General features: G+C 56.2%; 96 protein-coding genes, 1 tRNA gene and 1 pseudogene. 63 read left to right on the plus strand and 35 right to left on the minus strand.

Annotated elements, in window-relative coordinates; translation table 11 throughout:
* The 3 genes and pseudogenes from RTM06_RS02695 to RTM06_RS02705 all read left to right on the plus strand — a co-directional run.
* Positions 1–262, plus strand: a pseudogene (locus tag RTM06_RS02695) (mannitol-1-phosphate 5-dehydrogenase); the annotation flags it as partial.
* A 60-nt stretch (positions 263–322) separates the two neighbouring features.
* Entirely contained in the window at positions 323–868 is a 546-nt protein-coding gene (gene mtlR / locus RTM06_RS02700; protein ID WP_256697970.1) for a mannitol operon repressor MtlR, read from the plus strand.
* Between the two features lie 104 nt (positions 869–972).
* Positions 973–1,335 carry a YibL family ribosome-associated protein gene (locus RTM06_RS02705; protein ID WP_008104662.1) on the plus strand — a complete coding sequence of 121 codons (363 nt, stop codon included), beginning with the start codon at positions 973–975 and terminating at the stop codon, positions 1,333–1,335.
* A gap of 7 nt (positions 1,336–1,342) precedes the next feature.
* Here RTM06_RS02705 and RTM06_RS02710 read toward each other — a convergent pair whose 3' ends face one another.
* From RTM06_RS02710 to RTM06_RS02720, 3 genes are all read right to left on the minus strand, one after another.
* On the minus strand, positions 1,343–2,305 hold the full coding sequence (locus RTM06_RS02710) for a VirK/YbjX family protein (RefSeq protein WP_256697969.1): 963 nt from the start codon (positions 2,303–2,305) through the stop codon (positions 1,343–1,345).
* Positions 2,306–2,492: 187 nt separating this feature from the next.
* Entirely contained in the window at positions 2,493–3,110 is a 618-nt protein-coding gene (sodA, locus tag RTM06_RS02715; protein WP_293795621.1) for a superoxide dismutase [Mn], read from the minus strand.
* A gap of 160 nt (positions 3,111–3,270) precedes the next feature.
* Positions 3,271–4,296: a LacI family DNA-binding transcriptional regulator gene (locus RTM06_RS02720; protein ID WP_256697967.1), complete on the minus strand. Its 1,026-nt coding sequence runs from the start codon at positions 4,294–4,296 to the stop codon at positions 3,271–3,273.
* A gap of 295 nt (positions 4,297–4,591) precedes the next feature.
* Between RTM06_RS02720 and RTM06_RS02725 the strand changes: the two genes are divergently transcribed.
* The 4 genes from RTM06_RS02725 to alsE are packed head-to-tail and all read left to right on the plus strand — an operon-like array spanning position 4,592 to position 7,349.
* Positions 4,592–5,035: a PTS sugar transporter subunit IIA gene (locus tag RTM06_RS02725; RefSeq protein WP_008104669.1), complete on the plus strand. Its 444-nt coding sequence runs from the start codon at positions 4,592–4,594 to the stop codon at positions 5,033–5,035.
* A gap of 15 nt (positions 5,036–5,050) precedes the next feature.
* Positions 5,051–5,317 carry a PTS sugar transporter subunit IIB gene (locus RTM06_RS02730; protein ID WP_008104674.1) on the plus strand — a complete coding sequence of 89 codons (267 nt, stop codon included), beginning with the start codon at positions 5,051–5,053 and terminating at the stop codon, positions 5,315–5,317.
* 44 nt (positions 5,318–5,361) lie between these two features.
* The gene (locus RTM06_RS02735; RefSeq protein ID WP_061719314.1) at positions 5,362–6,621 is read left to right on the plus strand and encodes a PTS ascorbate transporter subunit IIC; all 1,260 of its coding nucleotides are present in this window, start codon (positions 5,362–5,364) and stop codon (positions 6,619–6,621) included.
* A 50-nt stretch (positions 6,622–6,671) separates the two neighbouring features.
* Complete coding sequence (gene alsE / locus RTM06_RS02740; protein WP_256697965.1) at positions 6,672–7,349, plus strand: D-allulose 6-phosphate 3-epimerase; 678 nt, start codon at positions 6,672–6,674, stop codon at positions 7,347–7,349.
* Between the two features lie 65 nt (positions 7,350–7,414).
* Here alsE and RTM06_RS02745 read toward each other — a convergent pair whose 3' ends face one another.
* The gene (locus RTM06_RS02745; protein ID WP_293795614.1) at positions 7,415–8,755 is read right to left on the minus strand and encodes an aspartate aminotransferase family protein; all 1,341 of its coding nucleotides are present in this window, start codon (positions 8,753–8,755) and stop codon (positions 7,415–7,417) included.
* A 174-nt stretch (positions 8,756–8,929) separates the two neighbouring features.
* Here RTM06_RS02745 and RTM06_RS02750 point away from each other — a divergent pair, with 174 nt between their 5' ends.
* Positions 8,930–9,706, plus strand: coding sequence for a DeoR/GlpR family DNA-binding transcription regulator (locus RTM06_RS02750; RefSeq protein WP_293795612.1), 777 nt, complete (start codon positions 8,930–8,932; stop codon positions 9,704–9,706).
* Here RTM06_RS02750 and fdhD read toward each other — a convergent pair.
* Positions 9,703–10,494, minus strand: coding sequence for a formate dehydrogenase accessory sulfurtransferase FdhD (gene fdhD / locus RTM06_RS02755; protein ID WP_312179786.1), 792 nt, complete (start codon positions 10,492–10,494; stop codon positions 9,703–9,705). The genes RTM06_RS02750 and fdhD overlap by 4 nt on opposite strands.
* Before the next feature lie 170 nt (positions 10,495–10,664).
* Between fdhD and fdnG the strand changes: the two genes are divergently transcribed.
* The 9 genes from fdnG to RTM06_RS02800 all read left to right on the plus strand — a co-directional run bounded on the left by fdnG (position 10,665) and on the right by RTM06_RS02800 (position 20,814).
* On the plus strand, positions 10,665–13,712 hold the full coding sequence (gene fdnG / locus RTM06_RS02760) for a formate dehydrogenase-N subunit alpha (protein ID WP_312179788.1): 3,048 nt from the start codon (positions 10,665–10,667) through the stop codon (positions 13,710–13,712).
* 11 nt (positions 13,713–13,723) lie between these two features.
* The gene (gene fdxH / locus RTM06_RS02765; RefSeq protein WP_312179790.1) at positions 13,724–14,623 is read left to right on the plus strand and encodes a formate dehydrogenase subunit beta; all 900 of its coding nucleotides are present in this window, start codon (positions 13,724–13,726) and stop codon (positions 14,621–14,623) included.
* Positions 14,623–15,264 (plus strand): formate dehydrogenase cytochrome b556 subunit, encoded by a 642-nt coding sequence (gene fdoI, locus RTM06_RS02770; protein ID WP_008104688.1) that lies wholly within the window; start codon positions 14,623–14,625, stop codon positions 15,262–15,264. Before fdxH ends, fdoI begins: the two co-directional genes overlap by 1 nt.
* On the plus strand, positions 15,264–16,190 hold the full coding sequence (gene fdhE / locus RTM06_RS02775; protein WP_312179792.1) for a formate dehydrogenase accessory protein FdhE: 927 nt from the start codon (positions 15,264–15,266) through the stop codon (positions 16,188–16,190). The genes fdoI and fdhE overlap by 1 nt, the downstream gene beginning before the upstream one ends.
* Positions 16,191–16,294: 104 nt before the next feature.
* The gene (locus tag RTM06_RS02780) at positions 16,295–16,906 is read left to right on the plus strand and encodes a glutathione S-transferase (RefSeq protein ID WP_312179794.1); all 612 of its coding nucleotides are present in this window, start codon (positions 16,295–16,297) and stop codon (positions 16,904–16,906) included.
* A gap of 8 nt (positions 16,907–16,914) precedes the next feature.
* Positions 16,915–18,294, plus strand: a complete 1,380-nt coding sequence (selA, locus tag RTM06_RS02785; RefSeq protein ID WP_312179796.1) for an L-seryl-tRNA(Sec) selenium transferase — start codon at positions 16,915–16,917, stop codon at positions 18,292–18,294.
* On the plus strand, positions 18,291–20,144 hold the full coding sequence (gene selB / locus RTM06_RS02790; RefSeq protein ID WP_312179797.1) for a selenocysteine-specific translation elongation factor: 1,854 nt from the start codon (positions 18,291–18,293) through the stop codon (positions 20,142–20,144). The genes selA and selB overlap by 4 nt, the downstream gene beginning before the upstream one ends.
* 111 nt (positions 20,145–20,255) lie before the next feature.
* Positions 20,256–20,543, plus strand: a complete 288-nt coding sequence (locus RTM06_RS02795) for a type II toxin-antitoxin system ParD family antitoxin (protein ID WP_154156978.1) — start codon at positions 20,256–20,258, stop codon at positions 20,541–20,543.
* Positions 20,527–20,814, plus strand: coding sequence for a type II toxin-antitoxin system RelE/ParE family toxin (locus tag RTM06_RS02800; RefSeq protein ID WP_258144274.1), 288 nt, complete (start codon positions 20,527–20,529; stop codon positions 20,812–20,814). Before RTM06_RS02795 ends, RTM06_RS02800 begins: the two co-directional genes overlap by 17 nt.
* A gap of 67 nt (positions 20,815–20,881) precedes the next feature.
* Here the strand turns inward: RTM06_RS02800 and glyS are convergent, their stop codons facing one another.
* Both glyS and glyQ read right to left on the minus strand, forming a co-directional pair.
* Positions 20,882–22,951: a glycine--tRNA ligase subunit beta gene (gene glyS / locus RTM06_RS02805; RefSeq protein WP_091004167.1), complete on the minus strand. Its 2,070-nt coding sequence runs from the start codon at positions 22,949–22,951 to the stop codon at positions 20,882–20,884.
* Positions 22,952–22,960: 9 nt separating this feature from the next.
* Entirely contained in the window at positions 22,961–23,872 is a 912-nt protein-coding gene (gene glyQ, locus RTM06_RS02810) for a glycine--tRNA ligase subunit alpha (RefSeq protein WP_008105242.1), read from the minus strand.
* A gap of 347 nt (positions 23,873–24,219) precedes the next feature.
* On the opposite strand from glyQ, the gene RTM06_RS02815 reads away from it, so the two are divergent.
* The 10 genes from RTM06_RS02815 (at position 24,220) to RTM06_RS02860 (ending at position 34,745) form a co-directional block, all read left to right on the plus strand.
* On the plus strand, positions 24,220–24,612 hold the full coding sequence (locus RTM06_RS02815; protein ID WP_312179805.1) for a RidA family protein: 393 nt from the start codon (positions 24,220–24,222) through the stop codon (positions 24,610–24,612).
* Positions 24,612–25,583 (plus strand): D-2-hydroxyacid dehydrogenase, encoded by a 972-nt coding sequence (locus tag RTM06_RS02820; protein ID WP_312179807.1) that lies wholly within the window; start codon positions 24,612–24,614, stop codon positions 25,581–25,583. The genes RTM06_RS02815 and RTM06_RS02820 overlap by 1 nt, the downstream gene beginning before the upstream one ends.
* A 200-nt stretch (positions 25,584–25,783) precedes the next feature.
* Positions 25,784–26,680, plus strand: coding sequence for a transporter substrate-binding domain-containing protein (locus tag RTM06_RS02825; protein ID WP_312179809.1), 897 nt, complete (start codon positions 25,784–25,786; stop codon positions 26,678–26,680).
* Positions 26,681–26,735: 55 nt separating this feature from the next.
* Positions 26,736–28,265, plus strand: coding sequence for an amino acid ABC transporter permease/ATP-binding protein (locus tag RTM06_RS02830; protein ID WP_258144269.1), 1,530 nt, complete (start codon positions 26,736–26,738; stop codon positions 28,263–28,265).
* Positions 28,249–29,292 carry an alpha-hydroxy acid oxidase gene (locus RTM06_RS02835; protein ID WP_312179813.1) on the plus strand — a complete coding sequence of 348 codons (1,044 nt, stop codon included), beginning with the start codon at positions 28,249–28,251 and terminating at the stop codon, positions 29,290–29,292. The genes RTM06_RS02830 and RTM06_RS02835 overlap by 17 nt, the downstream gene beginning before the upstream one ends.
* A gap of 71 nt (positions 29,293–29,363) precedes the next feature.
* Positions 29,364–30,287 (plus strand): ABC transporter substrate-binding protein, encoded by a 924-nt coding sequence (locus RTM06_RS02840; RefSeq protein WP_312179815.1) that lies wholly within the window; start codon positions 29,364–29,366, stop codon positions 30,285–30,287.
* A complete protein-coding gene (locus RTM06_RS02845) occupies positions 30,287–31,663 on the plus strand; it encodes an amidohydrolase family protein (protein ID WP_312179817.1) in 1,377 nt (458 codons plus the stop codon). Before RTM06_RS02840 ends, RTM06_RS02845 begins: the two co-directional genes overlap by 1 nt.
* Positions 31,664–31,677: 14 nt before the next feature.
* A complete protein-coding gene (locus RTM06_RS02850) occupies positions 31,678–32,439 on the plus strand; it encodes a GntR family transcriptional regulator (protein WP_312179819.1) in 762 nt (253 codons plus the stop codon).
* 32 nt (positions 32,440–32,471) lie between these two features.
* Complete coding sequence (locus RTM06_RS02855) at positions 32,472–33,587, plus strand: mandelate racemase/muconate lactonizing enzyme family protein (RefSeq protein ID WP_312179821.1); 1,116 nt, start codon at positions 32,472–32,474, stop codon at positions 33,585–33,587.
* 162 nt (positions 33,588–33,749) lie between these two features.
* On the plus strand, positions 33,750–34,745 hold the full coding sequence (locus RTM06_RS02860; RefSeq protein WP_265301510.1) for an acyltransferase: 996 nt from the start codon (positions 33,750–33,752) through the stop codon (positions 34,743–34,745).
* Here RTM06_RS02860 and RTM06_RS02865 read toward each other — a convergent pair.
* The 3 genes from RTM06_RS02865 to xylA form a co-directional block, all read right to left on the minus strand.
* Positions 34,730–35,662 carry a GlxA family transcriptional regulator gene (locus RTM06_RS02865; RefSeq protein WP_154156925.1) on the minus strand — a complete coding sequence of 311 codons (933 nt, stop codon included), beginning with the start codon at positions 35,660–35,662 and terminating at the stop codon, positions 34,730–34,732. The two genes, RTM06_RS02860 and RTM06_RS02865, sit on opposite strands and share 16 nt — an antisense overlap.
* A 217-nt stretch (positions 35,663–35,879) precedes the next feature.
* The gene (xylB, locus tag RTM06_RS02870; protein ID WP_312179826.1) at positions 35,880–37,322 is read right to left on the minus strand and encodes a xylulokinase; all 1,443 of its coding nucleotides are present in this window, start codon (positions 37,320–37,322) and stop codon (positions 35,880–35,882) included.
* Between the two features lie 17 nt (positions 37,323–37,339).
* Positions 37,340–38,662 (minus strand): xylose isomerase, encoded by a 1,323-nt coding sequence (gene xylA, locus RTM06_RS02875; protein ID WP_312179828.1) that lies wholly within the window; start codon positions 38,660–38,662, stop codon positions 37,340–37,342.
* A 345-nt stretch (positions 38,663–39,007) separates the two neighbouring features.
* Between xylA and xylF the strand changes: the two genes are divergently transcribed.
* From xylF to RTM06_RS02900, 5 genes are all read left to right on the plus strand, one after another.
* Complete coding sequence (gene xylF / locus RTM06_RS02880) at positions 39,008–40,000, plus strand: D-xylose ABC transporter substrate-binding protein (protein ID WP_008105256.1); 993 nt, start codon at positions 39,008–39,010, stop codon at positions 39,998–40,000.
* A gap of 22 nt (positions 40,001–40,022) precedes the next feature.
* Positions 40,023–41,549, plus strand: coding sequence for a xylose ABC transporter ATP-binding protein (locus RTM06_RS02885; protein WP_312179830.1), 1,527 nt, complete (start codon positions 40,023–40,025; stop codon positions 41,547–41,549).
* A complete protein-coding gene (gene xylH, locus RTM06_RS02890; protein ID WP_312179832.1) occupies positions 41,542–42,723 on the plus strand; it encodes a xylose ABC transporter permease XylH in 1,182 nt (393 codons plus the stop codon). The genes RTM06_RS02885 and xylH overlap by 8 nt, the downstream gene beginning before the upstream one ends.
* A gap of 93 nt (positions 42,724–42,816) precedes the next feature.
* Positions 42,817–43,995 (plus strand): D-xylose utilization transcriptional activator XylR, encoded by a 1,179-nt coding sequence (xylR, locus tag RTM06_RS02895; protein ID WP_061719296.1) that lies wholly within the window; start codon positions 42,817–42,819, stop codon positions 43,993–43,995.
* Between the two features lie 61 nt (positions 43,996–44,056).
* A tRNA-Sec gene (locus tag RTM06_RS02900) sits at positions 44,057–44,151 on the plus strand.
* 288 nt (positions 44,152–44,439) lie between these two features.
* Here RTM06_RS02900 and RTM06_RS02905 read toward each other — a convergent pair.
* From RTM06_RS02905 to torS, 3 genes are all read right to left on the minus strand, one after another.
* Positions 44,440–45,387 (minus strand): hypothetical protein, encoded by a 948-nt coding sequence (locus tag RTM06_RS02905; RefSeq protein ID WP_312179835.1) that lies wholly within the window; start codon positions 45,385–45,387, stop codon positions 44,440–44,442.
* Between the two features lie 309 nt (positions 45,388–45,696).
* Positions 45,697–46,356, minus strand: coding sequence for a DUF1345 domain-containing protein (locus tag RTM06_RS02910; protein ID WP_312179837.1), 660 nt, complete (start codon positions 46,354–46,356; stop codon positions 45,697–45,699).
* A 78-nt stretch (positions 46,357–46,434) separates the two neighbouring features.
* Entirely contained in the window at positions 46,435–49,152 is a 2,718-nt protein-coding gene (gene torS / locus RTM06_RS02915) for a TMAO reductase system sensor histidine kinase/response regulator TorS (RefSeq protein ID WP_312179839.1), read from the minus strand.
* A gap of 78 nt (positions 49,153–49,230) precedes the next feature.
* On the opposite strand from torS, the gene torT reads away from it, so the two are divergent.
* Positions 49,231–50,256: a TMAO reductase system periplasmic protein TorT gene (torT, locus tag RTM06_RS02920; protein ID WP_312179841.1), complete on the plus strand. Its 1,026-nt coding sequence runs from the start codon at positions 49,231–49,233 to the stop codon at positions 50,254–50,256.
* Here torT and torR read toward each other — a convergent pair.
* A complete protein-coding gene (torR, locus tag RTM06_RS02925; protein ID WP_312179843.1) occupies positions 50,229–50,921 on the minus strand; it encodes a two-component system response regulator TorR in 693 nt (230 codons plus the stop codon). The two genes, torT and torR, sit on opposite strands and share 28 nt — an antisense overlap.
* 134 nt (positions 50,922–51,055) lie before the next feature.
* Between torR and torC the strand changes: the two genes are divergently transcribed.
* The 4 genes from torC to RTM06_RS02945 all read left to right on the plus strand — a co-directional run bounded on the left by torC (position 51,056) and on the right by RTM06_RS02945 (position 56,337).
* The gene (gene torC, locus RTM06_RS02930; RefSeq protein ID WP_312179845.1) at positions 51,056–52,219 is read left to right on the plus strand and encodes a pentaheme c-type cytochrome TorC; all 1,164 of its coding nucleotides are present in this window, start codon (positions 51,056–51,058) and stop codon (positions 52,217–52,219) included.
* Positions 52,220–52,229: 10 nt separating this feature from the next.
* On the plus strand, positions 52,230–54,764 hold the full coding sequence (gene torA, locus RTM06_RS02935) for a trimethylamine-N-oxide reductase TorA (protein ID WP_312179847.1): 2,535 nt from the start codon (positions 52,230–52,232) through the stop codon (positions 54,762–54,764).
* Positions 54,764–55,387, plus strand: a complete 624-nt coding sequence (gene torD, locus RTM06_RS02940) for a molecular chaperone TorD (protein WP_312179849.1) — start codon at positions 54,764–54,766, stop codon at positions 55,385–55,387. The genes torA and torD overlap by 1 nt, the downstream gene beginning before the upstream one ends.
* A 101-nt stretch (positions 55,388–55,488) precedes the next feature.
* Positions 55,489–56,337 (plus strand): AraC family transcriptional regulator, encoded by an 849-nt coding sequence (locus RTM06_RS02945; protein ID WP_312179851.1) that lies wholly within the window; start codon positions 55,489–55,491, stop codon positions 56,335–56,337.
* Here the strand turns inward: RTM06_RS02945 and RTM06_RS02950 are convergent.
* Positions 56,294–56,692 (minus strand): helix-turn-helix domain-containing protein, encoded by a 399-nt coding sequence (locus tag RTM06_RS02950; protein WP_312179853.1) that lies wholly within the window; start codon positions 56,690–56,692, stop codon positions 56,294–56,296. The two genes, RTM06_RS02945 and RTM06_RS02950, sit on opposite strands and share 44 nt — an antisense overlap.
* A 274-nt stretch (positions 56,693–56,966) precedes the next feature.
* On the opposite strand from RTM06_RS02950, the gene RTM06_RS02955 reads away from it, so the two are divergent.
* A complete protein-coding gene (locus RTM06_RS02955) occupies positions 56,967–57,407 on the plus strand; it encodes a GNAT family N-acetyltransferase (RefSeq protein ID WP_312179855.1) in 441 nt (146 codons plus the stop codon).
* 1 nt (position 57,408) lies between these two features.
* Here RTM06_RS02955 and RTM06_RS02960 read toward each other — a convergent pair whose 3' ends face one another.
* Positions 57,409–58,401: a LacI family DNA-binding transcriptional regulator gene (locus RTM06_RS02960; protein ID WP_061720021.1), complete on the minus strand. Its 993-nt coding sequence runs from the start codon at positions 58,399–58,401 to the stop codon at positions 57,409–57,411.
* Positions 58,402–58,802: 401 nt separating this feature from the next.
* Between RTM06_RS02960 and RTM06_RS02965 the strand changes: the two genes are divergently transcribed.
* Entirely contained in the window at positions 58,803–60,266 is a 1,464-nt protein-coding gene (locus RTM06_RS02965) for a sugar porter family MFS transporter (RefSeq protein ID WP_312179858.1), read from the plus strand.
* 52 nt (positions 60,267–60,318) lie between these two features.
* Here RTM06_RS02965 and RTM06_RS02970 read toward each other — a convergent pair whose 3' ends face one another.
* The 4 genes from RTM06_RS02970 to RTM06_RS02985 form a co-directional block, all read right to left on the minus strand.
* Complete coding sequence (locus tag RTM06_RS02970) at positions 60,319–61,449, minus strand: ROK family protein (protein WP_265301455.1); 1,131 nt, start codon at positions 61,447–61,449, stop codon at positions 60,319–60,321.
* A gap of 8 nt (positions 61,450–61,457) precedes the next feature.
* Positions 61,458–62,198 carry a DNA replication protein DnaC gene (gene dnaC / locus RTM06_RS02975; RefSeq protein ID WP_007893471.1) on the minus strand — a complete coding sequence of 247 codons (741 nt, stop codon included), beginning with the start codon at positions 62,196–62,198 and terminating at the stop codon, positions 61,458–61,460.
* Positions 62,198–62,734: a primosomal protein DnaT gene (gene dnaT, locus RTM06_RS02980; protein ID WP_265301452.1), complete on the minus strand. Its 537-nt coding sequence runs from the start codon at positions 62,732–62,734 to the stop codon at positions 62,198–62,200. Before dnaT ends, dnaC begins: the two co-directional genes overlap by 1 nt.
* A gap of 101 nt (positions 62,735–62,835) precedes the next feature.
* On the minus strand, positions 62,836–63,531 hold the full coding sequence (locus tag RTM06_RS02985) for an autotransporter (RefSeq protein ID WP_312179860.1): 696 nt from the start codon (positions 63,529–63,531) through the stop codon (positions 62,836–62,838).
* 140 nt (positions 63,532–63,671) lie between these two features.
* Here RTM06_RS02985 and RTM06_RS02990 point away from each other — a divergent pair, with 140 nt between their 5' ends.
* The 9 genes from RTM06_RS02990 (at position 63,672) to RTM06_RS03030 (ending at position 72,859) form a co-directional block, all read left to right on the plus strand.
* On the plus strand, positions 63,672–64,232 hold the full coding sequence (locus tag RTM06_RS02990) for a DNA-3-methyladenine glycosylase I (RefSeq protein ID WP_256697926.1): 561 nt from the start codon (positions 63,672–63,674) through the stop codon (positions 64,230–64,232).
* Positions 64,233–64,341: 109 nt separating this feature from the next.
* A complete protein-coding gene (locus RTM06_RS02995) occupies positions 64,342–65,004 on the plus strand; it encodes an OmpA family lipoprotein (protein WP_008105270.1) in 663 nt (220 codons plus the stop codon).
* A gap of 157 nt (positions 65,005–65,161) precedes the next feature.
* Positions 65,162–66,166 carry a LacI family DNA-binding transcriptional regulator gene (locus RTM06_RS03000; RefSeq protein WP_312179862.1) on the plus strand — a complete coding sequence of 335 codons (1,005 nt, stop codon included), beginning with the start codon at positions 65,162–65,164 and terminating at the stop codon, positions 66,164–66,166.
* 58 nt (positions 66,167–66,224) lie between these two features.
* The gene (locus tag RTM06_RS03005; RefSeq protein ID WP_265301444.1) at positions 66,225–67,250 is read left to right on the plus strand and encodes a LacI family DNA-binding transcriptional regulator; all 1,026 of its coding nucleotides are present in this window, start codon (positions 66,225–66,227) and stop codon (positions 67,248–67,250) included.
* Between the two features lie 125 nt (positions 67,251–67,375).
* Positions 67,376–68,122 carry a sugar phosphate isomerase/epimerase gene (locus RTM06_RS03010; protein WP_312179863.1) on the plus strand — a complete coding sequence of 249 codons (747 nt, stop codon included), beginning with the start codon at positions 67,376–67,378 and terminating at the stop codon, positions 68,120–68,122.
* A gap of 7 nt (positions 68,123–68,129) precedes the next feature.
* Entirely contained in the window at positions 68,130–69,077 is a 948-nt protein-coding gene (locus RTM06_RS03015; RefSeq protein WP_409455784.1) for a sugar kinase, read from the plus strand.
* A 143-nt stretch (positions 69,078–69,220) separates the two neighbouring features.
* Entirely contained in the window at positions 69,221–70,504 is a 1,284-nt protein-coding gene (locus RTM06_RS03020) for an MFS transporter (RefSeq protein WP_256697921.1), read from the plus strand.
* A 50-nt stretch (positions 70,505–70,554) separates the two neighbouring features.
* Positions 70,555–71,529: a glyoxylate/hydroxypyruvate reductase GhrB gene (gene ghrB, locus RTM06_RS03025; protein ID WP_256697920.1), complete on the plus strand. Its 975-nt coding sequence runs from the start codon at positions 70,555–70,557 to the stop codon at positions 71,527–71,529.
* Positions 71,530–71,611: 82 nt separating this feature from the next.
* The gene (locus tag RTM06_RS03030) at positions 71,612–72,859 is read left to right on the plus strand and encodes a valine--pyruvate transaminase (RefSeq protein ID WP_312179864.1); all 1,248 of its coding nucleotides are present in this window, start codon (positions 71,612–71,614) and stop codon (positions 72,857–72,859) included.
* 57 nt (positions 72,860–72,916) lie between these two features.
* Here RTM06_RS03030 and RTM06_RS03035 read toward each other — a convergent pair whose 3' ends face one another.
* The gene (locus tag RTM06_RS03035; protein ID WP_312179865.1) at positions 72,917–74,353 is read right to left on the minus strand and encodes a PLP-dependent aminotransferase family protein; all 1,437 of its coding nucleotides are present in this window, start codon (positions 74,351–74,353) and stop codon (positions 72,917–72,919) included.
* A 212-nt stretch (positions 74,354–74,565) separates the two neighbouring features.
* On the opposite strand from RTM06_RS03035, the gene RTM06_RS03040 reads away from it, so the two are divergent.
* The 6 genes from RTM06_RS03040 to RTM06_RS03065 are packed head-to-tail and all read left to right on the plus strand — an operon-like array spanning position 74,566 to position 80,283.
* Positions 74,566–76,032: a hypothetical protein gene (locus RTM06_RS03040; RefSeq protein ID WP_312179866.1), complete on the plus strand. Its 1,467-nt coding sequence runs from the start codon at positions 74,566–74,568 to the stop codon at positions 76,030–76,032.
* 17 nt (positions 76,033–76,049) lie between these two features.
* Positions 76,050–77,327, plus strand: coding sequence for an ATP-grasp domain-containing protein (locus RTM06_RS03045; protein WP_312179867.1), 1,278 nt, complete (start codon positions 76,050–76,052; stop codon positions 77,325–77,327).
* Positions 77,315–78,022 (plus strand): class II glutamine amidotransferase, encoded by a 708-nt coding sequence (locus RTM06_RS03050; RefSeq protein WP_008105281.1) that lies wholly within the window; start codon positions 77,315–77,317, stop codon positions 78,020–78,022. Before RTM06_RS03045 ends, RTM06_RS03050 begins: the two co-directional genes overlap by 13 nt.
* A 5-nt stretch (positions 78,023–78,027) precedes the next feature.
* A complete protein-coding gene (locus tag RTM06_RS03055; RefSeq protein WP_312179868.1) occupies positions 78,028–78,828 on the plus strand; it encodes a hypothetical protein in 801 nt (266 codons plus the stop codon).
* Positions 78,829–78,855: 27 nt separating this feature from the next.
* On the plus strand, positions 78,856–79,356 hold the full coding sequence (locus tag RTM06_RS03060; RefSeq protein ID WP_312179872.1) for a YbaK/EbsC family protein: 501 nt from the start codon (positions 78,856–78,858) through the stop codon (positions 79,354–79,356).
* A 21-nt stretch (positions 79,357–79,377) separates the two neighbouring features.
* On the plus strand, positions 79,378–80,283 hold the full coding sequence (locus tag RTM06_RS03065) for an EamA family transporter (protein ID WP_256697912.1): 906 nt from the start codon (positions 79,378–79,380) through the stop codon (positions 80,281–80,283).
* A gap of 47 nt (positions 80,284–80,330) precedes the next feature.
* Here RTM06_RS03065 and ibpA read toward each other — a convergent pair whose 3' ends face one another.
* Positions 80,331–80,744 (minus strand): small heat shock chaperone IbpA, encoded by a 414-nt coding sequence (gene ibpA, locus RTM06_RS03070; RefSeq protein ID WP_008105285.1) that lies wholly within the window; start codon positions 80,742–80,744, stop codon positions 80,331–80,333.
* Between the two features lie 286 nt (positions 80,745–81,030).
* On the opposite strand from ibpA, the gene RTM06_RS03075 reads away from it, so the two are divergent.
* On the plus strand, positions 81,031–81,390 hold the full coding sequence (locus RTM06_RS03075) for a YceK/YidQ family lipoprotein (RefSeq protein ID WP_312179895.1): 360 nt from the start codon (positions 81,031–81,033) through the stop codon (positions 81,388–81,390).
* Here the strand turns inward: RTM06_RS03075 and RTM06_RS03080 are convergent.
* The 11 genes from RTM06_RS03080 to dnaA all read right to left on the minus strand — a co-directional run bounded on the left by RTM06_RS03080 (position 81,368) and on the right by dnaA (position 94,984).
* Positions 81,368–82,630 (minus strand): DUF3748 domain-containing protein, encoded by a 1,263-nt coding sequence (locus RTM06_RS03080; protein ID WP_312179876.1) that lies wholly within the window; start codon positions 82,628–82,630, stop codon positions 81,368–81,370. The genes RTM06_RS03075 and RTM06_RS03080 overlap by 23 nt on opposite strands.
* 147 nt (positions 82,631–82,777) lie before the next feature.
* A complete protein-coding gene (locus tag RTM06_RS03085; protein ID WP_312179878.1) occupies positions 82,778–84,070 on the minus strand; it encodes an MFS transporter in 1,293 nt (430 codons plus the stop codon).
* A gap of 192 nt (positions 84,071–84,262) precedes the next feature.
* Positions 84,263–85,411: a galactonate dehydratase gene (gene dgoD / locus RTM06_RS03090; protein WP_312179879.1), complete on the minus strand. Its 1,149-nt coding sequence runs from the start codon at positions 85,409–85,411 to the stop codon at positions 84,263–84,265.
* Positions 85,408–86,025, minus strand: a complete 618-nt coding sequence (locus RTM06_RS03095) for a 2-dehydro-3-deoxy-6-phosphogalactonate aldolase (protein ID WP_265301416.1) — start codon at positions 86,023–86,025, stop codon at positions 85,408–85,410. Before RTM06_RS03095 ends, dgoD begins: the two co-directional genes overlap by 4 nt.
* The gene (locus tag RTM06_RS03100; RefSeq protein WP_312179880.1) at positions 86,009–86,887 is read right to left on the minus strand and encodes a 2-dehydro-3-deoxygalactonokinase; all 879 of its coding nucleotides are present in this window, start codon (positions 86,885–86,887) and stop codon (positions 86,009–86,011) included. Before RTM06_RS03100 ends, RTM06_RS03095 begins: the two co-directional genes overlap by 17 nt.
* Positions 86,884–87,582 (minus strand): FadR/GntR family transcriptional regulator, encoded by a 699-nt coding sequence (locus tag RTM06_RS03105; protein WP_256697904.1) that lies wholly within the window; start codon positions 87,580–87,582, stop codon positions 86,884–86,886. Before RTM06_RS03105 ends, RTM06_RS03100 begins: the two co-directional genes overlap by 4 nt.
* A gap of 259 nt (positions 87,583–87,841) precedes the next feature.
* Complete coding sequence (gene yidA, locus RTM06_RS03110) at positions 87,842–88,651, minus strand: sugar-phosphatase (RefSeq protein WP_312179882.1); 810 nt, start codon at positions 88,649–88,651, stop codon at positions 87,842–87,844.
* 170 nt (positions 88,652–88,821) lie between these two features.
* The gene (gene gyrB / locus RTM06_RS03115) at positions 88,822–91,230 is read right to left on the minus strand and encodes a DNA topoisomerase (ATP-hydrolyzing) subunit B (RefSeq protein WP_265301409.1); all 2,409 of its coding nucleotides are present in this window, start codon (positions 91,228–91,230) and stop codon (positions 88,822–88,824) included.
* Positions 91,231–91,247: 17 nt separating this feature from the next.
* Entirely contained in the window at positions 91,248–92,333 is a 1,086-nt protein-coding gene (recF, locus tag RTM06_RS03120) for a DNA replication/repair protein RecF (RefSeq protein ID WP_008105299.1), read from the minus strand.
* 138 nt (positions 92,334–92,471) lie between these two features.
* Positions 92,472–93,572: a DNA polymerase III subunit beta gene (gene dnaN / locus RTM06_RS03125; RefSeq protein ID WP_008105300.1), complete on the minus strand. Its 1,101-nt coding sequence runs from the start codon at positions 93,570–93,572 to the stop codon at positions 92,472–92,474.
* Between the two features lie 5 nt (positions 93,573–93,577).
* Positions 93,578–94,984, minus strand: a complete 1,407-nt coding sequence (dnaA, locus tag RTM06_RS03130) for a chromosomal replication initiator protein DnaA (RefSeq protein WP_008105301.1) — start codon at positions 94,982–94,984, stop codon at positions 93,578–93,580.
* 602 nt (positions 94,985–95,586) lie between these two features.
* Here dnaA and rpmH point away from each other — a divergent pair.
* The 6 genes from rpmH (at position 95,587) to RTM06_RS03160 (ending at position 100,232) form a co-directional block, all read left to right on the plus strand.
* Positions 95,587–95,727: a 50S ribosomal protein L34 gene (gene rpmH / locus RTM06_RS03135; protein WP_003849659.1), complete on the plus strand. Its 141-nt coding sequence runs from the start codon at positions 95,587–95,589 to the stop codon at positions 95,725–95,727.
* Positions 95,728–95,741: 14 nt separating this feature from the next.
* On the plus strand, positions 95,742–96,101 hold the full coding sequence (gene rnpA / locus RTM06_RS03140; protein WP_036648555.1) for a ribonuclease P protein component: 360 nt from the start codon (positions 95,742–95,744) through the stop codon (positions 96,099–96,101).
* Positions 96,065–96,322 (plus strand): membrane protein insertion efficiency factor YidD, encoded by a 258-nt coding sequence (yidD, locus tag RTM06_RS03145; RefSeq protein WP_007893564.1) that lies wholly within the window; start codon positions 96,065–96,067, stop codon positions 96,320–96,322. Before rnpA ends, yidD begins: the two co-directional genes overlap by 37 nt.
* A gap of 2 nt (positions 96,323–96,324) precedes the next feature.
* A complete protein-coding gene (yidC, locus tag RTM06_RS03150; protein ID WP_154181889.1) occupies positions 96,325–97,971 on the plus strand; it encodes a membrane protein insertase YidC in 1,647 nt (548 codons plus the stop codon).
* A gap of 84 nt (positions 97,972–98,055) precedes the next feature.
* Positions 98,056–99,420 carry a tRNA uridine-5-carboxymethylaminomethyl(34) synthesis GTPase MnmE gene (mnmE, locus tag RTM06_RS03155; RefSeq protein ID WP_312179886.1) on the plus strand — a complete coding sequence of 455 codons (1,365 nt, stop codon included), beginning with the start codon at positions 98,056–98,058 and terminating at the stop codon, positions 99,418–99,420.
* 221 nt (positions 99,421–99,641) lie between these two features.
* The gene (locus tag RTM06_RS03160; RefSeq protein ID WP_312179887.1) at positions 99,642–100,232 is read left to right on the plus strand and encodes a malonic semialdehyde reductase; all 591 of its coding nucleotides are present in this window, start codon (positions 99,642–99,644) and stop codon (positions 100,230–100,232) included.
* A gap of 46 nt (positions 100,233–100,278) precedes the next feature.
* On the opposite strand, the gene RTM06_RS03165 is transcribed toward RTM06_RS03160, so the two are convergent.
* Positions 100,279–100,788: a flavin reductase family protein gene (locus tag RTM06_RS03165; RefSeq protein ID WP_256697894.1), complete on the minus strand. Its 510-nt coding sequence runs from the start codon at positions 100,786–100,788 to the stop codon at positions 100,279–100,281.
* Between the two features lie 295 nt (positions 100,789–101,083).
* Between RTM06_RS03165 and RTM06_RS03170 the strand changes: the two genes are divergently transcribed.
* Positions 101,084–101,833 (plus strand): 4'-phosphopantetheinyl transferase superfamily protein, encoded by a 750-nt coding sequence (locus RTM06_RS03170; RefSeq protein WP_312179890.1) that lies wholly within the window; start codon positions 101,084–101,086, stop codon positions 101,831–101,833.
* Positions 101,834–101,861: 28 nt separating this feature from the next.
* Here RTM06_RS03170 and RTM06_RS03175 read toward each other — a convergent pair whose 3' ends face one another.
* Positions 101,862–103,175 carry an NCS2 family permease gene (locus RTM06_RS03175; protein WP_312179891.1) on the minus strand — a complete coding sequence of 438 codons (1,314 nt, stop codon included), beginning with the start codon at positions 103,173–103,175 and terminating at the stop codon, positions 101,862–101,864.
* 151 nt (positions 103,176–103,326) lie between these two features.
* Here RTM06_RS03175 and yieH point away from each other — a divergent pair, with 151 nt between their 5' ends.
* The gene (yieH, locus tag RTM06_RS03180) at positions 103,327–103,989 is read left to right on the plus strand and encodes a 6-phosphogluconate phosphatase (RefSeq protein WP_312179892.1); all 663 of its coding nucleotides are present in this window, start codon (positions 103,327–103,329) and stop codon (positions 103,987–103,989) included.
* The last annotated feature ends 57 nt before the right edge of the window (positions 103,990–104,046 follow it).

The following is a 104,046-nucleotide window of genomic DNA, read 5'->3' on the forward strand; positions in this document are numbered from 1 at the left end:
GCCGCTGCGTAAACTCAGCGCGGGCGATCGCCTGATCAAGCCAACGCTGGGCACCATTGAATACAACCTGCCGCACACCAATCTGGTCCAGGGCATTGCCGCCGCCATGCACTATCGCAGCGAAGCCGATCCGCAGGCGCAGGAACTGGTCGCGCTGCTGGCAGAAAAAGGCCCGCAAGCCACGCTGGCGGAAATTTCTGGCCTGGATGCCAATAGCGAAGTGGTCACCTCAGTGGTGAGCGCTTACAACGCTATGGCATAATGCGCGCCCTTTAGTGGTTAACTCGGGCGCGCTTGCGTGCCCGCTGGCGGTAGCTGAACGATGCAGGCAATGATGGAAGAGAAGCAGGCTTTTGAAAACCGGGTGCTTGAGCGCCTGAACGCCGGTCGTTCGGTGAGAAGCTTCCTGATCGCCGCCGTTGAGCTGCTGACCGAAGCAGTTAACCTGCTGGTGCTGCAAGTGTTTCGCAAGGACGATTACGCGGTCAAATATGCCGTAGAGCCGCTGCTGCTGGGTAATGGTCCGCTGGGCGAACTCTCGGTTCGCCTCAAGCTGATTTACGGCCTGGGCGTGATCAACCGGCATGAGTACGAAGATTGTGAACTGCTGCTGGCGCTGCGTGAGGAGCTGAATCACGACATCAGCGATTATCGATTTACCGACGATGAGATCCTCGGCCCGTTTGGCGAATTGCACTGCGTGGCCGCCTGGCCGCCGCAGCCGGATTTCAACCGCGACGACGAGCAACTGCGCTCCATGCAGCAGCAGCGCTATCTGCAGATGGTACGTTCAACCATGGTGCTGTCGCTCACCGAGCTGATTTCACGCATTTCGCACAAGCAGGTGTTTAAAAAGCCGGCAGTGTAGGGTCGCCATTCATGGCGACCAGGCGAGCATGAATACGCGCCACGCTGCAAAACTGCGTAGATTTGTGTATCCTTTGCCTGTTTTCCTTAACGAGTTTTCCCCCAATGAAAGAACAAGAAAAAGCCGAGATTAAACTGCTGAGCGATCAGCTCGATGCGCTCAACCGCAAAGAAGCCCCGCTGCTAGCCTCTGGCGATGCCGAAAAGCTCGGTGAACTGCTGCGTGAAAAAGAGAAGCTGGAGCTGGAAATTGAGCGCCTGCGCAGCGTCCGCACTGAGAAGCTGAGCAAAGAAGCGCAACAGCTGCAGAAGCTGGGCTTTAGCCGCGAAATCACCAAGAAAGAACAGGCCAACATGGGCGCATTTAAGAAAAGCGTGCGCGGCCTGGTGGTGGTACACCCAATGACCGCGCTCGGACGTGAGATGGGACTGAAAGTGATGACCGGCTACGCCAAGCAGCCGTTCTAATCTTGACTTACGCGGCGTGTGAGACGTCGCGTAGGATGCCAGCCGCCTGATGAACTTGTTCATTCAGACTGTCCAGCAAGGCATAGCGACGGCGATACTCGGCGCGCTTCTTGCTGGCAATCTCTTCCAGATCTTTACGCTCCGCGCGTAACGGCAACGCAAACAGCTCATCAGTACGCGCCACGCCACCCAACGACAACCAAAACTCGCTGTAGCTGGCAAAAAACTTGTCGCCTTTACTGTGGCGGTAGCGCAGGCTGCGGAACACGTGTGTGGTATCGCCAACGGCGGTGATCGCCTCAACGCCACACTGTTGCGCCAGATTAAATACCGCTTCCATTAGCAAACGTTTCGGGAATACGCCGTGTGCCGCTTTCGTGGCATCGCGAATCACATCGTTGGAAATATGTTTACGCGGTCCCTGCAATCCACCAATTAATAAGGTGCGCTTGTTCTGTTCGCGAATAATTGAGAAAGAGAGCGAAGCAATTAACTGCGTTTGATAATGCAGCTCCAGGGTAATTTCACCTTCACGGTCAAAACGTCCTGGACAGCAGTGAATCACAAACGCCTCGTCGTTTTTGCCGCTCAACGTGGCCAGCAAATTATCGCCCGGACTCTGCAACAACTGGCGCAGTGCCGTATTCTCTAACTGCTCCATCAAGGTGTAGTGATCGATGATAGCCTGCGCACGTTGCGCCACGCTGAATCCCGCACGCAGATAAGGACGATGTGGCTTGGCCGGCAGCAAACCTTGCATGGTCAACAGCTGCGGTAGCGCAGACAATTTCGTTAACTGCTGCAGATAATTAAAGGTCGTCACAGGAAAGACTAGTGACCTTAAGGCAAATTTCGCGCGAAAACTTCCGCTATTCCATAATTTATTCGGCCTGAACTTTCCGCTTATTAATGGCAAAAACAGCGGCGCTGACGAATCATTATTCGTCACAGAAGTTGTGATAGTAGACATGATTATTTAGGCTTAGCGAGACAAATTGTCGCTACTATATGCCCCAAATTATCAACGGCAGGTTAATAAGCTTTCGCCGCGCAATAATCGTACGCGTGAATATTCAGGTCGTTTAGAAAGGGTTTAAAAAAGACGAAAAAAACCGGTGAAATCATCACCGGTTTCATGTTGCGGCTTTAGCCTGAACTTACTTCGCAGCAGCGAAACGCGCTGCAGCTTCGTCCCAGTTCACCACGTTCCAGAATGCTTTGATGTAATCAGGACGTTTGTTCTGATACTTCAGGTAGTAAGCGTGTTCCCACACGTCCAGGCCGATGATCGGAGTGCCTGAAACGCCAGCGACCGCTTCACCCATCAGTGGGCTGTCCTGGTTTGCGGTTGAAACCACAGCCAGTTTGTCGCCTTTTTTCACCAGCCACGCCCAGCCTGAACCGAAGCGAGTGGTAGCGGCTTTCTCAAACTCAGCCTGGAAAGCTTCAACGCTACCGAAATCTTTTTCGATGGCGGCTTTCAGGTCGCCCTGCAGCGAGGTGCCCAGTTTCAGACCTTTCCAGAAGAAGCTGTGGTTAGCGTGGCCGCCTGCGTTGTTACGCAGTGGACCTTTTTTGTCTGCTGGCAGCTGATCCAGTTTAGCGATCAGTTCTTCAACCGGCAGGTCAGCGAATTCGGTACCTTCCAGCGCAGCGTTAGCGTTGTTAACGTAGGCCTGGTGGTGTTTAGAGTGATGGATTTCCATCGTCTGCTTGTCGAAGTGCGGTTCCAGTGCGTCGTACGCATACGGCAGGGATGGCAGTGAATAACTCATGTTCTTCCTCTCCATTTTAGTGTTTTGCAGCACCACCTCACTGGGCGTGCCGCGTAAGCAGTCGGATCATTATAGTTAAAAACATGATCCGTAAAAGGGTTATCAATGCCTTAGAATTGATAAGGATTTGATGAATCTGGGAAAAGGTGCGCACGCACGGCTACACCTTGTGGCTGCTGGCGCGCAGTTTAAGCTGCACTGGCAGCTCATTGATGGCTGGCGGTTCATCGCCTTTGAGCGCCGCCAGCAGACGTTTACCCGCCGTGCGCCCCATCTCTTCATACGGCAGCACAATGCTGGTCAGCGGCGGCGAACACACTGCCGCTAACGGGCCGCCGCCGATGCTGGCAATCGCCAACTGGCTGGGAATCGCAATCCCCGCCGCATGGCACGCCATGATGGCACCGCAGGCCACTTCATCGCTGGTGCAAATCAGCACATCCAGCTCTGGCCAGGTAAGCCGAATTTCTGCCAGCAAGCTGTGCCCGGCGGCAAAGGTTGGCATTTTCGGCGATGTCACCACGCGATGCGGCGCCTGATTCATCGCCAGCATGCCGCTGTGCCAGCCATTCAGCAGCTGGCGGAAGATGGTGTTATTACTCTGCGTGCACAACAAACCGAGATTGCGATAACCGCGCTCGACCAGGCTTTGCACCAGTTGGCGAATCGCTTTGGCGTAATCGACACCAATGCTGATCCCCGCCGAATTCGGATGCACACCGCCAATATCCATCACCGGCAACCCGGAATTGCTCAGCAGACGATGCGCTTCGGCGGCGTTATCGAAATTGAAATGCACCATCGCCGCCGGATTATAAGAGAGCAGCATTTCGATCAGCTCGCTCTCTTCCGCAGCCGAATGATTGGCTTCCGCCAGCATCATGTTATAACCCTGCGGCCGCAGCACTTCCTGCAGCGCTTCCGACACAATCGCACTGCCCGGCGTGGCAAACGACGGTACCACCATGGTGATCAAGCGTGATGTCGCCGATGCCAGATTACTTGCCTGCACGTTCGGGACATAGGAGAGCTCAATCACCGCCGCATCGATTTTGGCGCGAATTTCAGGCGACACTTTTTCCGGCATGCGCAACGCACGCGATGCGGTCATGGTGCTTACGCCCACCAAACGGGCAACATCGGCTAAAGTACTTTTGCCGGTACCGCGCCGTTTTTTTTCTGTCATGCGATCTCCTGCATTACTCGCTACTTTTTTGCCAGGACGCAGCTTAAAACCAAATCTGTTAACGCGCCATGTGAAAAACCACAGTTTCGGGCATCCCTCACCCCGCGATCTTTTCAGAATGATTGAGCATGTCAGGTGCTTGCAACGAAGACAAACGCGCAGCAAGGAAATGTTAGCGATAACACGTTTTTTAACAATAACGGTGTTAGCGCTAACTTTTGCGACAATCATCACAGAAAACCGCTGAGAAAATAACCTACATTGCACCCCATCGACGAATAAACAGGAATGACTGATGCTCACTCAATGGCTAACACCGCAACATATTCGTGTCGTAGAGCAGGTTAGCGACTGGCAGGAAGCGGTGCGTTTATCCGCCGAACCGCTGCTGGCCGCTGGTGCCATCAGCCCGGCTTATCTCGATGCCATCTTCACCTCGCATGCCGAACTCGGCCCGTATTACGTGCTGGCGCCGGGTCTGGCGATGCCACATGCCCGCCCGGAACAAGGCGCGCGCAAAAACGGCCTGTCGCTGCTGCATGTGAAGAATGGCGTGAGCTTTCAGGCCGATGAAAACGATCCGGTTTATGTGGTCATCATGCTGTGTGCGGTGTCTGGCGACGATCATATTCAAATGATCACCGCATTAGCCGACGTGTTCAGCGACGAATCCCGCCTGCAGCAGTTGCTGTCGGCTTCTACCCTGTCAGCGATTGAAGCTGTCATTGAAAATAAATAACCAGAGAACCCTATTATGAAAAAAGTGCTGATTGTGTGCGGAAATGGTTTAGGCAGCAGCTTCATTGTTGAAATGAACGTGAAGAAGATTGTGGCGGAATTGGGTAAAGAAGCCGAAGTGGGCCACACCGATTTAACCTCAGCGAAATCTGAACAGGCTGATTTAATTATTGCCGCGAAAGATATTGCCGATCAATTAGCTGGACACAGCGCGAAAGTCGTTGGCCTGACTAACCTGCTGGATAATGCAAAAATCAAAGAAATAATCGCTGAAAACATTTAATAACCTTGTAAGGCAAGTACACGCTACTTAATACGGAGTAGGTTATGCTGCAATTTATTATAAAGGATGTTCTTGGAACACCCGCAATACTTGTCGGCCTTTTTTCCCTGTTTGGTTTATTACTGCAAAAGAAACCGGTTTCTGATGTTATTTCCGGTACGCTTAAAACCATCATGGGTTTTGTTATTCTCATCGCCGGGGCCAATTTAATTGCGGCCACATTAACCATCTTCAGCCAGCTGTTTGAGCACTCGTTTAATATTCAGGGCGTGGTACCCAACACCGATGCAATGGCGGCGCTGGCGCAGAAGAGCTACGGCACCGAAACCGCCATGATCATGGTGTTCGGTATGCTGGTGAACATCTTGCTGGCACGCATTACACCGCTGAAATACATCTTCCTGACCGGTCACCACACGCTATATATGTCGGCGATGCTGGCGGTGATTCTATCGGTAGGCGGCATACACGGCTTCTGGCTGGTGCTGATTGGTTCGCTGATTCTCGGCACCATGATGGTGGTTTGCCCGGCGATTCTGCAGCCGTTCACCCGCAAAATCACCAATTCGGACGATCTGGCGCTCGGCCACTTTGGCTCAACCGGTTATCTGCTCTCCGCGTTGGTCGGCAAAGTGGTCGGTAAAGGCAGCCCATCGATTGAAGAGCTCAAGGTGCCGAAAACCCTCAACTTCCTGCGCGACTCATCGGTAGCGATTTCGCTGACCATGATGATTCTGTTTATCGCGTTGGTTCTGGTTGCGGGCAAAGCGTTCACCGAAAGCATCAGTGGCGGCCAGAACTACATTGTGTTCGCCATCATTCAGTCGATTACCTTTGCTGCTGGCGTCTACATCATCCTCGCCGGTGTGCGTATGGTGATTGCGGAGATCGTGCCGGCCTTTAAAGGCATCGCCGATAAGCTGGTACCCAACGCCAAACCGGCGCTGGATTGCCCAACCGTATTCCCGTTCGCACCAAACGCGGTGATCATCGGCTTCCTGTCGAGCTTCTCCGCCGGTTTGATCAGCATGTTCTTGTGCCCGCTGTTTGGCCTGAGCGTCATCGTTCCGGGTTTGGTGCCGCACTTCTTCTGCGGTGCAACTGCGGGCGTCTACGGCAATATCACCGGCGGACGTCGTGGCGCAGTGATTGGCGCATTTGTGCAAGGCCTGCTGATCTCCTTCCTGCCAGCGATTCTGCTGCCGCTGATGGGCGACCTCGGCTTTGCTTCCACCACCTTCGGCGATGCTGACTTCGGCATTGTCGGTATCGTGCTCGGCCACATTATTTCGTTCTTCCATTGATGTCATCAACAGCGCCTGCGGGCGCTGTTTTTGTAATGAGGAAATAAGTTATGCAAGCCAAATTTTCCCCCTCCTTAATGTGCATGGATCTCACGCGCTTCCGCGAGCAGGTCGAAGCGATGAATAGCACCGCCGCCTTTTATCATGTCGATATTATGGATGGCAGCTACGTGAAGAATATTACGCTGTCGCCATTCTTTATTGAGAACCTGCGTAAAATTACCGATGTGCCGATTGACGTGCATTTAATGGTGAATCATCCGGAAGACATTATTCCGATGTGCATTGAGGCGGGCGCCGATATTATTAGCTTCCACCCGGAAACCGCCAACAATAAAATCTTCCGCTTGCTGACGCAGATTAAAGACGCGGGCCGTCGCTGCGGCGTGGTGTTAAATCCGGCTACACCGGCAGAAAGTATTCGTGAATATGCGCATCTGCTGGATAAAGTGACGGTGATGTCGGTGGATCCGGGCTTCGCCGGCCAGACGTTTATTCCGGAAACGTTGAATAAGATTCGCCAGCTGATCGCCATGCGCGAGGAGCACGGTTATCACTATCTGACCGAAATTGATGGTTCGTGCAATGCGCGCACCTTTAAACAAATCGCCGCTTCCGGCGTCGATGTGTTTATTGTCGGTACGTCAGGATTGTTTAATCTGGATGACGATGTGGCGCAGGCGTGGCAGAAGATGGAGAGCATTTTCGCCGAGGAAACCGCAGCGTGATACCTCGTAGGGTCGCCATTCGTGGCGACCTCATTCATTACCGCACCCTATCCACAGCGACCGTTTTACCGCCCCAACTCACTCAACGACTTATCCAGCGCGCCCACCAGCCAGTCGATATCCGCTTCCTGGAACGCCAACGGCGGACGCAGTTTCAGCACGTTGCCGTAAGGCCCCGCCACTGACGTCAGCACGCGGTGTTCGCGCAGTTTTTCGATCAAATCCAGCGCCAGCGTTTTGTCCGGCGCTTTGCTGGCGCGGTCCTGCACCAGTTCGAAACCAATAAACAGACCTGCACCGCGCACATCGCCAATCGAATCATGGCGATCCATCAGTTTCTGCAATTCACCTAATAGTTTTGCGCCCACCACGCGGCTGTGCTCCTGCAAGCCCTCTTCCTTAATCACCGTCAACACCGCTTGCGCGGCGGCCATCGCCACCGGATTACCGCCAAAGGTGTTGAAGTAAGGAATTTCATCGCTGAACGCGGCAAGCACATCGCTTTTCGCCAGCAAACCTGAAACCGGAATGCCGTTGCCCATTGGCTTGCCGGTGGTAATCACATCGGGCACCACGCCGTGACGCGCAAAGCCCCAGAACGCATCGCCGGTACGGCCAAAGCCCGGCTGCACTTCATCGGCGATGAAAATCCCGCCGTTGGCATGCACCACATCGACCGCTTTTTGCAGGAAGCCGCGCGGGTTCGGCAATACGCCATCGGAAGAGAAGATGGAGTCAGCGAGGAAGCCGGCAAACTTAATGCCGTGCGCTTTCATATCGTCGATCTGCTTTTGGATTTCATTGGCAAACCACTCGCCGAGATCCGGCGCATTCACGCGATAAGCATCCGGCGGTGAAACCAGACGCGTGGTTGCCGCCAGCGGCTGTCCGCTGCCGAGCGCGGGTGACACGCCTGACGTAAGATCGCTGGTGCCGTGATACGCCTCCTGCGACACAATAATGCCGGTGCCGCCGCTGAAAGCACGCGCCACGCGGATCGCCAAATCGTTGGCTTCCGAACCGGTACACATATACATGGCGCGATCGATGGCATCCGGCGTGGTCGCCAGCAGCTCTTCGGTGTAATCGAGAATACGTTCGTGCAGATAGCGCGTGTGGGTATTCAGCATCTTCATTTGCTGATTCACCGCCTCAATCACCGCCGGATGGCAGTGACCAATGCTCGCCACGTTGTTGTACACATCAAGATATTTATCACCGGCGGCATCCCACACATACTGCCCTTCGCCGCGCACCAAGTGCACCGGCTTGCGGTAAAACAGGCGATACGACTCGCCCAACACTTTGCTGCGCTTGTCGGTGAGCTTGCGGGTTGCCGCATCCAGCCCGTCGGCGTGCTCAGCACGAAAACTGTTGGTATCCATGATGGTAGAACGTGTAGCCATGGTAACTCCCGTTGCGAAGGTGAAAGGGGTACATGCGAAATCGCCGTTTGCCAATATCATGCCTGCTTTGGCGACAAATGCAACCAAATACACAAATACAACCAAATACACATGACGGCATCATGACACTCAGGTAAGCTTAGGCCCAGGTTGAACACGCCACAGGGAAAAGTCATGCTGCAGGAAACCCGCTTACACCGCATTCGCGCGCTGCTGACCACGCAACATCAGCTCAGCACCGAACGCATCATCAACGAGCTTGGCATTTCGCGCGAAACCGCGCGGCGCGACATCATTGAACTGGAAGCGCAGGGATTGGCGCGGCGTGTACATGGTGGTTTGGTTGCCGTCGATAGCCAGCCGGAACCGCCATTACAGGTGCGCCGCAACGCGCAGGCGAAAGAGAAACGCGCGATTGCGGTTGCTGCCGCGCAGCATCTTCAGCCCGGCCAAACGCTGTTCCTCGATGCCGGCACCACCACCACCATGCTGGCCGAACAGCTGCGCAGCATGTCGGGTTTAACCATCATCACCAACAGTTTGCAGGCCGCGCTGGCGCTGAGCGCAGCGGAAGAGCATGAGACGTTGAATAATCAGGTGATTTTGCTTGGCGGCATGATGATGGCGGGCGCGCAGCAAACGCGCGGTGAGATGACGATCGGTGAAATTTATCGTTATCACGCTGATGTGGCGCTGCTTTCGCCGGTCGGCATCGATGCTAAAAACGGAGCCAGCAGCTTTCATCCCCATGAAGCGGCGATGGCCCGCGCCATGGTGCAGCAGGCGAATCGCACCATTTTACTGGCGGATCACAGCAAACTCGGCGTGATCAGCCGCACCGTTTACGCGCCGATTGCGGAAGTTGATCTGCTGATTTGCGACAGCGGCGCGGCAAAACCTGGCGCGCTGGCAGCGCTGCAACAGGCGTTGCCGCAGGTGCAGGTGGTTTAACGCAGGCGCTGCGGATGGCTGTAAACCGTGGCGCGGCCCGGTTTACTGAAACCGACCAGCGTGAGATTACAGCGTTCAGCCACCTCAACGGCGAGCTGCGTCGCCGCCGAAACCGCAAACAGTATCTCCACACCGCACATGGCGGATTTCTGCACCATCTCATAGCTGGCGCGGCTGGAAACCAGCACCGCGCCCTGCTGCCACGGCTGCTGGCTGCGATTTCCCAGCAATTTATCCAGCGCAACGTGGCGACCGACATCTTCATAGCCGCCCTGCAATTCGCCTTGCGGTGACATCCACGCCGCCGCATGCGTGCAGCCGGTGAGATTGCCGATCGGCTGGTAATCGCGCAGCTGCGCCAGGCCTGTATCAAGGTTTGCTAAATCAAAGGTTTGGCTGAATGGCAGCGGCTTTAGCGGCTTACCAATTTGATCAAGTTGCTCGACGCCACATACGCCGCAGCCGGTGCGTCCGGCCATCGCACGACGCTGCTCTTTCAGCGCCATAAAGCGGCGGCTGGAGAGCTCAATCTGCACTTCAACACCGTTACAGCCCGGCACCACATCGATGCCGAAGATTTCATCCGGGCGCGCAATAATGCCTTCCGAGAGCGAGAAACCTAACGCAAAAGCTTCCAAATCATTGGGTGTCGCCATCATCACAACGTGTGAAATGCCGTTGTAGACCAGCGCCACCGGCACTTCCTCGGCCAGCCAGTCAGTTTCCGCGAGGCTGATATCACGCCGCTGATGGACCTGCGCCTGCACCGCGCCTGAGATCTTATTCACATTAATATGACTTTCCTGCTCATTCTCTGTCACTTTTTTCGCCTCATACAACAACCTTACTAAAGTAGTGGTATTATTAGGTCGCTATTGCCGCAATATTCGTCGGGTTATTGTGACGCCCGATCCACTGCACCGCAAAAGTACAATCAATCATGTTGTAAGGATAATCCATGAACGTCAGCCGAAGAAAATTCTTCAAGGTGTGTGCTGGCGGTATGGCAGGGACAACGGCAGCGCTGCTCGGCTTTGCGCCAGAGGTAGCGCTGGCGGAAACGCGGCAGTACAAACTGCTGCGCGCGCGCGAGACCCGTAACACCTGCACTTACTGCTCAGTCGGCTGTGGCTTGTTAATGTACAGCCTCGGTGACGGCGCGAAAAACGCCAAAGAGACCATTTTCCACATCGAAGGGGATCCGGATCATCCGGTGAGCCGCGGTGCATTGTGCCCGAAAGGCGCAGGCCTGCTCGACTTCATCCACAGTGAAAGTCGCCTGCAATATCCGGAATACCGCGCGCCTGGCTCAAATAAATGGCAGCGCATTAGCTGGGACGATGCCTTTGATCGCATCGCGAAGTTGATGAAAGCCGACCGCGACGCTAACTTCGTGGCGCAAAACGCCGCCGGCGTGACGGTAAACCGTTGGCTCTCCACCGGCATGTTGTGTGCTTCGGCATCCAGCAACGAAACCGGTTACTTAACCCAGAAATTTACCCGATCGCTCGGCATGTTAGCGGTCGACAACCAGGCACGCGTTTGACACGGACCAACGGTAGCAAGTCTTGCTCCAACATTTGGTCGCGGTGCGATGACCAATCACTGGGTCGACATCCGTAATGCCAATCTGATCGTTGTGATGGGCGGGAACGCCGCGGAAGCGCATCCCGTGGGATTCCGCTGGGCGATGGAAGCCAAGATTCACAACAAAGCCAAAATCATTGTTATCGATCCGCGCTTCACGCGAACCGCATCGGTAGCCGATTTCTATACGCCGATCCGTTCGGGCACCGACATCACTTTCCTGTCGGGCGTACTGCTGTGGCTGCTGCAAAACGAAAAAATCCAGCGTGAATATGTGGAGGCGTACACCAACGCCAGCCTGATTGTGCGTGAGGATTATCATTTTGAAGATGGCTTGTTCAGCGGCTACGACGAAGCGAATCGCAAGTACGACAAAACCAGCTGGAACTACGAGTTGGGCGATGACGGCTTTGCTAAACGCGATACCACGCTGACGCACCCGCGCTGCGTGTGGAACCTGCTCAAGCAACACGTTAGCCGCTACACGCCAGAAATCGTTGAGCGCATTTGCGGCACGCCAAAAGCTGACTTCCTGCATGTCTGCGAACTGCTGGGCGAAACCAGCGCGCGCGATCGCACCACTTCGTTCCTTTATGCGCTCGGCTGGACGCAGCACTCGGTTGGTGCGCAGAACATCCGCACCATGGCGATGATTCAGCTGCTGCTCGGCAACATGGGCATGATTGGCGGCGGCATTAATGCGCTGCGCGGCCACTCGAATATTCAGGGCCTGACCGATCTCGGTTTGCTGTCGCAGAGTTTGCCTGGTTACATGACTTTGCCGTCGGAGAAACAAACCGATCTGCAGAGTTATCTCGCCGCCAACACGCCAAAAGCGCTGCTGCCGGGCCAGGTGAACTACTGGAGCAACTACCCGAAATTCTTTGTCAGCCAGATGAAAGCCTTCTTCGGCGACAAAGCCCAGAAAGAGAACAACTGGGGCTTCGACTGGTTGCCGAAGTGGGATAAAGGCTACGACGTGTTGCAGTACTTCGAGATGATGTCGCAAGGCAAGGTTAACGGCTATCTGTGCCAGGGCTTTAATCCGGTGGCGTCGTTCCCGAACAAGCGCAAAGTGATTGATTCACTGTCGAAGCTGAAGTTCCTGGTCACCATCGACCCGCTCAACACCGAAACCGCTACCTTCTGGGAGAATCACGACGAGTTTAACGATGTTGATCCGTCAAAAATTCAGACCGAAGTGTTCCGTTTGCCCTCCACCTGCTTCGCTGAAGAGAACGGTTCGATCGTCAACTCGGGACGCTGGCTGCAGTGGCACTGGAAAGGTCAGGATGCACCGGGCGAAGCGCTGAATGACGGTGAAATCCTTTCCGGCATCTATTCACGCCTGCGCAAAATGTACGCCAGTGAAGGCGGCGCGCTGCCTGAGCAAGTGCTGAACATGAGCTGGAACTACCTGACGCCAGAAAATCCAGCGCCGGAAGAAGTGGCGATGGAGAACAACGGTAAAGCGCTGGCCGATGTGTACGATGACAAAGGCACGTTGTTGGTGAAAAAAGGCCAACAGCTCAGCACCTTTGCCCATCTGAAAGATGACGGCAGCACCAGCAGCGGTTGCTGGATTTTCGCCGGCAGCTGGACGCCGGACGGTAACCAAATGGCGCGCCGCGACAACACCGATCCCACCGGTTTGGGCAACACGTTGAACTGGAGTTGGGCATGGCCGCTGAATCGCCGCATTCTCTACAACCGCGCCTCGGCTGACCCGCAAGGCAATCCGTGGGATCCGAAACGCCAAATCCTGAAATGGGATGGCGCGAAATGGGGCGGCATGGATGTGCCGGATTACAGCGCCGCCGCACCAGGCAGCGATGTTGGGCCGTTCATCATGCAGCCGGAAGGCATGGGCCGCCTGTTTGCGCTCGACAAAATGGCTGAAGGTCCGTTCCCGGAACACTACGAGCCGTTTGAAACGCCGATTAGTACTAACCCGCTGCATCCGAACGTGGTATCCAACCCGGCGGCGCGCGTGTTCAAGGACGATTTGGCATCGATGGGCCAGGCGGAGCAGTTCCCGTATGTCGGCACCACTTATCGCCTCACCGAGCATTTCCATTACTGGACCAAACACGCGCGGCTCAATGCCATCGCGCAGCCGGAACAGTTTATCGAAATCGGCGAGAAGCTGGCCAACAAGCTCGGCATCGCGCAGGGCGATACGGTGAAAGTGAGCTCCAATCGCGGCTACATCAAAGCCAAAGCGGTGGTCACCAAGCGCATCCGTCCACTCAACGTCGACGGCAAAATCGTCGATACCATTGGCATTCCGATTCACTGGGGTTATCAGGGCGTGGCGAAAAAAGGCTTTATCGCCAACACCCTGACGCCGTTTGTCGGTGATGCCAACACGCAGACGCCAGAATTTAAGGCGTTCCTGGTCAACGTCGAGAAGGTGTAAGGAGAACGAATATGGCTTATCAATCTCAAGACATTATCCGCCGCTCCGCCACCAATGGACTCACGCCTGCCCCGCAGGCGCGTAACCATCAGCAGGAAGTGGCGAAACTGATCGACGTGACCACCTGCATCGGCTGCAAAGCCTGCCAGGTGGCGTGTTCGGAGTGGAACGACATCCGCGATGAAGTGGGACATAACGTTGGGGTGTACGACAATCCCGCCGATTTGACCGCCAAATCCTGGACGGTGATGCGCTTCTCAGAAGTGGAGGAGAACGGCAAGTTAGAGTGGCTGATCCGCAAGGATGGCTGCATGCACTGCGCCGATCCCGGCTGCCTGAAGGCGTGTCCGTCTGAAGGCGCGATTATTCAGTACGCCAACGGCATTGTCGATTTTCAGTCAGAACAGTGCATTGGCTGCGGCTACTGCATCGCTGGCTGTCCGTTCGATGTGCCGCGTATGAATAAAGAGGACAACCGCGTGTATAAATGCACGCTGTGCGTCGATCGTGTCAATGTTGGTCAGGAACCGGCGTGCGTGAAAACCTGCCCAACCGGCGCGATTCACTTCGGCAGCAAAAGCGATATGCAGGCGCTGGCGGGTGAACGCGTGGCCGAGCTGAATACGCGCGGCTATGCCAACGCGGGCTTGTACGATCCGGAAGGCGTCGGCGGCACGCACGTGATGTACGTGCTGCACCACGCCGACAAACCGCAGCTCTATCATGGTTTGCCGGCTAACCCGAGCATCAGCCCGGCGGTGACTTTCTGGAAAGGGATCTGGAAACCGCTGGCAGCGATTGGTTTTGCCGCCACCTTTGCCGCCTCTGTGTTCCACTACGTTGGCGTAGGGCCGAACCGCGTGGAAGAGAATGAGGACGAGAACCTGCACGAAAAAGAGGAGCGCGAATAATGAAAAAACGCGATCGTCTGGTGCGCTACAGCGCACCGGAACGCATCAATCACTGGATTGTGGCGTTCTGTTTTGTGCTCGCCGCGCTAAGCGGGCTGGGTTTCTTTTTCCCGTCGTTTAACTGGCTGATGCACGTGCTCGGCACGCCGCAGTTGGCGCGTATCCTGCATCCCTTTATTGGCACGGTGATGTTTGCCGCCTTTATCATCATGTTCTTACGCTATTGGAAACATAATCTGATCAATCGCGAAGACCTGGTGTGGGCGAAAAACATCCACAAAATCGTGCAAAACGAAGAGGTCGGCGATACCGGCAAATACAACTTCGGGCAGAAGTGTGTGTTCTGGGCTGCTATCATCAGCTTAGTCTTGCTGCTGGTGAGCGGAATTGTTATCTGGCGCCCGTACTTTGCCGGTGCCTTTACTATTCCGCTGATTCGCATCGCGCTAGTGGTGCATTCGGTCTCAGCTGTGGCGCTGATCATGGTGATTATGGTGCACATTTACGCCGCGTTGTGGGTAAAAGGCACCATTACCGCCATGGTTGAGGGCTGGGTTCCGGCCGCGTGGGCGAAGAAACATCACCCACGCTGGTATCGCGAGCAGCGCCAACGCCAAACACAACAGGAAAAACGTCCCTGATGAGTATTCGCATCATCCCGCAGGACCAGCTGGAGAAAGGTGCAAAACTGACGGCGGAGCAAGTTCCGCCGTTACTTTTCCCCCTGCTGAAAAATCTGTATAGCCGCCGTGCGGCACGTTTGCGCGACCTGGCCGCGAAGAATCCGCTGGGTGATTACCTGCGCTTTGCTGCGGTGATCGCCGAGGCGCAGGAGATCGTGCTGTATGACCATCCGCTGCAAATCGATTTGCAACAGCGGCTGGAGCAGAGCGCCGAGCAGGGCAAACCGCCGCTTGATATCCACACCTACCCGCGCGATGCGCACTGGCAACGTCTGCTGCATTCGCTGATCGCCGAGCTGAAGCCGGAGATGAGCGGCCAGGCGCTGGCGGTGCTGGAGAATCTGGAAAAAGCCTCCACTACCGAGCTGGAAAATCTGGCGCATGCGCTGCTGGAAGGCGATTTCGCGCAGGTGAGCAGCGATAAATCGCCGTTCATCTGGGCAGCGTTGTCGATTTACTGGGCGCAAATGGCAGCACTGATTCCCGGCAAAGCACGCGCAGAATACGGTGAGCATCGCCAGTTCTGTCCGGTGTGCGCCAGCGTGCCGGTCACCAGCGTGGTGCACATGAGCGTGGGCCAGCAAGGACTGCGCTATCTGCACTGCAATCTGTGTGAAAGCGAATGGTATGTGGTGCGCAGCAAGTGCTCCAACTGCGAGCAAACCGGCGATCTGCATTACTGGTCGCTGGACAGCGAAAAAGCGGCGGTGAAAGCAGAGAGCTGCGGCGACTGCGGAACCTACCTGAAGATGTTGTATCAGGAAAAAGATCCGGCGGTGGAACCGGTGGCCGATGACCTCGCTTCGCTGGTGCTGGATGCCCGCATGGAGCAGGAAGGATTCGCACGCAGCAGCCTGAATCCGTTTATGTTCCCCGGCGACTAAGGATTCGCCCCGACGAAAATTCGCAACAACCTCGTAGGGTCGCCATTCATGGCGACCTTCTCAATGAACGCACAAATCCACGCAGCTCAACACGGAGGCGAACGATGAAACTGATTGGCAGCTACACCAGCCCTTTTGTACGCAAAATATCCGTCATTCTGTTGGAAAAAGGCCTGGTTTTCGAATTCGTTAATCACTCTCCGTGGACCGATGACAGCGATGTCCCGCAGTATAACCCGCTGGGCAAAGTGCCGGCGCTGATTGATGACAATCAGCTCACCTGGTTCGACTCCTCAATCATCGCGCAGGTGATTGAATTGCGCGGCGATGCGCCTGCGCTGTTGCCTGATGATGCGCTGCACGCGCTGCAAATCCGTCAGCTGGAAAAACTCGCCGACGGCATCAACGACGCTGCGGTGATGATCGTGCGCGAGCAAATGCGACCCGGCGATCAGCAATCCGAAGAGGTGCTGCTGCGCAATCGCGACAAAATTCAGCGCGGCCTTGATGCGCTGGAAACCGCCGCCGCACAGGGCGAATGGCTCAATAGCGGCACGCTGAATCTGGCCGATATCGCCACCGGCTGCATGATTGGTTACCTGAATTTCCGCCGCGTGCTGCCCAACTGGTGCGTGAATCGCCCGGCGCTGGTGAAGCTGGCCGAAAACCTGTTTGCGCGCGAAAGCTTTGCCCGCACTGTTCCGCCCACTCTCTAAGTCACCTGATGAAAAACCTGTACAGCCAATTACCTGCTATCGACAGCCTGCTGCGCGATCCGGCGCTGCAGCCGCTGCTGGCGCATCACGGTACCGCCTTTGCCACGCGCCAGCTGCGCAGCATGCAGCAGGAAGCGCGCGAGCACATTCAGCAGCATCAAACCTTGCCGGAATGGCACGTGAACTGGCCCGATGAAGCGCTGCGCCGCAGCCAGCAGCAGCAGCAAAGTGCGCTGCGTCCGGTGTTCAATCTCACCGGTACCGTGCTGCACACCAATCTCGGCCGCGCGCAGCTGAGCGATCGCGCCATCGATGCGGTGGTTAACAGCCTGCGTCAGCCGGTCACGCTGGAATATGCGCTGGATGATGCGGCGCGCGGCCATCGCGATCGCGCCGTCAGCGCGCTGCTGTGCGAATTAACCGGCGCGGAAGCGGCCTGTATCGTCAACAACAACGCTGCCGCCGTGTTACTGATGCTGGCGGCTTTAGCACCGGGACGCGAAGTGATTGTCTCGCGCGGCGAGCTGGTGGAAATTGGCGGTGCCTTTCGCATCCCCGACGTGATGCGCCAGGCGGGCTGCAAGCTGGTTGAAGTCGGCACCACCAACCGCACGCATCTGAAAGATTATCGTGCCGCGATCGCGGAAAACAGCGGCTTGCTGATGAAGGTGCACACCAGCAATTATCAGATTCAGGGCTTTACCCATGCGGTAACAGAAGCGGAATTGGTTGAGCTGGGTGACGCTTATCAACTGCCGGTGATCACCGATCTTGGCAGCGGTTCGCTGGTCGATATGACCGAATTTGGTCTGCCCGCCGAACCGATGCCGCAGCAGCTGATCGCTGCGGGCGTCAGTCTGGTGAGCTTCTCCGGCGATAAACTGCTCGGCGGTCCGCAGGCCGGCATTATCGTCGGCAAGCAGGCGCTGATTGATCAACTGCAGTCGCATCCGCTGAAACGCGCACTGCGCGTCGATAAAATGACGCTCGCAGCGCTGGAAGCCACCTTGCAACTTTATCGCCAGCCAGACACGCTGCGCGAAGCCCTGCCGACGCTGCGGCTTCTGACGCGTTCCTCGCACGATATTCTGCAGCAGGCCGAACGATTGATGCCGGCATTAGAAAAGACTTTTAGCAATGATTTTTCGTTGGCGATCGCGCCCTGTTCTTCGCAAATCGGCAGCGGATCGCTACCGGTTGAGCGTATTGCCAGTTTCGCCATCACCTTCACGCCACACGATGGTCGCGGCAGCCAGCTTGCCAGCTTGTCACAGCGCTGGCGCAGCTTAGCGCGCCCGGTAATTGGCCGCATCCAGGAAGGCAAACTGTGGCTGGATTTACGCTGCCTTGATGATGAAAGCGCGCTGATTCAGGCCATAGCGCCATGATTATTGCCACCGCTGGACACGTCGATCACGGTAAAACCGCGCTGCTACAGGCATTAACCGGCGTTGATGCCGATCGCCTGCCCGAAGAGAAACGGCGCGGCATGACCATCGATCTCGGCTACGCCTACTGGCCGCAGCCGGACGGGCGCGTGCTCGGCTTTATTGATGTGCCGGGCCACGAGAAATTTCTCGCCAATATGCTGGCGGGCATTGGCGGTATTCATCATGCGCTGCTGGTGGTGGCTTGCGACGATGGCGTAATGCCGCAAACCCGCGAACATCTGCAGCTGCTGAGTTTGGCCGGACAGCCGCCGCTCAGCGTGGCGCTGACCAAAGCCGATCGCGTGGATGAGGCGCGCATCGCGGCAGTCCAGCTACAGGTGGCGCAACTCACGCAGCAACTCGGCTGGCTGGCGGTACCGCAATTTGTCACCAGCAGCCACACGCAGCAAGGCATCGACGCGCTGCGCCAGCATCTCAGCACGCTGGCGCAACCGGCGTTCGACCCGCGTTACCGTTTTCGTCTCGCCATCGATCGCGCCTTCACGCTGAAAGGTACTGGATTGGTGGTCACCGGCACCGCGCTGACGGGTGAAGTGAACGTCGGTGATACCCTTTGGCTCAGCAGCCTGAATCAGCCGCTGCGCGTGCGTGCGCTGCATGCGCAGAACCAATCGGTGACGCGCGCGCAGGCCGGTGAGCGTATCGCATTAAATATCGTTGGCGATGTGGAAAAAGCGCAGATCGCGCGCGGCGACTGGCTGCTGTCACAGGCAAAAGCGGAAGGCACCACGCGCTTAAACGTGGCGCTGCGCTTGCTGCAGCCGCTGAAAAGTGCATCGCAGCCGATTCATATCCACCACGCCGCCAGCCACGTCACCGGACGCATCACGCTGCTGGCGGATGATGTGGCGGAAATAGTCCTGAACGAGCCGCTGTGGCTGGCGGAGAACGATCGGCTGATTATCCGCGACAGCAATGCACAGCACACGCTGGGCGGCGCGCGCGTGCTGCTGCTTAACAGTAAAAAGCGCGGCAAACGTCAGGCGGAGTATCTCGCCTGGCTGCAGCAGCTGGCCGCCGCACAAGATGATGACGCCAGCCTGCAGGCGCATCTGGCGTATCAACCGACAGAATTACGCGATCTGGCATGGGCACGCCAGCTTACCGAGCCCGCGCTGGATGCACTGATTGACAACACAGCGCCGGTACAGCTCGGTAACGCGCTAATGAGTGCTGCGCAGGCGGCACTTTGGCAGCAAAAGCTGCTGGAATCGCTGGCACATTTTCATCAGCAGCATCCCGAAGTGCCGGGCATCGGCCACGATCGTCTGCGTCGCGTGGCCATGCCGCATCAGCCTGCCGAATGGGTGCTAGCGCTGATTGATCAGCTGCTGGCGCAAGGCCAGCTGCAACAGCGGCAAGGCTGGCTGCATCTGCCCGATTTCGAACCGCGCTTCAACCCGCAGGAAGAAGCACTTTGGCAGCAGGTCGGCCCGCTGTTTGGCGACCAGCCGCTGTGGGTGCGCGATATCGCGCTGGCGCTGCAGCAGGATGAACAGGCGATTCGATCGCTGCTGCTCACTGCCGCACGGCTCGGACACATCACCGCGATCGTGCGCGATCGCTACTATCGCAGCGACCAGATCCAGATCTTCGCCGATCTGATTCGGAGCCGCGCCGCGCAGGATGGCAGCACCAGCGCAGCCGACTTCCGCAACCAGCTGGGCACCGGACGCAAAGTGGCGATACAGATTCTGGAATTCTTCGACCGCAGCGGCTTCACCCGCCGCCGTGGTAACGAACATCTGCTGCGCGACGCACGCCTGTTTCCCATCTCATCTGCATAAAATCTCTCGCGTTGCCTCGCAGTTCAGCTTGTAACTGCGCTGCAACGCACATTCCCAGTTGCGCAAAAAAGTGCCAGAATGTAAGAAATACTCTTACATTGGATGGCGATGATGGCACGTACCATGACGATCGATTTAGGCGATGAACTGCGCGAGTTTGTTGAATCTCTGGTTGAGTCCGGCGACTACCGTACGCAAAGCGAAGTGGTGCGCGACTCGCTGCGCTTGCTGCGTGAGAAGCAGGCGGAATCAAAGCTGGAGAATCTAAAAAAACTGATTCAACAAGGGCTGGATAGCGGCGTGGCTGAAGATTGGAACATTGACGATTTTCTTAAAAGAATGAGAGCCAGGGTAGGCATTGATGAAAAGGATGATCAAGATAATGAAGGAAGCCGATGAAGATTTAGAGTCGATCTGGTTCTACGGCTATTGGAACTTCGGCAGCAAAAAAGCGAAGCAATATGTGCTCATGCTGCATCAGCGTTTTAGTCAGCTGGCCACAAATGAGTTAGGCCGTAAGCGCCCAGAGTTGGGAAAAAATGTATTTGCACTACCGCACCGGGAACATGTCATTTATTACCGCTCGGAAGTTGAAAAGGTATTTATTGTGCGTGTGCTGCATCATTCGCAAGACGCTTTAGTTCATTTTCCTCAGCTTCACTGGCTTTAAAACAACAAGGGGACGATTTCTCGTCCCCTTTGTTTCGTAGGGTCGCCATTCATGGCGACCATGCCAACTACTGCAGCAGCGAAATATCCGCCACCTGCAGGAACAGCTGACGCAGCTGTGCCAGCAGCGTCAGACGGTTAATTCGCACCGCCTGATCGTCAGCGTTCACCATCACTTTATCGAAGAAGTTATCCACCGCTTCACGCAGCTGCGCCAGCTCAACCAGCGCATCCTGATAGCGACCTTCTGCAAAGTACGGCTGCAGCTTATCGCCCAGCGCGGTCACGAAGGTCGCCAGTTGGATCTCTTCGTTCTCTTTCAGCAGAGAAGCCTGCACGCTGTCATTCAGGGTTTCGGTCGATTTCGCCAGGATGTTGGACACACGTTTGTTGGCGGCGGCCAATGTCGCGGCCGCTTCCAGCGTGCGGAAGTGCGAAACCGCCTTCATGCGCGCATCGAAATCAGCCGGACGGGTTGGACGACGTGCCAGCACCGCCTGAATGGTGTCAACGCTGTGGCCCTCTTCCTGATACCAGGTACGGAAACGGCCCAGCATAAAGTCGATCACTTCATCGACCACTTTGCCGTTGCTCAGCTTGCTGCCGTAGAGGCGCACCGCTTCTTCGGTCAGCGTTTGCAGATCGAGCGGCAGGTTTTTCTCAACGATGATGCGCAGCACGCCCAGCGCGGCACGGCGCAGTGCGAACGGATCTTTGTCGCCTTTCGGATGCTGACCGATGCCAAAGATACCCGCAAGGGTATCCATCTTGTCGGCAATCGCGACGGCACAGGCCACAGGATTTGACGGCAGATCGTCACCGGCAAAGCGCGGCTGATACTGCTCGTTCAGCGCCACAGCCACATCTTCCGCTTCGCCATCGTGGCGCGCGTAGTGCATGCCCATCACGCCCTGCGTGTCGGTGAACTCGAACACCATGTTAGTCATCAGGTCACATTTTGACAGCAAACCGGCGCGGGTAGCGTGATTCACATCAGCACCAATCTGCGCGGCAATCCAGCCAGCCAGCGCCTGAATACGATCGGTTTTGTCACGCAGCGTACCCAGCTCTTTCTGGAACAGGACGGTTTCCAGACGCGGCAGATTATCTTCCAAACGCTTTTTGCGGTCGGTGTTGAAGAAGAACTCGGCATCCGCCAGACGCGGGCGCACTACCTTCTCATTACCGGAAATAATCTGCTGAGGATCTTTGGATTCGATGTTGGTGACGAAGATGAAATTCGGCAGCAGCTTGCCCGCCGCGTCGTACACCGGGAAGTACTTCTGGTCACCTTTCATGGTGTAAACCAGCGCTTCAGCCGGCACCGCGAGGAACTTCTCTTCGAATTTCGCCGTCAATACCACCGGCCATTCCACCAGCGAGGTCACTTCTTCCAGCAGGCTTTCGCTCAGATCGGCGATGCCGCCAATCTTCTGGGCCGCTGCTTCCGCGTCTGCTTTGATTTTGGCTTTACGCGCCGCGTAATCCGCCACCACTTTGCCGCGTTCCAGCAGCAGCTGCGGATACTGATCGGCGTTGTCGATGGTGAATTCTGGCTCGCCCATAAAGCGATGGCCGCGAATCACGCGATCGGACTGAATGCCCAGAATCTTCGCGGGGATCAGCTCATCACCCAGCAGCAGCGTAACGGTGTGCACCGGACGCACAAACTGCACGTCGCTCGCGCCCCAGCGCATCAGCTTAGGAATCGGCAGCTTGCTCAGCGCGGTAGCGACCATCGCTGGCAGCAGCGCCTGCGCGCTTTCGCCGGTGATGGCGGCGCGATGCACCAGCCATTCACCTTTGTCCGTGCTCAGACGTTCCGCCTGCGCCACGGTGATGCCGTTACCACGCGCCCAACCTTCGGCCGCTTTGGTGGCGTTGCCATCGGCATCAAACGCAGCGGCAATAGCCGGGCCACGTTTCTCCACTTCGCGATCGGGCTGCGCGGCAGCCAACTGGGCCACTTTCAGCGCCAGACGACGCGGCGCAGCAAACCAGCTCACTTCGCCGTGCGCCAGACCGGCGCTATCGAGTTCAGCGGTGAAGTGCGCAGCAAAGGCTTCTGCCAGGCTGCGCAGCGCTTTCGGAGGCAACTCTTCGGTGCCAATTTCCACCAGGAAAGTTTTATCGGTCATGGCTGCCTCTTACTTGTTTTTATTGCACATCGGGAAGCCAAGCGCCTCACGGGACGCATAATAGGCTTCCGCCACGGCTTTCGTCAGGGTGCGGATACGCAGGATATAGCGCTGGCGTTCGGTAACCGAAATCGCTTTACGGGCGTCCAGCAGGTTAAAGCTGTGCGCCGCTTTCAGAATGCGCTCGTAAGCCGGCAGCGGCAGCGGTTTTTCCAGCGCCAGCAGCTGCTGCGCTTCTTTCTCATACTGCTCGAAGCAGGTGAAAAGGAAGTCAACGTCAGCGTATTCGAAGTTGTAGGTCGACTGCTCCACTTCGTTCTGATGGAACACTTCGCCGTAGGTGGTTTTACCGAACGGACCGTCGCTCCACACCAGATCGTAAACGCTGTCTACGCCCTGAATGTACATCGCCAGGCGCTCTAAGCCGTAGGTGATCTCGCCGGTGACCGGCTTACACTCCAGGCCGCCAACCTGCTGGAAGTAAGTGAACTGCGTCACTTCCATGCCGTTCAGCCACACTTCCCAACCGAGTCCCCACGCGCCGAGCGTTGGGTTTTCCCAGTTGTCTTCGACAAAGCGAATGTCGTGGATGGTGGGATCCATACCCAGCTCTTTCAGCGACCCAAGGTACAGCTCCTGAAGGTTGTCCGGGTTGGGCTTAATCACCACCTGGAACTGGTAATAGTGCTGTAAACGGTTCGGGTTTTCACCGTAACGTCCATCGGTTGGACGACGAGATGGCTGCACGTAAGCGGTCGCCATCGGCTCTGGGCCTAAGGCACGCAGACAAGTCATCGGGTGTGAGGTGCCGGCGCCCACTTCCATGTCCAAAGGTTGGACAATGGTGCAGCCTTGACGCGCCCAGTAATCCTGCAAGGTCAGGATCAGGCCCTGAAAGGTCTTGGTATCAAACTTTTGCATGTTGAATTCGCACGCGATACGGATCGGTTAAAAAAAGAGTGCGCCAGTATACCCTTTGACCGCGGATTGTGCAGCCGGAAATCCAGGCCAGCGGCCAGGCGATTGCAGCAGGGTTTTGCAGGCAAAAACTGAACAATAAGAAAATCGTATACGATTCACATTCGTCACTATTTATCTCAACAAAAACCTCATTAAAACCTTAAATTTCATCATATTGATAGATATATCAGCAAATCCTATTACGTGACGCACATCACCTTTTTGACCCGATGGTTAAAAAACGCGCATTGGCACTCGTGTAATCGTATACGAAATTGCGGTGAAACAGTTTTGCCTGAGATTTCACCATGAAGATTGCGTTGAGTTATCCCGGAATGAACGCCAGCGACCGCCCAATGGGTCCTGCGCCGCTCTCTGCCGCCGTGCTGCACGAACCGATGCTGTTTATTTCCGGCCAGGTGGCGATTGATCCCTACAGCGGCGAGATGATGGGCAACGACATCGCCAGCCAGACGCGTCAGGTGCTGAAAAACGTCGGCGACCTGTTGAGCGAAGCGAACATGACCTTCGACAACGTCGTTCGCGTCACCATTTATCTCACCGATCTCAGCACCTTCAGCGCGATGAACGCCGCTTACAGTGAATTCTTCCAGTTCCCTTTCCCGGCGCGCGCCACCGTGGGCATTCAACTCAACCATCCTGACCTGCTGGTCGAGATGGAAGTGACGGCGATGCGCTGATGCATATTCATATCGAGAACGACGCCAGCGCGCCGCGCGCACTCCATCTCTCCGTCGAGCAGCTGCAACTGCAGCTCGACGCGCATCCGCCGTTGCGCGGCCACTTCACGCTGAGCGAAAACAGCGATGCGGCGCAGACCGCCGACTTCCTCGCCCGCTGCGACATTCTGTGGAGCGGCCGCAAGCTGGCACTCGATCAGTTCAGCACGCCGCGCCTGGGTTGGGTGCAGGTGATGTCGGCGGGCGTTGAGCAGTGGCTGGCGCACTGGCCGCAGGGCGTAACGCTCACCAATGCCTCTGGCGTGCACGGCGATAAAGGGGCCGAATTCATTTTGATGGCGGCGCTGATGTTCAACTTCGGCATTCCCGGTTTTCTGCAGGATCAGGCGCAGCGTGTGTGGCGTCCAACCTTTGGCGGCTGCGCACGCGGCAAAATCGTGCTGCTGTTGGGCGTTGGCGGCATTGGCGCTGCAGCGGCAAAACTGCTAACGGCGCAAGGCTATCGCGTGATTGGCGTGACGCGCAGCGGCCAGTGTGATGCCAACGTGGCGCACTGCATCCGCATTGACGCGCTCGACGATGTGCTGCCGCAGGTGGATGTGGTGGTGTCGACGCTGCCGCTGACGCCACAAACCCACAACCTGTTTGATCGCCGCCGCTTCGATCTGCTGCCCGTACGCGCGGGCATCGTGATTGTTGGCCGCGCCGATGTGTTTGATTACAGCGCGATGCGCGAAAAACTCAACGCAGGCGAACTGGCTGGCGCGGTACTGGATGTCTATCCGCAAGAGCCGTTACCGGCAGACGATCCGCTGTGGCACACGCCCGGCGTGGTAATGACGCCGCACTGCAGCCTTGACGATCACAGCGCCTACCTCGCCGGATGCCTTGAGGTGTTTATCGATAACCTGGCGCGTTTCCGCCACGGGCAACCGCTGCGTAATCAGGTTGATCCGGCACGAGGTTATTAAGGGTGCGCTTTTCCCCTCACCCTAACCCTCTCCCATAAATGGGAGAGGGGATGAATAGATTTCCAGCCCGCACTATCGGCTCCCTCTCCCGCTTGCGGGAGAGGGCTGGGGTGAGGGACAAGCAGCACCCAAATACCAAAGACGTTCATAAATCACAAGGTCATCGCTTTCTCATTCACCAGCATCAGGGGAACCTTATTATGAAATTTGCACGCACTGCTTTGTTAATCTCTGGCCTCAGCTGCAGCTTACTGGCGGGCCTCTCCAGCGCCCACGCAGCCAGCACCGATCCCATCACGCCTACCGCTAGCGACTTCGCGGCGATGGCGCAGTGCAAAGCACTGCAAACCAAATATCCCTCGCTGAAAGGCAAAGATCTGGTGGTTGGCCTCGGCGGCTACACCAAAGGCTTTGAAGCGCCATCGGAAAAAGATCCCAGCATCATTGAAGGGCTTGATCCTTCACTGTTCGAGCGCATCAGCAGCTGCCTCGGCGCGAAACACAGCTACCAAAGCGGCTCATTCAACGTGCTGCTCACCTCCATCTCCAGCGGACGCGCCGATATCGGCCCGATGCTGTACGTCACCGAAGAGCGCATGAAGCAGATCGCCTTTGTCGCCTCAATGCAGGTGCAGGATGGCTCAGTGCTGGCGCAAGGCAACCCGAAGAAAATCAACAGCGTCGATGATCTGTGCGGCAAAACCGTCGCCGCCGCAGCGGGTTCGTACGAAGCTAACAAACTGGTGCCGGAGCAAAGCGCCAAATGCAGCGCCGCTGGTAAGCCAGAAGTAAGCATGCTGATGGTGCAGAACACCGACAACAGCATTCAGGCGGTGAAAAGCGGTCGCGCGGACGTTTATCTGACCGAAGCCGGTTCAGCCATTGCCATCGCCAAAGCGGACAAATCGCTGCAAAGCGGCTTCACCGTGGATCTGCCGATCATGGTTGGCTTCCCGATCGCCAAAGACAACGCCACGCTGCGCGCAGCGGTGCTGGACGCGATGAAGGTGATTCAGGAGAGCGGCGCACAGAAAAAACTGCTGGATTACTGGGGCCAGGGCAGCGCTGCCGAACGTCCGGTGGTTGCGCGTGGTTAATGCATAAACTCAGCCGCCTCGGTGACGAAACCGAGGCGTTGAGGAGGATAACGCCTTGGATGATTTTCTTAAGTACCTGACTTTCCCCTACTTGTGGGAAGGCGCTGTCATCGCCGTGCAGCTGTTGGTTGGCGCGCTGGCGGGCGGCATTTTGATTGGCTTTTTCCTGGCGTTAGCCAGCAGCTCAAAGCATTGGTTTATTCGCGTGCCGGTGAAAATCTACATCTATACGCTGCGCGGCACGCCGGTGCTGCTGCAGCTGATTCTGCTGTACAACGTGCTGCCGGAATTTGGTCTGCGTTTGAGCCCGTTCACCAGCGCCCTTGTCGCCCTGATGATCAACGAAACCGCCTTCTGCGCCGAAATCATTCGCGGCGGCATTATGGCGACCGATCGCGACCAAAGCATGGCAGCGCAGGCGTTCGGTTACTCGCGCAGCAAAGAGATGATTCACGTGGTGATTCCGCAGGCGCTGCGCGCCATTCTGCCCACCATGGGCAACGAAACCGTGGGCTTGCTGAAATCCACTTCGCTGGCTTCGGTGGTGGGCGTCAATGAGTTGACGATGCGCGGTCAGGCGATTGTGTCGCAAAACTTCCTGTTTATTCCGGTGCTGGTCGCCTCGGGCGGCATCTACCTGATTCTTTCCACGCTGCTGGCGGGCGGTCAGTGGTGGCTGGAGAAGTTCTACAACCTTGATGAACGTGCACGTCGGGCACGTGCGCGTCTGGCGAAACTACCGCCAGAAGCGGAAGTGATGCCGATGCAGCTACCGAAACGACGCTGGGATACGCAAACCGCCGCGCCGGTGCTGGAAGTGGATCAGCTGTGCGTTGAGTACGCCGGTAAAGCGGTACTCAAATCGCTGTCGTTAACCGTACGTCGCGGCGAAGTGGTGGTGCTGCTCGGTCGCTCCGGTTCGGGCAAAAGTACGCTGCTGAAATCGATTCTGGCGCTGACGCCACGCAGCAGCGGCACTATTCAAACCGAAGGCCACTTTATGGGCAGCGACGAAAACGGTCGCGCGCTGGCGCAGCGTCATCTGCCGCTGAACCGCGCCAAATCAGGCATTGGCATCGTGTTCCAGCACTTCGCATTGTTCGATCACCTCACCGCGCTGGAAAACGTGATGAGCATTCTGCTGCGCGTGCAGGGCGCACAGCCGGAAATCGCGCGCGGCAAAGCAATGCGCGCGTTGAAAATGGTAGGACTCGGTGATTTCGCCGCCTCGCTGCCGCATGAACTTTCCGGCGGACAGAAGCAGCGCGTCGGCATTGCGCGTGCGCTGGCGGCAGAACCGCAAATCCTGCTGTTTGATGAGCCGACTTCCGCGCTCGATCCCGAGCTGGTGCGCGAAGTGAACCAAACCATGCGCAGCCTGGCGCAAACCGGCATCACCATGATCATCAGCACCCACGACATCGCATTTGCGGCGGGCGTGGCCGATCGCGTGGTGTTCCTGCAGAACGGCGCGCTGATTGAAGAAGGCCCACCGACGATTCTGCAAAATCCGCAAACGCCAGCGTTTGCCACCTTCCTTGAACATGAAAATGCTGTGGAGGCGCAACATGCCCATGCGCTTTGAACTCACGGCACGCGAACGCCTTGGCGAGGCGCTGTTCCGCTATATGCAGGGCCAACCGGCCGATGCGCTGGGTAACGAACCCGATGCCAATCAGCAGGCGCTGCGCCGCTTTCGTCTGTTACCGCGCGTGCTGCAGGGCAATGAAAGCATCGACACGCAGATTTCTCTGCACCAGCAAAACTGGTCCGCGCCGATTGGCGTCGGCGCATTTGCCGGTGACCGTATTTTCCATGAAGAAGGTGTGTTGCCGATTGCGCGCGCCTGCAAACGTCTGCAACTACCGCTGGTGATCTCCGAAGAGACCGTCACGCCGCTGGAGCAGATTGGTGCGGAGTACGATCGCTGCTGGCTGCAACTGCGTGCGGCGGGCGATGTTGGCCGCATCAAAGAAATAATCGATCAGGCCGCGCAGGCCGGATTCAAAAATATCGTGCTGACGGTGCTGGCACCGGTGCATCCGGTGGCCGGATTACAGCCCGGCGGCTTCTCAATTGGTGATGCGTTAAAACAGCGCGGCTGGCACACCATCGGCGGCACGCAGCCGGGCGTAGAGCCGCTGCCGGCTTTTCCGGTGTGGCGCTGGCAGGACATTGACGAGGTGGCGGCGCACTGCGCCGATCATCATATTCCGCTGTGGCTGAAAGGTATTTTGCATCATGACGATGCGGCGCAGGCCGCGCAGCACGGTGTCAGCGGTTTGATTGCCTCGAACATTGGCCTGCGTCAGAGCGCGCGCTGGGCCACGCCGGTCGATCAGCTGCCCGATTTGCAGGCGGTGACGCGTCTGCCGCTGCTGCTGGATGGCGGCGTACGCTGCGGCAGCGATGCGGTGGTGGCGCGCTGTCTTGGCGCGTCGCTGTCGCTCAGCGTGCGACCGATCATCAGTGCGTTAGTCGCCGGTGGCGAAAGCGCGGTATTCGATCTGCTGTCCGGCTGGATCAATGAAATCACCGCGATCAGCCATTGGTGCGGCGTCAGCGATATGGCGGCACTGAACGGCAGTTTTATCACCGTAATGCCGCAGTAGTTGATTCGTAGGGTCGCCATTCATGGCGACCGAATAATGCATTAAAACTCTATTTAAAGAGGTACGTGGCAATGCAGACATTGATTTTCAATCAAGGCGATGCCAGCGAATCCCGCATCTATTACTGCGCGCACTATCTGGCGCAGAGCCTTGGCCTGTTTGCCGCCGAACAAGTTGATGTGATCTTCACCACCAGCGAATCGGGCGGACACACGGTACAAGGCGGCCAGGTTCCCGCAGTGCTGAATCGCGACGCCGATCTCACGCTCGGCGGCCCGATGGTGGTGATGAAGCATTTTCAGCAGCACGGCGCGGAGCTGCAGTGTTTCTGCGCCTCGGTGGCGGCCAATCCGTGGTTTCTTGCGGCGGCACAGGCGCAGCCGGATTTTCAGCTCAGCGATCTGCGCGGTAAACGCGTGCTGGATGTCGGCAATGTCGGTACCGCCACGCTGACGTTCCGCTGGCTGCTGGCGCGTCACGGTTTGCAGCATGATGTCGAGCTGATCGCCGGTAGCGGCGACCAGGCGCAGGATTTCGCTGCGGTTGCCAATGGCAAAGCCGATTATGCGCTGCACGCCATGCATATGCTGGCGCCCGCCATCGCCGCCGGACAACTCCACAGCATTAGCAGCCTCGCCAGTTTATGCGGCCACGTACCCTGGAGCGCCTACATCGCCCGCGCCGATGTGCTGCAGGAAAAAGCCGCTGCCTTCGCCGCCTTCTCCCGCGCCATTGCGCAGGCGCTGACGTGGATGGCGAACCATGACGCCACTGAACTGGCGCAACAGGTGCAGGCTTTTTACCCCGATTATCCGCGCGATGCGCTGGTGCACGGCCTCGCCGCCTATCAACAGGCCGGCGTGTTTGCGCCAGATTGCGTGATTCCGCGCGCCGAATTTGCGCATTTCAGCCAGCTGTTAACGGCTATCGGCTGGCTCGACTCTTCACAACTGGTGCCGTACACGGCGCTGGTGACGCAGGCAGGAGCAGAGTGATGAAACAGCTGATTATTAATGGTTTGGTGGTGACAGAAACCCGCGCTGAACTGGCCGATCTACTGATCGAAAACGGCAAGATCAGCGGCGTATTATCGCCTGGCGCCATCACGCACGGCGTTGATGAAGTGATTGATGCGCAAGGCTTGATCATCGTGCCTGGCGCGATTGATGTGCATACCCATTTCACCGGCTCGCACGATTTCCCCGAGCAGGAACTGCGCGAAGGCACGCGCGGTGCAGCGGCGCACGGCGTCACCACCATCGTCGAGATGCCGCATTCGCTGCCACCGGCGACATCGCTGGCTAACTTCAGCGCAAAGAAAAGCTGGCTGGCAGACAACTGCTCGGTGGATTACGCCATGTGGGCTGGACTGGATGGCCGCAACGTACATGAACTGGCGGCGCTGGATCAGGCCGGTGCGCTGGCCTTCAAAGCTTTCCTGTGCAGCGGCGCGCCCAACGGTGAAGCCACCGACCAGAAAGGTTTGCCGCGTCTCGACGATGACGGTTTGCTGCGTGCCATGCGCGAGCTGGCCACTTTCGACGGGCTGATTGGTGTGCACGCGGAAAACCACGAAATTCTGATCGGTGCTGGCAGCGAACAGCGTCGTGCCGGACGCAAAGATGCACGCGCGCATGCGCTGGCGGGGCCGGAAATCGCCGAGATCGAAGCGGTGGGACGCGTGTTAGCGATTGCCGAAGAGACCGGCGCGCGCTGCCATATCGTGCACGTCAGCTCGGCGCGCGCGGCGGAAACCATCGTCGCCGCCAAAGGCCGCGTACGCGCTAGCTTCGAAACCTGTCCGCACTATTTACTGCTCGACGAAGACGATCTGGTACGCATCGGCCCCAACGCGCGCTGTGGCCCGCCGATCCGCCCGCGTCCGGTGGTGGATGCGCTGTGGCAAGTGCTGCTGCGTGGCGATATCGACATGATCGCCTCCGACCATTGTCCGTACACGCCCGCACAAAAGCAGGCGGGTGAAGCCAGCATCTGGGATGCGGGCATGGGATTAACCGGCGTGGAAACCCTCAGCCCGATGTTCTTCAGTGCGGCCCATAGTGAACGTGGCGTGGCGCTCAGCGAGTTTGCGCGCATGACCGCCAGCGGACCGGCCAAAGCTTTCCAGCTGTGGGGCAAAAAAGGGGCGATTGCGCCCGGCTTCGACGCCGATTTGGTGTTCTACGACGCTACCCAAAGCTGGACGGTGAGCGGCGCGAATTTTCAGGGACTCGGCAAGTGGAGCGCATTTGAAGGGATGCGCTGTCAGGGTAAAGTGGTGCGCACATTGATTCGTGGCGTCACGGTATTCCAGGATGACCAGATGCAGGTTGAGCCTGGCTTCGGTCAGTTCGTGACCCGACAGGTTTAAACAGGACAAATAACATGGCAGGAAAATCCTCTACCGCTCGTCGTAAAAACAGCGCCCCGCTGGCGCAGGATGCGGCCACCGATAACAGCTGGAATACCGCGCGTCCGCGCACGCTGGTCGATCACGCCGTGGATGCCATTCTCAGCGCCGCCTCGCGCGGCCTGATCCTGCCCGGCGACCGTATCGCGGAACCGGAGTTGGTGGCCAAACTCGGCATGAGCCGCGTACCGATTCGTGAGGCGCTGCGCATTCTGGAGAGCCAGGGCATCGTCACCAGCGAGCCGTACAAAGGCATTCGCCTGATGGAGATTTCGCATCAGCGGCTGGAGCAGATTATCGATGTGCGCATCCCGTTGGAGACGCTGGCCTGTCGCCGCGCGATTGAGGCCGGACGCAACAGCGCCGAGCAGCTTAATCAGCTCTATCAAGGCGTGGCGCAGATGCAGGCGATGATGCAAAACGATGACGTTTACGGCTTTGCCTCCGCCGATACCGATTTCCACCGCACGCTGTGCAGCTTCGCGCACAACCCGGTGCTGAGTAATTTGTGGGAGTCGATTGCCCGTCAGCTGACGGTGATTTTCGGCCTCTCCACCATGGGCAAATCGATGAGCGACATCATCGAGGAGCACCAGCGGCTAATTAATGTCTTTGCCGATGGCGACATCGCCAAAATGACCGACGAGGTTGAGAACCACATCCGCATTCAGGCGCTGGACGTGGATTACGAAACCCTGATTACCCAACGCCGCCAGCACCGTTCCGCTCTCGGCTAATTTCGCATTGCCTTTACACCAGGGAAAACACCATGAAAATCATTAACGTTGAGGCGTTTTACCTGCGCCTGCCAGTGATTGCGCAGCGCACCGACAGCTCTCAGGATGCGCTGCTGATCAAAATCACCACCGATGCCGGCATCACCGGCTGGGGCGAAGTGGATGGCAGTCCGTATGTCACCAAAGCCATCATCGAAGCACCCTATTCGCACACCATGGTCACCGGCCTGAAATCGCTGTTGATTGGCGAAAACCCGCTGGAAACCGGTCGTTTGTGGAAGAAGATGCACAAAGCCACCATCTATTACGGCCGCAGCGGCGCGGTGTTGCAGGCGATGGCGGGCATCGATATCGCGTTATGGGATATCAAAGGCAAAGCGCTCGGCAAGCCGATTGTTGAACTGCTGGGCGGCGCGATGCGCGACAAGATGCGCGTTTATTCCTCCAACATGTTCCAGTTCAGCGTCGAAGAGACGGTCGCGCGCGCCCAACACGCGATTGATACCGGCCATAGCGGTGTGAAGTTTGGCTGGGAGCCGTTTGGCACTGACGAAGCGCTGGATCTGCGCTATCTCGAGGCGCTGCGCAAAGCGATGGGCGATAACGTGGATTTGATGCTGGATGTCGGCCACGTGTGGGATGCCAAAACCACCATCCGCCGCAGCCAGCGCTATGAACATCTCAATCTGTTCTGGATTGAAGAGCCGCTGCATCCGGATAACTACGCCGGTTACGGCCAGGTTTCGGCGGCGTGCCAGCAGCATATCGCCGCCGGTGAGCAAGAGTGTTCGGTAACGGGTTTCCAGCGCCTGATAGATGAAGGCGGCATCGATATCGTGCAGATCGACCTGACGCGCACCGGCTTCACCCAGGCAATGGAGATCGCCAGCTACGCGCACAGCCGCGGACGCAAAGTATGTAACCACAACTTCACTACCGACATTAATACCGCCGCATCATTGCATTTCCTGTGCGCGATTGAGAATGCGCTGGTGATGGAGTATTGCGTCGAGCCGGGCGAGATCAGCCGCTCGCTGGCGAAGAATCCGGTGCGCATCGCCGACGGTTACGCGTGGCTGCCAGGCGAGCCAGGCCTCGGCGTTGAACCCGACGAAGCGGTGATCGAGAAGTTTTTGGTGCGTGATTAGCAAGGTCGCCATGAATGGCGACCCTACGACGGATCGGAATTGTTTTTGTAGGGGCGCCATTTATGGCGACCTGGTAACAGAGTGATCTGAATTACAGCGCAAAAGGTTGTTGCCGCTCGGCTCACTGGCTACCCTTCTTCGCAGCTAATGCAAGAGGACGCCATGCAGCAAAAAATTTACTGGATCGACAACTTACGCGCGGTTGCCTGCCTGATGGTGATCGTCATTCACACCACAACCTGGTATATCACCGGACCGATGGCGGTGACAGGCATGAGCTGGGATGTGGCGAACCTGCTTAATTCGGCGTCACGCGTCTGTGTGCCGCTGTTCTTTATGATCTCAGGCTATCTGTTTTTCGGCGAACGCAGCGCGCAAGGGCGGCATCTGCTGCGCATCGTGCTGTGCCTGCTGTTCTACAGCGCGGTAGCACTGGTCTATATCACCTGGCTAACGCCGATCAATGAAGGGCGATCGCTGCTTAAGCTGCTGCAAAAACCGGTGTTCTATCACCTGTGGTTCTTCTTCGCCATTATCGGCATCTATCTGTTATCCCCGCTGATTCAGGTGAAAAGCGTGGCGCCGCGCTATGTCGCCATGCTGGTGATCGTGCTGGCGGTGCTGGCGAATCCGAATACCGTGAGCCAATCGCTAGGGCCGTTCCACTGGCTGCCGGTGAATCTGTATGTCAGCGGCGACAGCATCTATTACCTGCTGTATGCGCTGCTCGGACGCGCGATTGGCTGCATGGAGACCGACAAGCGCAGCATCAGCTGGCTGGCGGGATTGGGCTTTGTTGCCTGCGTGGTTGGCATTGCGCTCGGCACCAAACAGATGCTGAAAATCAACGGCGCGTTCAACGATACCTGGTATCTCTACTGCGGGCCACTGGTATTTATTGCCGCCATCAGCTTGTTGATTTTGTTCAAAAATACCCTGAATCAGCGCGCGCTGCCGGTACTAGCCACTATCTCGCGCTATTCACTGCCGATCTACGGCTTTCACGCGCTGTTTATCCACTTTCTGCGCACCAATCACTACGACGATATGTCGCGTCCGTGGCTCGATTTGCCGTGGGTGATGGGCGTGACGCTGATCGGCAGCCTGCTGCTGGCGATGGGCTTACAGCGCGTGGATAAGCGTCATCTGGTGAGCTGATCGTCCCAGCGCTGGTGCGCGCGGCGCAGCTGGCGTGCCGAGGAGAATCCGGCGGCCAGCGCCGCTTTCTCCGCCGCTTCGCCCTGCTGCTGACGTTGCCGCGCAATCACTAAGCGCAACTGTTCGTGGTACTCGCGCACGCTGATGCCAAGATGCTGGCGGAACAGCCGCGTAAGGTGACGTTCGCTGACGTGCGCCCGCTCGGCCAGGGCAGTAAGCGACCAATCGTGTTCGGGATGGGCAATCATCACATCCTGCGCGCGATGAATCGCCGGATGCATATGATTGCGATAGCGCAGCCACGGCGACAGCTGTGGATCGTCGCCGGAGCGGCGGAACCACACCACCATTTCGCGCGCCACTTTCAGTGCCTGCGGCGCACCGCACAATCTATTGATTAAATGCAGCGCCAGATCGATACCCGCAGTAATGCCCGCGCTGGTCCAGATGCCGCCATCTTCGACGAATACCCGGTTATCTTTCACTAACGCCGCTGGCGCCGCTGCTTTCAGGCGCGGTAACACATCGTGATGCGTGGTGCACTGAATGCCATCCAGCAATCCCGCCTGCGCCGAGAGCAATGCGCCGGAACAGATGCATACCAGCGTGATGCGCTGATCGGTAATCGCTGCTTGCTGCTGGCGCAGCCAGTCACGCGCTATGGCTGCCGGTTCGGTATCGAAACAGACGCGCGAATTATATACGCCAGGCACCACCAGCAGGCTGTTTTCCGGCAGTTGCGCAGGCAACGGCGCGATGTCAGCGATGGTCATGCCGGTGGAGCACAGCACGCTCGGCTGCGGGCCGATGTAATGCAGCGTAAAGTGGCCGTCGGCCAGCTGCAGGGTTTCTGCGGGACCAGTGAGATCCAGCGCCATCACGCCGGGAAGCACGAGGAAGAAGACGGACTGCGGCATGGTGGGCTCCGGTTGGGTTTGCTGTGTTTTTTTCCCCCTCACCCTAGCCCTCTCCCGCAAGCGGGAGAGGGCACCGATCGAGCTAACGACTCCCTCTCCCGATTACGGGAGAGGGTTGGGGTGAGGGCAAATCAGGCCACTACATTCAACACAAAACCCTAATCATACCCGATAAAACCCCCAACACCCTGCCAAATCCAGCCATCACTCTCCCACATCAAGACATCAACGGCTGCAGCTGCTGATACAAGCGCGCAAACACCGCGCGCTGCGGCTGATACGCCTGATGCCGCGCCGCATCGGGTTGATGCCGCTGCGCCAGTTCAAGCGACGGCCATTCGCTCGCCGGATCAATCGCCAGCTGCGCCAGTCGCGCTGCACCCAGCGCCGGGCCGACTTCGCCGCCGTGACAATAATCCAGCGTCTGCCCGCTGATATCCGCCAGCATCTGACGCCAGTACGCACTTCGTGCACCACCGCCAATCAGCATCACGGTTTTCGGCTGCACGCCGCACTCATGCACCGCATCCATGCCTTCGGCCAGCGCGAAGCCCACGCCTTGCAGCACCGCGCGCGCCAGTTCTGGGCGGCCATGCTGATGCGTTAAACCAAAGAACGCGCCCTGCGCCTGCGGATTATTGTGCGGCGTGCGTTCGCCAGAGAGATAAGGCAGGAACCATACCGGCGGCACATCGCTGCGCGCTTTCTCCGCCTCACTCAGCAGTTGCGGCACGTCCTCACAACCGGTTAACGCCGCCGCCCAATCGAGACAGGAAGCCGCGCTCAAAATCACCGACATCAAATGCCAGCGCTGCGGCAGCGCGTGGCAGAAGCTGTGCACCGCGCGCTGAGGATTACTAAGATAACCGTCGCTTACCAGGAAATAGACGCCCGACGTGCCGAGCGACAGCATGCCTTGTCCCGGCTCGACCATGCCGACACCCACCGCGCCCGCCGCGTTATCGCCGCCGCCCGCCACCAGCGGCACCCTTTGCATGCCCCAGCGCGCGGCGACATCTGGCAATAACGTGCCGGTGATCTGATTACCTTCAAACAGTTGCGGCATCTGGCTGCGCTGCAACTCGCAGGCGCTAAGCATCTCATCGCTCCAGTCGCGCTGCGCCACATCCAGCCACATCGTTCCCGCCGCGTCCGACATATCGCTGGCGAAGTCGCCGCTCATGCGGAAGCGCAGATAATCTTTTGGCAGCAGCACTTTCGCCACCTGGGCAAACACCTGCGGCTCATGCTGTTTCACCCACAGCAGCTTAGGCGCGGTGAAGCCGGGCATCATCAGATTGCCGGTGATGTGACGCGAATCCGGCACGCGCTTTTCCAGTTCCTGACACTGCTCGCCGCTGCGCCCGTCATTCCACAAAATCGCCGGACGCAGCACCCGATTCTCGCTATCCAGCAAGGTGGCACCGTGCATCTGCCCGCTCAGGCCAATCGCCTTCACGCCGCTGAGATCGTGCTGCTGCGCCAGCGCCTGCATGGCACGATCGGTCGCCCGCCACCAGCTTTCGGCATCTTGCTCGCTCCATAACGGCTGCGGCCGCGACACCTCCAGCGGCGCACTCTCCACTGCAATCACTTTGCCGTGCGCATCCAGCAATGCCACTTTCACTCCAGAGGTGCCTAAATCGATGCCGATAACCATGCTGCGCTCCTGAAAAGTTAAAAATCAAACAAGTAGTGATTCACCAGATTCTCCAGCTGTTCCTGGCGTCCGCTACGATGTTGTGGATTGAATTGCTGTTGTTGCGCCTGTTCCGCCAGCGCGGCGAGGGAAAATTCGCCCTTCAGAATCTGCTGTCCGAACTCACCGTTCCAGCCGCTGTAGCGCTGTGCCACACGCTTATCCAGCTCGCCGTCCGCCACCATGCGGGCCGCGACTTTTAACGCCAGTGCCATGGTATCCATTGCGCCGATATGGCCGTAAAACAGGTCATATTTGTCGGTGCTCTGACGGCGAACTTTGGCATCAAAGTTTAAGCCGCCGGTGGTGAATCCGCCCGCTTTGATAATTTCGTACAGCACCAGCGCATTCTCTTCCACGCTGACCGGGAACTGGTCAGTATCCCAGCCACACTGCATGTCGCCACGGTTAGCATCCACCGAGCCAAAAATGCCCAGCGCGATGGCCGTTGCGATTTCATGATGGAATGAGTGGCCCGCCAGCGTTGCGTGGTTAGCCTCCACATTCACTTTGATCTCTTTCTCTAACCCGAACTGCTTCAGGAAGCCATAAACCGTTGCCACATCATAGTCATACTGATGTTTTGTCGGCTCCTGCGGCTTGGGCTCAATCAGCAACATGCCATGGAAGCCGATCTTATGTTTGTGCTCTACCACCATCTGCATAAACCGGCCAATCTGCTCGCGCTCCTGGCGCAGGTCGGTATTCAGTAAGGTTTCATACCCTTCGCGCCCGCCCCACAGCACATAGTTCTCGCCGCCGAGGGTTTGCGTGGCCTGCATGGCGCTGCACACCTGACTGGCGGCCCAGGCAAAAATTTCTGGATCCGGATTGGTTGCCGCACCCGCACCGTAACGCGGATGGGTAAAGCAGTTGGCGGTTCCCCACAGCAGTTTCACGCCGGTTTCCTGCTGTTTTTCCAGCAACTTATCCGTCATCACGGCAAAGTTTTCACGATAGCTTTTCAGCGAATCGCCTTCCGGTGAGACATCCACATCGTGGAAGCAGTAATAAGGCACATTCAGTTTATGGAAGAACTCAAAGGCGACATCGGCCTTTTGTTTCGCCAGCTCAAGCACATCTCCCGGCTTATGCCACGGACGATCAAATGCCCCAACGCCAAACATATCCGCGCCGTTCCAGCAGAAGGTATGCCAGTAACAGGCCGCAAAGCGCAGATGCTCCGCCATGGTTTTACCGAGAATCACTTCGTCCGGGTTGTAATGACGAAACGCCAGAGGATTGCGGGTATTACTCCCTTCATAACGAACGCGATCAAGCTGGTCGAAATAGGCGTGCATAGTTAGCTCCTTAGCATGAGGACCCGAATGGTCAGCTTTGAGCGGTTATTGTGATGATGTAATTTACTGCTGCTCAATTACGATATTTAACACTCGACGTAAGATAATTATTATTTGTGCGCCAGCTCGCAAAATAATGTCGTTATTTTCATTCCGACTTCTCGACTTCGTTTTTTCTGAAAGCGTTGAAATATCGATCGCGCTCATAAAATCGCAAATAAACCAAAAAACGTAATAGCCGGATAAAAATCAGTAATTGATGTCATCTGAAACTCAGGGCAACAATTCATCGGCCTGGTTATAAGCCTTACAACGACAACAGCCTCAACCTACAGGATTAATACCATGAACATGAAACAATCACTGTTGGCCGCCTGCGCGGCTCTGGCCCTGTTTAGTCACGCGGGTAGCGCTAAAGAAGTCAAAATCGGTATGGCTATTGATGATTTACGTCTGGAACGCTGGCAAAAAGATCGCGATATCTTTGTTAAACAAGCCGAATCACTGGGCGCCAAAGTGTTTGTGCAATCGGCCAACGGCAACGAAGAAACGCAGATGTCGCAAATTGAAAATATGATCAATCGCGGCGTCGATGTATTGGTCATCATTCCTTATAACGGTCAGGTTTTAAGTAACGTGGTGGCGGAAGCGAAACGTGAAGGCATTAAAGTGCTGGCGTATGACCGCATGATAAATAACGCCGATATTGATTTTTATATCTCATTCGATAATGAAAAAGTGGGCGAATTACAGGCCGAAAGTATTGTAAAGCAAGTGCCTAAAGGTAATTACTTCCTGATGGGCGGATCGCCGGTGGATAATAATGCGCGCCTGTTCCGTGCCGGTCAGATGAAAGTGTTAAAACCTTATATTGATAATGGCAGCATTAAAGTGGTCGGCGATCAGTGGGTTGATGCCTGGCTGCCGGAAAATGCGCTGAAAATAATGGAAAACGCCTTAACCGCGAACAGCAACCACATTGATGCCGTTGTAGCGTCGAATGATGCCACCGCAGGCGGTGCCATTCAGGCATTAAGCGCGCAGGGACTTTCCGGCAAAGTCGCGATCTCCGGTCAGGATGCCGATCTCGCCGCCATCAAACGCATTATGAATGGCACGCAAACCATGACGGTTTACAAACCTATCACTGAACTGGCGACCGAAGCGGCCAAAATCGCGGTGGAACTCGGTGACGACAAACAACCCGCCAGCAACAGCAAGCTCAACAACGGCCTGAAAGATGTGCCATCGCGCCTGCTGAATCCTATTCCGGTCAACAAAGACAACATTGAAAGCACGGTAGTTAAAGACGGCTTCCACAAGCAGAGCGAACTCTGAGGCGCGAGCCCGCGAAGGAGATATGTCGATGTTGCTGGAAATGAACCATATCACCAAACGTTTCGGCGCGGTGAAAGCACTGGATGACGTGAGCCTGCAGCTGGAAGCGGGTGAAGTGATGTCGCTGTGCGGCGAAAACGGCTCGGGAAAATCGACGCTGATGAAGATCCTGTGCGGCCTTTATCCGCACGGTGACTTCGAAGGCACTATCCATTTTGCGGGCGACGAGATTCAGGCGCAGACCATTCGCGATACTGAACGCAAAGGGATCGTGATCATCCATCAAGAGCTGGCGCTGGTGCGGCAGCTGACGGTGATGGAGAACATTTTCCTCGGCGCTGAGCTGGGGCGTTTCGGCATGGTGGATGACGAAACCATGACGCTGCGCTGCCAGCAGCTGCTGGAGCGGGTCAAGCTGCATGTCTCGCCGGATACGCGCGTCGGCGAGCTGGGATTAGGCCAGCAACAGCTGGTGGAGATTGCACGCGCCCTGAATAAACAGGTGCGCCTGCTAATCCTCGACGAGCCGACCTCTTCGCTCACCGAACAGGAAACCGAGGTGCTGCTGAGCATCATCAAAAACCTGCGCGAACACGGCATCGCCTGCATCTACATCTCGCACAAACTCAATGAGGTAAAGGCGATTTCGGACACCATCTGCGTGATCCGCGACGGCCAGCATATCGCGACCCGCGCGGCCGCCGGGCTGAGTGAGGATGACATCATCACTATGATGGTCGGGCGCGAACTGACGGCGCTCTATCCGCATAGCCCACACGAGATTGGCGAAACCCTGCTGCAGGTGGAGAACCTCACGGCGTGGCATCCCATCAACCGCCATATTCGCCGGGTGGATAACGTCTCTTTCAGCCTGAAGCGCGGCGAAATCCTTGGCATTGCCGGGCTGGTCGGTGCCGGGCGAACCGAAACCGTGCAGTGTCTGTTTGGCGTTTGGCCGGGGCGCTGGCAGGGCGATATTCGCATCAACGGTAAGAAAGTCCGTATCAATGACTGCCGCGCCGCCATCGCTCACGGCATCGCAATGGTGCCGGAAGATCGCAAAAAGGATGGCATCGTGCCGCTGATGGGCGTGGGCAAAAACATCACGCTGGCCGCGCTGGACCAATTTAGTCACCGACTTTCGCTGCTGGATGAAGCGCAGGAGCAGCAGGCAATTAACCAGGCCATTGCACGCCTGCGGGTAAAAACCTCGTCGGCAGACCTGCCGATTGGTCGCCTGAGCGGCGGGAATCAACAGAAAGCGATCCTCGCTAAATGCCTGCTGCTCAATCCAAAAATCCTCATTCTTGATGAGCCGACGCGCGGCATTGATGTGGGCGCGCGCCAGGAAATTTATCTGCTGATTAATTCGTTAGTGCAGCAAGGGATTGCCGTGATTGTCATTTCGTCTGAGCTGCCCGAAGTACTGGGCCTGAGCGATCGGGTTTTGGTGATGCATGAAGGCAAAGTCAAAGCCGATCTGATTAACGATAACCTGACTCAGGAGCAGGTGATGGAAGCCGCCCTGCGGAGTGAACACTATGTTTAAGACCGAAAGTACGCAACGCGGCCTCACCACGCCGGGTAAAGGTGCGCCAGGTAAAGTCTCGCTGCCGAATCTGCAGGTGCTGGTGATGCTGGGTGCGATTGTGCTGATCGCCCTGTTCTTCACCTGGACCACCGACGGTGCGTGGCTCAGCGCGCGTAATGTTTCCAACCTGCTGCGCCAGACCGCCATCACCGGCATTCTTGCGGTCGGCATGGTGTTCGTCATTATCTCAGCGGAAATTGATCTCTCAGTCGGTTCGATGATGGGATTGCTTGGCGGTGCCGCGGCCATCTTTGACGTCTGGCTCGGTTGGCCGTTGCCGCTCACCATCGTCGTAACTTTAGTGATGGGCCTGCTACTCGGCACCTGGAACGGCTGGTGGGTGGCCTATCGCAAAGTCCCGTCGTTTATTGTCACGTTGGCGGGAATGCTGGCGTTTCGCGGCATTCTGGTCGGCATCACCGACGGCACAACCGTAGCGCCCACCAGCCCAGCGATGTCGCAGATTGGGCAAAGCTATCTGCCTGGCGGGATCGGTTTCGGCTTCGGCTTTGCCGGTCTGGCGCTGTTTATCCTCTGGCAATGGCGCTTGCGTCTGCGTCGCCAACAGCTGGGTCTGACGCAAACCTCCTTCAGCGGTGCGCTGGTGCGACAGGTCATCACCGCTGTTCTGGTGTTAGGCGCGATCTGGCTGCTTAACGATTATCGCGGCGTACCAACGCCGGTGTTGCTGCTGGCGCTGTTGCTGCTCGGCGGCATGTTTATGGCAACGCGCACGGCTTTTGGCCGCCGGATTTATGCCATCGGTGGCAACCTGGATGCCGCGCGCCTTTCCGGCATTAATGTGGCCCGCACCAAGCTGGCGGTCTTCGCCATCAATGGCGTGATGGTGGCGATTGCGGGCCTGATTCTCAGCTCACGCCTTGGCGCGGGTTCACCATCGGCAGGCAACATCGCCGAGCTGGATGCCATCGCCGCCTGCGTGATTGGCGGCACCAGCCTGGCGGGCGGCGTTGGCTCGGTAGCAGGCGCGGTCATCGGCGCATTTATCATGGCTTCACTGGATAACGGCATGAGCATGATGGATGTCCCGACTTTCTGGCAGTACATCGTCAAGGGCGCCATCCTGCTGCTGGCGGTGTGGATGGATACCGCGACGCGCCGTCGGGTGTAATCGCGTGGGGGATCACAATGTGGCGCAAATTCTTTCTGCTGTCCGTCGTGCCATGCTATGCAAGGTGCTGTCGATTTAGGAGAGTGCGCCACGATGCATGAGAAACGCTTTCGCATTACGTTGCTGTTCAACGCCAATAAGGTTTATGACCGCCAGGTGGTTGAGGGCGTCGGTGAGTATTTACAGGCATCTCAAACGGATTGGGACATTTTCATTGAAGAGGATTTTCGCTGTCGCATCGACAACATCCGGGAATGGCTGGGCGATGGAGTTATCGCGGATTACGACGATCCCTCAATTGAAAAACTGCTGGCCAACGTGTCGGTGCCGATTGTCGGTGTTGGTGGATCGTACCATCAGCCGCAGGATTATCCGCCCGTGCATTACATCGCCACCGACAACGCCGCGCTGGTCGAGAGCGCCTTTTTGCATTTGAAAGAGAAAGGCGTGAACCGCTTTGCTTTCTATGGTTTGCCCGCAGCCAGCGGCAAACGCTGGGCGCAAGAACGTGAGCATGCGTTTCGCCAGCTGGTGGCGCGTGAACGTTATCAAGGCGTGGTCTATCAGGGCATGGAAACAGCGCCGGAAAACTGGCAGCATGCCCAAAACCGCCTGGCTGATTGGCTGCAAACGTTGCCACAGCAAACCGGCATCATCGCCGTCACCGATGCGCGTGCGCGCCATTTGCTACAGGCTTGCGAATATCTCAAAATTCCGGTACCAGAAAAGCTCACAGTGATCGGTATCGATAACGAGGAACTGACGCGTTATCTGTCGCGCGTGGCGCTCTCGTCCGTGGCACAGGGTTCGCGCCAGATGGGTTATCAGGCGGCAAAACTGCTGCATCGCCTGCTGGATAATCAGCCTCTGCAACTGCAACGAATTCTGGTGCCACCGGTAAAAGTGATTGCGCGCCGCTCCACCGATTTCCGCTCCTTGCACGACCCGGCGGTGATTCAGGCGATGCATTACATCCGCTTCAACGCCTGCAAAGGCATCAAGGTTGAACAGGTGCTGGATGCCATCGGCATCTCACGATCGAATCTGGAAAAACGCTTCCGTGATGAAACCGGCGACACCATTCACGCCATGATTCACCGCGAAAAACTGGAGAAAGCGCGCGAACTGCTGGCGTGTTCTTCATTGAGCATCAATGAGATCTCACAAATGTGTGGCTACCCGTCGCTGCAATATTTCTATTCGGTGTTTAAGAAGAGTTATGCCAACACGCCGAAGGAGTATCGGCAGCTTCACGGTGAAAACGTGCTGTGACGCACGGCTAAGATCAAGAATTCCGCCGCGATTGTCGCTATACTCCTGCGGCATCTTCAAAGGAAGATCGTCGTCTCCGGTGAGGCGGCCGGATTTCAAATCCGGTTGGGGCCGCCAGCGGTCCTGGGCAGGTTCGACTCCTGTGATCTTCCGCCACTTCTGTTACACACATCATAAATTGCCTTGCCCTGACCAGCGTTAATATACTTTTTCACCGCATCCCGTCATAGCTTCTTAAGCTGACAAATGAACTGAAATAAAAACGCCGCGAAAATCAGAAATAAAAATGATGCGCTGCCCTTTCTGCCGCCATTCGTTAAATACTAAAAAGCACTATTGTAAACCTCTATTATCTTACACTGATAGACTTATATTTTTTACTGGCTGAGGAACTTTATTTTAATCGATTAAAATTACCATACTCATCAAAATAAACCTTACTTTTTATTTTTTCTTTGGCATTGGACTATCTTTATTAACATCAACCATATCGAGGTTATATAAATCAAAGTTTATGTATTCCTTAGATGTTGTTGGAGACTTGTATAGTCTTGGCTTACCATAGATAAATACAAAGGCTGTGGGCTTACTCATAGAAGAAATTGAAGAAATCCTTTTGGTCACTAATTTTTTAATCGGATATTTCTCAATTAATTTATCACCAATAAATAAAGTAACAGGTAAAAGTACCCCAAGCTTATTTTTAAGACGTTTTTTAAACTTTACTTTATATCCATTTTCGTGCCTATCTACATAAGCCCAACCATAATATATCAAGCTATGATCAGGTAAACTCTCAAAATCTTGCTCCCAAATTAACTTAAAGAATGAAGGGTAAGGGATGCTACTTCCACTTATATTTATAATTCTGTTACCAACTGTTCTATCCGCAGAGTATCTGAGAAATCTACTGACAGTTGTTCTAACCGAATAAATGCTACTGATAAAACCGGTTTGCTTGATATTGTATTCTATCGATTTACTTTTATAGCTTCTCTTTTCGCTTACATCTTCTTCAATATTATTTTTTTTATCTTTCACATCATAATACGAATCAGGTCTTGTTAGAAAAAATGAATCGACCACTGATAAATCAACAGACTTTTTATCATTATTACCTTCACTAGTAATAACCTCCAATATTTTCAGCGGGACCTTATTGAAAACCTCACAATTTTCACCATGATCTCCATATACCCTAAAATGTGGTACAACTCTCATATTGTGGGTTTCTTCATCGATATTGGCGCACGTCACTTGGGCATTACAGTTATCGCCAGGACAAATGAAAGCTTTTTTGTTAGTTATTAGGCCTGACCAGTAAAACTCATAAGCTTTATCAGCATCAATAAAATCTTCTATTTCTAAAGAGTAGGCAACATCTAAAGACATAACTAATCCGTGTAGTTTCATAAAGATAAAAATAAATTTAATTTATAACGCTTAAATCATGAACGATCAACCATTAATAGCCCCAACATGCCAATTATAATACATATTAAACACAAAAAAATTTATCACCAAAAAAAATTAAATTGCTGGAATATAAAACCATTAAAAACATCAAAATTAAGCATAAATTTTTAATAAAACAAGTAACGTACTCATTAACTACGTTAAACTTTGGGTCTTGATGGGCGTATTAATTTAACTATATTTATAACTTCTGTGATCTTCCGCCTCTAATTTTATCCCCTACCGCTAACTCAACAATCCCGCCCCCACATTCACCGACAATCCCAAAATCGCCAGATTGAACACGAACGAAATCACCGACTGCAACAGAGCGATTTGCCGCATATCCGTGGTGCCCGTTGCCACATCGGCGGTTTGCGAAGCCACCGCGATGGTGAAAGAGAAATAGAGAAAATCCCAGTATCCCGGCTGCTCGGGCTTTTCGGGAAAGATCATCGGCGTGACATCTTTGCTGCGACGCAAATAGTGATGATGCGCGTAATGCATGGCAAATGAAGTGGGAAGCAGCGCCCATGAGACCACCAAGGTTGCTGCTGTTAGCAGCAGATGCAGTACACGCGGCGTTCCTGTCAGACTTTTCAGAGTGGTGAGTTCCATCAGGATCGCCAGAATGCTAACCATGCAGGTGAGCGTCACCATACTCAGTACCAGCGTCGCGCTTTCATCTTCGATTTTCGCAATATGCGGAATGTCTTTGGCCTCCGTACCTAACATGCGCACCCACAGAAAAGCGAGATAGAGCCATGCCAGCACGTTCCAGCCAATCAGCAGACGCTGCAACATGCCCAGATGTGCAGGCAGGAAAAAATAACAGGCCACGCCAGCCACAATCGAAACCAGTAAACGCAGGCGTGCGCGAAGGTAATGCATCAGGGAAAGGCTCATGGTGTCAGAGGCTTAGTGAAAGAAGGTGGATAGGTTAACTGTAGACGCTGTTAATGAGGTTGTATCAGTTGTTCGGTATTACCGAACAACTTGCATAGCGATCCAACTGTCGACGTGCATCATCCCACGCTCAACAATCGCCCTTAACGGAATATCCGCCCGTGGTTCTTTCTCAAGCCGCGCACAGGCTTGAAAAGCGGTTTGCATCGCCAGGCTGCCGCAGCTGCTTTTCAACTGATGCGCCAACCGCGACACGCTGGCTTCATCTTCGGCGGCTTCGATAGAGTCCAGCAATGGCAGCGCATGCTGGCGAAAAAGCGTCAGCCAACCGCGCAAAGTCTCAACACCAAACGCGGCGTAATCCTGTTCGAGCTGCGCCTCGTTAATTTCGCTCGCAGGCGTGGATGCCAGAAAATGCACAATCTGCTGACACAGCGTTTCACCCTGTATTGGTTTCTGAATAATGCCGCAGAACAAACTGCCGACATGCCGCTGCATTTCATCGGGCACGCTGGCACTGAAACCGATGCGCTGCATGGCGGGATACAAAGTGGCGAGCTGTTGCGCCAGCTTTATGCCATCAGCATCGGGTAACGCGAAGTCCACCAAAGCACAATCGAAAGCATCGCTCTGCGCCAATATGCTCAGCGCCGCCTGTGCGCTACCGGCAATCGTCACCTGCGCGCCTTTGCGCGTCAGCATTTCCGCCGTTATCTGCTGCGTTAGCGGGTTATCTTCGATGACCAACACATGCAAATGGGCGAGATTGGCGGACGTAGCTGTTGCCGGAGCCGCCAGCGGCGCAGCATTGACCAACGGCAAGCTAAGGCGAAAACAGCTGCCGACATTCGGCTGGCTAATAACGCTCAAGGTTCCCTGCATCGCCTGTGCCAGACCACGGCAAATCGCCAGGCCCAATCCAGTGCCGCCTTTGCCGGGCTGCAGTTGCACGAATGGCGCAAAAATCGCGTCCTGATCGTCAGGTGCGATACCGCAGCCGCCATCCTCCACTTCAACAAACCACTTAGTCGCATCACTGCCAATACGCAGCACAATCGCACCTCGTTCAGTAAATCTCAGCGCATTTATCAGCAAATTCATCACTATCTGACGTAAGCGATGTACATCACCCTGCAGCCAAACAGGAACATCTGCCTCCACATCGATTTTTAGCGCCAACCCTTTGCTCTGCGCTCGCCCGTTCATCAATTGCGCAACGCTATTCAGCAACTGGCTCGGTTCAAATGGCGCATTTTGTAAGGTGATACTTTTCGGGCTGGCCTCGATCGCCGAATAATCGAGAATGTCATTAAGGATAAACAGCAGCGTTTCGCCGCAATCGTTGATGGCCTGCACATAGCGTCGATCGCTGGCGCTCAAAGGCTGATCGGCAAGCAGTTGCGCGGTGCCAAGAATGCCGTGCAGCGGCGTGCGGATTTCATGGCTCATCGCCGCCAGAAACGCCGATTTGGCACGGTTGGCCTGCTCAGCATCAGCGCGGGCCTGATGATGTTCGATGACCAGCGCCTGCAATGCCTCGGTGCGGGATTTGACGAGATCCGCCAGATGCTGCTGTTGATATTGCAGCGCGCGCACATTGGTGCGAAAAGCTTCCATCAGGCGGCTAATGGTGTTGAGTTCGCGGGCATTTTCACTGGCGGGAAAGGGAGAATCGAGATCACCATCCAGTAATCGCTGTAACGCATCGGTTTGCCGCGCTAACGGCTGTGAAATCGAGCGATAAACCAGTCGCCACAGCACTAGCGACAAGGTTAGTAACGCGGTGATTCCCAGTAACACCAGCACCAACGTGCCGAATACGCGTGCACGATTGACCAGGCTGAGTGCCTCCGCGTTACGCTGTTCAACGTCGCTCACCTGACGCCCCATTTCAGCGCTGAAGTGGCTGAAAAGTGTTAGGTTCTGCTGTGATAAATCCTGCAGTTGCGCATATAAGCGCTGCTGTTGATCGCACATTATCAGCAGCGTTTTATATTGCTCAATTCTGTTCAGCGCCAGGCCAATTTCATCGCGAATACGCGGATCTTCCACTCGCTGCTGGCGGCGATGCAGCACCTGTATCAGCTCGGCGAGCGGGGATGTGCCCTGCTCTGTCGCGCCGCTATAGCGCTGCAGTGGCATCACAATTTGCTGCACGCGCAGCGCGGTGAGGCGCAGTTCCCCCATCTGATTGAGGTATTCGAGATCGACATCAATCAGTCGATCCAGCGCTTGCCCCGCCGCCGCGCTGCGCTGATGTTCAATCAAATCGTAAATCCCCGCCTGCGTCGCGCCGGCAGCGGTTGCCGCATTGCTCGCCTGACCCTGCGCCAAATCAGCGATGCGATGCGCGGCGACGGCAATCTCTTCACTTAACTGACGCTGCTGCTGAGTCAGTTGCAGCCGCTGGTGCACCACATCGCCCTGCTGAACGATCGCCTGACGAATTGCAGTTTCCAGTTGCGCCATTGCGCGCGTGTCGAAGCCGTGCGCGCTAAGCTGGCTGAGTAAATGAACGATTTTCTGGCTCTGGCTGCCGAGCATGGCGAACTGCGTCTGCCACTCCTGCTCATCGCGGGCACTGAGCAGCTGCTGGGCCGAAAACAGCTTTTTGGCGCTGGCAACGCTGAGATGGCGCGCAATATTCATGCTCGATAACAAAGATTGCGTATTGGCCTGTTCGACGCGACCAACAATGCGCAGGTTAATCCAGCCCGTTGCCACGCTGAGCAGCGTGAGAAAGGCCATTAAGGCAAAAGCCAGCCATAATCGACGAATTAACGAACTGCTGGTCATGTGGCTCCGCAAGAGAAAACGGTTGAGTTGGGCGGCACCTTGCCACTAGCATTAGCCACAATATTTTTGGGGTTAATTATGCGCATATTCTTTTTACTGATGATGATGCTGGCTGCACCGCTCTCGGCGGCGCAGACGCTGCTGAACTGGCAGGATAATCGCAGCACGCCAGCCGCCAGTTTGCCGGCGCTGCAAGCGTCACGCGCCTGGAAATTGTGCGCACTTTACCCCAACCTCAAAGACGGTTATTGGCTCTCGATCAACTATGGCATGAGTAAGGCGGCGGAGCGTTTGGGTGTCACGCTCAATGTTTTTGAAGCGGGCGGTTATCGTCAGGGCAGCGTACAGCAACATCAGCTGCAAGCCTGTCAACGTTGGGGCGCCGATGCCATTTTACTCGGCAGCAGCGTGGCGCAGTTTCCTGATGCGGCGCTGTTTGCCAAACACACGCCGTTGATTGAGGTGGTCAATGCCATCCAAGATGTGCCGGTGCGCACGCGTGTGGGCGTTCCCTGGTTTCAAATGGGTTATCAAACCGGCCACTATCTGGTTACGCATCATCACAACAAAGCGTGGCGTATTCTGTTGATGCCAGGTCCGATTGACGCGGGCGGCAGCCAGGAGATGAGCGCCGGTTTTCGTGCGGCCTTAGCGGGCAGCGCGCTGGAAATTGTTGATGTGGCTTATGGCGATAATGACATCGAGGTGCAGCGCAATTTGTTGCAGGATCGACTGGAGCGTTTTCCTGAAATCAATCTGGTGGCAGGCACAGCCATCGCGGCCGAAGTAGCGATGGGCGAAGGTCGTAATCGGGCTGCGCCGCTGGAGGTTGCGTCATTTTATCTGACGCATCAGGTCTATCGCGGATTGAAGCGCGATCGCATTTTGGTGGCAGCCAGCGATCAGATGGTATGGCAAGGAGAGTTAGCGGTGGAGCAAGCGGTGCAGGTGCTGCAAGGACAAGATGTGCCGGATAATATCAGCCCGCCGATTCTGGTTTTAACGCCAGAAAACAGCAACAGCGCGCGCGTTGCGCTTTCCCTTTCGCCGCCGGGATTTCGTCCGGTTTACTTCTATCAACGCACTTCCGCCGCCAGCAAATAGCCTTCGCCGTGCTGGGTAACGAATAACTCACTGCGCAATTTGCTACGCAGGCGGCGAATTAACACATCCACCGTGCGCGCATCCGGCTGCTCGACGCGGTTGGAAGTCAGCATACGCAATAACCTTTCGCGGCTAAGAATCTGGCCGGGATTGGTGACAAACGCCACTAACATCTCGTATTCAGCGCGTGTCAGTTTGATCAAAGCACCTTCATGCTCCAGCGTGTGACGGGCAATATTCAGGCTGTAACCGGCAAACAGATAGCTGTTCTCTTCCGGCATCGGCTGCGCCTGACGCGCCAGATCGATGCGCCAAAGCAGATTTTTTACCCGCACCACCAGTTCGCGCAGTTCCAGCGGTTTAGTGACGTAATCATCCGCGCCCATCTCCAGCCCGACGATACGATCAATCTGGTCGCTGCGGCCCGTTACCAGAATGATGCCGACCGTCGATCGCTCACGTAGCGCGCGCGTTAGCTGCAGCCCATTCTCATCGGGCAGATTGATATCGAGCAGTACCAGATCCACCGGCTGCAACAGCATGTGCTCACGCAATCCCGCGCCGCTGGCAGTCACCGATACGCAATAGCCCTCCTGCACGAAGTAATCGCGCAGCCGCGCCTGGGTCACGACATCATCTTCAACAATCACGATGTGATGCGACATCGCTATCCCCGCCATTTTGTTCATAACTGTTCATATTTCTCCGCATTCTGTTCACGCCGCCCGCTGACCTTGTTCATATCTCATCCCTAGAATTGCCGCGCGATGTAGACCATAACAACAACAGGGTTATAGCAATGAAAACACTATGGAAAAGGTTACGCCGACCCAGCGCACGCTGGTCGGTGCTGGCGATCCTGCTGCTTGGGATCGTCATTGGATTGGCCGTTATTGTGGTGCCTCACACCGGGATAAAACTGACCAGCTCAACCGAATTTTGCATTAGCTGCCACGGCATGCAGCAGCCTTACAAAGAGTATAAGCAGTCAACGCACTTCAAAAATCCATCAGGCGTGCGCGCCGAATGCCGTGACTGCCACATCCCGCGCGATATTCCGGGCATGCTAAAGCGCAAGCTGGAAGCAAGTAATGATCTCTATCAGGCTCTGATTGCCCGGTCGATTGATACGCCAGAAAAGTTTGAAGCGAAGCGCTTAATCCTTGCCGAACGCGAGTGGAAGCGCATGAAAGAGAGCAATTCCGCCGTTTGTCGCGGCTGCCATAACTATGACGCCATGGACCACACGCGCCAGAAGCCGGAAGCCGCACGCCAGATGAGCGCTGCCGCGCTGGAAAATCGCTCCTGCATTGATTGCCATAAAGGCATTACTCACCAGCTACCCGACATGAGCAGCGGATTCCGCAAACAGTTCGAAGAGATGCGTAAAACCGCTGACGCCAACAGCAGCGGCGACACCTTGTTCGCGCTCGATATGAAACCGATCTTCGCCAATAAAACCGACAGCGCGCCGTCAGGTTCGCTGCTGCCCGCTTCAGAAGTGCAGGTCATTAAACGTGACGGCGACTGGCTGCAGGTGCAGATCACCGGGTGGACCGAAACCCAAGGCCGTCAACGTGTGCTGTCGTTGCTGCCGGGTAAACGCATCTTCGTCGCGTCTATCCGCGATGATGTGCAGAAGAACGCCAAAACGCTGGAAACCACCACTGTTGCCGCCACCAACGCGGAATGGAGCAAGCTGCAAACCACCGCGTGGATGCAGAAAGGCGACATGGTCAACGACAGCAAACCGATTTGGGCCTACGCCAGCGCGCTCTACAGCGGCACCTGTAATCAGTGTCACGGCGCACCGGATAAAGCGCACTTTGATGCCAACGGCTGGATCGGCACCCTCAACGGCATGATCGGCTTCACCAGCCTGGATAAGCGTGAAGAGCGTACCTTGCTGAAATATCTGCAGTTAAATGCCTCCGATACCGGCGGCGCAGACCAGAAACACTAAGGAAGCGAGCATGAAAAGTATCGATTCATTTAATCACTCACGCCGCCGTTTTCTGGTTCAGTTGGGCGGGCTAAGCGCGCTCGGCATGTTGACGCCATCGCTGCTGGTACCGCGTCAAGCGCAGGCCGCGCCGGGTGCCGCACAAGGCATCCTCACCGGCTCGCATTGGGGGGCGATTCGCGCCACGGTGATCGATGGCCGCTTCGTGAAAGCCACGCCGTTCGAGCAGGATCGCTATCCCAGCAAAATCATCGCCGGTTTACCGGATCACGTTCACAGCACCGCGCGCGTGCGCTATCCGATGGTGCGCGTCGACTGGCTGCGTAAACGCCATCAAAGCGATACGCGCCAGCGCGGCGATAACCGCTTTGTGCGTGTCAGCTGGGACGAAGCGCTGGACCTGTTTTATCAGGAGCTGGAGCGCGTGCAGACCACTTATGGCCCGAGCGCGTTGCTGAGCAGCAGCGGCTGGCAATCTACCGGCATGTTCCATAACGCGGGCGGCATGTTGAGTCGCGCACTGGCGCTGCATGGCGCGTCCGTTGGCAGCGGCGGGGATTACTCCACCGGCGCGGCGCAGGTGATTTTGCCGCGCGTTGTCGGTTCGATGGAAGTCTACGAACAGCAAACCTCATGGCCGCTGGTGCTGGAAAACAGCAAAACCATCGTGTTGTGGGGTTCCGATATGGTGAAAAACCAGCAGGCCAACTGGTGGTGCCCGGATCACGACGTTTACGGCTATTACGCGCAGCTCAAAGAGAAGGTGGCGCAGGGAGAAATCCGTGTGGTGAGCGTTGATCCGGTGGTCTCCAGCACTCACGAATTTTTGGGGCGCGACAAGGTGCAGCACATTGCGCTGCATCCGCAAACCGACGTGCCGCTGCTGCTGGCCCTCGCACATACGCTCTACAGCGAGAAGCTGCACGATTCTCAGTTCCTCAGCACCTATTGCATCGGCTTTGAGCAGTTCCTGCCCTATCTCAACGGTGAAAGCGATGGCCAGGCGAAAGATGCCGAGTGGGCAGCGGCATTAACCGGCATTGATGCGCAGACGATTCGTGCTTTGGCGCGCCAGCTGGCCGCCGATCGCAGCCAGATTATTGCGGGCTGGTGCGTACAACGTATGCAACACGGCGAGCAGTGGGCATGGATGGTGGTGGTGCTGGCTGCGATGCTGGGACAAATTGGCTTGCCCGGCGGCGGTTTCGGCTTTGGCTGGCATTACAACGGAGCCGGCACGCCAACGCGCAACGGCGTGATCCTCAGTGGTTTCTCGGGTTCTACCTCGACGCCACCGCGCCATACAAACACCGATTTCAAAGGCGCCAGCAGCACCATTCCTATCGCGCGCTTTGTCGATGCGATGCTGGAACCGGGCAAAGTGATCAACTGGAACGGCAAAAAGGTTACCTTGCCGCAGCTGAAGATGTGCGTGTTTGCGGGAACCAACCCGTTCCATCGTCATCAGCAGACCAACCGCATCATTGAGGGCTGGCAAACGCTGGAAACCGTGGTGTCGATTGATAACCAGTGGACTGCCACCTGCCGCTTCGCCGATATCGTGCTGCCTGCCACCACGCAGTTTGAGCGTAACGATATCGATCAGTACGGCAACCTCTCCAATCGTGGATTGATCGGCATGAAGCAAATTGTGCCGCCGCAGTTTGAAGCACGTAATGACTTCGATATTTTCCGCGATCTTTGCCGCCGCTTTGACCGCGAGCAGGCCTTCACCGAAGGGCTGGATGAGATGGGCTGGCTGAAACGTATCTATCAGGACGGTGCGAAACAGGGCAAAGGGCGCGGCCTGCATTTCCCCTCTTTCGATGAGTTCTGGCAAGGCAGCGGTTACATCGAATTCCAGGATCCAAAGTTGTTTGTCCGTCATCAGGCGTTCCGTAACGATCCCGATCTGGAACCTTTAGGCACGCCGAGCGGTTTAATCGAAATCTACTCAAAGAGCATTGCTGACCTGCAATACAACGATTGTCAGGGCCATCCAATGTGGTTTGAGAAAACTGAGCGCTCGCACGGCGGGCCGGGATCGGCGCACTATCCGCTGCATCTGCAGTCGGTGCACCCTGATTTCCGTCTGCATTCGCAGCTGTGTGAATCGGAAACGCTGCGCGCGCAATACAGCGTGGCGGGCAAAGAGCCGGTTTACATCAGCCCACAAGATGCCAGTGCACGCGGCATTCGCAGCGGCGATGTGGTGCGCGTGTTCAATGCGCGAGGTCAAGTGCTGGCGGGCGCGGTGGTTTCCGATAACTACATGCCCGGCGTGATTCGCATCCATGAAGGTGCATGGTACAACCCGGATCGCGGCGGCGAGATTGGCGCGCTGTGCAAATATGGCAACCCTAACGTGCTAACGCTGGATATTGGCTCCTCGCAGCTGGCGCAGGCGACTAGCGCGCATACCGCGATTGTGAATATAGAGAAGTATCAGGGTGAAGTTGCAGCGGTTAGCGCGTTTAGCGGTCCCACCGAGATGATCGCGAAATGTGACTACATTCCAAAACCTGAAGAAGCGAGTGCCAGCTGATGTCCGGACACTTAACCCCTCAACATTACGCTTGCTTGTATAGCTGGTTCGCCGGGCTGTTTGCCCGCGAACTGGATGACCAGCATCTGGCGCAGTTGCAGAGCCCGGATGTGGCACTGTGGCTGGAACATATGGCGACACACCCTTCACTGCAGGATGCGGTGCTGGCGTCACGTAATAGCATTGCGGCGCTGAACCTGCGCCCGGATGCGCGTCTGGAACTGGCGGCAGATTTTGCAGGCCTGTTCCTGATGTCACCCAGGCAGGCTGCGCTGCCTTATGCGTCCTGCTATCAGCAGGATAATGCGCGCTTTAACCAGGCGGCTTGTGAAGAGATGCAGCTGTTATTACTGCAGGCTGGTTTAGAGCGCGACCAGGCATTTCGTGAGCCGGAAGATCATCTGGCGATTTGCCTGGAGTTGTTGAGCCATTTGAGTTTCGCGGCTAGCGAAAATGGGCCGAATGCAGCTGCCTGTTTGGTGCTGCGTGACAAGGCACTGAACCTATTGTGGAGTTGGCTGCCCGCGTTCACCACACACTGTGTTGAACATGATCCCTTTGGATTTTATGCCGCACAAAGCCAGCTGCTGCTGGCGATTGTCGCGCTTGATAGCAGAGATTAACCCCCGCAAAGCAGGCGCAATATTGTACCGCGTTGCGCCTGCGCTTTACTTCCCCACCAATCTCCGCCACTTTGCTCCTTCATCGCATTGTGGAGCCTGGCATGTTAATCCATCCAACTGATACTCTGACTTTCTCGGGCAATCCGCGTCAGGCTGAGCTGCGTCAGCGCCTGCTGGAGCCGGATGCGCCGAAAGTGATTGCCGCTGCGTTAGCGAAACAGCTGGACCGTGAAACCTTCACGCATCGCCATGCAGCTGGGCAGCTTTTCTGTTTGAAACAGGGATTAATGACGGTGAAAACGCCGTCCGGTATTTTCGCCAATCCGCCGCGACTGGTTGGCTGGATTCCGCCCTACTTTGAACATGCGATCATTGGGCCGGGCCCGGTGCTTGGCTGGACGGTATTGGTTGACGACGCGCTGGCCGCGCCGTTGCCAGATCATCCGGTCCTGCTCTCCTGCCCGTCGGTGCTGGAGCCGCTGGCTGAAAGGCTGGCAACCTTGTCGCCCGATCACTGGGGCAGCGCGCGCTACAATCGCCTGAGCGAGGTGTTTCTGGATGAGTTATATGAATCGACCGAACATCCACTGACGTTACCGTTGCCGGCACAACCGCGCTTGCTGCAGATTGCACGCCTGTTGATGGACGATCCCTCCGATACCCGCACCGGGCCAGAACTGGCGCACTGGGCGGGACTCAGCCCGCGCAGTTTGAGCCGTCATTGGGCCAGCGCGGTGGGAATGAGTTTGACGCGATATCGCCAGGTTTCACGTTTACTCAAATCACTGGAAGGATTAGCGGCAGGCAAAAGTGTGCAGCAAGTGGCATGGCAGGTCGGATTCGATAGCGTTAGCAGCTATATCAGCGCTTTTCGCAGCGCGTTTGGTTCAACGCCCGGCAAATATTTTACGCCGCCAGTCGATTCTGCGGATGCAAAAACAGCAAGCTAGCAGGCCCATCTATCTCCGGCAAGGTGTGCTGATATTTACGCCGGAACGCGCCGGGCGGCAGATCGAACATGCGGCGGAAAGTGCGGCAATAAGTTTGCTGCGAGTCGAAGCCATATTTAATGGCGATATCCATCAGCGGCATGTTGCTGTTCAACAGCGCGATCACCGAGGCCGTTAACTTGCGCTCGCGAATGTAGGTGCCAAGCGCGACGCCGGTGTAACTGCGAAACAGCCGCTGCAGATGCCACTGCGAATACCCGGCGCGACGTGCTACGGTTTCCAGAATGAGTTTCTGCTCAATGTTATCCTCAATCCAGAGCATCAGTTGCTGCATAAAGGCGGCGTGCATATCCATCTTTCCTCCTGATGTCGAAATGAAAACAGTGATAACGATAAATCGTCGCACATCCCGTAGCGGCGCGATTTATCGCACAATGAATTACGCCGCTACGATCAGTGCGCTCTGAAATTTCGGTTTTCAGCAATTAACTGACAAGCATTATAAGAAGACGTTAGCTGGCTATGTGATGCTCAAAAGCCAATAAATAACGATAACTCGCCAATTTGGCGCTTTATCATTCAGGCCGAATATTTCATCATCCCTGCTGATAAAGAGAATGGAGAACGCAATGAAAGGAATTTACCCCGCGCAGGAGAGCGATTTCGAGGCGATAACCACGGTGTGGGAAGCGTCGGTGCGGGCGACGCATCATTTCCTGCAAGATGCGGATATCCGCGCTCTGCGCCCGCTGGTGCGCGAGCAATATTTGCCGATGGTTGAGCTGCGTATTTATCGCGATGAAGAGCAGAGCATTGTCGGTTTTCTCGGCGTGGCGGAAAATCGGCTGGAGATGTTGTTTGTCGCGCCGCAAGTGTTTGGTCTGGGCATAGGCAAACAGCTGCTGCGCTACGCCATCGAACAACTGAATGTCAGCGAACTGGATGTGAACGAGCAGAATCCGCAGGCGCTAAGTTTCTATCAGCATCAGGGATTTGTTATCACCGGCCGCTCGCCACTAGATGGACAGGGAAATCCTTTTCCGCTGCTTCATCTGCGCTATGCGCAGTGAATTAAATAGTCGCACCCATTGAGAGGCGATAATGCAGGTCGACCTGCTCGATGGTGGGCTGCTGGTTGATTTTTTTCAGGATGATCTCCGTCGCCACTTTTCCCATCTCAAAGCGCGGCGTGATGACGCTGGCTAAGCGTGGCGTGGTTGCCTGGCCGATCTCCAGCCCGTGAAAACCGGCAATCGCCATCGCTTGCGGCACGGCAATGCGCGCCGCCTGGCACTCCTGCAGCACGCCGACCGCCAGATCATCATTGGTACAAAGAATCGCATCCATCTCCGGATAGAGCTGGCGCGCCAGCGTCATCATGCCAGTGCCAATCGATACCGATGAGACCTTGTTCGGCACAATCCGCCCTGCGGGCAAACCGGCCGCTTCAACCGCATCGCGATAACCGGCGTAACGTTGCTCATCACGACGATCGGACATCGAACCAAAGTAGATAACGCGCTGTTTGCCGCTGGCCAGCAGCATCGCCGTCATATCGTAGCCGGCGCGATAGTTATCGAAGCCAACATTGATGCGTCCGCGTGCTTCGGTCAATCCCATCACTTCTGCCACCGGAATGTTGGCAGCGTTAAGGTATTTTTCCGCGCGTACGGTGTGCACTGATTCGGTCAGTATCAGCCCTTTGATGTTAAAGGCTAAAACCGTGGCGATCTGCTCCTCTTCACGTTGCGCGTTGTAGTCGTAATTGACCACCAACGTTTGATAGCCGTGCGCGCTAGTCACCGATTCAATGCCCGCCAGCAGGTCGGCAAAGATTTGATTATTAAAGGAAGGAATCAACACGCCGATGCGCGGTGGGTTCTGTTTGGTCGCCGCGACATTATCGGTATCCGCCACGTAGCCAATTTCGGCAATCACGCTGGCGATCTTCTCCGCCGTTTCCGTTTTGACCTTTTCCGGCGTGCGCAGATAGCGACTTACCGTCATTTTGGTGACGCCCGCCAGGGTAGCAATATCGTCCAGAGTGATGCGCTGCGTTTTCATTACGGCGTCCGCAAAGAGGGGCTGAGAATCAACGTATTATGCCCGTTGCCTGTTAAAAAATGAAACGCGGCCGTGCGCTCAGTCGGGTGAAATATAATCGGCAAAGCGCCGTGCATAACAGAATGAAAATTCCAATAAAAAGCAAACTTTGCAATGTCCTTACAAAGTGAACTGATGAAAAACCTATCATTTCATTAGGCTATAAACATGCCCCTGACGACTTATTCAGCAATTTTCGCAACCCTCTTCACACTTTTCGGAAAAAATGATCCAAAAACCATCATTTAGAACATATATTCCAACACGAAGACCTCGCGTGAATAAAAGTTGAACATCTAAACCTACACCACCCTCTTTCTGAACAAGCAACGTTCAGGCCGTAGAGACAAGGGGCTATAACAATGGATACCAGGCAAAAACGCTACAACATGAAGTATGTCATTCTCTGCTGTACTGTCGCGGCATTCGGCGGTCTGCTGATGGGATATGACTCTTCAATTATCTCCGGTGCAATCGAACCCTTAAGTGAATATTTCCAGTTATCGCCCGCTGAAACCGGCTGGGCCGTTTCCAATATCCTGCTCGGCAGTTTGATCGGCTGCTTTATGGCACCGCGCCTCAGCGACAAACTGGGACGCAAAAAATCCCTCGCCATCACCGCCCTGCTGTTTACCGTTTCGGTGATCGGGACGGCGCTGGCGCATAACTTCACTGTATTCGTCATTTTCCGCATGATTGGCGGATTAGCGATTGGCCTGGCCTCGGTGATTTCGCCTATCTATCTGGCGGAGCTGTCGCCTTCCAGGTTTCGTGGCCGTACTACCGCGCTGTATGCGGTGTGCTGCGTCGGCGGACAATCGGTGGTGTTACTGACTAACTACTTCATCACCAAATCCACCTTGCCTGACGTGATGATCAATATGGGCTGGCGCTACATCCTCGCCACGGCGCTGGTGCCGTGCGCGCTGTTTATCCTGTTCATCGCCTTTATCCCGGAATCGCCGCGCTGGAACGTGCTGAAAGGCAAGTACGATGAAGCGCTGGATACGCTGACCAAAATCTCAAACCGCGAGCATGCCGAGAGCGTGTTCAATGAAATCAAACATTCGTTTTCTGATAAAACCGCGCATCAGCACAAATCGCGTCTGCGTCTGGATAAAACCACCATTCCACTGCTGATCGTCGGTATCGGTTTGGCGGTGGGTAACCAGATCAGCGGCATCAACGTGATTCAGTACTTTGGGCCAACCTTGCTGAAAAACGTCGCGGGCAGCACGGACTCAGCGCTGCTGCAAACCTTCTGGCTGTCGATTTGTCAGTTCATTGGCGTGCTGGCGGGGATGATGCTAATCGATAAAGTTGGTCGTCGTAAGCTGCTGCTGCTGGGGGCCATCACCTCCTGCGCGTGCCTGACCTACTCCTTCATCGCCTTCTATTACCACCTGCCGGGCATGCTGGCGGTGATTGGCCTGTTCGCGTACATGATTTTCTTCGGTATGACGTGGGGCCAGATCGTCTGGACGGTACTGGGCGAAGTGTTCCCAACTGAGATTCGTTCGATTTGCGTGGGGATTTCCATCTGCGCGATGTCGATGGCCAACTTTGTTATCAGCAGCACCTTCCCGATCATGAACAGCAGCCCGATGCTGCTGGATATATTCCACGGTGGCTTCCCGCTGTTGCTGTTCGCGATTTTCTCGCTGGGGATGTACTTCTTCACCTTCCGCTATCTGCCAGAAACCGCCGGCGTGTCGCTTGAGAAGATTCATGCGCTGGTACTGCGTAAATTTAACGCTGAAGCAGATCTGCCGAAGACGACGTCCACTGCGAAAGCGAGTGGGTCGTTTGATATTCCGAGGCATTAAAGCATTTGGTCGCCATCAATGGCGACCCTACGGGATCATTGATGGCGCCTGTTTAATTCAGGCGCTCATACTGCTCAATCACCGCCAGCGCTAAGCCGTTGGCCGGATCGATACGCAGCGGCAGGAAATGCAGCGCGGTGTGGGCAAAGGTAAAGGCCAGCGTACCGGCCTGCGCCGCCTGTTGCACCGCCTGCACGAACGCCGGCTGCGCATTCCACGGCCCATCAATAATGATGCTGGCCGGATTCACCAGCTGCATCACCTGACTCAACGCGTTGCCCAAATGGGTGCCCGCCTGCGTCATCACCTCTTTCAGGATTTCCGGCTCGCTATCACCATTCTGCCAACGCAGGCCCGGCTTGCGTTTTGCCAACTGCTGCTGAATGGCCGGTTTGCTCACCAGCGTTTCCAGACAACCTAAGCGTCCGCAGCTACAACGTTCGCCGTTGGGTTGCACCGTAAGATGGCCGATCTCACCCGCCGTCCAGCTGCTGCCGGTAAACACTTCGCCCTGCTCGACCAGCGCGCCGCCCAAGCCTTCTGAGATACGCAGATAGAAATGGCTTTGCGACTTATTCAGTTCGAGTTGCTGCACCGAGAGCAGCGCGGCGGCTTTGACGTTATTCATGATGCGCAGCGGCAGCGGCATCTCGTGGCTGAGGATGGTCATCACATCCACATTCTGCCAGCCAAGATGGGCGGAAAAATGCACCCAGCCACGATGGGGATCGATGATACCGGGGAAGCCAATCGCCACGCCGAGCAGCTCGGGATGCGCCGCGTGCAAGGTCTGACACACTTCCACCAGCTCATGCAGTAATTGCTCAGGATCGCTGGTTTCCGTGCGCCAGGTTTGCTCGGCAATCACCTGCGAGTAGTAGTCGCACACGCGCCAGTGAATCGCCTGGCGCTCCACCATGATGCCGGCGCTTTTCAGCTTTTCCGCGCGCAGCGAGATTTCGATTTTAGGGCGGCCGGCTGAAGCGACGCTAACCGGGCCGAGCTCATTGATCAGCCCGGCTTCCAGCAAATCATCGACAATCAGTGAAACGGTGTTTTTGCTCAGCTCGAGCGCTAATGCCAGATCCTGGCGGGAGGTGATGCGGGTGGTGCGCAGTTGCGTCATCACCCGCTTCAGGTTGTTCAGACGAAGTAGTGCTGGACCTTTACCGGCTGCTTTCATAGCACTCCTCAATACTCATCACCGCGCACACGGCTGCGATAACTTTCCCAGTCAAAGCGCACCCACAAGCTGTTGCCGAGGCGCATACGATCCATCACGCGTTCACCCAACAGCGAATTCATGCCCGCCGGATCGAGGTTCGATAACATGCCGGTCGGGCGTTTCGACGATGAGCGGCGATCAACAATCTGATTGATGATCACTTTTTCATAGCGCGATTCGCTCTGCATGCCGATCTCATCGATCACCAGCAGATCCACATGGCTGAGATCGTGCAGCAGGCGCTCTTCGGTTAAATCGCTGCCGCCGCTGAAAGTGCCCTTCATGCTCGACATCAAGTCGGCCACGGTGACAATCAGCACGCTTTTACCGCGAATAATCAGATCGTTACCAATCGCTGCAGCAAGGTGGTTTTTACCGGTGCCGGGACGGCCAGAGAAAACAAAACTGGAGATGCTATTTTCAAATCCGGCGGCGTATTCGCGCGCCATCGCCAGCGCTTTACGCTGCCCATCATTTTCCACGCGATAGTTGTCGAACGAGCAGTTCATGTGCAGCTCGCGGATGCCCGAGCGCCCCATGATGCGCTGCATTTTCATCGCGCGGTTTTCCCGCACAATCGCTTCCGAGCGCAAACGGCCCTGCTCCTGATTCCAGGCCAGCAGCTCCGCGCCGTTTTTGAATTTCGGCTGCACTTCGGACGGCATCATCTTTTTCAGGCGGCTAAAAAGATCGTTCGGCGTTTTCATTACTCACCTCGGAATCCATCGGGAATATCGTAATCAGTATTGCTGATTTGCGTGAGATCGCGCTTTGGCTGCCCGCCATTGGCGGCGCGATTCATCTGCACGCTGCGCGCTAACTTCTGCTGCCACTGCACATGGTGGAACAAACGGCCTTCCGCCTGCCAGTACGCCACAAACGTGGCCAGCTCGGCGGCAGTAACGGCTTCACTCAACGCCACGCCCCAGATGGCGGCCTGACGTTGAAAATCGCTGTCCGGCTGCCAGCCTTCATACATCGCGAACTTGCCAACCGGTGTAGCGATAGGCGCGCTATCGGTCTGAAACAGACTCTCATCCAGCGTGACATCATTGGGCTGCTGCGTGGCGGCTTCCAGCGCCAGCAGCTGCGCCAGACGCTGCGGCGTAAGCGCATAAAATGCCGGCGTATTGTTATGCAGCACCGCCAGCGTGCCGTTATCGGCCTGCTGCAGCACGGCGAGCGGGTCATGGCAGAAGCCATCCAGCCCCACCAACGTTGAAGATAAGATTTTGACTGACATGAAGAAACCTGACGTTAACCAGCATGGTGCGCCGGGTGGTTAATTCAGCCCGACGTAATACGCTCAGTGTAACTGTTTTAGCGCGGCGGATCGCGCGCGATTTAGAAGCTGGCGCTGACGCCAAGGCTGTAGATGAACTGCTCACCGCTGCTCACCGCACCGGTTTGCGCGAAGGAAGCAAAGGCAGCCATATTTTGCCCCAACGGCATATTGGCACCGACGCTGACATCCACCCAATTGTTTTCCCGGCCATTCATGTCGTCAGCGTGTTCACGGGTGGGTGAAGGCAGCTCTTCATTCACCAGATGGCTGTAGCTCACCTGTGCCCACGGCGATATCCAGCCAAAGCTGGAATCCACGCGCCAGCCGAGCGAGGCAATATGCTCGGCATTATTGCTGTCCACGCGTTCACACTTCGGGCAGCTCAAAGTCGAATCATCTACCGCAAACTGCGCCACCGGCCCGGTGCTCACCGCTTCACTCATCGGCATCGACCAACCGGCCGAATAGCGATTCACAAAGGGCGCGGCGCCAACGCTGGCGGTTTCATTGTGCATCACCATCGCGAAGTCGTTCGGCGAATTGAGCGCAGCGTCAAACAGGTTGGCATCGGGGTTTTCTGTCAACATCAGATGATTACTGGAAATTTTTTCAGCAAGTATTGCGTTGTAATCGGGCGCGCTATTCTGGCTGGATTGATCAAAGGCATAGGCATTCCCGGCCAGAAAAAATAGCCACCAACCGCTAAAAGCCAGCGCAATTTTGTGCTGGCCTGTCCGCTGACTTTTCTGCAACATTAAGGACTCCTGACGAGCCGGGAAGAGAGGGGCGTTTAGGTTTTATAAGATCTATATCGGCGCCCGTTGTATAACTATTAATCGAATTTGCTATACGTCAAGGGATCTATCGCTATTTCATATGCTAAGGGAGTGATGCAATGCAGCGTTGTGGCTGGGTAACTGAGGATCCACTGTATCTGGCGTACCACGATCAAGAGTGGGGCGTGCCGCAGACCGATAAGCGAGTCTTATTTGAAATGGTCTGTCTGGAAGGCCAACAGGCGGGGCTTTCATGGATTACCGTGCTGAAAAAACGCGAAAATTACCGCCGCGCCTTCCATGAATTCGATCCTGATGCCGTGGCGTTGATGGATGAAAGCGACATGGAACGTCTGATGCAAAATGCGGGACTGATTCGCCATCGCGGCAAGCTGGAGGCAATCATCAACAATGCGCGCGCATTGCTGGCGCTGGAAGCCACCGGAGAGGACTTTTCGCGCTTTATCTGGTCTTTTGTCGACCATACGCCGATTTTGCACCGTTACGCGAATTATAAAGACGCGCCAACCACCTCCGAGCCCGCCATTGCGCTCTCTAAAGCACTTAAGAAGCGTGGTTTTAAATTCGTCGGTCCCACAACCTGCCACTCATTTCTACAGGCTTGCGGCTTAATTAACGATCATCAAACCAGCTGTTTCTGCCATCCTGATAATCTTTAAAGCAAAAGTTTACAAATTAAGACTGACCCTCACGCATTTCCCCATAATTGAACGGCATAATAGTGCCGTTTTGGGGCTTTTCCCCGTTTAAATCTGTGAGGGATTTTTCATGAATAAGCGTATTTTGGCGCTGACCTTGTTATTGAGCGGCAGCCTGGCGCTGTCGGGTTGTACCACCAATCCGTATACCGGCGAATCGCAGGCGGGCAAATCGGGCATCGGTGCCGGCTTAGGTGCGGTGTTAGGCGCGGGCGTGGGCGTGCTGTCGTCGTCGAAGAAAGATCGCGGTAAAGGCGCGCTGATTGGCGCGGCATCCGGTGCGGCACTGGGCGGCGGCGCGGGTTATTACATGGATGTGCAGGAAGCGAAACTGCGCGACAAAATGCGCGGCACCGGCGTCAGCGTGACGCGTCAGGGCGACAACATCGTGCTCAACATGCCAAATAACGTCACCTTTGATTCCAACAGCAGCAACCTGAAACCGGCGGGCGCTAACACCCTGACCGGCGTCGCGATGGTACTAAAAGAGTATCCAAAAACCGCCGTGAATGTGGTGGGCTACACCGACAGCACCGGCACGCGCGCGCTGAATATGCGCCTGTCACAGCAGCGTGCTGACAGCGTCGCCAGCGGTCTGATTCTGCAGGGCGTGGCGCAGAACCGCCTGCGTACTCAGGGTTTAGGCCCGGATAATCCGGTCGCCAGCAACAGCACTGAAGACGGTAAAGCACAGAACCGTCGCGTTGAGATCACCCTCAGCCCGCTGAGCTAAAAGTAAAGCCGATCTGCGCCAGCAGGTCGGCTTTTATCACTCTTTTTCGCCACTTTTGACGCCACCTTTGTCAGAAAAAGCTAAAAAATTCGTAACTGATAGAGCCGCCTTTTCCTTTATGCTAGCGTGATCAAAAATTGATCAATGGGACGCTATCATGTCACTGAAAGCCATCGCCGCTACCCTTGGCCTCTCTGTTACTACCGTGAGCCGGGCGCTAAATGGCTATGACGATGTAGCGGCCGTCACGCGCAAACGCATTGAAGATGAAGCGCAAGCGCGCGGTTATCGTCCCAACGATGCGGCCCGTCGCCTGAAAACCGGGCGCGCCAATGCGGTTGGACTGCTCTTTCCCATCAGCCACGCCTCGCTCAATGACAGCTACTACAGCCAAATGCTGCTGACGCTGGATCAACGTCTCGCGCAGCACGATATTGATCTGCTGTTGCTACCCGATAAGCCGCAGGAGCTGCAACGCAAGCTGATTCGCATGCTGCGCAGCGGCGCCATCGATGCCCTGATTTTAACCCACACCATGCCGCAGGATGCGCGTTTGCAACGCCTGCAACAGAAAGGTTTCCGCTTCCTGACGCTGGGTCGCAGCGAGCTGCCGCAGCCGTACGCGTGGATTGATTACGATAATCACGCCGGTACTTTTCTCGCGGCACAACACTGCCTGCAACAAGGGTGGCCGCGTCTGGCCTATCTCGGCAGTAACGAAACGGCGACTTACATCCTCGATCGCCGCCAGGGTTTCATTGATGCACTGATTCAGCATCAGGCGCCGGTCGATCAATCCCTGATGGCCGCGCTACCCGCCACGCGCCGCTCCGGCTATCAGCAAACCAATGTCTGGCTGGCCCAAGGCGATGCGCCGCAGGCGATCATCACCGATTGCAGCACGCTGGGTGAAGGAGCCGCGATTGCGCTGCAGCAAGCGGCCCGCCTCAAGGGCGCGCAGGCGATTCCGCTGTATGTGTATGATGGATTGCCGCCCGATTCGATTGTCGATCAGCCGGTGAACACCATTCTGCAATCATCCCAGCAGCACATTGGCGAGCGCATCGCCGAAATGGTGCTGCAACTGCTGGATGATGCGCCGCTGAGCGAGCTGCAAACGCTCTGGCAACCGGTGCTGCGACTCACTTCAGACACGCAATGATTGCGACTGGCCTGAGCTGTGTTAGTCTTCGCCTGTTTCTTTTCAGCAGGTGTAAGCAATGAAAACCAGGCCGCCACGAGCCACAATCAGTGACGTTGCCCGTACGGCAAAAACCGGTAAAACCAGCGTTTCCCGCTATCTGAATGGCGAAGTGAATCTGCTCTCGCCCGATCTCAAAGCCCGTATCGAACAGGCCATCGCCGAACTCAACTATCGTCCCAGCCAGATGGCGCGTGGACTGAAACGCGGCCGCACGCGTTTGATTGGTCTGATCATTGCCGACATCACCAATCCTTACTCGGTTGACGTGTTGAGCGGCATCGAAGCGGCGTGCCGTGCGCAGGGCTTTACTCTGCTGATGTGTAACACCAACAACGAAGTCGATCTCGAACAGCATTACCTGCAACTGCTCAGCAGCTATCAGGTGGAAGGCATTGTGGTGAATGCCGTGGGCATGCATGAAGAAGTCCTTAATCGCCTGCAACAGTCGATGCTGCCAATGGTGTTGATCGACCGTAAAATTCCCGATTTCGCCTGCGATATGGTGGGGCTCAACAACGTTGAAGCCTCCACAATTGCGACTCAACATTTGCTGGATAACGGCTATCAAGCCCTGCTCTTCCTGAGCGAGCCACTTGGCAGCGTCAACACCCGACGTGAACGTCTGCGCGCCTTCTACGACACGGTGAACAGCGCGCCACAGATTGCGGCAGAGAATGCCGAAGTGGCGCTGCATCAGCCCGACGCGCTGGAAAAACAGCTGCGCGCGTTCCACCAGCGCCATCCTGACAAACGCTGTGCGGTGATCGCCGCCAACGGCGCGCTGACCTTGCAAGTGGCGCGCGCGCTGCAGCGCCTTGAGCTGCGCTGGGGCGAAGCGATTGGCCTGCTGGGCTTTGACGAACTGGAATGGGCGGCGCTGGCGGGCGTTGGCATCACCACGCTGAAGCAGCCCACCTGGCAGATTGGCTACGCCGCGCTGGAACAAGTCATTGCACGCATTGAAGGCAGCGAGCAATCGATCAGCGAACAGCTCTTCTCCGGCGAGCTGATCGTGCGCGGCTCCAGCCAGCCGCTGCGCTAACCTCCCCTTTTATGGCTCACTTCGTGAGCATGATCATAATTTCACGGTCTGCCTCTTCTCTTTGGAACCGGTTCCATTTAGGTTTTTTATAACGAATGGGATGTGGTCATGCCCGGAGAAACGTGATGAAACCAGAAATTATTGTTGTAACTGCCGCATACGGCGCGCAGAAAGTAGCGGAATTGGGTGGCCAGACCGCGCTGTTGCCGCTGATCAAACAGGCGGGCGCGGATGGCGTCGAAATCCGTCGCGAGCTGTTCAACGAAAACGAACTCTGCCTGCTGCACGGACTCGGCAATGCGATTTCCCAGCATCAGCTGAGCGCCAGCTATTCCGTGCCGGAAGCGCTGTGGCTGGATGATGGCGCGCTGAATCCGCGTCTGGCGCAATTCCTGCAGGAGGCCGAACAAATCGGCGCTAAGCGCCTGAAAGTGGCGCTCGGTCATTTTGTGGAGCTCGATGCCAGTGCGCTGCGCGCTGTGTTGAACGCCTCAACGGTGACGCTGGTGGTGGAGAACGATCAAACCCCGGACAGCAAACTGGCGCCGATGCTGCGCTTCTTCCATCAGGCTTGTGATGCCGCATTGCCGCTGGATATGACCTTCGATATGGGCAACTGGCAGTGGACCGGCGAAGACGGTTTGCAAGCCGCCGCGCAACTCAGCCGCTACGTTAGCTACATCCACGTTAAAACGGCGGTGCCGCACGGTGAGACTTTCCGCGCTATCGCGCTGGATCAGGCCGACGATAGCTGGCGCTCGCTGCTGAACGCGCTGCCAACCGACGCACCGCGCGGCATCGAATTCCCGCTGGAAGGCGCGGATTTGCTGGCGGTCACGCGCCATTACGTTGACCTGCTGCGTGCAGCGTAAGGAGCCGATGATGACGCATAAAACGCTGGATGTGGTGACGATTGGCGAAGCGATGGCGATGTTTATCGCCCAGCAAACCGGCGATCTCGCCGCAGCGGAAGGCTTCGTCAAACGCATCGCCGGTGCCGAACTCAACGTGGCGATTGGCCTGGCGCGTCTCGGTTTGCAGGTCGGTTGGGTGAGCCGCGTCGGCGACGACAGCTTTGGTCGCTTCACGCTGCAGCAGCTGGAAAAAGAGAGCGTCGATCACCGCTGCGTCACCACCGACGCACGCTATCGTACCGGTTTCCAGCTCAAATCCCGCGTCGATGACGGCTCCGATCCGGAAGTGGAATATTTCCGCAAAGGCTCCGCCGCCAGCCATCTGTCGCCCGACGATTTCAACGATGACTACTTTGGCAGCGCGCGCCATCTGCATCTAAGCGGCGTGGCGGCGGCGATCTCCGACAGCTCACTTGCCCTGGCGCAACATGCGGCAAAAGAGATGCGCGCGCGGGGCAAAACCATCTCCTTCGATCCCAATCTACGCCCGGTGTTATGGCGCAGCGAAGAGGAGATGCGTAAGCAGCTCAATCATTTAGCGGAATACGCCGATTGGGTGCTGCCAGGCGAAAAAGAGGGTTTGATTCTTACCGGCTATCGCCAGCCGGAAGCCATCGCCGATTTCTACCTCGATAAAGGGGTAAAAGCGGTGGTGATCAAAACCGGTGGCGACGGCGCCTGGTACAAAACCGCTGACGGCCAGCAAGGCCAGGTCGCACCGATTCGTGTCGAGAACGTGGTCGATACTGTCGGTGCCGGCGACGGTTTTGCTGTTGGGCTGATCAGCGCGTTGCTCGAAGGAAAATCTCTGCCGCAGGCGATTCTGCGCGGTAATAAAATCGGTTCGCTGGCGATTCAGGTCGCTGGCGACAGCGAAGGCCTGCCGACGCGCGCGGCGTTGGGTGATTATTGATATTCACGACAGTCGATGCGTTTTTGTAGGGTCGCCATTTATGGCGACCTCCCGACAAAGATTTAAAAAATATCTGTACCTACTACAACTATATTGCGAGGCGCATCCCCTAAATGCGCCCACCTCAACCAGAGGAGTCACCCATGAAATCGCAGACAATCGCGCCAAAACGCTGGTGGTTTATCATGCCCATCGTGTTTATCACTTACAGTCTGGCGTATCTGGACCGGGCGAACTTCAGCTTCGCCTCTGCCGCAGGGATAAATGACGATCTTGGCATCACCAAAGGCATGTCATCGCTGCTGGGCGCTCTGTTCTTCCTCGGCTACTTCTTCTTCCAGATTCCCGGTGCGCTGTATGCCGAACGTCGCAGCGTGAAGAAGCTGATTTTCTGGTGCCTGATTTTATGGGGCGGCTGCGCCTCGCTGACCGGCGTGGTCAGCAACATCCCGATGCTGGCGGCGATCCGCTTTGTGCTCGGCGTGGTGGAAGCGGCGGTGATGCCAGCGATGCTGATCTACATCAGCAACTGGTTTACCAAATCCGAGCGTTCGCGCGCCAATACCTTCCTGATCCTCGGTAATCCGGTCACGGTGCTGTGGATGTCGGTGGTCTCCGGCTATCTGATTGAATCCTTTGGCTGGCGCGAGATGTTTATCATTGAAGGCATTCCGGCGGTGATCTGGGCGGTTGCCTGGTGGTTCCTGGTGCAGGACAAACCAGCCCAGGCCAAATGGATGAGTGAAAGCGAGAAAGCCGCGCTGCAGGCGCAACTGCAAAAAGAGCAGGAAGGCATTAAAGCGGTACGTAATTATGGTGAAGCGTTCCGTAATCGCAACGTGATCCTGCTGTGCCTGCAATATTTTGCCTGGAGCATCGGCGTGTACGGTTTCGTGCTGTGGCTGCCGTCCATTCTGCGTAACGGTTCGCAGATGGGCATGGTGGAAGCCGGTTGGCTGTCAGCGGTGCCGTATCTGGTGGCGACCATTGCGATGATCGTGGTGTCGTGGGCCTCCGATAAAACCCAGAACCGTAAACTGTTTGTCTGGCCGCTGCTGCTGATTGGCGCACTGGCGTTCCTTGGTTCGTACCTGGTCGGTTCCAGTAACTTCTGGCTGTCGTATACGCTGCTGGTGATTGCCGGTGGTGCGATGTATGCGCCGTACGGTCCGTTCTTCGCCATCATTCCGGAGATGTTGCCGCGCAACGTCGCCGGTGGTGCGATGGCACTGATCAACAGCATGGGCGCACTCGGTTCCTTCGTTGGATCGTGGATTGTAGGCTATCTTAATGGCGCGACCGGTTCGCCTGCCGCCTCCTACATTTTCATGGGTGCTGCGCTGTTGGCCTCGGTCTGGCTGACGTTGATCGTCAAACCGGCGCAGAATAAAACATCGCCGCCGATGCATGGCGCAAAGCACGCGTAATCAATTCGGGAGGCCTCAAGGCCTCCTCACCATTTCATAGGGAGCAAAAGATGAAACCTGCTGTGATTCTTTATAAGAGCCTGCCAGATGACCTGCGCACCAAGCTGGATGCCCATTTCACCGTCACTGAAGTGCATGATATTTCCCCGGAAACTATCCAGAAACACGCGGCGCAGTTCGAACAGGCGCAAGGTTTGCTCGGCTCTGGCGGCAAAGTGGATGGCGAGCTGCTGGCCAAAATGCCCGCGCTGCGCGCCTGCTCCACCGTGTCGGTGGGTTACGATAACTTCAACGTTGATGCGCTGAATCAACGCAAAGTGCTGCTGATGCACACACCAACCGTGCTGACCGAAACCGTCGCCGATACCATGATGGCGCTGGTTCTGAGCACCGCGCGTCGCGTGACCGAGCTGGATAAGTGGGTCAAAGCCGGCGAGTGGAAAAAGAGCATCGGCCCGGATCATTTCGGCATTGATGTGCACCACAAAACCCTCGGCATTCTCGGTATGGGCCGCATCGGCCTGGCGCTGGCGCAGCGTGCGCACTTTGGCTTCGGCATGAACATTCTCTACAACGCGCGTCGTCAGCATGAAGAAGCGGAAACCCGCTTTGGTGCGCGAGCCTGCGATCTGGAAACCTTGCTGAAAGAGAGTGATTTTGTCTGCATCAGCCTGCCGCTGACCGAACAGACGCACCATATGATTGGCGCGGCGCAGCTCAAGTTGATGAAGCCAAGCGCAATTCTGATCAACGCCGGTCGCGGTCCGGTAGTGGATGAGCAGGCGCTAACAACGGCCCTGAAAGACGGCACCCTCCACGCCGCCGGTCTGGATGTGTTCGAAGTTGAGCCGGTGCCTGCCGATGCCGAGATTTTGACGCTGCCGAACGTGGTGGCGCTGCCGCACATCGGTTCCGCCACCCATGAAACCCGTTACGGCATGGCGCGCGACGCGGTAGATAACCTGATCGCCGCCCTGAGTGGCAAAGTCGAGAAAAACTGCGTTAACCCGCAGATCCAGGGCTAAGCTTGCTGCTTTACCCATTGCGCCTGCCAGCGGCGGGCGCTATGGTGGTTCCCCATTCGATTTCACAACGTTTTAACTTCCTATGTCCTTTTCTCAGTTCGGCGACAAATTTACTCAACACTCCGGCATCTCACGTCTGATGGAAGACATGGGTGAAGGCCTGCGCACGCCCGGCACCATCATGCTTGGCGGCGGTAATCCGGCGCAGATCCCGGCGATGAATGACTATTTCAACCAGTTGCTGATGCAGATGCATCAGGACGGCAAGCTGAGCGAAGCGCTGTGCAACTACGATGGTCCGCGCGGCAAAGCGCTGCTGCTGGATGCGCTGGCGAAGATGCTGCGTGACGAACTTGGCTGGCCATTAACCGCGCAAAATATTGCGCTGACCAACGGCAGCCAGAGCGCGTTCTTCTATCTCTTCAATCTGTTCGCCGGACGTCGCGCCGACGGCAGCAAAAAGCGCGTGCTGTTCCCGCTGGCACCGGAATACCTCGGCTACGCCGATGCCGGTCTGGAAGAGGATCTGTTTGTCTCCGCCAAGCCCAACATTGAGCTGCTGCCGGAAGGCCAGTTCAAATATCACGTCGATTTCGATCATCTGCCGCTGAATGATGATGTCGGCCTGATTTGCGTATCGCGGCCGACTAACCCAACCGGCAACGTCATCACTGATGACGAACTGCTGCAGCTGGATGCGCTGGCGCAGCAGCACGGCGTACCGCTGCTGATTGATAACGCCTACGGCGTGCCGTTCCCCGGCATCATCTTTAGCGAAGCACGTCCGCTGTGGAATCACAATACCATTCTGTGTATGAGCCTGTCTAAACTCGGCCTGCCAGGCGCACGTTGCGGCATTATCGTCGCCGATGAGAGCACAATCGCTGCGATTGGCAACATGAACGGGATTATCAGCCTGGCGCCGGGCAGCATCGGACCTGCCATTGCCAATGAGATGATTGTACGCGGGGATCTGCTGCGTCTGTCGGAAGAGGTGATCAAGCCGTTCTATCAGGCGAAAGTGAGCGAGACAATTGCGATTCTGCGCCGCTATCTGCCAGAAGATCGCTGCCTGATTCATAAACCCGAAGGCGCAATTTTCCTCTGGCTGTGGTTCCGCGATCTGCCGATCAGCACCGAAACGTTGTATCAGCGCCTGAAGGCGCGCGGTGTGCTGATGGTGCCCGGCCACTTCTTCTTCCCCGGCCTGGAACACGCATGGCCGCATACCCATCAATGCATGCGCATGAACTATGTGCCGGATGCGGAGAAGATTGAGCGCGCGGTGCAGATATTGGCGGAAGAATTGGAAAGCGCATTTAGCGATTAATCGGGCAGGTCGCCGATAATCGTGCGGTGTTCGGCCAGGTCGCCATAAATGGCGACCCTACGATCCCGCCGGCAACGACAGCTGGCACCACTGCGCCAGCTGCTGAATCGCCTGCTCCACTTCGGCATTCCAGCCAAAACCAGCGTTGAGTCGAAAACAGTGATCGTAGCGGTGATCCGTGGCAAAAATGTGCCCCGGCGCGATACCGATGCCCGCATTGCGCGCCTTGAGAAACAGCGCGCGCACATTCAATGCACCGATCGGCATTTCCACCCACAACACATAGCCGCCTTCAGGATCAGAAACCCGCGTACCCGGCGGGAAGTAGCGCAGCACCGCCTGACGCATATGCTGGATTTGATTCTTCAACTCACGCCGTAGCTTACGCAGATGCGCATCGTAGCCGCCGCTGCGCAGCAGTTCGGCAATCGCCGCCTGCGACAATACCGACGTGCCCATGCTGGTGGTGTATTTCAGCGAGGCGATTTTGCGCATGTAGTTGCTGCTGTGCACCCAGCCAATGCGAATGCCGGGCGCGACAGTTTTCGAGAAGCCGCTGCACAAAATAGCGTTCGGGCTGAAGGCGCGCATCGGGAACGGGCGGCGCTCGCCGAATGCGGTATCGCCGAAGATATCATCCTCAATGATCACCACATCGTTCTCGTCGGCCTGACGCGCAATATAAGCTTTCTGCTCGTTGGGAATGCTTTTGCCCAGCGGGTTATTGATGTTGTTGATAGTGAGATAGGCCTGCACCGCCTTACGCTTGAACAGCGCGGTGAGTTTCTCGACATTAACGTAGCCTTCCGGCCCGGCTTCTACCTCAATCACCCGCAGATTGAGGTTATGCAGCATCTGCAGCAGCACAAAATAGCAGGGTGATTCCACCGCGACGATATCGCCCGGCCGCGTAGTAGCGCGCAGCGCCAGCGAAATCGCTTCAATGCAGCCGTTAGTGATCAGGATGTCATCAGCGTTGATATTGCAGCCATAATCCACCGCGCGGCGTGCAATTTCATTTTTCAGCGGCGCATAGCCGGTGCCCTTCACGGTGTTGCCGAGCAGCGCCGGTTTGCTGTATCCCATCTGGCGCATCAGCAAACCAATCTTCTTCACCGGATAGAGTGAAATGTCGCCGTTGGCCAGATCCAGCCGCACGCGACAGTCTGAACCGAGCATCGCCAGATGCAGCTCGGTTTGCTCGTCGAGCGGCGCCACTTCGCGCGCTTGCTCGTTGATCACCGTGGGAAACGTTTTATTAGCAGGCCGCGGGGCGACAAAAAAACCGGACTTGGGACGCGCCACCGCGTAGTGCTCATCCTCAAGGGTACGTAATGTTTTCAGCGCGGTGGTCATGCTGACGCTGTACTGCGTCGCCAGCGTGCGCACCGATGGTAAACGGCTGTCGGGCGGCAGCGAGCCGCTGTGAATGGCTTGTTTTATCTGCTCTGCGATTTGACGGTAACGACTGCCCTGTTCCGTTTCACCCGCCATCTGTTCCACCCTATTTCGTCCGGATCTGTGCGTTTTCACCAGATTACATTCAAAGTACTTTAGGCTGCATTAGTTAATTGATAACCATACGCATTAGTTGCAGTGCCGCTTCCGACTAAAAAATTCATTCCGTAGCACCTTCGTGGCCCATTTCCCGTCTGTTGCCGCCAGCACGGCAACAGCGACTTTATTAGCCAAAGGATGAAGTGAAAATGAATAATCTGTCCACCGTGATGCGAGAGATGAGTGGATATCTCACCCCGACGATTATCGATTCTGCGCAACACTGTTCACGTCGTTTATTGGCCGCACTTCCCGACGCCGCGCACCCGGAAAATAACCGCGTGCTGCTGGCCTACGGCGGCGGCAAAGACAGCAGCTATATGGTGGCGTACGTACGCTACATTCAGGGGCTGATCTGGCAGCAGCACGGCAGCACCTTCCAGCTGCGCATTAGCACCAACCGTCATGCGGCGATGAACGACAGCGTGATGGAGAATATCGATCGCGTGTATCGCGCGCTGCACATCCCCGATGATGACTTTACCGAATGTCTGGTGACCGACGGCCTGCAAATCCGCCACTTTGATCGTCATTTACCGATGCCCGACAGCGTGCGCCAGCAGAATCGCAACGATGTGCTGATGAATGGCCATCGCTTCCGCGCCGATGCGCGCTCTACCTTTTGTAACGCCTGCAATCTCAGCATGGTGAACTCGTTTGGCCTGGCGGCACATTACGACGGCGGCGTTGATGTGATCATCACCGGCGATTCGCCGCAGGAACAAACCGCTTATCTGGCATGGGCGCGCCATCTTTCGCGGCTGTTTGATGCGCCGGTGGCGGATAAATCGCGCGGCTTTAGCGGCTTCCTGCAGACGCTGGATGGCGTGGCCGAGCGCTATTTCGCCGATATTTACGGTGCCGATCAGGTGACGCCCGCGCACCGTATCACCTGGCAGCTGGAACGCGATCCGCTGTTCTTCAACATCTATCAGGACACCGCGTATGAAGCTAGCGCGCACTGGGCGCTGCTGACCGAATTTATGCATTTCCGCTTTGATGAACTGATGTTCAGCTTCTCCGAATCGGACTGCGGTAATCCGACGTTAATGGCACATATTCGCGGTCTGCGAGCGGAGACGCTGTTGCAGCGCAGCTACGCCGAAGGCATTCGCGAATATGTGCGCTTTGCGCTCGGGCTGATGGTGAAAAAGGATTTCCCGCCGCAGCTGATCGATGAGATGGCGGCACGCTATCAGGACGATGAGGCGATTAAGCGCGCCCGCCAGCGCGCTGCGCAGTTCGCCAAACAAGCATTCAGCCTCAATGAAACCCAACTGGTTTGCATGATCTATTCGCCGTTTATCGCCGAAGGCCATCAGCTAAAAAGCTGGCTGCAGCAGTTGGTCGATGCGCCGGACGAAGCAGCGGTGCGCGCCCTGCTGCGCGGAGAAAGCGACGATCTGTTGCTGGCGCAGCAGCTGGAGCAACTTTCTGGTTTAACCGTGGCGCAGATGCGTCACTGCTGGCGCAGCGCACAGGTGAGTTCACTGCTGGACGATCAGCGCGGCGATGCGCTTTCGCGCGTGCTGCGTTTCGACCCACACAAAGCAGTGATTCAGGTGAATAACGGTGTCATGCAAGACGTCGTCACTGAAGTGATCTCCGGGCGTTAACCCGGTAAGGCAACGCGATGAGAAAGATTTTCCTGCAGATTGGCGCCACCCGCGACGGACAAAATCCTTACTGCGCGGTGGCCAAACGCGACGGCTACTTTACCGTGCTGGCGGAGATGGGCGACTTCGTCGATTACCAATCGCTGAGCATCCCGTTGCCGTTCGATCTGATTGTGCGGCTCGATCGCCCGGAAAATCCGTGGGATGTACTGCAAGCCTGTTTGCATGCCGGGTTGATGGAGCATCCTCACGTGGTGCTGGCGGGCTTTGAAGCTTACAACGCCAGCGCCGGTCGCGTACGCGAACTGCTGGCGGGACCCGACGCCGGTGCCAGCTTTATTCCGCCGGATAAGTACGCGCAGCGTATGGCGTTGCGCAAAGCCTGGCAGCGCTTTCCGCAGCCGGAGTTTCGCTTTTTTGCCTCGCCGCTCAGTATTCGCGATGCGCGAGACGCGTTGCTCTATCCCTGCGTGATCAAGCCGGTTGACGGCGGCGGCGGGCTTGGCATCTGGCTGGTGAAACAGGCCAGCCAGCTTGATGCGGTGATCGGCAAGCTGGTCGACACCATGAATTACGGCGGGCGCGGCTTCAGCGGTTTTATCGTGGAGAGCTGGCTGGCGGGCGATGAGTATTCGCTGCAAGGCGTGGTGGCGGACGGCCATGCGGTGGCGCTGACCTGCTGCCAAAAGGTGATCGAACACCATAGCGATGCCGACGGCTGCGTCAGTTTTTACGAATCCGGCCATGTGGCAGTCGCCGCGCAACAGCTGCCCGCCAGCTTTAGCAGCCTGATGAGCTTCTGCTGCGAAACCTTTGGCTATCGTCAGGGCGCGTTTCATATCGACTTTATTTTGGTCAACGGCGAACCGCACTTCCTCGAAATGGGCTTCCGCCTTTCCGGCATGGGCGTGGTGAATCTGGTGCAGGAAGTTACCGGCATCAACTGGGCAGAAGTGGCGTTTCACATCGAAGCCGGTCACGGCATGCCGCCGCTGCATTTTCCGCCGCAGCCGCAGGCGGTGGGCCGCGTGCGTTTGCGTCAGCGCTTGCAATATGACGCGGCTGAACGCTGGATCGAACAGCATCAACGCGGTCAGCTGTTGCCGCCGCTCAATCTGCCCGCGCTGGCGGTTTCGCCGCGCTCTTCGCTGTATGCCGATTTAACCCGCCACGCCGGCATTCTCGCCACCTTCCGCCTCGCCGCCACCAGCCGCGACGAGATTCTGGCGGTGTTCCATCAGATCCTTGAGGTCTCATCGCTCACCACTCGGAGAGATTTACTATGTGCAGAATGATTGTGGCGCACGGCCAATTTGATGCCGCTGCGGTGCTGGACGCCGCGCGTGCCATGAGCTGCGGCGAAACTGCCACGCACGAAGGTCCGATTAAACAGCATCCCAACGGTTGGGGCTGTTTATGGCTGGAACAAGGGCACATTCGCACGCTGCACGGCACCGGCACTTTCGCCGATGCGCTGCCGACCATTGATGTTGATCGCCTGCGCGGCCGCTTTCTGGCGGTGCATGTCCGCCACGCCACGCTGAGCAAAAATCACGGTATCGAATTTTCCCATCCGCTGTGGCGCACCAGCGGTGCAACGCAGTGGTACATGATGCATAACGGTTTTTTGCCCACCGTCTATCAGCAATTGGGCATGGCGGAGTCGCGTTTTGATTCCGCTGAGTATCTGGAATATGTAGTGGATCGCGCCACGCCCGCGGATTTCACCCGCGATTATCTGCGCGACAAGATGGCGCAGGTCGCGCCGGGCGGCAGTTCGGCCAACGCCATTTTTGTCACCCGCGATAAAGCCTGGGCGTGGCAATGGCATCCCGACGATACGCCCTATCCCAACTATTTCACGCTGCACCGCTTACAGAACAACAACACCACATTTATCTCTTCTGAACCTATTTCAGCACTGGGCACGGCGTCTGAATGGCGTCGTATGAGTAACCATGAACTTCATGAGTTTCCTATTGGGGAGTGATCAACATGGCGATTTTCAATCAGATCCGCGTTATTCATCCGAACATGTTTGTGGAAAGCACCTGGCTGGATGACATCGTCACCGCGCGCGTGCCGTTGCTGGTATTACGTAATTTCCTCACACCGGACGTGCGCGCAGCGGTGGTCGATGATTTGCAGCAGTGCCGCGAACAGGTGCGGGTGTCGCACTATCCGAACGGCGCGCTGACCACGCTTGGCCCTTATCTGGCGAAGCACACCGCAGCACCGGAAAACTACTTCACCGAGCTGCGCGATATCCAGCCCGCGCTGCCGCCGTCGCTGCACTGCCTGCGCGATCAGATCTACAACTGGGTGAAGCACGCGCTGCGCCTGGAAAGCCTGCAAACCGCCAACGAACCTGAATTGGGCGATTACGCCGGTTCGATTGTGCGCTTCCATGCTAACGGCGTCGCCAATCCCCTGCATAACGACAACATCGTGCGCGATGCCGCTGGCAGCGGATTGGCGGTGACCCACATCCTGCATCAGCTGAGTTGCGTGGTCTGTTTGCAGGAGTGCAACGCCGGCGGCGCGCTGCGCATCTTCAATAAGAAGTGGCAGCCGGTGGATGAGTACTACAAAACGCCGGGCGAACTGGGTTATCAAACCGGCGTCATCGAGCACAGCGAGGTGTGCGAGTTCTCACCGCGCAGTGGAGATATCTATCTGTTTAACCCAGCGTTTTATCACGAAATTGATCGCGTGGAAGGCGACACGCGCATCACCATGGGCTTCTTCTTTGGCCTGACCGACAAAAAAATGAAACACGCCATCGCCTGGAGTTAACGCCAGGTTTTCGACGAGGAGACGAGCATGAATACCTATGAAAAAGTAGCGGCCCTGCTGGATCAGCATCAGGCGCGTTATCGCGTGGTGGAGCATGAAGCCATCGGCCAGACCGACCTGATTAGCGAGATTCGCGGTAACGATCTCAATCAGGCGGCCAAAGCGATGGTGCTGGAAGTGACGATGCCGGATGGCGCGGATGCGCGCTATCTGCTGGCGATTGTGCCGGGCGACTGCAAGATCAACTTCAAAAGCGCCGCACGCGCAATTGGCGGCAAGAAGTCGAGCTTTGCGCCGCCAGAGAAAGCGCAGGAGTTAACCCAGTGCGTGATGGGCGCGGTGCCGCCGTTTAGTTTTGATGACCGGCTGGTGCTGCGCGTCGATGCGCGCCTGCGCGACGTCGGCACGCTGTGGTTCAACGCGGGCGCACTGGATCGCTCCATTGCTTTACAGGTGGATGATTTCTTTCAGATTGTCGGTGAAGAATGTTGTGCCGAGATCGCGACACCGGTAACGGTAACTGCCTGATTACGGCAGGAAGGAATGAGTATGTCAGTTAAAGATATGTTGTTAGCCCTGCTGGTTGTGGTGGCGTGGGGCGTGAATTTTGTGGTGATTAAGCTGGGCCTGCAGGACATGCCGCCCTTCTTGCTGGCGGGATTGCGCTTTAGCCTGGTGGCATTTCCGGCGATCTTGTTTGTGAAACGTCCGGCGATTCCGCTGCGCTGGCTGATCGTCTATGGCATGACCATCAGCTTTGGCCAGTTCGCCTTTCTGTTCCTCGCCATCAAGCTGGGCATGCCGGCAGGATTGGCGTCGCTGGTGCTGCAGGCGCAGGCCTTTTTCACCTTGCTGTTAGGCGCGCTGTTCCTGGCGGAGAAGCTGCGCTGGAATCACATCGCCGGCATTTTAGTGGCGACGCTCGGCATGTTTATGCTGGCGACGGCAGGCATGGCAGGCCAAACCACGGCGGGCATTACGCTCACCACCATGATGCTGACGCTGGCTGCGGCGCTGTCGTGGGGGCTCGGCAATATCACCAACAAAATCATTTTGCGTAACCGCAAAGTGCCGGTGATGTCGCTGGTGGTGTGGAGTGCGCTGGTGCCGATAGTGCCGTTTTTTGCCTGCTCGTGGCTGTTCGATGGTAAGGCGGCGATTGTCACCAGCCTGCTGCACATCTCGCTGCAAACGGTGTTGGCGCTGATCTATCTCGCCTTTATCGCCACCATTGTCGGCTACGCGATTTGGGGCAACCTGCTGAGTCGCTATGAAACCTGGCGCGTAGCTCCGCTGTCGCTGCTGGTGCCGGTGGTGGGCATTCTCAGCGCGGCGCTGATTCTCGGTGAAACCTTGTCAATTCAGCAGATGATTGGGGTTTCAGTGATCATCCTCGGCCTGCTGGTGAACGTGTTTGGCGGCATGGTCAGTCAGCGATTATTGGTGCGCACCTAAACAAAAACGCCGCTTTTCAGCGGCGTTTTTTTCAACTCACATCCTGATTACAGGATTTCGATACGACGCGGTTTCGCCTCTTCCGGGACGATGCGAACCAGATCGATGCTCAGCAGACCATTCTCCAGACGCGCATCGCGCACCGTGATGTGATCGGCCAGCTGAAATTTGCGCTCGAAGTTGCGCTCGGCGATGCCCTGATACAGGTACTTACGCTCCGGCTGCTCTTCAGGATGCGCACCGCGCACCACCAGCACGTTGTCATGCGAGGTGATATCTAACTCGCTCTGGGCAAAGCCCGCCACGGCAATGGTGATACGGTAGAAATTCTCATCCACCAGCTCAACGTTATACGGAGGATAGCCACCATTGGCCTGGTTTTGATTGGACTCAAGCAGGTTAAACAGGCGATCGAAACCAATGGCAGAACGATAAAGTGGAGAGAGATCAAAATTACGCATAATAAGACTCCTGATATTCAGCAAGTTTAGGCAACCTTCCACCATGGACAGGTTGTGCAGTCCGTCGTTGTCCCTTCCGGCAACAACAACAAGACCGTTCCTTAAAAGTGGGTGCAGCCTGGTCGCTTTCAAGGGCTGATGCGTATTTTTTTACAGCAAATTTGACGATATGACATACACTCAGGGGACCAATCGCCTGAGATCCAAGACCTAGCCATAGAGCTTTGCTTAACGTCAGGTGAAACACTCCAGCCAGGGCCATGCCATGACTGAAGGGATGATGATGATGAATATGATGAAACGCTTTCCGCTCACAGCTGTGCTGGTTTGCAGTACCTTCGTTACTTCGGGCTGCTCCAGCGTTATGTCTCACACTGGCGCCAGTCAGGGCTACTATCCCGGCACGCGCGCCAGCGCAGAGATGATCACTGACGACAACACCAGCTGGGCGATCAAGCCGCTGGCGCTGATCGATCTCCCGTTCTCAGCGGTGATGGACACCGTGCTGCTGCCGTGGGATTACTTCCGTTCTGACGACGATAAAAGTAAGGATTCCATCCACGAGCGCGTGATGCAGAGCGAGAAAATGGCCGGCACGCAAGCCAGCCTGGCGACCGCGGCGGCTATGCCCGCGCAGCCGCACTGACGTAAAACAGCTGCCGCCAGCCGTCCACTTCCCGCATATAAGCGATATTTTCTCCATCCGGTGACCAAACCACCGCATCACCGGATGGCGCTTGATCGCTACGTGGCGTTAAGCGCGTACATTTCCCCGTTGCCACCTCACAGCGCATCACACTGTTATCGCAGATAAAGCTTATCGCGCTGCCTTGTGGATGCCAGCTAAACGCCGACTGAATGCTGCTTGCTAGCTGCGTCACCTGACGCGGCTGACCGCCATTAGGTGAAACCGTCCACAGCTGAATCACGCCCTGATCGTCCGCCAGCAAAAAGGCGATGGCGCTGCCATCCGCTGAGGCGCGCAGCCAGTGACGCGGTTGCAACGCCAGACCGTTGGTGTGCGTGATGCGGCGCTGCTGCACGCCAGCTGGCGGCGCAGGCAATTTATCCGCCGTGCCCTGCAAGGGCGATGCGCCAGCTTTGGCGTAATCGGCTAACGCGGCGGGCAGATCCACCACGAACACCTCCGGCACTTTGTCGCCGTTCGCGGCGCGCGTATCGCCGATAAAGGCGATGGCCCAGCGCTGCCAGCTGCCATCTGCTTTCTGATAGCCTTGATTCCCGATCCAGCACTCTTCATAGGCGCGGTCAATCTGGTCGCTGCCTGGCTGTGGATCGCGCTGCGTCTGGCTGACCAGCACACAATAATGGCTGCCCTCATATTCACGCGGATGCTGTTTGGGCGGACACACCGGATGCAGCGGCACGGCCACGCCGACGTTACGCAGATCGTCGCCGGCCTCTTTTTCATGCATCACATGATCGTTGTAGGTAAAACTCAGGCGCGAACCGTCCGGACTGAAGACGTGAACATGCGAGCCACCGCGCAGAGCGCCGGGCGTGTAAGGCGCGGTGATATCGCAGGCGTCGAGGTTCTCAGCGATGCCGTGCTGCACGATCACGCCGCGACGGTGATGGAAATCGTAGTGCCAGTGCGCATCCGGATGTTCCGGCCCATGAATGCAGACGTAACGCGGCGGCAAATCCGGACTGACGGTGACCACGCCAACATGCGCGCCATCGCGCGCCTGATACAGCACCTCAACGGCGCCGCTCACCACGTTGACGCGCTCAATGGTCAGGCTGGTAAAAGAGGCGCCGGAAGGTCGCACATCAAATGCCAGCCACTGGCTGTCGCCGGTCCAGACGTTGATGTTGGTGAGTTGATGATGACGCGCGGCAAAGGTGATTTGTTTTTCTGACATGAGGCAACCTTCCATCTAACAGTTGCCGGATAAATTACGTGATTTGGCGGGGCGATGCGAATAAACCGGGTTGCGGTTATCAGCAAGGTCGCCATTATCGTGCGGTTGTTGGCCAGGTCGCCATAAATGGCGACCCTACGGGGTGTATTAACCTACGCGTTTTACATCACCGACTAACAGGATGTAAGACAGCGCGCCGATCAGCGCCACCGCCGAGATATACACCAGCGCTGGCGCAAAGCCGTAATCCTGCGCCAGATAGCCCACCACCAGCGGAACGGTGATGCCGCCCAGGCCGCCAACAAAGTTGAACATGCCGCCAGTCAAACCAATCAGGCGCACCGGTGCCAGCGATGAGACCAGCGACCAGGTAATTGAGGCGAAGCCGTTGCCGAAGAAGGCGATCGCCATCAGCGTCATAATCCAGATGGGGTCATTGGTGTAGTTCGCGCCCATGATGCAGGTGGAGATCAGCAGACCACAGATGATCGGCGTTTTGCGCGCAAAGCCGAGCGAACGGCCGCTGCGCACCAGACGATCGGCGACGATACCCGAGAGAATCACGCCAACGAATGCCGCGAGGAAGGGCACGGTGGTCATGAAGCCCGCGGTGAGCGCCGCGATGTGTTTTTCCTGCGTCAGATAGTTCGGGAACCAGGTCAGGAAGAACCACAGCGTGGATGTCACGGCGAACTGGCCAAGATAGACGCCGCACAGCTTGCGGTGAAACACCAGTTTCCAGTCGGCGGCGGTGAGTTTGGTGCGGGTTTTCTTTTCGATTGGTGCATCGCCATCCACCATCGCGCCGCCTTCACGGATGTATTCCAGCTCGGCTTTATTGATGCCTTTGCTCTGGCTCGGCGCCTGATAGAACTTGATCCAGATAAACGACCAAACAATGCCGATGCCGCCGGTAATAATGAACACCCAATGCCAGCTCAGCAGTTCCTGAATCCAGATCAGCAGTGGCGTGAGGAAAGCCAGGCCGACAAACTGACCGGACGTGTAGAAGCCGACGGCGGAAGCGCGCTCCTGCTCCGGGAACCAGCTGGTTACCAGACGATTATTGGTGGGGAAAGCAGGCGCTTCAAATATGCCGGTAATCGCACGCAGACCAATTAACGATAATAAGCCGGTGGCGAAACCTTGTAATAAGGTCGCAACCGACCAGCCAAAGATGGCAATAAAATAAGTTAAGCGTGAACCTACGCGATCGAGGAACCAGCCGCCGGGAATCTGGCACAGCGTATATAACCAGGCGAAGGCCGAGAAGACATAACCCATTTGCGCTTTGGTAATACCGAACTCTTCCTGAATATGCGCGGAAGCGACAGCTAAATTAGCGCGATCGACATAACAAATGACCACCGTAATAAATATCATCAGTAGCGTGATATAGCGACGGCGCGTCGGTTTGGCCTGAACAGCAGAGAGATCCATGGTGTTTCTCCGTAATCGTTTTGCCGTTTAGGCGCGACAGAGCACGCCCCGGCAGATGTAGGGTAGCGATATCAAAGGTAAAACCGCGTCAACGGTAAATAAGCTGTGCCGGGAAACAGGCTGAGCGAAGCCCTATGCCCTATTTCACCGGCATATAGATATTTTCAAATGACTATTTTTAGTACGTGTTAATTACCATTCAGCAACGGTGCCGTCGGGGAATCTCCATAATGGATTGCGCCAGTCAGGTGCATTTTTACTGCGTTCGATCACCAGCTCTTCGTTAATTTCCACGCCGAGGCCCGGTTTATTTAATGGATAGAAATGACCGTCATCCATTTTAAAATCGTCTTTATTGATCACGTAATCAAGCAGTTCAGCGCCCTGATTATAGTGAATCCCCATGCTCTGCTCCTGGAACACCGCATTGCGTGAGACGAAGTCAACGTGCAGGCACGCTGCCAGCGCGATCGGGCCCAGCGGACAGTGTGGAGCCAGCGCCACATCGTAAGATTCGGCCATCGCAGCAATTTTGTAGCACTCGGTGATGCCGCCCGCGTGTGACAGATCCGGTTGCAGAATCGCCAGTCCACCCGCTTCCAGCACGCGTTTGAACTCGAAGCGCGAGAACATGCGCTCGCCAGCAGCGATGGGAATGTGAGTCTGCGCCGCCAGACGCGGATAATATTCCGCCTGCTCCGCCAGCACCGGCTCTTCGATAAACAGCGGGCGATACGGCTCCAGCTCTTTGATCAGCACTTTTGCCATTGGCGCGCTGACGCGGCCGTGGAAATCGAGGCCAAATTCAATCTCTTTGCCAAAGGTTTCACGGATCTGCGCCACGGTATTCACCGCGTCATCGACTTTGCGCGCGTTATCGATAATGCCCATCTCTTCGCAGCCGTTGAGTTTGAAGGTATCAAAACCGATGGTGCGCAGTTTCTTGATGCCATCAATCACATCGGCCGGACGATCGCCGCCCACCCAGCTGTAGGCTTTGATGCTGTCACGCACCAAACCGCCCAGCAGTTGATAAACCGGCACGCCGAGCGCTTTGCCTTTGATATCCCACAATGCCTGATCGATACCGGCGATGGCGCTCATCAGAATCGGGCCGCCGCGATAGAAGCCACCGCGATACATCACCTGCCATAAATCGTTGATGCGCGCCGGATCCTGACCAATCAGATATTCCGACAGCTCATGCACCGCCGCTTCTACGCTACGCGCGCGGCCTTCAATCACCGGTTCGCCCCAGCCGACAATGCCTTCGTCCGTTTCGATTTTCAGGAACATCCAGCGCGGCGGCAGGCGATAAGTGGTCAGTTTGGTAATTTTCATCGTACAGCGTCCTTATATGCAGCAATAAATGCGCGAGCCTGTTCCACAGTGCGCGACAGCGGTTGGCCGGCGCGATAGAGATCGCTGCCCAGACCCGCGCCAATGCAGCCTGCGGCCATAAATTCATGCAGGTTTTCCGGCGTCACGCCGCCCACGGCAAACACCGGCACTTCCGGCGGCAGCACGGCTTTCAGCGCTTTGATGTAGCCCGGCCCAAAGGCTGACGAAGGGAAAATTTTCAACGCCTGCGCACCGGCCTGTAAGGCGGCAAACGCTTCGGTCGCGGTGGCGCAACCGGCGGCGACGATCATCCCTTTGGCGACCGCCTGGCGGATCACGGCGGCATCGGTGTTCGGCGTGACAACTAATTTGCTGTTCAGCGTCGCCAGCTCATCAACCTGCGCCGGATTCAGCACCGTACCGGCGCCAATCAGCGCTTTATCGCCGAAGGTTTTCACCATCGCGCCGATGCTTTTCGCCCACTCTGGCGAGTTAAGTGGGATTTCAATCGCATCGAAACCCGCGTCAATCAGTGCGCCAACGTGCGCTTCCGCTTCATCCGGCGTGATGCCACGCAGAATGGCGATCAGCGGGACTTTAGTTTGCCAGGACATTCGCAATACTCCTTATTCCGTGCTGGAAAGCACGATCGCCTTCCAACGTGACTGAATCCATGCCGATAAACTGCAGCGCCTGCTGATAGCGTTGCGCCAGCGCGCTCCCGGCAATAATGATGATCGGTTGGCTGGTGGCGTCGGCCTGTTGCGTCATCTGCGCCACTTCGTGACCAATCAGCAAGCCTGAAAGAAACTCACTGATATGGCGGCGATCGCGCGCGCCGAGCACGTGTGAAGCGCGCACTTCAAACAGGCGCGACAGAATCGAGGCATCGTTGCTGCCGACTTGCACGCCTTCGTGGAAAGCCGCCGCGTTCGCTTGCTGCTCGGGTAAACCCGCGCCAATCAGCGACTGTTTCAGCAGCAGATGATGCAGTTCACCGGTCATCACGGTGCGGAAATCCAGCACGCGATCCTGTTCCATCTGCACCCATTTAGCGTGCGTGCCTGGCATCACGTAGAGCGGCGCAGGTTGCAGTTCCACCGCGCCGAGCAGCTGCGTCTCTTCACCGCGCATCACGTTGTAGTTGTCAGCACGTTCCACACTCAATCCCGGCACGATCCACGCTTTCTCCTCAACGCGCGTCAGGCGGCCAGCGATTTCGCCCAGCGCCACCGGACAGGAGAGATACGGCACCGACAGCCAGCCGGCATTGCTGCCCACCATGCCCGCCATCACCACCGGCACGTCGTTGACTGGCCAACCCGCAGTGACGCTGGCAAACACTTCGGCTGGCGTGCGATCGCCAAGGCGCGTAACGCCAGCTTCAGAGCGGCGCTCATCAATACAAACGCCGGCTTGATAATGCCAGGCGCGCAGGTTGGTTGAGCCCCAATCAATCGCGATATAGCTGGTCACATAATCTCCTTGAGTCGCGCCGTTGAGCTGGCAATCATCGCTTTCGCCGCCAACTCGGCGGCATCGCCATCCTGATGACGAATGGCATCGAACAGCGCTTTATGTTCGGCGAGCGTGCGCGGCATGTTGCCTTCGTCCGCCATGTAGGTTTGCGCAAACACCGCTTTTTGCAGCTGGCTGATCGCCACGTTGAGCTGCTGCAGCACCGGATTGTGTACCGAATTCAGCACCGCTTCGTGATAGCGGATATCCGCATCATTAAAGGCATCACGATTGAGGTGGTTAGCCACCATGTCGTTGTACGCCTGTTCAATCGCAGCCAGATCGCTTGAGGTGGCGCGTTCAGCAGACCAGCGCGCAATCTGCGGCTCAACCAGCACGCGCACTTCGTTCATGGCGGCAATCAGACGCGGGTCCTGATCGTGCGCCAGCGCCCACTGCAATACGTCGCTATCGAGATAGTTCCAGTGATTGCGCGGCGTGACGAACGCGCCGCGATAGCGCTTCATCTCCATCAAACGTTTCGCCATTAGCGAGCGAAACACTTCGCGGATGATATTGCGCGAGGTGCCGAAACGTTCACACAGCTCAGCTTCGGCGGGTAACGCCGCGCCCGGCACGAACTTGCCGGCCACAATCTCTTCACCCAGCGTCAGGATGATGCGCTCTGTTTTGCTTAATTGTTCTTGCGTCATGATGTTCCATTCAGTGAAAGGCAGTTACGCATGAGATTACTGCTTTCGCGTAGCGAAGCCTAACGGCCGCCCTGACCTGTGCCGTCGATTGTAGTACCATAACGTTAAGTTGTACTACAATCTGGATCACAAAATAGACAATGCATGTGCGATGATGCGATAAGGTCGCCATGAATGACGACCCTACGATGGATTGGTGAGGTTTGTAGGGTCGCCATTTATGGCGACCAAAAAAAGCGTGAGAAGAAATAAGAAGGGTTTACAGCACCAGCTCTTCAATGGCGTGCGCTACGCCGTCTTCCATATTGGTTTTGGTAATGAACTGCGCGATTTTCTTCACGGAATCAATGGCATTGCCCATTGCTACGCCGGTTCCGGCATACTCAATCATCGCCAGATCGTTTTCCTGATCGCCAATCGCCATCACTTCTTCACGCGCCAGGCCGAGCTTATCCGCCAGCATTTTCACGCCTTGTCCTTTATTCACGCGGGAATCGAGGATTTCGAGGTAGTAAGGTGCGCTTTTGAGAAGGGTGTAGTTGTCGCGAGCCTGCTGCGGCAAGCGCTGAATGGCAGAATCCAGCAGATCGGGCTTATCAATCATCATCAGCTTAGGGAAACGCGTGGCGCGATCCATCTCTTCCACGGAACGATAGCGCACCGGAATGCCGGTCAGGCTCGCTTCGTGGATGGTGAATTCGCTGATGTCTTTGTTCGGCGTATAGAGGAAGGATTTATCGAAGGCCTGGAAGTGGACGCCAAGGTCGCGCGCCATCTGTTCGATATAGAGATAGTCGTCAAAACCCAGCGTGATTTCCGCGACGCACTCGCCATCATTAGCGCGATGCACCAGCGCACCGTTGTAGCTGATGCAATATTGGCCTTCATCAACCAGATTCAGCTCCATCAGATAGCGCTGAATACCGACGAACGGACGGCCGGTAGTGAGCACCACCATCACACCTTTTTTATGTGCGCGCTCAATGGCCGATTTAACTGCAGGCGTGATCTCGTGCTGCGGATTGAGCAGCGTGCCGTCCATATCGATTGCTACCAGTTTTATAGCCATAACGTCCTCGTTGAGTCAGGGTTTTGATCAATGCTAGCGCGATTCAGCTCACACTGACCAGTTTTGCGCCTAACTTAAGATTTTTTCTCATTGTGAGCGTTGTTGAGTTACCACGCTGAAAACAAAAAACCCTTCCACCAGGGAAGGGTTTTTACGTTTTGCCGTGTCGATTAAATATCGATGTTGGCCGCTTTCAGCGCATTCTCTTCAATGAAGGCGCGGCGCGGTTCAACCGCATCGCCCATCAAGGTGGTGAACAGCTGATCGGCAGCAATCGCATCCTTGATGGTCACGCGCAACATGCGGCGACTATCAGGATCCATGGTGGTTTCCCACAGCTGCTCTGGGTTCATCTCACCCAAACCTTTATAACGCTGCACTGACAGGCCGCGACGCGACTCTTTCACCAGCCACTCAATCGCCTGCTCGAAGCTGGTGACCGGCTGACGGCGTTCGCCACGTTCGATATAAGCATCTTCTTCGATCAGGCCGCGCAGCTGCTCGCCTAGCGCACAGATTTTGCGGTATTCCGGTCCATCGATGAATTCGCTATCCAGCGGATAATCGGTATCCACGCCGTGCGTACGCACACGCAGCACCGGCTCAAACAGATTCTGCTCATGGTTAGCACGGACATGCGCCAGGTAGCTGCTGCCGTGCGCTTCACGCTCGGTCAAATAGGCCACTAAACCGTCAATCCAGCTCTTAACATCGGCTTCATTGCTGAGGTCGCTTAAGGTTGGATGGTAGATCAGGCCGCGCAGCAGGGCCGTAGGGAAACGGCGCTCCATACGTTTGATCATACGCTGCGTGCCGTTGAAATCAGCCACCAGCGTTTCCAGCGGCTGACCGCCCAATGCCGGTGCGCTGGCGTTGGTGTGCAGCGTTGCGCCGTCGAGTGCGATGGAAATCTGATACTGATCCATCGCTTCGTCGTCTTTAATATACTGTTCTTGCTTGCCTTTCTTAACTTTGTACAGTGGCGGCTGAGCAATGTAGACGTGACCACGTTCCACGATTTCTGGCATCTGACGGTAGAAGAAGGTTAACAGCAGCGTACGAATGTGCGAGCCGTCGACGTCCGCATCGGTCATGATGATGATGCTGTGATAACGCAGTTTGTCCGGATTGTATTCATCACGGCCGATACCACAACCCAGCGCGGTGATCAGCGTGGCAACTTCCTGCGAAGCGAGCATCTTGTCGAAACGCGCTTTCTCTACGTTAAGGATTTTACCTTTCAGCGGCAGAATCGCCTGGTTCTTACGGTTACGACCCTGTTTGGCTGAACCGCCTGCAGAATCACCCTCCACCAGGTAGATTTCAGACAGCGCCGGATCGCGCTCCTGACAGTCGGCCAGTTTGCCCGGCAGACCGGCCAAATCCAGCGCGCCTTTACGGCGAGTCATTTCACGTGCACGACGTGCAGCTTCACGCGCACGCGCCGCATCAATAATTTTGCCGACCACGATTTTCGCGTCAGACGGGTTTTCCAGCAGGTATTCCGCCAGCAGTTCGTTCATCTGCTGCTCAACCGCCGATTTGACCTCTGAAGAGACCAGCTTATCTTTGGTCTGAGAAGAGAATTTCGGATCCGGCACTTTGACGGAAACCACGGCAATCAGGCCTTCACGCGCATCGTCACCGGTGGCGCTGACTTTGGCTTTTTTGCTGTAGCCTTCTTTGTCCATGTAGGCGTTCAGCGTACGTGTCATTGCCGCACGGAAGCCGGCCAGGTGCGTACCGCCGTCGCGCTGTGGAATGTTGTTGGTGAAGCAGTAGATGTTTTCCTGGAAACCATCGTTCCACTGCAGCGCCACTTCCACGCCGATGCCATCTTTCTCCGTCGAGAAGTAGAACACCGTTGGATGGATTGGGGTTTTGTTCTTGTTGAGATACTCAACAAACGCCTTGATGCCGCCTTCGTAGTGGAAGTGATCGTTCTTGCCGTCGCGTTTGTCTTCCAGACGAATTGAGACGCCAGAGTTCAGGAACGACAGTTCACGCAGGCGTTTCGCCAGGATGTCGTACTCAAACTCAATCACGTTGGTGAAGGTTTCGTAGCTCGGCCAGAAACGCACGCGAGTACCGGTTGCATCGGTATCACCCGATACTGCCAGCGGTGCCTGCGGCACGCCGTGCTGATAAACCTGCTGATGCACTTTGCCTTCACGGCGAATGGTCAGCTCCAGCTTCTGCGACAGGGCGTTTACCACTGAAACGCCAACGCCGTGCAGACCACCGGAAACTTTATACGAGTTATCATCAAATTTACCGCCGGCGTGCAGGACGGTCATGATCACTTCAGCAGCAGAGACGCCCTCTTCCGGGTGAATACCGGTAGGAATACCACGGCCATCATCTTGCACTGAGACAGAGTTATCTGCATGAATAGTAACGGTAATGTCACTACAGTGACCGGCGAGCGCTTCGTCGATTGCGTTATCCACGACTTCGAATACCATGTGATGCAGACCGGTGCCGTCATCCGTATCGCCGATGTACATGCCCGGGCGTTTGCGTACCGCATCAAGCCCTTTCAGGACTTTGATACTGGAGGAGTCATAAGAATTCGACATCAACGTTTCTCGCTCATTTAATCTTCAGGTTGAACCACTATTTTACCCTGTTCCACGCGGAACATCTTGCCCTTTTCATCACTCATGTCGATTACATGCTCGACACCAATGGCGCTGACGAATACTTGAGCCTGCGTGGCTTTTAGGCGTTCAGCTAACAGCCGACGACGGGTGTCATCCAGCTCTGAGGCAAAGTCATCAATCAAATACAAACAGCGTCTTCCGCTGCTGCGCGTCAGGTATTCGCCCTGCGCTAAGCGCAGCGCACACATCAGCAGTTTTAACTGGCCGCGTGAGAGTAAATCTTCCACCGGCGTACCTTCGGCACGAATACGAAAATCGGCTTTGTGCGGGCCGCTGGCGGTGTAAGTGAGCGCGCGGTCGCGCTCGAAATTGCGTTCCAGCAGTTCGGCGTAATCGCTCTCTTTATCCCAGCCGCGCTGGAAAGAGAACGCCAACTCAAACTCCGGTAAAAACTGGCCGCAGGTGGCGATGATCTCGCGGGAAATCGCCGCGCTGTATTCGGCACGCCATTGGCTTATCTGCTCGGCCAGCGGCACCAGTTCCTGATCCCACGGACGAATCTGGCTGTAGCGCGAAACCTGACGCAGCGCCGCATTGCGCTGTTTTAGCAGGCGACGCAAATTGCTCCAGGCATGGAAAAAACCGGGTGAGGCGTGAAAACAGCCCCAATCGATGTAGGCACGACGGTATTTTGGGCCGCCATTGAGCAGGGTAAAACCTTCCGGCGTAATCAGCTGCATCGGCAGCAGCTGCGCCAGCTCCGCCACTTTGTGGCCATCGCTGCCATCAATTCGCACTTTGCTGTCGCCAGCACGATTCTTGGTCAAACCGACCGACAATTCTCGTTCGCTGCCTTCGATGCGACCGTGCAGCACAAAGGCGTCCTGATCGTGACGAATCACGCGGCCAGCTTGCAAACTGCGAAACGCGCGACCGTGTCCCAGCGTGTAAATCGCCTCCAGCACGCTGGTTTTGCCGCTGCCGTTGGCACCAACAAGGAAATTAAAGCCCGGCGCTAAGGCCAGATCGGCCTGCTCGATGTTGCGAAAATCTTTAATCAGGAGGCGGGTTAAAGCCATGAAAAGTCCGGGTCGAAGTGGTTTTCACCTCCCCCGCTTGCGGGGGAGGCTGGGTGGGGGAAAGACAGCGAAATAGGTTATCTGCTCGCTGTCCCTCCCCCTAGCCCCCTCCCACAAGTGGGAGGGGGAATGGCATGATCACAAGCGCATTGGCATGACGACGTAGGCTGCAGCCGGACTGGCAACATCTTCAATCTGCACGCTTGAAACGCCATCGGTCAGCAGCAAACGCACGTTCTCGCACTTCAGCGCATTCAACACATCCAGCACATAGCTGACGTTGAAACCGATCTCCAGATCGGTGCCGTTGTAAGAGACATCCAGCATCTCTTCTGCTTCTTCCTGCTCAGGATTATTCGCCGTGATCTTGAGCTGATTTTCCGTGATATAGATGCGAACGCCGCGGAATTTCTCATTCGAGAGAATTGCCGCACGCGCAAACGCCTGCTTCAAAATATCACAGCCAGCTTCCAGCGCTTTGTCGGGATTCTTCGGCAGTACGCGGCGATAATCCGGGAAACGGCCATCAACCAGCTTCGACGTAAAGATGAAGTCGCCCACGTGTGCGCGGATGTTGCTGCTACCGATTTGCACCTGCAATGGCGTTTCGCCGCCATCCAGCAAACGCATCAACTCAATCACACCTTTACGCGGCACGATCACCGAATGGTTCGGCAGCGCCTGACCAATCGGCATTGAGCACACCGCAAGGCGGTGACCATCGGTGGCTACGGTACGCAACTCTTCGCCTTCGGTTTCGAACAACATACCGTTGAGATAATAACGCACATCCTGATGCGCCATTGAGAACTGCGTGGCTTCGATCAGACGTTTCAAGGTCGCCTGCGGCAAGGTGAATTCCACCTCGCTTTGCCAGTCATCAAGATTCGGGAAGTCGCTGGCGGGCAACGTTGACAGCGAGAAACGGCTGCGGCCAGAGCGCACCAGCATTCTGTCGCCTTCCAGCGTCAGGCTGATCTCCGCGCCTTCCGGCAAACCGCGGCAAATATCGAGGAATTTACGCGCGGGAACCGTGGTGGCGCCCGGCTCGTGCGGCTGCGTCAGCGCAACACGGGCTACCATTTCCATTTCCAGATCGGTACCGGTCAAGCGCAGCGAGCCTTCGCTCACCTGCAGCAATAAATTTCCCAGGATCGGCAGCGTCGGGCGTCCGCCAAGTGGACCGCTAACCTGTTGCAGTGGCTTCAGTAACTGCTCACGTTCTACAATAAATTTCATATGCGTCAGGAAGATAGTGTTCGAATGAGGTTAGAGAAATCTTCTTTGATGTCGTGGCTCTCTTCACGCAGCTGCTCGATTTTACGGCAAGCGTGAAGCACGGTGGTATGGTCGCGGCCACCAAACGCATCGCCAATCTCCGGCAAGCTGTGGTTGGTGAGCTCTTTCGCCATCGCCATCGCCATCTGGCGCGGACGCGCTACCGAACGCGAACGGCGTTTCGACAGCAAATCCGCCACTTTGATTTTGTAATACTCGGCCACCGTTTTCTGAATATTATCAATGGTGACCAGCTTTTCCTGCAGCGCCAGCAGATCGCGCAACGCTTCGCGCACAAAATCGATAGTAATGGCGCGACCGGTAAAGTTCGCGTTGGCAATCACGCGGTTCAGCGCGCCTTCCAGCTCACGAACGTTGGAACGTAAACGCTTAGCAATAAAGAAGGCGACTTCACCTGGCAGACGAATATCGTTTTCATCGGCTTTCTTCATCAGGATCGCGACGCGCGTTTCCAGCTCTGGCGGCTCGATCGCCACAGTTAATCCCCAGCCAAAACGTGATTTCAGGCGATCTTCTACGCCGTTGATCTCTTTTGGATAACGATCCGAGGTCAGGATGATCTGTTGATTGCCTTCCAGCAGCGCGTTAAACGTATGGAAGAACTCTTCCTGCGAGCGCTCTTTATTGGCAAAGAATTGAATGTCATCGATCAGCAGCGCATCAACCGAGCGGTAGTAACGCTTGAACTCTTCGATGGCGTTGTTCTGCAAGGCTTTAACCATGTCCTGCACAAATCGCTCAGAGTGCATGTACACCACTTTGGCATTGGGCTTGCGCGCAATAATGCCGTTACCCACCGCGTGCAACAGGTGAGTTTTACCCAGGCCGGTGCCGCCATAAAGGAACAGTGGGTTATACGCGCCGCCAGGATTATCCGCCACCTGACGTGCCGCCGCGCGCGCCAGCTGGTTCGATTTACCTTCAACGAAGTTGTCGAAGTTATGACGGTTATTCACATTGGAGCGGTAAGTGACATCCGCCGGCGCAGGCACAGAATCCCAGCTTGGACGCAGGATTTGCGTCGGCGCGGGACGATTTTCAATCGGTGCAGGTGCGCTGTAACTGGACGTGGCCATCGCCGGTTGGCTGGTTGTCACCTGTGCGGCAGGACGCGTGCCGACTTCGAAACGCAGTAACGGCACATTTGCACCGCAGAATTCATTCAGCAGCCCATTGATACTATTGAGATATTTATCTCTAACCCAGTCGAGTACAAACCGATTTGGTGCATACAAGGTCAGCGTATTGTCGTTCAATTCAGCTTGCAGCGGACGAATCCACATGCTGAATTCGGTGGCAGGAAGCTCATCCTGCAAACGGGCAAGACACTGTTGCCAAAGCGTAAGTGACACGGCGGACTCCACTCGTACAAAATCGATAAGAATTTTAGGCGCTAATAAATAGAAACGTAATTTTTAGACACAGACGGTTGGAAAGCGCCTGCGACCGCTATTCGCGGTAGTCTTCCCCGGCGATCGCAGTAAGGATCGTCAGCGGAAGGGCGGATCATAACGTAAAGCCGCACAGAGATCTTCCCTTTCTACACAGTTTTGATCCAATTTATCCACAGGCTGCTGAAGCGATAATGAGTTTACGCTTTCTGCGAAAAAAGCCAGCGTTAATGTGGCTGAAAGCGGTAATTTTTCTGGCGAGCTCTCGTTTCTGCGCAACAAATCTGCAAATTGATCGCAAGAAGATCCTGCGCGATCCTTGCGCTTTAACCCACAGCCCGTATAATTCCCCACCCGGCATTATTGCGTGAAGCCTTGATGCCCGGAATCAGCGGGCTGTATCTGGGTTTCCAGGTGCCGCGACCAGCGAAGTAAATTGACTCTGGACTGTACAATTATTACAATCCCGCCTCTTTATTAAAGACACATTGAGGCGTTGGTCGATTTACTGGCCCGAAAACGCGTCACCCAGTGAAAATTTTCAAGTTTAGGTAGAAATCGCCATGAAACGCACTTTTCAACCGTCCGTACTGAAGCGCAACCGTTCACACGGTTTCCGTGCTCGTATGGCAACAAAAAATGGTCGTCAGGTTCTGGCACGTCGTCGTGCTAAAGGCCGTTCTCGTCTGACCGTTTCTAAGTAATAAAGCTAACCCTCGTGGTTAAGCTCGCATTTCCCAGGGAGTTACGTTTGTTAACTCCCACTCATTTCACTTTCGTCTTCCAGCAGCCACAACGAGCCGGTACGCCGCAAATCACCATACTCGGCCGACTTAACGCGCTGGGGCATCCCCGCATCGGTCTCACCGTCGCAAAAAAACATGTAAAACGTGCCCATGAACGCAACCGGATCAAGCGATTGACCCGCGAAAGCTTTCGTCTGCGTCAACATGAGCTCCCTGCGATGGATTTTGTGATCGTGGCTAAAAAAGGGATTGCTGACCTGGATAACCGTGCGCTGACGGAAGCGTTGGAGAAACTATGGCGTCGTCACTGTCGCCTGGCTCGCGGCTCCTGATTGCCCTGATACGCGTTTATCAACGCGCCATCAGCCCACTGCTGGGACCTCATTGCCGGTTCCATCCCACCTGTTCGCAGTATGGGATTGAGGCCTTACGCCGCTTTGGCGTTGTAAAAGGCAGTTGGTTGACGATAAAACGCGTATTAAAATGCCACCCTTTGAACCCGGGTGGTGACGATCCTGTGCCGCCAAAAACCTTTGATACCAGAGAACATTAACGATGGATTCGCAACGCAATCTCTTTCTCATCGCTTTTCTGTTCGTGTCTTTTATGATCTGGCAAGCCTGGCAGACGGACCACGCTCCGCAGCCACAGCAAACCCAGACCACGCAAAACACAAGCAGCGCAGCGGGTGATGCCGCCACTTCCGGCGTGCCGGCTAGCGGACAGGGCAAAACGATCACCGTTAAGACAGATGTCCTGTCACTCAACATCAATACGCGTGGTGGCGATATTGAGCAGGCTCAGCTGCTGACTTACCCGGACAAACTGGGTTCAGACGCACCGTTCCAGCTGCTTGAAACCACACCAGCCTTCGTTTATCAGGCGCAGAGCGGCTTAACGGGCCGTAACGGTCCGGATAACCCGAACAATGGCGCACGTCCGCTGTATACCACTTCACAAGATAGCTTCGTGATGGCAGATGGCCAGAGCGAGCTGCGCGTGCCGCTGACCTGGACCGGTGAAAACGGCGTGGTTTACACCAAGACGTTCGTCTTCAAGCGCGGTGAGTATGCGGTAAACGTTGACTACAACATCAACAACACCACTCAGCAGCCGCTGGAAGTGTCGATGTTTGGTCAGTTGAAGCAGACCATCGACGTGCCTAAGCACCGCGATACCGGCAGCAACAACTTTGCTCTGCACACCTTCCGTGGCGCAGCGTACTCAACCAGCGATGCGAAATACGAAAAATATAAATTCGACACCATCGCGGATAACGAGAACCTGAATACCACCACCAGCAATGGTTGGGTGGCGATGCTGCAGCAGTACTTCGCTACCGCATGGGTGCCACGCACGCAGGGTAACAACACGCTGTACACCAGCAACCTCGGAAATGGCATCGCGGCAATTGGCTACAAATCTGCACCGGTTACCGTTGGCGCAGGCGCACAGCAGGATCTCGGCGCAACACTGTGGGTCGGCCCGGAAATTCAGGACCAGATGGCAGCCATCGCGCCGCACCTGGATCTGACCGTGGATTACGGCTGGTTGTGGTTCATCTCTCAGCCGCTGTTTAAGCTGCTGAAGTTCATCCACAGCTTCATCGGTAACTGGGGCTTCTCCATTATCGTTATCACCTTCATCGTGCGTGGCATCATGTACCCGCTGACCAAAGCGCAGTACACCTCGATGGCGAAGATGCGTATGCTGCAGCCGAAGATTCAGGCGATGCGTGAACGTCTGGGCGATGATAAGCAGAAGCAGAGCCAGGAAATGATGGCGCTGTATAAGGCGGAGAAAGTGAACCCGCTGGGCGGCTGTCTGCCACTGGTTATCCAGATGCCAATCTTCCTGGCCTTGTACTACATGCTGTCAGGCTCGGTTGAACTGCGTCATGCGCCGTTTATTCTGTGGATTCATGACCTGTCTGCGCAGGACCCGTACTACATTCTGCCGATCATCATGGGTATCACCATGTTCTTCATTCAGAAGATGTCACCGACTACCGTGACCGATCCGATGCAGCAGAAGATCATGACCTACATGCCGGTTATCTTTACCGTGTTCTTCCTGTGGTTCCCATCAGGTCTGGTGCTGTACTACATCGTCAGCAACCTGGTGACCATTCTCCAGCAGCAGCTGATTTATCGCGGCCTGGAAAAACGTGGTCTGCATAGCCGCGACAAGAAGAAAGCGTAACGTCTGACTGCAACCAGCAGCAGCGTATAATTAAGGGGCGGCATTTATGTCGCCCTGTTTTTTTGTTTTGAGAAAAGGTGAATCATGAGCCACAGCGACACTATTGTTGCCCAGGCGACGCCTCCCGGCCGCGGCGGCGTCGGCATTCTGCGTATCTCCGGCGCAAAAGCCGCTGAGGTGGCGCAAGCCTTGCTCGGCAAGCTGCCAAAACCGCGCTACGCCGACTATCTGCCCTTTACCGATGCCGATGGCAGCGTGCTCGATCAGGGCATTGCGCTGTGGTTTCCTGGCCCGAACTCCTTTACCGGTGAAGATGTGCTGGAGCTGCAAGGCCATGGCGGCCCGGTAATTCTCGACCTGTTGCTGAAACGCATCGTGGCGCTGCCCGGCTTGCGCATTGCCCAGCCAGGCGAATTCTCGGAACGCGCCTTCCTCAACGACAAGCTCGATTTAGCGCAAGCCGAAGCGATTGCCGACCTGATCGATGCCAGCTCAGAGCAAGCTGCCCGCTCGGCGGTGAACTCCTTGCAGGGCGCATTTTCCCTGCGCATCAACGCACTTGTGGAAGCACTTACTCACCTGCGCATCTATGTGGAAGCAGCCATCGACTTCCCGGATGAAGAGATCGATTTCCTTTCCGACGGCAAAATTGAAGCCCAGCTCAATGTGGTGATCGGCGACCTTGATGGCGTGCGTGCCGAAGCGCGTCAGGGCAGCCTGCTGCGTGAAGGGATGAAGGTGGTGATTGCCGGTCGTCCCAATGCCGGGAAATCGAGCCTGCTCAATGCCTTAGCCGGGCGCGAAGCGGCGATCGTCACCGATATCGCTGGCACCACGCGCGACGTGCTGCGCGAGCATATCCACATTGACGGCATGCCGCTGCACATCATCGATACCGCAGGTTTGCGAGAAGCCAGCGACGAAGTCGAGCGCATCGGTATTGAGCGCGCGTGGCAGGAGATCGAGCAGGCCGACCGCGTGCTGTTTATGGTTGATGGCACCACCACCGACGCGACCGAAGCCGCCGCAATCTGGCCGGATTTTGTTGCCCGTCTGCCGGAAGCGCTGCCGATAACCGTGGTGCGCAACAAAGCGGATATGACCGGCGAAGTGCTGGGCCTCACTGAAGTGAACTGTCACTCACTGATTCGTCTCTCGGCGCGTACCGGTGAAGGTGTGGAAGCGCTACGCGATCACCTGAAACAGAGCATGGGATTTGCTGGCAACATGGAAGGCGGATTCCTCGCCCGCCGCCGCCATCTGCAAGCGCTGGAGCTAGCCGCAACGCACTTGCAGCAGGGCAAGCATCAGCTGTTAGGCGCGTGGGCCGGCGAATTACTGGCAGAAGAGTTACGCTTAGCGCAGCAGGCGCTGAGCGAAATCACCGGCGAATTCACCTCCGACGATCTGTTGGGCAGAATCTTCTCCAGTTTCTGTATTGGTAAGTAATGACCTGTTACGTGGTCGCCATGAATGGCGACCCTACGGCGTTCTAATGTAGGGTGCGCATTCATGCGAACCTGGCTCACGGTAATCATGCGTCTTTGTTATTTGGCTCCCCAACGCCTTTGCAGTATAACGATCACTGCCCGGCGAACAGGTCCTGCTGGGTACATTCATTATTCATGCTAAATATTGGGCGCAAGTTGCTGCCTGAACAGGAGAGAAACATGAGTACAACGCTCGACAGCGTGGCGCTGAACGCGCTGTTCAATGAAGCCCGCACCCACAGCTATTGGCAGGACAAACCGGTTTCGCAGGATTTGCTGAAGCAGCTCTATAACCTGACCGCGCTGGGCCCAACCTCCGCTAACTGCTCGCCAGGCCGTTTTGTATTTGTGACCTCGCAGGAAGGCAAAGAGAAGCTGAAACCCGCGCTCTCCTCCGGCAACGTTGATAAAACCATGGCGGCACCGGTGACGGTGATCGTGGCGTGGGATCCTGAATTCTACGAAGCGCTGCCAAAGCTGTTCCCGCACGGTGATGCGCGCAGCTGGTTTACCAGCAGCCCGGATCTGGCGAAAGAAACCGCGTTCCGTAACAGCAGCTTGCAAGCAGGTTATTTGATTCTGGCCGCGCGTTCGCTGGGCCTGGATGCGGGCCCGATGTCCGGTTTCGATCCGTCAAAAGTGAACGAGGCGTTCTTCAGCGAGAGTAAATGGCAGGTGAACTTACTGATCAATCTCGGCTATGGCGAAGCCAGCAAACTGCATGCGCGTCTGCCGCGTCTGGGCTTTGATGAAGCCAGCACCTTTGCCTGATTGAGAAAAGGCGTCGGGCTGAGTCCACGACGCCGGTTTTAAGCGGTTATCCCAGTGAATGGAAGCCGCTGTTGAAGTAGATCATCGGCTCTGCCGCTTCACCGGGCAGAGCGATCCCCACGATACGCGCCAGCAGCACGCTGTGCGTGTTCCACTCCACCACCTTCTCCAGCTGACAATCAAAACTCACCAGCGCATCAGCTAAAATCGGCGCGCCGGTATTTAATGTCTGCCACGTACCACTTTGAAAGCGCTCGTCGCGGCGTGAGGATTGGCTGAACTGGGCACATAAGTCGTCATGCTGTTCACGCAGCACGTTAACGGCAAAATGGCCGGCGTTGATAAAGGCATCATGGCTGGATGCGCTGCGATTGACGCACACCAGCAGACTTGGTGGCTCAGCCGCCAGCGAACTGACCGACGTCGCAATCAGCCCCAACTTTTCGCCCTGAAATTCGGTGGTAACCAGAGAAACACCCGCGGTTAAGCGACGCATGCCGTGACGAAACTCATCAAGCGAGATCGATTCCTGGCGAGAAATAGCGGTAACTGACATAGAAAACTCCGACGTGCATGCTTCTAAGATGCGCACGATTGGCAGATGAATGAATTGGTTAGCGCACTTCACTGTGCCTTTTTACTGTCCAAATCCTACACCACATCAGGCCGTTCGGCATCCGTTGAGACACGAATCTGCAAAAGCGTTCTATGCAAAGTTGCCAAATGGGATTGCCGCCTGGCTTCGTCCTTATCTGAAATATCGCCTATTCCATCTTAAGCCGGATGCAAACCCATGAGAAAATTCTTACAATAGCACTGATGATTATTCGACCATTTTCACGGAGCGACAGATGGCTAGTCATTTTGTACGTTGGATAGGTAATCCGCCCTTTTCTTCCGGGAATATGCGGGTGCCACAGGAAGTGATCAACAGCGCTCAGCGCTTCGCTGACAAGCGTCGCGGACGCTTTCTTGCCGCGCGTGAACTGCTGGCGCAACTGATGCTGCGCGTTTATGGCATTCGCGAACTCCCCGCGCTGACGACCTCCAGCAGCGGACGTCCCTGCTTTGCCGATGCTAACCTGCCCGACTTCAGTATTTCCTACGCTGGCAACACCATCGGTGTGCTACTGGCCGAAGAAGGCGGGCGCGCCGGATTGGATATGGAGATTGTGCGCGCACACAGCCGTCAAACGCAGGATATGCTGACGCAGGATCTCTCCTCCGGCGAAAAAGCCTGGATCAACGCGCAGCAGGATTTCATGGAAGCGGTGACGCAAATCTGGACGCTGCGCCAAAGCATTCTCAAGCTCACCGGCGAAACCAATAGCGGCATTGATTCACTGCGTTTGCATCCTGCGGCCGGTCGGCTGCGTTCCACCGTGTTTCCCGATATTCAGGCGGTGTGTGATGCTGAGCCAACGCTGGTGTGGTCATGCGCGCTGTCGCCCGGCACCGAACGCTTACACTTGTGGGAGATTGATGGCGCGCAGCACTGGCAAGCGCTGCGCGATGTCGAGATGAGCAAACCCAATATCGGGCCGCGTACCTTGCGCCTCACCAGTTTGGTCACGCCGCATGAGATGGGACATCCGTCATAAAAAAGGCCGCATCAGCGGCCTCTTCTATTTAGTGGGCGTCGATAAAGACGATTTTCAGCACGAACAGCAGCGCGACTACCACCACGCACGGGCTGATTTCACGCCAGCGGCCGGTCCCCAACTTCATCACGCAGTAAGAGATAAAGCCCAGCGCGATACCTTCGGTGATCGAGAAGCTGAAAGGCATCATCGCCGCAGTAACGAATGCTGGCACTGCTTCGGTGAGATCGTCCCACTGCACGCGTGACAGCGACGCCGTCATCAATACGCCAACGTAAATCAGCGCACCCGCCGCCGCATAAGAAGGCACCATCGCCGCCAGCGGTGACAGGAACATCACCAGCAGGAACAAAATGCCGGTAATCACCGCCATCAGGCCGGTGCGACCACCGATCGCCACGCCGGACGAGCTTTCAATGTAGGCGGTCACCGATGAGGTACCAATCAGCGAACCGGTCACTGAACTGACGCTATCAACGTACAGCGCCTGCTTCATGCGCGGGAACGTGCCTTTCTCGTCGGTCAGCCCGGCTTTATCGGTTACGCCAATCAGCGTGCCGGATGAGTCGAACAGATTGACCAGCATAAAGGAGAAGATCACACCGGCCATGCCGATGTTGAACGCGCCTTTGATATCGACCTGGCCGACAACGGAAGTGATCGCAGGCGGTGCCGCGAACACGCCGCTGAATGTCACATCGCCAATGATCAGGCCCAGCGCGGTCGTCACCACAATCGACACCAGCACCGCCGCATGGATATTGCGAGAAGCCAGAATCGCGATGATGAAGAAACCGAGCGCTCCAAGCAGCACGCTATGCGAGGTCAGATTGCCAACAGCAACGATGGTATCGGCGTTTGGCACGATGATACCGGCGTTTTTCAGCCCCATCATGGCGATAAACAGGCCGATACCGGCGGTGATACCCACGCGCAGGCTGAGCGGAATGTTGGCAATCATCCAGTAACGCACACGCAGCAGCGTAAGGATCAGCAGACCCAGCGCGCCCCAGAAAATCGCGCCCATACCAATCTGCCACGAATAACCCATGGCACCGACCACCACAAAGGCGAAGAAGGCGTTCAGGCCCATCGCCGGCGCCAGCGCCACCGGCAGATTCGCCACCAGCCCCATCAGAATGCTGCCGAACGCGGCAATCAAGCAGGTAGTAACAAACACGGCCTGCGTATCCATGCCCGCCACACCGAGAATTTGCGGGTTAACGAAAACGATGTACACCATCGTCAGGAAAGTCGTGCAACCGGCAATCACTTCGGTGCGCACCGTGGTTCCGTGTTCCTGCAGTTTGAAGATACGCTGCAAAAGGCCCTGATTAGTCATTCCACTGTTCCGCTAAAAAATTTATCGCCGCGTATCCTATAGAGTTTAGCGCGGCAAAACACTGATTTTTCGCAACCGGTTGCTCAGGGTCGCTTTCTGCGCTCAGTGCGTTAGAGTGTCAGCTTATTGTTTAACAAAAGGATGATGTGCGATGTCGGTTGAATGTATTTTTTTTGATTGCGACGGCACGCTGGTCGACAGCGAAGTGATCTGTACGCAAGCTTACGTCAACACCTTTGCCCGCTACGGTATTGAACGCTCTCTACAGCAGATGTTTGAGCAGTATAAAGGGGTGAAGCTTTACGACATCATCCGCGATGTGGCGGCCGAACATCAGGTTGAATTGCCGCTCGAAGAGGTGGAAACCGCCTATCGCGCCGAAGTGGCGAGATTGTTTGATCTCGATTTAAAACCGATTGCCGGTGCCAAAGCGCTGGTGGAAAGTGTCAAAGTGAAGATGTGCGTGGTTTCCAACGGCACGGTGAAGAAGATGCAACATTCGCTGGGCTTGACCGGCATGCTGCAGTATCTCGATGGCAAGCTGTATAGCGGTTATGACATTAACCACTGGAAGCCGGATCCAGAGCTGATGTATCACGCCGCCGAGCAGATGCAGGTGCCGATTGAGACGTGCATTCTGGTGGATGATTCCGAGGCTGGTGCGCGCGCGGGGATCGCGGCCGGGATTCCAGTGTTTTACTACTGCGCCGATGCGCACAATCCTGAATTAGATCATCCGCTGGTGACGCGCTTTGATGATATGGCGCAGTTGCCGGATCTGTGGCGTGCGCGTGGGTGGGATTTGGTGGGGTAGTGCTGGCTGTCCCGCTTCTCTGTCCGTGCTGGCTGTCCCCCTCCTCGGTCCTTCCCC

This window comes from Pantoea sp. CTOTU46764 (assembly GCF_031974595.1).
Taxonomy (GTDB): Bacteria; Pseudomonadota; Gammaproteobacteria; order Enterobacterales; family Enterobacteriaceae; genus Pantoea; species Pantoea trifolii.

Coding starts and splice junctions, on each gene's coding strand:
- RTM06_RS03175 (WP_312179891.1), bottom strand. CDS start 103,175: ATGACTAATCAGGGCCTTTTGCAGCGTATCTTCAAACTGCAGGAACAC.
- glyQ (WP_008105242.1), bottom strand. CDS start 23,872: ATGCAAAAGTTTGATACCAAGACCTTTCAGGGCCTGATCCTGACCTTG.
- dnaT (WP_265301452.1), bottom strand. CDS start 62,734: ATGTCAGTCAAAATCTTATCTTCAACGTTGGTGGGGCTGGATGGCTTC.
- xylA (WP_312179828.1), bottom strand. CDS start 38,662: ATGCACGCCTATTTCGACCAGCTTGATCGCGTTCGTTATGAAGGGAGT.
- fdxH (WP_312179790.1), top strand. CDS start 13,724: ATGGCTTATCAATCTCAAGACATTATCCGCCGCTCCGCCACCAATGGA.
- RTM06_RS02815 (WP_312179805.1), top strand. CDS start 24,220: ATGAAGATTGCGTTGAGTTATCCCGGAATGAACGCCAGCGACCGCCCA.
- fdoI (WP_008104688.1), top strand. CDS start 14,623: ATGAAAAAACGCGATCGTCTGGTGCGCTACAGCGCACCGGAACGCATC.
- recF (WP_008105299.1), bottom strand. CDS start 92,333: ATGGCTTTAACCCGCCTCCTGATTAAAGATTTTCGCAACATCGAGCAG.
- RTM06_RS02795 (WP_154156978.1), top strand. CDS start 20,256: ATGGCACGTACCATGACGATCGATTTAGGCGATGAACTGCGCGAGTTT.
- dnaN (WP_008105300.1), bottom strand. CDS start 93,572: ATGAAATTTATTGTAGAACGTGAGCAGTTACTGAAGCCACTGCAACAG.
- RTM06_RS02945 (WP_312179851.1), top strand. CDS start 55,489: ATGTTAATCCATCCAACTGATACTCTGACTTTCTCGGGCAATCCGCGT.
- xylF (WP_008105256.1), top strand. CDS start 39,008: ATGAACATGAAACAATCACTGTTGGCCGCCTGCGCGGCTCTGGCCCTG.
- RTM06_RS02710 (WP_256697969.1), bottom strand. CDS start 2,305: ATGTCTACTATCACAACTTCTGTGACGAATAATGATTCGTCAGCGCCG.
- xylH (WP_312179832.1), top strand. CDS start 41,542: ATGTTTAAGACCGAAAGTACGCAACGCGGCCTCACCACGCCGGGTAAA.
- RTM06_RS03055 (WP_312179868.1), top strand. CDS start 78,028: ATGGCGATTTTCAATCAGATCCGCGTTATTCATCCGAACATGTTTGTG.
- RTM06_RS02865 (WP_154156925.1), bottom strand. CDS start 35,662: ATGCCGCAGTCCGTCTTCTTCCTCGTGCTTCCCGGCGTGATGGCGCTG.
- yidC (WP_154181889.1), top strand. CDS start 96,325: ATGGATTCGCAACGCAATCTCTTTCTCATCGCTTTTCTGTTCGTGTCT.
- RTM06_RS03105 (WP_256697904.1), bottom strand. CDS start 87,582: ATGACGCAAGAACAATTAAGCAAAACAGAGCGCATCATCCTGACGCTG.
- rpmH (WP_003849659.1), top strand. CDS start 95,587: ATGAAACGCACTTTTCAACCGTCCGTACTGAAGCGCAACCGTTCACAC.
- mnmE (WP_312179886.1), top strand. CDS start 98,056: ATGAGCCACAGCGACACTATTGTTGCCCAGGCGACGCCTCCCGGCCGC.
- RTM06_RS02735 (WP_061719314.1), top strand. CDS start 5,362: ATGCTGCAATTTATTATAAAGGATGTTCTTGGAACACCCGCAATACTT.
- RTM06_RS02970 (WP_265301455.1), bottom strand. CDS start 61,449: ATGAAAGCAGCCGGTAAAGGTCCAGCACTACTTCGTCTGAACAACCTG.
- RTM06_RS02835 (WP_312179813.1), top strand. CDS start 28,249: ATGCCCATGCGCTTTGAACTCACGGCACGCGAACGCCTTGGCGAGGCG.
- RTM06_RS03075 (WP_312179895.1), top strand. CDS start 81,031: ATGAATATGATGAAACGCTTTCCGCTCACAGCTGTGCTGGTTTGCAGT.
- alsE (WP_256697965.1), top strand. CDS start 6,672: ATGCAAGCCAAATTTTCCCCCTCCTTAATGTGCATGGATCTCACGCGC.
- RTM06_RS03170 (WP_312179890.1), top strand. CDS start 101,084: ATGGCTAGTCATTTTGTACGTTGGATAGGTAATCCGCCCTTTTCTTCC.
- RTM06_RS03015 (WP_409455784.1), top strand. CDS start 68,130: ATGATGACGCATAAAACGCTGGATGTGGTGACGATTGGCGAAGCGATG.
- torS (WP_312179839.1), bottom strand. CDS start 49,152: ATGACCAGCAGTTCGTTAATTCGTCGATTATGGCTGGCTTTTGCCTTA.
- RTM06_RS03020 (WP_256697921.1), top strand. CDS start 69,221: ATGAAATCGCAGACAATCGCGCCAAAACGCTGGTGGTTTATCATGCCC.
- RTM06_RS03030 (WP_312179864.1), top strand. CDS start 71,612: ATGTCCTTTTCTCAGTTCGGCGACAAATTTACTCAACACTCCGGCATC.
- RTM06_RS02965 (WP_312179858.1), top strand. CDS start 58,803: ATGGATACCAGGCAAAAACGCTACAACATGAAGTATGTCATTCTCTGC.
- torA (WP_312179847.1), top strand. CDS start 52,230: ATGAAAAGTATCGATTCATTTAATCACTCACGCCGCCGTTTTCTGGTT.
- RTM06_RS02780 (WP_312179794.1), top strand. CDS start 16,295: ATGAAACTGATTGGCAGCTACACCAGCCCTTTTGTACGCAAAATATCC.
- RTM06_RS02840 (WP_312179815.1), top strand. CDS start 29,364: ATGCAGACATTGATTTTCAATCAAGGCGATGCCAGCGAATCCCGCATC.
- RTM06_RS02750 (WP_293795612.1), top strand. CDS start 8,930: ATGCTGCAGGAAACCCGCTTACACCGCATTCGCGCGCTGCTGACCACG.
- RTM06_RS02905 (WP_312179835.1), bottom strand. CDS start 45,387: ATGTCTTTAGATGTTGCCTACTCTTTAGAAATAGAAGATTTTATTGAT.
- RTM06_RS02855 (WP_312179821.1), top strand. CDS start 32,472: ATGAAAATCATTAACGTTGAGGCGTTTTACCTGCGCCTGCCAGTGATT.
- RTM06_RS02825 (WP_312179809.1), top strand. CDS start 25,784: ATGAAATTTGCACGCACTGCTTTGTTAATCTCTGGCCTCAGCTGCAGC.
- RTM06_RS03085 (WP_312179878.1), bottom strand. CDS start 84,070: ATGGATCTCTCTGCTGTTCAGGCCAAACCGACGCGCCGTCGCTATATC.
- RTM06_RS02955 (WP_312179855.1), top strand. CDS start 56,967: ATGAAAGGAATTTACCCCGCGCAGGAGAGCGATTTCGAGGCGATAACC.
- yieH (WP_312179892.1), top strand. CDS start 103,327: ATGTCGGTTGAATGTATTTTTTTTGATTGCGACGGCACGCTGGTCGAC.
- xylR (WP_061719296.1), top strand. CDS start 42,817: ATGCATGAGAAACGCTTTCGCATTACGTTGCTGTTCAACGCCAATAAG.
- RTM06_RS02995 (WP_008105270.1), top strand. CDS start 64,342: ATGAATAAGCGTATTTTGGCGCTGACCTTGTTATTGAGCGGCAGCCTG.
- selA (WP_312179796.1), top strand. CDS start 16,915: ATGAAAAACCTGTACAGCCAATTACCTGCTATCGACAGCCTGCTGCGC.
- RTM06_RS02960 (WP_061720021.1), bottom strand. CDS start 58,401: ATGAAAACGCAGCGCATCACTCTGGACGATATTGCTACCCTGGCGGGC.
- RTM06_RS02950 (WP_312179853.1), bottom strand. CDS start 56,692: ATGGATATGCACGCCGCCTTTATGCAGCAACTGATGCTCTGGATTGAG.
- RTM06_RS03050 (WP_008105281.1), top strand. CDS start 77,315: ATGTGCAGAATGATTGTGGCGCACGGCCAATTTGATGCCGCTGCGGTG.
- RTM06_RS02885 (WP_312179830.1), top strand. CDS start 40,023: ATGTCGATGTTGCTGGAAATGAACCATATCACCAAACGTTTCGGCGCG.
- yidA (WP_312179882.1), bottom strand. CDS start 88,651: ATGGCTATAAAACTGGTAGCAATCGATATGGACGGCACGCTGCTCAAT.
- torC (WP_312179845.1), top strand. CDS start 51,056: ATGAAAACACTATGGAAAAGGTTACGCCGACCCAGCGCACGCTGGTCG.
- RTM06_RS03040 (WP_312179866.1), top strand. CDS start 74,566: ATGAATAATCTGTCCACCGTGATGCGAGAGATGAGTGGATATCTCACC.
- xylB (WP_312179826.1), bottom strand. CDS start 37,322: ATGGTTATCGGCATCGATTTAGGCACCTCTGGAGTGAAAGTGGCATTG.
- selB (WP_312179797.1), top strand. CDS start 18,291: ATGATTATTGCCACCGCTGGACACGTCGATCACGGTAAAACCGCGCTG.
- RTM06_RS03080 (WP_312179876.1), bottom strand. CDS start 82,630: ATGTCAGAAAAACAAATCACCTTTGCCGCGCGTCATCATCAACTCACC.
- RTM06_RS03000 (WP_312179862.1), top strand. CDS start 65,162: ATGTCACTGAAAGCCATCGCCGCTACCCTTGGCCTCTCTGTTACTACC.
- RTM06_RS02730 (WP_008104674.1), top strand. CDS start 5,051: ATGAAAAAAGTGCTGATTGTGTGCGGAAATGGTTTAGGCAGCAGCTTC.
- ghrB (WP_256697920.1), top strand. CDS start 70,555: ATGAAACCTGCTGTGATTCTTTATAAGAGCCTGCCAGATGACCTGCGC.
- dgoD (WP_312179879.1), bottom strand. CDS start 85,411: ATGAAAATTACCAAACTGACCACTTATCGCCTGCCGCCGCGCTGGATG.
- RTM06_RS02800 (WP_258144274.1), top strand. CDS start 20,527: ATGAAGGAAGCCGATGAAGATTTAGAGTCGATCTGGTTCTACGGCTAT.
- RTM06_RS02860 (WP_265301510.1), top strand. CDS start 33,750: ATGCAGCAAAAAATTTACTGGATCGACAACTTACGCGCGGTTGCCTGC.
- RTM06_RS03160 (WP_312179887.1), top strand. CDS start 99,642: ATGAGTACAACGCTCGACAGCGTGGCGCTGAACGCGCTGTTCAATGAA.
- mtlR (WP_256697970.1), top strand. CDS start 323: ATGCAGGCAATGATGGAAGAGAAGCAGGCTTTTGAAAACCGGGTGCTT.
- ibpA (WP_008105285.1), bottom strand. CDS start 80,744: ATGCGTAATTTTGATCTCTCTCCACTTTATCGTTCTGCCATTGGTTTC.
- RTM06_RS02990 (WP_256697926.1), top strand. CDS start 63,672: ATGCAGCGTTGTGGCTGGGTAACTGAGGATCCACTGTATCTGGCGTAC.
- glyS (WP_091004167.1), bottom strand. CDS start 22,951: ATGACCGATAAAACTTTCCTGGTGGAAATTGGCACCGAAGAGTTGCCT.
- RTM06_RS02845 (WP_312179817.1), top strand. CDS start 30,287: ATGAAACAGCTGATTATTAATGGTTTGGTGGTGACAGAAACCCGCGCT.
- torD (WP_312179849.1), top strand. CDS start 54,764: ATGTCCGGACACTTAACCCCTCAACATTACGCTTGCTTGTATAGCTGG.
- RTM06_RS02910 (WP_312179837.1), bottom strand. CDS start 46,356: ATGAGCCTTTCCCTGATGCATTACCTTCGCGCACGCCTGCGTTTACTG.
- RTM06_RS03065 (WP_256697912.1), top strand. CDS start 79,378: ATGTCAGTTAAAGATATGTTGTTAGCCCTGCTGGTTGTGGTGGCGTGG.
- RTM06_RS03035 (WP_312179865.1), bottom strand. CDS start 74,353: ATGGCGGGTGAAACGGAACAGGGCAGTCGTTACCGTCAAATCGCAGAG.
- dnaC (WP_007893471.1), bottom strand. CDS start 62,198: ATGAAAACGCCGAACGATCTTTTTAGCCGCCTGAAAAAGATGATGCCG.
- RTM06_RS02985 (WP_312179860.1), bottom strand. CDS start 63,531: ATGTTGCAGAAAAGTCAGCGGACAGGCCAGCACAAAATTGCGCTGGCT.
- fdhE (WP_312179792.1), top strand. CDS start 15,264: ATGAGTATTCGCATCATCCCGCAGGACCAGCTGGAGAAAGGTGCAAAA.
- torR (WP_312179843.1), bottom strand. CDS start 50,921: ATGTCGCATCACATCGTGATTGTTGAAGATGATGTCGTGACCCAGGCG.
- RTM06_RS03165 (WP_256697894.1), bottom strand. CDS start 100,788: ATGTCAGTTACCGCTATTTCTCGCCAGGAATCGATCTCGCTTGATGAG.
- RTM06_RS02720 (WP_256697967.1), bottom strand. CDS start 4,296: ATGACAGAAAAAAAACGGCGCGGTACCGGCAAAAGTACTTTAGCCGAT.
- RTM06_RS03045 (WP_312179867.1), top strand. CDS start 76,050: ATGAGAAAGATTTTCCTGCAGATTGGCGCCACCCGCGACGGACAAAAT.
- RTM06_RS03005 (WP_265301444.1), top strand. CDS start 66,225: ATGAAAACCAGGCCGCCACGAGCCACAATCAGTGACGTTGCCCGTACG.
- RTM06_RS02850 (WP_312179819.1), top strand. CDS start 31,678: ATGGCAGGAAAATCCTCTACCGCTCGTCGTAAAAACAGCGCCCCGCTG.
- yidD (WP_007893564.1), top strand. CDS start 96,065: ATGGCGTCGTCACTGTCGCCTGGCTCGCGGCTCCTGATTGCCCTGATA.
- RTM06_RS02705 (WP_008104662.1), top strand. CDS start 973: ATGAAAGAACAAGAAAAAGCCGAGATTAAACTGCTGAGCGATCAGCTC.
- torT (WP_312179841.1), top strand. CDS start 49,231: ATGCGCATATTCTTTTTACTGATGATGATGCTGGCTGCACCGCTCTCG.
- gyrB (WP_265301409.1), bottom strand. CDS start 91,230: ATGTCGAATTCTTATGACTCCTCCAGTATCAAAGTCCTGAAAGGGCTT.
- RTM06_RS02745 (WP_293795614.1), bottom strand. CDS start 8,755: ATGGCTACACGTTCTACCATCATGGATACCAACAGTTTTCGTGCTGAG.
- RTM06_RS03010 (WP_312179863.1), top strand. CDS start 67,376: ATGAAACCAGAAATTATTGTTGTAACTGCCGCATACGGCGCGCAGAAA.
- RTM06_RS02725 (WP_008104669.1), top strand. CDS start 4,592: ATGCTCACTCAATGGCTAACACCGCAACATATTCGTGTCGTAGAGCAG.
- RTM06_RS03060 (WP_312179872.1), top strand. CDS start 78,856: ATGAATACCTATGAAAAAGTAGCGGCCCTGCTGGATCAGCATCAGGCG.
- sodA (WP_293795621.1), bottom strand. CDS start 3,110: ATGAGTTATTCACTGCCATCCCTGCCGTATGCGTACGACGCACTGGAA.
- RTM06_RS03095 (WP_265301416.1), bottom strand. CDS start 86,025: ATGTCCTGGCAAACTAAAGTCCCGCTGATCGCCATTCTGCGTGGCATC.
- RTM06_RS02820 (WP_312179807.1), top strand. CDS start 24,612: ATGCATATTCATATCGAGAACGACGCCAGCGCGCCGCGCGCACTCCAT.